The sequence below is a fragment of the Sorangium sp. So ce590 genome, from assembly GCF_051521365.1.
Lineage (GTDB): Bacteria > Myxococcota_A > Polyangia > Polyangiales > Polyangiaceae > Sorangium.
Window position 1 is genome coordinate 4,298,259 of sequence record NZ_CP150346.1, and the last position, 115,343, is coordinate 4,413,601.

General features: G+C 70.6%; 85 protein-coding genes and 1 pseudogene (1 of these 86 only partly in view). 33 read left to right on the top strand and 53 right to left on the bottom strand.

What is annotated here, in order from left to right; translation table 11 throughout:
• From WMF28_RS16110 to WMF28_RS16135, 6 genes are all read right to left on the bottom strand, one after another.
• Positions 1-630 carry the 5' portion of a hypothetical protein gene (locus tag WMF28_RS16110; RefSeq protein ID WP_437603121.1) on the bottom strand. 93 nt of this gene lie to the left of the window's left edge, so the window shows 630 of its 723 coding nt (coding positions 1-630); its start codon is at positions 628-630; the stop codon falls past the left edge of the window.
• Positions 631-637: 7 nt separating this feature from the next.
• Positions 638-1,720 (bottom strand): hypothetical protein, encoded by a 1,083-nt coding sequence (locus tag WMF28_RS16115; protein WP_437603122.1) that lies wholly within the window; start codon positions 1,718-1,720, stop codon positions 638-640.
• Between the two features lie 50 nt (positions 1,721-1,770).
• On the bottom strand, positions 1,771-2,901 hold the full coding sequence (locus WMF28_RS16120) for a hypothetical protein (RefSeq protein WP_437603123.1): 1,131 nt from the start codon (positions 2,899-2,901) through the stop codon (positions 1,771-1,773).
• On the bottom strand, positions 2,901-5,669 hold the full coding sequence (locus WMF28_RS16125; RefSeq protein ID WP_437603124.1) for a TonB-dependent receptor domain-containing protein: 2,769 nt from the start codon (positions 5,667-5,669) through the stop codon (positions 2,901-2,903). The genes WMF28_RS16120 and WMF28_RS16125 overlap by 1 nt, the downstream gene beginning before the upstream one ends.
• Positions 5,670-5,795: 126 nt before the next feature.
• The gene (locus tag WMF28_RS16130; RefSeq protein WP_437603125.1) at positions 5,796-6,479 is read right to left on the bottom strand and encodes a potassium channel family protein; all 684 of its coding nucleotides are present in this window, start codon (positions 6,477-6,479) and stop codon (positions 5,796-5,798) included.
• 124 nt (positions 6,480-6,603) lie between these two features.
• Positions 6,604-8,187, bottom strand: a complete 1,584-nt coding sequence (locus WMF28_RS16135) for a CotH kinase family protein (protein WP_437603126.1) — start codon at positions 8,185-8,187, stop codon at positions 6,604-6,606.
• A 266-nt stretch (positions 8,188-8,453) separates the two neighbouring features.
• Here WMF28_RS16135 and WMF28_RS16140 point away from each other — a divergent pair, with 266 nt between their 5' ends.
• The 3 genes and pseudogenes from WMF28_RS16140 to WMF28_RS16150 all read left to right on the top strand — a co-directional run.
• Positions 8,454-9,719 carry a hypothetical protein gene (locus WMF28_RS16140; protein WP_437603127.1) on the top strand — a complete coding sequence of 422 codons (1,266 nt, stop codon included), beginning with the start codon at positions 8,454-8,456 and terminating at the stop codon, positions 9,717-9,719.
• Between the two features lie 272 nt (positions 9,720-9,991).
• The gene (locus WMF28_RS16145; protein WP_437603128.1) at positions 9,992-11,017 is read left to right on the top strand and encodes a hypothetical protein; all 1,026 of its coding nucleotides are present in this window, start codon (positions 9,992-9,994) and stop codon (positions 11,015-11,017) included.
• 78 nt (positions 11,018-11,095) lie between these two features.
• Positions 11,096-11,542, top strand: a pseudogene (locus WMF28_RS16150) (hypothetical protein); the annotation flags it as partial.
• A gap of 39 nt (positions 11,543-11,581) precedes the next feature.
• Here the strand turns inward: WMF28_RS16150 and WMF28_RS16155 are convergent.
• A complete protein-coding gene (locus WMF28_RS16155) occupies positions 11,582-13,423 on the bottom strand; it encodes a TrkH family potassium uptake protein (RefSeq protein WP_437603129.1) in 1,842 nt (613 codons plus the stop codon).
• A gap of 273 nt (positions 13,424-13,696) precedes the next feature.
• Here WMF28_RS16155 and WMF28_RS16160 point away from each other — a divergent pair, with 273 nt between their 5' ends.
• From WMF28_RS16160 to WMF28_RS16170, 3 genes are read left to right on the top strand one after another with little or no spacing between them, the layout of a single operon-like run.
• Positions 13,697-15,061, top strand: coding sequence for an NfeD family protein (locus tag WMF28_RS16160; protein ID WP_437603130.1), 1,365 nt, complete (start codon positions 13,697-13,699; stop codon positions 15,059-15,061).
• A gap of 7 nt (positions 15,062-15,068) precedes the next feature.
• A complete protein-coding gene (gene floA, locus WMF28_RS16165) occupies positions 15,069-16,061 on the top strand; it encodes a flotillin-like protein FloA (RefSeq protein ID WP_437603131.1) in 993 nt (330 codons plus the stop codon).
• Entirely contained in the window at positions 16,058-16,426 is a 369-nt protein-coding gene (locus tag WMF28_RS16170) for a hypothetical protein (RefSeq protein WP_437603132.1), read from the top strand. The genes floA and WMF28_RS16170 overlap by 4 nt, the downstream gene beginning before the upstream one ends.
• A gap of 51 nt (positions 16,427-16,477) precedes the next feature.
• On the opposite strand, the gene WMF28_RS16175 is transcribed toward WMF28_RS16170, so the two are convergent.
• Complete coding sequence (locus WMF28_RS16175) at positions 16,478-17,350, bottom strand: HPF/RaiA family ribosome-associated protein (RefSeq protein WP_437603133.1); 873 nt, start codon at positions 17,348-17,350, stop codon at positions 16,478-16,480.
• A 387-nt stretch (positions 17,351-17,737) separates the two neighbouring features.
• Here WMF28_RS16175 and WMF28_RS16180 point away from each other — a divergent pair, with 387 nt between their 5' ends.
• Positions 17,738-19,111 carry a TAXI family TRAP transporter solute-binding subunit gene (locus tag WMF28_RS16180; protein WP_437603134.1) on the top strand — a complete coding sequence of 458 codons (1,374 nt, stop codon included), beginning with the start codon at positions 17,738-17,740 and terminating at the stop codon, positions 19,109-19,111.
• 15 nt (positions 19,112-19,126) lie between these two features.
• Here WMF28_RS16180 and WMF28_RS16185 read toward each other — a convergent pair whose 3' ends face one another.
• The 5 genes from WMF28_RS16185 to WMF28_RS16205 form a co-directional block, all read right to left on the bottom strand.
• Positions 19,127-21,775 (bottom strand): KGGVGR-motif variant AAA ATPase, encoded by a 2,649-nt coding sequence (locus WMF28_RS16185; protein ID WP_437603135.1) that lies wholly within the window; start codon positions 21,773-21,775, stop codon positions 19,127-19,129.
• Positions 21,772-22,392, bottom strand: a complete 621-nt coding sequence (locus tag WMF28_RS16190; protein WP_437603136.1) for a hypothetical protein — start codon at positions 22,390-22,392, stop codon at positions 21,772-21,774. Before WMF28_RS16190 ends, WMF28_RS16185 begins: the two co-directional genes overlap by 4 nt.
• A gap of 501 nt (positions 22,393-22,893) precedes the next feature.
• Positions 22,894-24,267 (bottom strand): sigma-54-dependent transcriptional regulator, encoded by a 1,374-nt coding sequence (locus WMF28_RS16195; protein ID WP_437603137.1) that lies wholly within the window; start codon positions 24,265-24,267, stop codon positions 22,894-22,896.
• Positions 24,264-25,790 (bottom strand): ATP-binding protein, encoded by a 1,527-nt coding sequence (locus WMF28_RS16200; RefSeq protein WP_437603138.1) that lies wholly within the window; start codon positions 25,788-25,790, stop codon positions 24,264-24,266. Before WMF28_RS16200 ends, WMF28_RS16195 begins: the two co-directional genes overlap by 4 nt.
• Positions 25,791-25,827: 37 nt before the next feature.
• The gene (locus tag WMF28_RS16205; protein WP_437603139.1) at positions 25,828-26,163 is read right to left on the bottom strand and encodes a hypothetical protein; all 336 of its coding nucleotides are present in this window, start codon (positions 26,161-26,163) and stop codon (positions 25,828-25,830) included.
• Positions 26,164-26,357: 194 nt separating this feature from the next.
• Here WMF28_RS16205 and gspC point away from each other — a divergent pair, with 194 nt between their 5' ends.
• A complete protein-coding gene (gene gspC / locus WMF28_RS16210) occupies positions 26,358-27,320 on the top strand; it encodes a type II secretion system protein GspC (protein WP_437603140.1) in 963 nt (320 codons plus the stop codon).
• 8 nt (positions 27,321-27,328) lie between these two features.
• On the opposite strand, the gene WMF28_RS16215 is transcribed toward gspC, so the two are convergent.
• The 8 genes from WMF28_RS16215 to mbhE all read right to left on the bottom strand — a co-directional run bounded on the left by WMF28_RS16215 (position 27,329) and on the right by mbhE (position 33,555).
• Positions 27,329-27,787: a hypothetical protein gene (locus tag WMF28_RS16215; RefSeq protein ID WP_437603141.1), complete on the bottom strand. Its 459-nt coding sequence runs from the start codon at positions 27,785-27,787 to the stop codon at positions 27,329-27,331.
• A gap of 62 nt (positions 27,788-27,849) precedes the next feature.
• Entirely contained in the window at positions 27,850-28,224 is a 375-nt protein-coding gene (mnhG, locus tag WMF28_RS16220; protein ID WP_437603142.1) for a monovalent cation/H(+) antiporter subunit G, read from the bottom strand.
• A complete protein-coding gene (locus WMF28_RS16225; RefSeq protein ID WP_437603143.1) occupies positions 28,214-28,495 on the bottom strand; it encodes a monovalent cation/H+ antiporter complex subunit F in 282 nt (93 codons plus the stop codon). The genes mnhG and WMF28_RS16225 overlap by 11 nt, the downstream gene beginning before the upstream one ends.
• Position 28,496: 1 nt before the next feature.
• Positions 28,497-28,994 (bottom strand): Na+/H+ antiporter subunit E, encoded by a 498-nt coding sequence (locus WMF28_RS16230; protein ID WP_437603144.1) that lies wholly within the window; start codon positions 28,992-28,994, stop codon positions 28,497-28,499.
• 4 nt (positions 28,995-28,998) lie between these two features.
• Positions 28,999-30,489: a proton-conducting transporter transmembrane domain-containing protein gene (locus WMF28_RS16235; RefSeq protein ID WP_437603145.1), complete on the bottom strand. Its 1,491-nt coding sequence runs from the start codon at positions 30,487-30,489 to the stop codon at positions 28,999-29,001.
• Complete coding sequence (locus tag WMF28_RS16240; protein WP_437603146.1) at positions 30,486-30,836, bottom strand: sodium:proton antiporter; 351 nt, start codon at positions 30,834-30,836, stop codon at positions 30,486-30,488. Before WMF28_RS16240 ends, WMF28_RS16235 begins: the two co-directional genes overlap by 4 nt.
• Positions 30,833-31,255 (bottom strand): MnhB domain-containing protein, encoded by a 423-nt coding sequence (locus WMF28_RS16245; RefSeq protein ID WP_437603147.1) that lies wholly within the window; start codon positions 31,253-31,255, stop codon positions 30,833-30,835. Before WMF28_RS16245 ends, WMF28_RS16240 begins: the two co-directional genes overlap by 4 nt.
• Complete coding sequence (gene mbhE / locus WMF28_RS16250; protein ID WP_437603148.1) at positions 31,237-33,555, bottom strand: hydrogen gas-evolving membrane-bound hydrogenase subunit E; 2,319 nt, start codon at positions 33,553-33,555, stop codon at positions 31,237-31,239. The genes WMF28_RS16245 and mbhE overlap by 19 nt, the downstream gene beginning before the upstream one ends.
• An 820-nt stretch (positions 33,556-34,375) precedes the next feature.
• On the opposite strand from mbhE, the gene WMF28_RS16255 reads away from it, so the two are divergent.
• Entirely contained in the window at positions 34,376-36,580 is a 2,205-nt protein-coding gene (locus tag WMF28_RS16255) for a bifunctional alpha,alpha-trehalose-phosphate synthase (UDP-forming)/trehalose-phosphatase (RefSeq protein ID WP_437603149.1), read from the top strand.
• 129 nt (positions 36,581-36,709) lie between these two features.
• Positions 36,710-38,449 (top strand): DUF389 domain-containing protein, encoded by a 1,740-nt coding sequence (locus WMF28_RS16260; RefSeq protein ID WP_437603150.1) that lies wholly within the window; start codon positions 36,710-36,712, stop codon positions 38,447-38,449.
• Positions 38,450-38,480: 31 nt separating this feature from the next.
• Here WMF28_RS16260 and nhaA read toward each other — a convergent pair whose 3' ends face one another.
• Positions 38,481-39,887, bottom strand: coding sequence for a Na+/H+ antiporter NhaA (gene nhaA / locus WMF28_RS16265; protein WP_437603151.1), 1,407 nt, complete (start codon positions 39,885-39,887; stop codon positions 38,481-38,483).
• Between the two features lie 267 nt (positions 39,888-40,154).
• On the opposite strand from nhaA, the gene WMF28_RS16270 reads away from it, so the two are divergent.
• Complete coding sequence (locus WMF28_RS16270; RefSeq protein WP_437603152.1) at positions 40,155-41,177, top strand: phosphotransferase family protein; 1,023 nt, start codon at positions 40,155-40,157, stop codon at positions 41,175-41,177.
• On the opposite strand, the gene WMF28_RS16275 is transcribed toward WMF28_RS16270, so the two are convergent.
• Both WMF28_RS16275 and WMF28_RS16280 read right to left on the bottom strand, forming a co-directional pair.
• Positions 41,146-41,793: a histidine phosphatase family protein gene (locus WMF28_RS16275; RefSeq protein ID WP_437603153.1), complete on the bottom strand. Its 648-nt coding sequence runs from the start codon at positions 41,791-41,793 to the stop codon at positions 41,146-41,148. The two genes, WMF28_RS16270 and WMF28_RS16275, sit on opposite strands and share 32 nt — an antisense overlap.
• A 238-nt stretch (positions 41,794-42,031) precedes the next feature.
• On the bottom strand, positions 42,032-42,934 hold the full coding sequence (locus WMF28_RS16280; RefSeq protein ID WP_437603154.1) for a LysR family transcriptional regulator: 903 nt from the start codon (positions 42,932-42,934) through the stop codon (positions 42,032-42,034).
• Positions 42,935-43,114: 180 nt separating this feature from the next.
• Between WMF28_RS16280 and WMF28_RS16285 the strand changes: the two genes are divergently transcribed.
• Both WMF28_RS16285 and WMF28_RS16290 read left to right on the top strand, forming a co-directional pair.
• On the top strand, positions 43,115-43,660 hold the full coding sequence (locus tag WMF28_RS16285; RefSeq protein WP_437603155.1) for a hypothetical protein: 546 nt from the start codon (positions 43,115-43,117) through the stop codon (positions 43,658-43,660).
• Positions 43,657-45,147, top strand: coding sequence for an MFS transporter (locus WMF28_RS16290; protein WP_437603156.1), 1,491 nt, complete (start codon positions 43,657-43,659; stop codon positions 45,145-45,147). The genes WMF28_RS16285 and WMF28_RS16290 overlap by 4 nt, the downstream gene beginning before the upstream one ends.
• Before the next feature lie 35 nt (positions 45,148-45,182).
• Here WMF28_RS16290 and WMF28_RS16295 read toward each other — a convergent pair whose 3' ends face one another.
• Both WMF28_RS16295 and norR read right to left on the bottom strand, forming a co-directional pair.
• Positions 45,183-46,496 carry a PQQ-dependent sugar dehydrogenase gene (locus WMF28_RS16295; RefSeq protein WP_437603157.1) on the bottom strand — a complete coding sequence of 438 codons (1,314 nt, stop codon included), beginning with the start codon at positions 46,494-46,496 and terminating at the stop codon, positions 45,183-45,185.
• 206 nt (positions 46,497-46,702) lie between these two features.
• Positions 46,703-48,271 carry a nitric oxide reductase transcriptional regulator NorR gene (gene norR, locus WMF28_RS16300; RefSeq protein WP_437603158.1) on the bottom strand — a complete coding sequence of 523 codons (1,569 nt, stop codon included), beginning with the start codon at positions 48,269-48,271 and terminating at the stop codon, positions 46,703-46,705.
• A gap of 205 nt (positions 48,272-48,476) precedes the next feature.
• Between norR and WMF28_RS16305 the strand changes: the two genes are divergently transcribed.
• Positions 48,477-50,795 carry a nitric-oxide reductase large subunit gene (locus tag WMF28_RS16305; protein ID WP_437603159.1) on the top strand — a complete coding sequence of 773 codons (2,319 nt, stop codon included), beginning with the start codon at positions 48,477-48,479 and terminating at the stop codon, positions 50,793-50,795.
• A gap of 110 nt (positions 50,796-50,905) precedes the next feature.
• On the opposite strand, the gene WMF28_RS16310 is transcribed toward WMF28_RS16305, so the two are convergent.
• The 3 genes from WMF28_RS16310 to WMF28_RS16320 all read right to left on the bottom strand — a co-directional run bounded on the left by WMF28_RS16310 (position 50,906) and on the right by WMF28_RS16320 (position 57,460).
• The gene (locus WMF28_RS16310; RefSeq protein WP_437603160.1) at positions 50,906-52,099 is read right to left on the bottom strand and encodes a hypothetical protein; all 1,194 of its coding nucleotides are present in this window, start codon (positions 52,097-52,099) and stop codon (positions 50,906-50,908) included.
• 880 nt (positions 52,100-52,979) lie between these two features.
• Entirely contained in the window at positions 52,980-53,873 is an 894-nt protein-coding gene (locus WMF28_RS16315) for a glycoside hydrolase family 11 protein (RefSeq protein WP_437603161.1), read from the bottom strand.
• Positions 53,874-54,931: 1,058 nt separating this feature from the next.
• Complete coding sequence (locus WMF28_RS16320) at positions 54,932-57,460, bottom strand: catalase (RefSeq protein WP_437603162.1); 2,529 nt, start codon at positions 57,458-57,460, stop codon at positions 54,932-54,934.
• Positions 57,461-57,716: 256 nt separating this feature from the next.
• On the opposite strand from WMF28_RS16320, the gene WMF28_RS16325 reads away from it, so the two are divergent.
• On the top strand, positions 57,717-58,961 hold the full coding sequence (locus tag WMF28_RS16325) for a YncE family protein (protein ID WP_437603163.1): 1,245 nt from the start codon (positions 57,717-57,719) through the stop codon (positions 58,959-58,961).
• A 20-nt stretch (positions 58,962-58,981) separates the two neighbouring features.
• Here WMF28_RS16325 and WMF28_RS16330 read toward each other — a convergent pair whose 3' ends face one another.
• The 4 genes from WMF28_RS16330 to WMF28_RS16345 all read right to left on the bottom strand — a co-directional run bounded on the left by WMF28_RS16330 (position 58,982) and on the right by WMF28_RS16345 (position 65,138).
• Entirely contained in the window at positions 58,982-61,894 is a 2,913-nt protein-coding gene (locus tag WMF28_RS16330) for a biotin/lipoyl-containing protein (protein ID WP_437603164.1), read from the bottom strand.
• A gap of 2 nt (positions 61,895-61,896) precedes the next feature.
• Positions 61,897-63,630 carry an acyl-CoA carboxylase subunit beta gene (locus tag WMF28_RS16335; RefSeq protein WP_437603165.1) on the bottom strand — a complete coding sequence of 578 codons (1,734 nt, stop codon included), beginning with the start codon at positions 63,628-63,630 and terminating at the stop codon, positions 61,897-61,899.
• A gap of 279 nt (positions 63,631-63,909) precedes the next feature.
• Positions 63,910-64,320 carry a CBS domain-containing protein gene (locus WMF28_RS16340; RefSeq protein WP_437603166.1) on the bottom strand — a complete coding sequence of 137 codons (411 nt, stop codon included), beginning with the start codon at positions 64,318-64,320 and terminating at the stop codon, positions 63,910-63,912.
• A gap of 398 nt (positions 64,321-64,718) precedes the next feature.
• Positions 64,719-65,138: an outer membrane protein assembly factor BamB family protein gene (locus tag WMF28_RS16345; RefSeq protein WP_437603167.1), complete on the bottom strand. Its 420-nt coding sequence runs from the start codon at positions 65,136-65,138 to the stop codon at positions 64,719-64,721.
• A gap of 308 nt (positions 65,139-65,446) precedes the next feature.
• Here WMF28_RS16345 and WMF28_RS16350 point away from each other — a divergent pair, with 308 nt between their 5' ends.
• Genes WMF28_RS16350 through WMF28_RS16360 form a run of 3 tightly spaced genes read left to right on the top strand, consistent with a single transcriptional unit; the run spans position 65,447 to position 66,845 of the window.
• Complete coding sequence (locus WMF28_RS16350) at positions 65,447-65,662, top strand: hypothetical protein (RefSeq protein WP_437603168.1); 216 nt, start codon at positions 65,447-65,449, stop codon at positions 65,660-65,662.
• A complete protein-coding gene (locus tag WMF28_RS16355) occupies positions 65,659-65,994 on the top strand; it encodes a hypothetical protein (RefSeq protein ID WP_437603169.1) in 336 nt (111 codons plus the stop codon). The genes WMF28_RS16350 and WMF28_RS16355 overlap by 4 nt, the downstream gene beginning before the upstream one ends.
• Positions 65,991-66,845, top strand: a complete 855-nt coding sequence (locus tag WMF28_RS16360) for a hypothetical protein (protein ID WP_437603170.1) — start codon at positions 65,991-65,993, stop codon at positions 66,843-66,845. The genes WMF28_RS16355 and WMF28_RS16360 overlap by 4 nt, the downstream gene beginning before the upstream one ends.
• A gap of 288 nt (positions 66,846-67,133) precedes the next feature.
• Here the strand turns inward: WMF28_RS16360 and WMF28_RS16365 are convergent, their stop codons facing one another.
• Positions 67,134-67,925: a CBS domain-containing protein gene (locus WMF28_RS16365; RefSeq protein WP_437603171.1), complete on the bottom strand. Its 792-nt coding sequence runs from the start codon at positions 67,923-67,925 to the stop codon at positions 67,134-67,136.
• A 361-nt stretch (positions 67,926-68,286) separates the two neighbouring features.
• Here WMF28_RS16365 and WMF28_RS16370 point away from each other — a divergent pair, with 361 nt between their 5' ends.
• Both WMF28_RS16370 and WMF28_RS16375 read left to right on the top strand, forming a co-directional pair.
• Positions 68,287-68,961, top strand: a complete 675-nt coding sequence (locus tag WMF28_RS16370) for a universal stress protein (protein ID WP_437603172.1) — start codon at positions 68,287-68,289, stop codon at positions 68,959-68,961.
• A 64-nt stretch (positions 68,962-69,025) separates the two neighbouring features.
• On the top strand, positions 69,026-70,420 hold the full coding sequence (locus WMF28_RS16375; protein ID WP_437603173.1) for a sialate O-acetylesterase: 1,395 nt from the start codon (positions 69,026-69,028) through the stop codon (positions 70,418-70,420).
• A gap of 88 nt (positions 70,421-70,508) precedes the next feature.
• Here the strand turns inward: WMF28_RS16375 and WMF28_RS16380 are convergent, their stop codons facing one another.
• Positions 70,509-71,975 (bottom strand): hypothetical protein, encoded by a 1,467-nt coding sequence (locus WMF28_RS16380; RefSeq protein ID WP_437603174.1) that lies wholly within the window; start codon positions 71,973-71,975, stop codon positions 70,509-70,511.
• Between the two features lie 1,006 nt (positions 71,976-72,981).
• On the opposite strand from WMF28_RS16380, the gene WMF28_RS16385 reads away from it, so the two are divergent.
• The 5 genes from WMF28_RS16385 (at position 72,982) to WMF28_RS16405 (ending at position 78,407) form a co-directional block, all read left to right on the top strand.
• On the top strand, positions 72,982-74,064 hold the full coding sequence (locus tag WMF28_RS16385) for a latent transforming growth factor beta-binding protein (RefSeq protein ID WP_437603175.1): 1,083 nt from the start codon (positions 72,982-72,984) through the stop codon (positions 74,062-74,064).
• A 37-nt stretch (positions 74,065-74,101) separates the two neighbouring features.
• Positions 74,102-74,881, top strand: coding sequence for a hypothetical protein (locus tag WMF28_RS16390; RefSeq protein ID WP_437603176.1), 780 nt, complete (start codon positions 74,102-74,104; stop codon positions 74,879-74,881).
• A gap of 67 nt (positions 74,882-74,948) precedes the next feature.
• Positions 74,949-76,091, top strand: coding sequence for an aromatic ring-hydroxylating oxygenase subunit alpha (locus WMF28_RS16395; protein ID WP_437603177.1), 1,143 nt, complete (start codon positions 74,949-74,951; stop codon positions 76,089-76,091).
• Positions 76,088-76,906, top strand: coding sequence for a hypothetical protein (locus WMF28_RS16400; protein ID WP_437603178.1), 819 nt, complete (start codon positions 76,088-76,090; stop codon positions 76,904-76,906). Before WMF28_RS16395 ends, WMF28_RS16400 begins: the two co-directional genes overlap by 4 nt.
• Before the next feature lie 121 nt (positions 76,907-77,027).
• A complete protein-coding gene (locus WMF28_RS16405) occupies positions 77,028-78,407 on the top strand; it encodes a cytochrome P450 (protein WP_437603179.1) in 1,380 nt (459 codons plus the stop codon).
• 889 nt (positions 78,408-79,296) lie between these two features.
• Here WMF28_RS16405 and WMF28_RS16410 read toward each other — a convergent pair.
• Both WMF28_RS16410 and WMF28_RS16415 read right to left on the bottom strand, forming a co-directional pair.
• Complete coding sequence (locus WMF28_RS16410) at positions 79,297-80,226, bottom strand: SGNH/GDSL hydrolase family protein (RefSeq protein WP_437603180.1); 930 nt, start codon at positions 80,224-80,226, stop codon at positions 79,297-79,299.
• Positions 80,227-80,364: 138 nt separating this feature from the next.
• Positions 80,365-80,547, bottom strand: coding sequence for a hypothetical protein (locus WMF28_RS16415; protein WP_437603181.1), 183 nt, complete (start codon positions 80,545-80,547; stop codon positions 80,365-80,367).
• 477 nt (positions 80,548-81,024) lie between these two features.
• Here WMF28_RS16415 and WMF28_RS16420 point away from each other — a divergent pair, with 477 nt between their 5' ends.
• Complete coding sequence (locus tag WMF28_RS16420; protein WP_437603182.1) at positions 81,025-83,088, top strand: PAS domain-containing sensor histidine kinase; 2,064 nt, start codon at positions 81,025-81,027, stop codon at positions 83,086-83,088.
• On the opposite strand, the gene WMF28_RS16425 is transcribed toward WMF28_RS16420, so the two are convergent.
• From WMF28_RS16425 to WMF28_RS16470, 10 genes are all read right to left on the bottom strand, one after another.
• Positions 83,063-84,253 (bottom strand): zinc-binding metallopeptidase family protein, encoded by a 1,191-nt coding sequence (locus WMF28_RS16425; RefSeq protein WP_437603183.1) that lies wholly within the window; start codon positions 84,251-84,253, stop codon positions 83,063-83,065. The genes WMF28_RS16420 and WMF28_RS16425 overlap by 26 nt on opposite strands.
• A gap of 258 nt (positions 84,254-84,511) precedes the next feature.
• The gene (locus WMF28_RS16430; protein WP_437603184.1) at positions 84,512-87,718 is read right to left on the bottom strand and encodes a glycosyl hydrolase 115 family protein; all 3,207 of its coding nucleotides are present in this window, start codon (positions 87,716-87,718) and stop codon (positions 84,512-84,514) included.
• 580 nt (positions 87,719-88,298) lie between these two features.
• Positions 88,299-89,231 (bottom strand): non-reducing end alpha-L-arabinofuranosidase family hydrolase, encoded by a 933-nt coding sequence (locus WMF28_RS16435; protein ID WP_437603185.1) that lies wholly within the window; start codon positions 89,229-89,231, stop codon positions 88,299-88,301.
• Positions 89,232-89,670: 439 nt separating this feature from the next.
• Positions 89,671-90,666, bottom strand: coding sequence for a galactofuranose ABC transporter, permease protein YjfF (gene yjfF, locus WMF28_RS16440; RefSeq protein ID WP_437603186.1), 996 nt, complete (start codon positions 90,664-90,666; stop codon positions 89,671-89,673).
• Positions 90,663-91,721 carry an ABC transporter permease gene (locus tag WMF28_RS16445; protein WP_437603187.1) on the bottom strand — a complete coding sequence of 353 codons (1,059 nt, stop codon included), beginning with the start codon at positions 91,719-91,721 and terminating at the stop codon, positions 90,663-90,665. Before WMF28_RS16445 ends, yjfF begins: the two co-directional genes overlap by 4 nt.
• Positions 91,718-93,241: a sugar ABC transporter ATP-binding protein gene (locus WMF28_RS16450; RefSeq protein ID WP_437603188.1), complete on the bottom strand. Its 1,524-nt coding sequence runs from the start codon at positions 93,239-93,241 to the stop codon at positions 91,718-91,720. Before WMF28_RS16450 ends, WMF28_RS16445 begins: the two co-directional genes overlap by 4 nt.
• Before the next feature lie 150 nt (positions 93,242-93,391).
• Positions 93,392-94,333, bottom strand: coding sequence for an ABC transporter substrate-binding protein (locus WMF28_RS16455; protein WP_437604265.1), 942 nt, complete (start codon positions 94,331-94,333; stop codon positions 93,392-93,394).
• Positions 94,334-94,446: 113 nt separating this feature from the next.
• Positions 94,447-95,145, bottom strand: coding sequence for an L-ribulose-5-phosphate 4-epimerase (locus tag WMF28_RS16460; protein WP_437603189.1), 699 nt, complete (start codon positions 95,143-95,145; stop codon positions 94,447-94,449).
• Positions 95,146-95,155: 10 nt separating this feature from the next.
• The gene (gene araA / locus WMF28_RS16465) at positions 95,156-96,661 is read right to left on the bottom strand and encodes an L-arabinose isomerase (RefSeq protein WP_437603190.1); all 1,506 of its coding nucleotides are present in this window, start codon (positions 96,659-96,661) and stop codon (positions 95,156-95,158) included.
• An 11-nt stretch (positions 96,662-96,672) separates the two neighbouring features.
• Positions 96,673-98,364, bottom strand: a complete 1,692-nt coding sequence (locus WMF28_RS16470; protein ID WP_437604266.1) for a ribulokinase — start codon at positions 98,362-98,364, stop codon at positions 96,673-96,675.
• A 187-nt stretch (positions 98,365-98,551) separates the two neighbouring features.
• Between WMF28_RS16470 and WMF28_RS16475 the strand changes: the two genes are divergently transcribed.
• Complete coding sequence (locus WMF28_RS16475; RefSeq protein ID WP_437604267.1) at positions 98,552-99,541, top strand: LacI family DNA-binding transcriptional regulator; 990 nt, start codon at positions 98,552-98,554, stop codon at positions 99,539-99,541.
• Positions 99,542-99,575: 34 nt separating this feature from the next.
• On the opposite strand, the gene WMF28_RS16480 is transcribed toward WMF28_RS16475, so the two are convergent.
• The 4 genes from WMF28_RS16480 to WMF28_RS16495 all read right to left on the bottom strand — a co-directional run bounded on the left by WMF28_RS16480 (position 99,576) and on the right by WMF28_RS16495 (position 104,779).
• The gene (locus WMF28_RS16480; RefSeq protein WP_437603191.1) at positions 99,576-100,160 is read right to left on the bottom strand and encodes a hypothetical protein; all 585 of its coding nucleotides are present in this window, start codon (positions 100,158-100,160) and stop codon (positions 99,576-99,578) included.
• Positions 100,139-101,542, bottom strand: a complete 1,404-nt coding sequence (locus WMF28_RS16485; RefSeq protein ID WP_437603192.1) for a M64 family metallopeptidase — start codon at positions 101,540-101,542, stop codon at positions 100,139-100,141. Before WMF28_RS16485 ends, WMF28_RS16480 begins: the two co-directional genes overlap by 22 nt.
• Positions 101,543-101,633: 91 nt before the next feature.
• Positions 101,634-103,064, bottom strand: coding sequence for a DUF1552 domain-containing protein (locus WMF28_RS16490; protein WP_437603193.1), 1,431 nt, complete (start codon positions 103,062-103,064; stop codon positions 101,634-101,636).
• A 2-nt stretch (positions 103,065-103,066) separates the two neighbouring features.
• On the bottom strand, positions 103,067-104,779 hold the full coding sequence (locus WMF28_RS16495; protein ID WP_437603194.1) for a DUF1592 domain-containing protein: 1,713 nt from the start codon (positions 104,777-104,779) through the stop codon (positions 103,067-103,069).
• 358 nt (positions 104,780-105,137) lie between these two features.
• Here WMF28_RS16495 and WMF28_RS16500 point away from each other — a divergent pair, with 358 nt between their 5' ends.
• Together WMF28_RS16500 and WMF28_RS16505 are read left to right on the top strand one after the other, a co-directional pair.
• Entirely contained in the window at positions 105,138-105,467 is a 330-nt protein-coding gene (locus WMF28_RS16500) for a hypothetical protein (protein WP_437603195.1), read from the top strand.
• Positions 105,468-105,910: 443 nt separating this feature from the next.
• Positions 105,911-107,626: a glycoside hydrolase family 5 protein gene (locus WMF28_RS16505; protein ID WP_437603196.1), complete on the top strand. Its 1,716-nt coding sequence runs from the start codon at positions 105,911-105,913 to the stop codon at positions 107,624-107,626.
• A gap of 141 nt (positions 107,627-107,767) precedes the next feature.
• On the opposite strand, the gene WMF28_RS16510 is transcribed toward WMF28_RS16505, so the two are convergent.
• Positions 107,768-109,549, bottom strand: a complete 1,782-nt coding sequence (locus WMF28_RS16510; protein WP_437603197.1) for a right-handed parallel beta-helix repeat-containing protein — start codon at positions 109,547-109,549, stop codon at positions 107,768-107,770.
• 282 nt (positions 109,550-109,831) lie between these two features.
• Between WMF28_RS16510 and WMF28_RS16515 the strand changes: the two genes are divergently transcribed.
• From WMF28_RS16515 to WMF28_RS16530, 4 genes are all read left to right on the top strand, one after another.
• Positions 109,832-110,467: a hypothetical protein gene (locus tag WMF28_RS16515; RefSeq protein WP_437603198.1), complete on the top strand. Its 636-nt coding sequence runs from the start codon at positions 109,832-109,834 to the stop codon at positions 110,465-110,467.
• A gap of 2 nt (positions 110,468-110,469) precedes the next feature.
• Entirely contained in the window at positions 110,470-111,423 is a 954-nt protein-coding gene (locus WMF28_RS16520) for a hypothetical protein (RefSeq protein ID WP_437603199.1), read from the top strand.
• Positions 111,424-111,483: 60 nt separating this feature from the next.
• Positions 111,484-112,047, top strand: coding sequence for a DinB family protein (locus tag WMF28_RS16525; RefSeq protein ID WP_437603200.1), 564 nt, complete (start codon positions 111,484-111,486; stop codon positions 112,045-112,047).
• A 386-nt stretch (positions 112,048-112,433) separates the two neighbouring features.
• The gene (locus WMF28_RS16530) at positions 112,434-113,603 is read left to right on the top strand and encodes an endo-1,4-beta-xylanase (protein ID WP_437603201.1); all 1,170 of its coding nucleotides are present in this window, start codon (positions 112,434-112,436) and stop codon (positions 113,601-113,603) included.
• Between the two features lie 372 nt (positions 113,604-113,975).
• Here WMF28_RS16530 and WMF28_RS16535 read toward each other — a convergent pair whose 3' ends face one another.
• Positions 113,976-115,004: a hypothetical protein gene (locus tag WMF28_RS16535; RefSeq protein ID WP_437603202.1), complete on the bottom strand. Its 1,029-nt coding sequence runs from the start codon at positions 115,002-115,004 to the stop codon at positions 113,976-113,978.
• Between the last annotated feature and the right edge of the window lie 339 nt (positions 115,005-115,343).

A 115,343-nucleotide genomic window follows, 5' to 3' on the forward strand; every position in this document is an offset into this window, starting at 1 on the left:
ACGGCCTGCTCCCGCCACCACGAGGCCCACCGCGCCCGGGGGCTCCTGGGACTTTTTTTTTACGGTCGGCCCCCTCTTCCACCGCGCGGGCAGGGCCTCGCTGCCGAGCAGCGCCACCGGAGGCGTGCGCTTGACGATCGCCAGCGCGGTCGCCGCGCGGCTCTCCTGATGGCTCCGCTTCCAGGCGCGGATCTCCGCCTCGGGGAGCCCGAACACCTCGCCCGAGCCGTACGTCCCCGCGAGCCCGTCGAGCACGCGAAGGTGCCAGTCGGCGGGGACCGCCCCGGGCAGCGACTCGACCGCCTCCGGCGGGACCGGAGGGAACCAGACCGCGAAGTGCTGGACCTGCCGTCCGGTCCAGTCCTTCCGCGCCGGATCGAGGAACCGCGCCGCCACGTAGGGATAGGCGCGCGGCTCCTCCGGCCCGCGCCCGTCGATCTCGAGCAGGCCATAGCGGAGCTCTCCGGCGCCCGCGTCGGCGTCGCCGATCATGGCCTCGAGCGTCGTGAGCCAGGCGGGGAGCGCCGGGATCTCGGGAACGCAGATGAGCTCGTAATCCCAGTGCTCGCCGCGCGTCCTCCAGAGGAGGCGCGATGTCTCGACGAGGGGCAGCGGCGCGCGTACGAGCATGACGACCCTACTGGTTCTGGTGGTAGGCGCGGGCTCCCTCGTCGTCGCGCAGGGCCGCGACCATGGCGGTCAGGACCGCCGTGAAGGTGTCGCCCTTCCGGATCGCGTCCTCGCGCACCTTCTTGAGCCGGTCGAGCCGCGTGGTCGCGAAGTCCTTGATCGAGATGAACCGCAGGATCTTGCTCACGATCTGGTATCGCTTCGGGAGGAAGTCGTCGAGGGAGTCGACGAACTGCACGAGATCGCGCAGGCCCTGGAAGAACGTCTCTCCGGTCGACCTCTCCTTTCTCGCAGCCTGCGCCTCCCGGACCGCGCCCTCGACCGTGCTCACGAGGATCGCGGGGGCGAGGGTGCGCACGCCGAGCGAGGTCCCCGGGTCGACCTGCGCGTCGACCGGGGCGGCGACCGACGAGAGCAGCATGAAGCGGTGTCCGAACGCGTGCTCCGCGCGGAGCACCGAGCAGAGCTTCGCGAGCTGATCGTCGGCGTCCCGGCAGACCTCGCGCTCGAAGTCCCTCGCGGCGTAGTCCGGCGGGAAGAGGTCGGCCTTGCTGAGGGCGAGGATCCACTCCCGCGGGAAGCTCACCTCGTCGCCCGTGGCGGCGCTCGCCCGGCGCAGCCGGTCGCACTCGTCGGCGAAATGCTCGAAGAGCCATCGGATGTACCCGGTGCCCTCGTTCCGGTACTTCGCGCCGTCCGCGAGGAGGATGCCCACCTGGCTCATGCCGAGCCGGAGCAGGCCCTGACGCATCGCCTCCCGCTCCTCCGCGTCGACCGGCTCGTCCTCCCACCAGCGCCCGGGGTAGTCGTACCAGTGGATGCGGAGCGCCGGCTCGGGCAGGTCCCTCGGGAAGAAATCGAACTCGTACTCGTCGAAGCGCGTGCTGCCGTCCGGGAACCTGCCGTCTTCGAGGCGGTAAAAGCGCCCGAGGAGCTGGTTGCCCTGCGCCTTGTTGACCGCCTGGATCTTGTACGCGTACTCCTGCTGGAACGAGGGCTGGGTCTGCGCCCGGTAGAAGGCCGCGAGGAGGACCGTCTTGCCGGCGCCGGAGGCGCCGAACAAGGCGACGTGCAGATCGAGGGGCGGCATGGCGGGATGCGTACGGGAGCGCGCACCCCGGCACAAGCTCGATCCGAGCGCTACTCCACCTGCACTTCCCGCCGTATCACGCTCGCGCCGCCCCGCGTGTCGTGAACCACCGCCCACAGCGACACGCGCCCCGGCTCCGAGGGCGGCGTCCACGTGGTCCCGTTGCCGCCGCGGGCGCCCGTCACCGTATCGCTCACCAGGCGACGCGCCCCGTCGAACCCGCCCCCGTCCGTGTAATAGTCGACCCAGATCGCCTCGCGCACCGGCGGCCCGCCGAGCCCGGCGGCCTCCACGTCCTCCTCGGCGGCGCCGGGCGGCACGAGCGCCTCGATCTCGTACGTCGTGCACTCGTCGGCTGCCGGCTCCGTCGGGCCGCAGCCCTGGACCTGCGCTTCCGGTCGAACACACCGCTTCACGACGGGCAAACCGCCCTCGCCCGGCGTGACCTCACTGTCCTCGAGCTTCAGCGTGAACCCGTCGATCGGCGGGTTCGTGTTGGTTCGCTTGTCCCTGAAGACGTATACCTGCGTGTAGCCCACGACGAAGCTGTCCGGGCCGAGCACCGACCCGTCCTCCCCGACGCACTCGAGCGGAAACCCGGCCTCCGCCGGCGCCGTCGCCACGCGGGTCCGGCCGGCGCACACGGTGAAGAACACATAGGCCGTCGAGTACACGCTCCCGGTCTCGGTCGGCTGTGCGCCCTCGAGGATGTCGTCGGGCAGGACCATCTTGAACCTGGCCTTGCCAGGCTCGCCGCTCTGCTCCGCGGTCAGGTCGTCCCGATCGAAGAGCCTCGGCGCGCCCTCCGTCTCCTCGTTCTCGCCGTTCTCCGCCGCGCCCCCGGGGGCGAACTCCCGCGCCGCGCCGAGGAGCTGCGGCAGACACCCGATGTGCTCGTCGATCCCGACAGGCGGGTTCACACAGCCGCCCAGCCACATGATCTCGACCGGGCGCGGGCCGGCGCCGGCGCCGGGCGCGTCGGCGTAGGTCATCTCGAACGTCACGCCGTCGCCGAGCGGCGCCGCCACGTACGGGGCGTCCGCCGTCACCGCGAGGACGCGGAGCCCCTCCACCTCGGACGACGGTGCGAAGTTGCCCCCCGCGCAGCAGGGGATGCCCAGGCCCAGGGTCGCGAGCGCGGCGAGCAGCGCGCGACGCGCGGGCGGTGCGGTCCGTTTCATCAGAAATCTCCTCGCAGCCCGAGCGTGGGCAGGAAGGGGAGCCCCGTCACGTACTCCCGCTTCGTGTAGTTGAAGTTGTAGCTGATGCCCTCCGCGGCCATGTAGTTGTAGACGTTCTGGATGTCGAGGTAGAGGCCGAGCTGCCACGTCTTGAACTTCCACGTCTTGTCGGCGCGGAGGTCGAGCTGGTGGAACAGCGGCATCCGCTCGCTGTAGTCACCCCCGAGCGGCATGGGCGAGTACCTGGCCGATGACGCGTGGTAGATCGCGTTCACCCGGTTCGGATTGCACCCCTTCTTCTCCGGATCGCAGACATAGGGCGTCTGCAGGTTGCCCGACACGAGGCGGAAGCGCGCGCCGAGCTCCCAGCCCCGGCCGAGCCGCAGGCTGCCAAGCATGGTCAGCACATGCGTCTGATCGTACTGCATGAGGTGCTGCTCCTCGCCGGGCCCGTCCGTGCGCACGGAGCGCGAGAGCGTGTAGGCCGCCCAGCCGAAGAAGCGCTCATCGGGCTTGTACTTCAGGAGCACCTCCCCGCCCACGGCGTACCCGGTGCCGATGTTGGCGAAGCCGTCCGCCTCCGGCGAGAAGACCACCAGTCGATCGAGCTGCTTGTAGAACCCGTCCACCGTCACGTCGAGCTGGCGCGTGATCTCCTGCTCCACGCCGAGGCCGTAGTGGACGGCGCGGTTCGACTTGAGCCCCTCGGTGCCAAACGGCTCGAGGCTCTCGCGGAACTGAGGCGCCTGGTAATAAATCCCCACGCCCCCCTTGGCCGTCGTCCGCGGAAAGTCGCTCTGGATGTCGTAGCGCCCGTTGATCCTCGGGCTCACATCGAGCGACCGCGTGTCGAGCGCATAGTCGACCCGCACCCCGGGGACGAGCCGCGCGCGCGGCGTGGGGACGATCTCGAGCTCGGCGTAGGCGGCCGGCCGGGAGTACACGCCTTCGAGCGATTGATCCTCGGACGGGTACGTCGAGAATGGCTGGTTCGACGGATGGCCGGCGGGCTGCCGCGCCGGCGCATGGATATTGACCGTCACGAAGCCGCCCGAGAGGTCGGTCCCGACGTTCATCGTGAGGTACTTCGCGAACCGGTGCGAGAGCTCCAGCCGGAGGTCGAGCGACCTCGACTCGACGCTGAAGGTGAGGGGAGAGACGACGATCTCGCCGATCTCCCGGCCGAGGGCCAGGGTCCACAGGAGCCGGTCCCGGCTCCCCAGGCGGTTCTCGTAGCTGAACTGGAGGCGCTGAAAGGCGGTGTGCAGCCCGAAATCGCCCGTGAGCGCCGGCTCGTCCTCCGGCGGCTCGTCGAGGAGGATCTCGAAGGCGTCGTCCGAGCCGTAGAAGCTCGCGCGCACGCGCTCGTTCGGGGAGGGACGGCCCTCGAGCACGAACTGGTAATCGTAATAGACCGGCGCCTGCGTCACCGTGGTGCCCGCCTCCCTGAGCACGGGCCCGAGCCACGCGTCGACCCAGCTGCGGCGGCCCGCCGCGATGAACGTCCAGTCCTTGAGGTACGGGACCGGCCCCTCGAGGAGCACGCGCCCGTCGATGAGGTCGAGCTGGACGACGCCGTGATACTTGCCGTCCTGCTTCGGCGAACGGAGCCCGACGTCGACGATGCCGCCCATGGCGCGGCCGTACACGGCGCTGAAGTTGCCCGGATAGAAGTCGATCTTCTCGAGCATCTCGGTCGGCACGACCGAGGAGAGGCCGCCGAAGTGGTAGATGAGCGGCACGGGCGTGCGGTCGATGAACGTGAGCGTGTCCTGCGGCGCGGACCCGCGCACGATGAGCAGCCCGAAGCCGCTGCGCGCGACGCCCGGCAGGCTCTGCAGCGAGCGCAGCGCGTCGCCGCCGGTCCCGGGGATGCGGTCGACCTCGCGGCGCTCGATCGTCCTCCGGGTCACCTCGCGCGGCGGCCGTTCCCCCTGCACGGTCACCTCGATGCCCGCCGGCGCGCCGCCCCTGGGCTTCGCGAGCCCGATGCGGTAGCGCACCTCGATCGCCTCGTCCGGCGCGATCTCCTCGTCGGCCGCGAACGGCTCGAAGCCGGGGGCGGTGACCTCGACGCGGTACTTGCCGGGAGGGAGGTTCTTGAAGCGGAACTTGCCGCTCTGGTCTGTCTTCGCGTCCTCACGGCCGCCGTCGGGGCGATGGAGGCTGATCGCGATGTCCGGCAGCGGCTCGCCGGTGTCCGCCGCCATGACGGTCCCGAGCACCGTCTCGACGTCGGCCGGCGGCGCCGGCGCGGCCGCGTCGGCGGGCTTCGGCGTGAGCGTGAACGCGTAGCGGTAGAGGATGCGCGACGCGGCCGGCGTGCCGTCCGGGCGCCGCGCCGGCTCGAACTGGAGGCCGGGCGCGGCCGCGAGCGCGGCCTCGTCGAAGCCGTGCCCGCCCGGCGTCGCGACCTCGGCCTTTGTCACGCGCCCGGTCCGGTCGATGTCGAGCTTGAGGATGACGCTCCCCTCGACGCCGGCGCGCTGGGCCTCGTGCGGATACGCGGGCGGGGAGTACGTGATCAGCGTGGGCGCGCTGATGGCGACGGGCGCCGGCGGGGCCGTGCCCGGCTCGGGGACGATGACCGCGCCGGCGCCGCCGCGCGGAACGGAGGCGCCGCCCGGGTCGCCCTCGGCGGCGGGAGGAGGCGCGGGCGGAGGCGCGCCGGCGGGCTGCGCGAGCGCTGTGCTGCCGGTCATCGCGACCGAGAGCAGCAGCGTTCCGGGGACGAGGAGGTGCATCGCAGGGGACGCTGTGGAAGCCATGCGGATCGCCCTTTCGCATGGCGACGCCGAGGCGAGAAGACGCATACGGCAGCCGGGACCGTGCTCCCGGGATCGGGCGCCGCGCGCGTCCGCGGATGGCGCGCTCTCCGGCTGCGCGCGGCCCGCTCAGCCGCCCAGCTCGGCCACGAACCGGCTCACGTCGTCGCTGTCGCCCACGAGCAGCAGCGTGTCGCCGTCCCGGATCACGTAGTCCGGTGTGGGTGCCTCGAGCCGCAGCTTGTCGCCGGGCCGCTTTGTCGTGTGCGGCCGCACGCCGAGCACGTTGATCCGGTACCGCTGGCGGATCTTCGAGCCGGCGAGCGTCTGTCCGACGAGCGGCCCGTGGGCGTTCCAGGGGACGACGCGGTAGTGGCTCGCGAGGTCGAGGAGGTCCTGCGCGAGCGGCATGGTGATGTCGGCGCCGACGCGGCGACCCATCTCGGTCTCGATCTGGATGACGCGGGTCGCGCCGACGGCGCGCAGGATGTCGGCCTGGCGATCGGTCGCGGCGCGCGCGATGATCTCGCGCACGCCCATCCGGACGAGCGAGGCCACGCAGAGCACGGACGGCTCGAAGTGCTCGCCGAACGTCACGATCGCGGTCTCCGCGTACTGCGCGCCGATCCCCTCGAGCACCTTGTGGACCGTGGCGTCGCCGACGAACGCGGCCGAGGTCTTGTCCTTCACGGCGTCGACGGCCTCGGGGTTGTTGTCGACCGCGATGACCTCGGCCCGGTTCTTCCACAGGGTCTCGACGACCGACGTGCCGAACCGGCCGAGCCCGATGACAAGGACGCTCTTCGATTTCATGGTCTCCGGTCGCGCGCCGCTCCCTCGCGGCGGCGCCGCGAAGGTCGCACGGATGCGCGTCCAGCGCCACGGGTCGGCGCTGCGGCGCGGGCGCCGCGGGCCGCGCCGCGCGGGGGGCCGGCGCTCAGTAGAGCCCGTCCTGGTGCTTCCACCGCTCCGAGATCCACGCCTTCAGGTACGCGATCTCCTCCTCGTACGTCGTGAAGTCGCTGCGCCCGCTCCAGCCCTCGTAGCTGCGGTACGCCTCGCCCCACCGCGCCTCGTCCCGGCGCGCGCTCGCGTCGATGCGCTCCACGTAGCCGTCCACGATCGCCTGGATCGCGCGGTCGTCGAGCGCGCCGCGCAGGACCTGCCCGTAGCGGGCGCGCAGCGGGTCGCCGATCGAGGGCTCCTCCAGGAGGCGCTGGAAGAGGAGGTTCACGCTCGTGTACTCGACGCGCTCGGAGGCCGACTCGCGCTCGGTCTCCCACGACTGGCCGAAGCTCGCGTTGAAGTCCCACGGCGCGTAGCGGAAGACGCCGCCTGCGACCGGATCGCGGTAGTGGTAGCTGTTCTTTCCGGCCGAGTCGTTGGCCACGATGAACGTGGCGAAGATCCACCAATCTTCGTAGTCGCGCAGATCGATCAGCGACCCGATCTCGGAGGCGAACGTGGCCTCGTCGGACTCGGCCACGAAGCGCACGAGATCTTCCAGGTCGGCGAACGCCTCCGGCTCGCCCTCGGGCGGCGCCCCTTCTTTCTTCTCGTAGCCGTCGTGCAGCGTCTCCTTCGGCTCGCCTTGCGCGTTCTCCAGCGCGAAGTTCGCGGCGTGGTTGACCGCTTTGTAGAGATTGCCGTCCTGCGAGTATCCGTGATCCTCCATCAGATAGCCGTCGACGTGATCCGCGACGGTGTAGAGCCCCGCGTACTCCCCGTCGAGGTAGAGGACCGCGCTGTAGGTCTTGACCTGGATGTGCTCCGGATCGAGCCGGTTCCAGAGGTCATAGGCGAGGCGCTGCCGGACATAGGAGTTGTCGTCGAACGTGCTGATGAGCACGACCTTGCGACGATCGGTGAAGCCGCCCGCCTCGCCCGGCTCGCTGAACTTGTCGTTCTTGGGGAATTTGAGGGTGTAGCTCCGCTTCGGGTACGAGAGCGAGCTCTCGCCGCGGAGCTCCGCCTCGGCGGCGTACGTACGGCCGCGGTAGATCACCGTGGCCGGGGCGTACTCCTTCGCCTCGGGGACCGGCGAGAGGAAGAGCACCGGCAGGCCGTGCTCCTCGGGGTAACGGGCCGGATCGACGACGGGCACGTTCGATGGATCGGCCCAGTTGTCGGCGACGCCGATCTTGACGCGCCCGACCTCGGACGTCTGCGCGACGCGGATCTCGATGTCGTGGACCGCGGCCTGATCGAGCCCGGGCGAGAACGTCACCTCGCGCGCGACAGGGTCGTAGGCGGCGCCCTCGGGGAGCGGGTCGAGCTCGAACGCCTCGCCGGGGAGGGTAAGGCCGCTCGCGCACGCCACGGGAAACGTCACGGTCTCCCCCTCGACGAGCCAGTGCGGCCCGCCGCCCGACGGCTCGCAGCGCCGATCCCCGGTGCTGGACGCCGCCCCACCCGTCGTGGCGCCCGCCGGAGCGGACGACTCGCCGGAGCAGCCGGATGCGTGCAGCGATCCGAGGATCAGGGCCGCCGTCAGCGGCAAAAGCTGGTGAAAATTTCGCATGACAGCATCTTACGCGATCGCGCGTGGCGGCGTGTGGGTAGCCGCTGCGGGGCGCGGCTCCCCGGGGGCTGTTGCGGCGGCACGGGACGGCCGAGGCCGAGACCGCCGGTGACCGGGGCGAAGGATGGCGGCCCTGCCCTTGACGCGCCGTCGCTCGCCTGTTAAACGTTTGTTTGAAACGGTTGATTGACAGGGGTCTGCCGGAGAGATGCGGCCCCTGAACCAGCCGAGAGGCCAGGAGGTGTGCGATGACGTGGTGCAGAGCCGTGCGTAGAGCACGGAGCGCGGCGGTGTTCGTCTTTGGGGTGGTGGGGGCGGCCGGGTGTGGCGATGACGGGGAGGCTCTCTCGCCGCCGGCTCCGGAGGTGACGTGGTATCGGGACATTCAGCCCCTCGTGGAGCGCTCGTGTGCTTCCTGCCACGATGGCGCGGGCGTCGGCGGGGTGGCGCTGACGGACGTGGAGACGGCGCAGCGGCTGGCCGCGCTCATGGCCCTTCGTGTGGGCGCCGGGGACATGCCGCCGCCGGTGCTGGACCCGAGCTGCCGCAGCTATGAAGGCGCGGAGCGGATGAGCCTCACCGCCGAGGAGCGCCTTCGTTTCGACGCCTGGGCGCGCGACGGCGCTCCGCTCGGCGATCCTTCCGATGCGCCGCCGCCGCAGCGCGCGACGGACGCCATCGCGTCTCCCGACGCCACGCTCGAGATGCCCGAGGCGCACGAGGTGACGCTCGACGACGACGGCAACGAGTATTTCTGCGTGGTCCTCGACAACCCTTTCACGGCGCCGGCCTGGATCACGGCGTTCGAGGCGGCGGTCGGCGATCCCGCGGTGGTGCACCACATGGCGGTGTACCGGGATCTCGGGGGCGACGCGGGCATCGGATACGGTGTTGCGCCGGGGACGCGTGCGTTTCCGTGTCGCGATCCGGTGATCGAGCTCGACTGGCAGCTTCTCCACAGCTGGGCGCCCGGCGTCGGGGTGACGCGGCTGCCGGAGGGCGCCGGCGTCCGCGTCGAGCCCGGCGAGCAGCTCGTCCTGCAGATGCATTATTTCGGTCACAGGGGCACGAGCAGCCTCGACAAGTCGGGATATCGCTTGCAGCTCTCGAGCGAGCCGCCCCGCGCCGAGGTCTACATGGATGTGTTCGGCCCGGTGCCTTTCACGATCCCCGCCGGCGCCGGGGCGCACACCGAGCGGAGCAGCACGCCGAACGAGGGCCCGCCGCAGCTCGTGTACGGCCTCTTGCCGCACATGCACCTGCTCGGCCGCTCTTACCGGGCCTGGGTCGAGCGCGACGGTGGCGCGGACGACTGCGCGGCGCGCGGCGAGTTCGAGTTCCACCACCAGGCGCTCTACATGTTCGACGAGCCGCTCCGCTGGGGGACGGGAGATCGCTTCGTCGCCGAGTGCACCTGGGACAACACGGCGGAGAGCGAGGGGCAGTTCCAGCTCCCGCCGCAGGACGTGCCCTGGGGGGAGGGGACGAATCAGGAGATGTGCTTCATGGTCGCGTATCTGTCGAAGGAGTGAGCGCCCGGGGGGAGGGGAGGGTCACGTTGTGCGCGCAGACGGTGCGCGCATCCGGAATGGGGAGGAGAGCAATGGGAGACGGATTGAAGAAGGCGAGCGCGCTCGTGCTGTGCGGCGGGCTCGTGATGATGCTCGCGTCGGCATGCGACTTGTCGTACACCTGCGAAACAGTGGAGCCGGGAAGCGCGGGTGCTGGATACCCGACGGAGATGTTTTAAGTGCGGATTCTAGAGAACATGGTGAGCACCCCGAGTCTTCTGAGTGGAACACATGTGGCCTTCGATCCGCCAACAGCAGAGCGTCTGGTGAAGCTCGGCGCCACGAGCATCGTCAGTGCTTTTGAGAGCCTTCTCATCGGACCGAGCCGCCGGAGCCCGCTGGAGCATGTCCGGACGCGTGAGATGTGGTTTTCTTCGTGTGAAGAGTGTTCAGATAGAGATGAGTCAGGCGAAAACTTCGATCGGCTCTACTCATCTGATGTCCGCTGGGAGCCGCCCATTGTCTTGTGGGTGACAGATAGTCTTGACGATCGGGTGAACCTCTGGAGGACCTGTAGCTGGTTGCGAGGCCTGAAGATCCCGTGCAGCGACGTCTTTATTGTCGAGTTCGAACCTGTCTACGGTACAGCGAAAAGATTGGCCGAGCCACCGAGGATACCGCCGTTCGACTGCTGCGGATCGGTCGCCCACCACCCCGACCCGGTGCTTCTGGACCGCCTCGACAAGGCGAGCCCCTGGCCGTCAGGACGCCACGATCGTGCCGTTCGCCTTTGGGAGAGCTACGTCGATGAGAACCCCTTACCGTTCGTGGAGAGCTGCGCGCGTGGTGTCGAAGGATTCCGAGAGCTTGCTCCCTTGTGGGGGCTTCTCTCTTGCTTCTTTCCGCGAAGGACCGCCGATGGTACCTTGCGTCTCAGTCGATATGACGATCTCATCTTGACTATCCTATCGTTAGAGGAGTGGCAGACTCCAGTGAGAGTCAACTGCCACGAGTCGCAGCTTGGGTTGGACTTGCTGGATCTCGTCTCCTGCACAGGGGACCTATTCCTGGGAGACCGCCTCGCCCAATGGGCAAAGCACGACTTGAGCGCCGCTGTGGAGCGCGCTCCTGGACCGAAGCCGCCTGACTACCCGCTGCTCTCGAAGGTGTACCGCCTCACCGAACGTGGGATGCAGCTCCGAGACAGGGGGCTCGGTCAGCTCGCGGACGCACCAAGCCTGCCCATCGCCGGGACCGAGGCGTACTCGCCTTCAGCCCCCTGGGTGCTGCTCGAGGATGGCGGGCTCGCTCGGCTGTGAGGGATAGCGGTACAGCGGGCCCGGCCGGAGCTGCCTGACCGGGACGCGGCTGGAGGTCTCCCGGAGGTCCGGGAGCGCATCCTGGCGGCGCCCGAGGTGGCCGTGCTCTCGGCGATGGCGCACGGGCAGAGCGCGGCGGCGGAGGCGATCGGCGTGGCCTTCCTGGCGGCGGCAGCCGGGCTCGATGAGGAGCGCCGCGCCCTGTACGGAGACCTGGTGCTATCCTCGCTGAACGCAGCGGCGAGGCGGATACTGGAGGCGATGATGAAAAGCGGATACGAGTTTCAGAGTGAATTCGCGCGCAGCTATGTAGCGAAGGGCGTGGAGAAGGGGCGGCAGCAGGGGATCCTCGAAGCCAAGGCGCACGACGTGCTCACCTTCCTCGAGGCCCGCGGCCTGGAGGTCCCCGCCGACGTCCGGGAGCGCGTCCTCGCGAGCACCGACATCGCCGAGCTGGACCGCTGGATCCGCCGCGCCGCGGTCGTCAGCGACGCCAGGGGTCTCCTTGCCACGCCCGGCTCCTGAGCGCTCGCCCCCTGCTCCCGCCCACCCAGCTCCCCCCGCTCACCCGATCCCCACGCGCTCCTCCGGCAGCCGATAGCTCCGCGTTTTCCCCTGGTTCGCCAGCGCCAGCGCCAGGGTCAGCGGCCCGATGCGGCCGATGAACATCGCCAGCGTGATGACCAGCTTCCCCGGCGCGCTCAGCGACGCCGTGATGTTGGCCGACAGCCCGGCCGTGGCGAACGCGCTGACCGCCTCCAGCGCGAGGCCCATCGGGTTGTGCGGCTCCAGGGCGAGCAGGACCAGCAGGAACCCCGACACGAGCATCACGCTGAGGAACGCGACCCCCAGGGCGCGGCGCACCGTGGCCGCCGGCAGGGTCCGCCCGAGGAGGTGCGGCGCCTCCTCGCCGCGCAGCTCGGCGCGCAGCGCCGCGAGCAGCGCGGCGAACGTCGTGAGCTTGATCCCGCCCCCGGTCGAGCCCGGCGCCCCGCCGATGAACATCAGGATGCAGGTGAACATCCAGGTCGCCGGGCCCATGAGGCTGAAATCGACCGTGTTGAGGCCCGCCGACCGCGTCATCGCGGACTGGAAGACGCTCGCCAGCACCTTCACGGGCCACGACAGCCCGCCCATCGACCGGCGCCACTCGAGCAGCAGGTAACCCGCCGCCCCGACCACGAGCAGCACCGCCGTCGTGATCAGCACGACCCGGCTGTGCAACGACAGCCGCGCCGACCGCTCGCCGCGCAGCCGCAGCCGGATCCGGGTCAGGAGCTCATCGTGCACCGGAAAGCCCAGGCTGCCGAGGATCACCAGCGCCGCCACGACGCCGGACACCGCGGGCGAGCCGACGAGCGGGACGAGCCCCTCGCCGAACAGGGAGAAGCCCGCGTTGCAGAACGCGCTGACCGAGTGGAAGACGGCCGCCCAGAGGTGATCGCCGGCGCCCGAGAGGGGCTCGCCGGGGATCGGCCCGGAGGCGATCTGGTGGTGGGGCAGGAAGCTGAACAGCAAGGCGAGCGCGCCCACCACCTCGATGCCGAGCGTGAACAGGACGATCGCGGCGACGTTGCGGCGGAGCCGGGCGAACGAGTCGGCGTCGATCATCTCGGCCATCACCGCCGCGTCGCGGAGCCTGAGCCGCCTGCCGGCCACGATGGCGAAGAACGTCGACAGCACCATGATCCCGAGCCCGCCGATCTGGACCAGCAGGAGCAGGACCGCCTGGCCGAACGGCGTGTACGTCTCGGCGATGTTGTGCACGGCGAGCCCGGTCACGCACACGGCGCTCGCGGACATGAACAGGCCGTCGATGAACGAGGCGTCCGCGATGTTCCGGAGCGACTGCGGCAACGTGAGCAGGAAGCTGCCGAGCAGCGTGGCGACCCCGAACGACACCGCCATGAGCCGGGCCGGGTGCTCCGCGGCCGTGGCCAGGAGCCGCTCGAGCGGCCGACGCCCCAGCAGGCCCACGAGGGCCACGAGGAACGCGAGCACCGTGTACGAGCGGTAGAGCACGACGCCCCGCTGCCCCGGATCCCCGGCCGGCTGTCCGAGCACGAGGAGCCACTTCTCGCCGATGCACGCGAGCAGCAGGATGATCGCGAGCAGGAACAGGGCGAGCCGGGGCCTCCTGGCCTCGACCCTGGCGCCGGGGCGCGCCGTTCGCGCGCGGTCGAGCGCGACCACCGCCGCGAGCCACGCTGGCACGAGCAGCGTCTCCACCGCGGTCAGCGCGGTCGAGACCCGCGGCGTGATCGCCAGGGCGAGGTCGAGCCCGAGGAGGACGGTGCTGCCGACGACCAGGGGGGCCGACCGCATCCACGCGGCGCGCCTCCGGAGCCTGACGGTGACGGCGAGGACGCCGGAGACGGCGACCTCCGGCGCGGGCTGCGCGAGCATCGAGGTGACCGTCCGCGGCGACGGGGCAGGGGCGCCGGACGGCGCAGCGCGCGGCGCACCTGGCCGCGACGACGGGCTCGGCGATGGATCCACGCGCCGCATTCACGCCGCCGCGACGGTCGCTGTCAAGCCGCCCTCCAGGCCGAGCCGCGCGGCCGACGCGCCCCGGGTGGGCGCCGCCGCTCAGCGCGGGGCGGCGGCGCGCTTCCGCCGAGGCGATCGCCGCCCTAGGTCTCCGGCCGGGGGTGACGCGTGTCGCTGATCGGAGGGCGCTTGAGCGCGCGGCTTCTGCGCTGGATTCCGCATGTGCTCGCGCTCGTCGCCGCGCTCCTCGCGTCGCCGGCGCGCGCCGCGGCCGCGCCGGTTGTCCACGTCGCGCCGATCCAGGGCGAGATCGACGCCGGGGTGTCGGCCTTCGTGAAGCGGGCGATCGCCGGGGCCGAGGCGGCAGGGGCGAGCGCGTTGATCCTGCCGACGAACACGCTCGGCGGGCGCGTCGACGCGGCGATCGTCATCCGGGACGCCCTGCTCGCGACCCCGCTCCGCACCGTCGTCTTCGTCGACCCGCGGGCGATCTCGGCGGGCGCGCTCATCGCGCTCGCGGCGGAGGAGATCGTCATGGCCGACGGCGCGACCCTGGGCGCCGCGGCGCCGGTGCGCGCCGGGGCGGGGGGGATGGAGCCCGCCGGGGAGAAGGCGACCTCGTACGTCAGGAAGGAGTTCCGCGCGACCGCCGAGCGCCGCGGGCGACCCCCGGAGCTCGCCGAGGCGATGGTGGACGAGGAGGTCGCCGTCGAGGGGGTCGTGGGGCCGGGGAAGCTGCTCACGCTCACCACCGCCGAGGCGCTCTCGCTCGGCGTCGCGGATGCCCAGGCCGGCGACATCGACGCCGTGCTCGCCCGGCTCGGCCTGGAGGGCGCGGAGATCCACGCCGTGTCGCCGAGCTGGGCAGAGCGCGCGCTCCGGTTCCTGACGATGCCCGCCGTGAGCTCGCTCCTCCTGAGCCTCGGGCTGATGGGCGTGCTCCTCGAGCTGCGCACGCCGGGGTTCGGCGTCCCGGGCCTCGTCGGCGTCGCCTGCCTCGTGCTGTTCTTCTGGGCGCAGTGGCTGCTGGCCCTGGTCGGCTGGGAGGAGATCGCGCTCGCCGCGGCCGGCGTGCTGCTCATCGGCCTCGAGGTCTTCGTGATCCCCGGCTTCGGGGTCGCCGGCGTCCTCGGCGCGATCGCGCTGCTCGCCGGCCTGAGCATGAGCCTGGTCGGCGCCGGCGTGACGCTCGAGCGCGCCCTCGAGGCCGTCGCCCAGGCCGCGCTCTCCATCGTGCTCGCGCTGGCGGGCGCGCTCGTCGCGCTGCGCTTCCTGCCGCGGCTCCCGTTCGGGCGGCGGCTGGTCCTGGAGACGAGCCTCGGCGCGGAGGTCGCCGCCGGCCAGGAGCCCCCGGCGAGCCGGCCGCTCCCGGGCGAGCGCGGCGTCGCCGCCTCGCCGCTCCGGCCGGCCGGGATCGCGCACATCGGCGAGGCGCGGGTCGATGTGGTGTCCGAGGCCGAGTACATCGAGGCCGGCGAGGCGATCGAGGTGATCCGCGTCGAAGGCCACCGCGTCGTCGTGCGCCGGATCGCGGCGGAAGGGGAAGGGGGGTGACGAGATCATGGGGATCGATCTGGGCCTGTTGGGGCTCGTCCTGCTGCTGTTCGCGGCGCTGTTCATCGGGCTCTACATGATCCCGATACCGCTCTGGATCGCGGCCTGGGCCTCGGGCGCGTACGTCGGGCTGCTCACGCTCATCGGGATGCGCTTCCGGCGCGTCCCGCCGGGCACGGTGGTCACGGCGCGCATCAGCGCGGTCAAGGCGGGGCTCGATATCTCCGTCAACGACCTCGAGGCGCACTTCCTCGCCGGCGGCGACGTGGTGCGCGTGGTCAACGCCCTCATCTCGGCGGACAAGGCGAACATCCCGATGCCGTTCAAGCGCGCGGCGGCCATCGACCTGGCCGGCCGCGACGTGCTCGAGGCGGTGAAGATGTCCGTGATCCCGAAGGTCATCGAGACCGCCCGCATCGCGGCGGTCGCGAAGGACGGGATCCAGCTCATCGCGATCTCCCGCGTGACGGTCCGGACCAACATCGAGCGGCTCGTGGGCGGGGCCGGGGAGCAGACCATCATCGCCCGGGTCGGGGAGGGGATGGTGAGCACCATCGGCTCGGCGGCCACCCACAAGCAGGTGCTCGAGAACCCCGATCACATCTCGAAGAACATCCTCGCGCGGGGGCTCGACGCGGGGACGGCCTACGAGATCCTCTCCATCGACATCGCGGACGTCGACGTCGGCGCCAACATCGGCGCCAAGCTGCAGATCGACCAGGCCAACGCGGACAAGCAGATCGCCCAGGCCAAGGCGGAGGAGCGGCGCGCGATGGCGGTCGCGCTGGAGCAGGAGATGCGGGCGCGGGTCGTCGAGGCCGAGGCCGAGGTGCCGCGCGCCATGGCCGACGCGTTCCGCCGGGGCAACCTCGGTGTCATGGATTATTACCGGATGAAGAACGTCCAGGCGGACACCGACATGCGCGGCGCCATCGCCTCGGACATGCCCATCGCCGATGGGACCCCGGAGGCGCTGCAGCAGCGGAGCGGACACCCGTGAGCCTGGCCGATCTGCTGCTGATCGCGCTGTTCCTGCTCTTCGCGCTGGTGTCATGGTTCGGCGCGGCGCTCGGTCGACGGCGCGAGTCGCCGGGCGAGCGGCGTCAGGACGGCGAGGCGTCCCCGCGCGCGCCGCTCCACAGGGGGCCGGCCGCCCGGCCCGGGCACGCCGCGCCGCAGTCCGTCGGGCCTCTGCTCTCGGGGCAGACCGAGGCGTCGCCGGCGGGCGGCTCCGTCGCGGGCGCCGGGCGCGCTGCCGTGCGCCGCCGCGCGCCGCTGGCGAGCGCGCTGCGCCACCGGGCCAGCCTGCGCAGGACCTTTGCGCTGATGGCGGTCCTGGACCGCAGGGCGGACCGCGGCGGCTGAGCGGACGCGCGGGCGGGGCGTGGCCCCCCGTCCGGCGCGTCGGGTATGGCGCTAGGCGCCCGCCAGGGCCTTCGCTGCCCGGGTCTTCGGAGCGCGCGCCACGCGCGTCTGCCGTTGTCGCAGGTTGTTGTCCTGCTTCTGCCGGTTTTCGCTCTTGCGCGTCGACTTGCGCGAGGGGCGGCTTTGGGCGGAGTCCTCGAGGGTGGCGGACGCGCGCGAGGTGTTCAGCTTCGTGTTGCGCGCGGCCGTCGAGCTGCCGCCCGCGCGCCGGTCGGTGGCGCTGAAGCCGGGCTGCGCCGTGTCGACCGTGGCGTCGCGCCGCTCCTTGTCGGGCCGCTCGGCCGCGCGCGCGAGGTTGTCCGTGTGGCGACCGACGCGCCGGCCGATCAGGCTGCCCTCCTCGGGCATCGGCAGCGGCCGGCGCTTGGGCCGCCGGCCCCCGGCCGCACCGTCGCCGGCGGCGCGAGCCCTGCGCGCGGCCGGGGGCGAGGCGCTCCGCCCCGCGCCGCGCAGCGCTTGGGCTGCCGGCCGCGAGCGGCCGATGGCGCGGCGGACGGCGCGCTCGGCGACGTGGCTCGCTCGGTCGATCGCCTCGCGGAGCTGCGCCGCGACTTCCTGGGTGACGACGCTCTCGAGTCCGCTCAGCACCACCTTGATGCGACACGCCGTATCCACGCCGCCCCGCGGCCCGTTCACGTCCTCCAGACGCACGCTGATGCGCTCGATGTGGGGGGCGAATTTGCCCAGCCTGCGGCCGAGGCGCTCCCGCACGTACTCGCGCACGTCGGGACCGAGCTCGACGCCCGTGGTGCGCACCGCGAGCGGCGTGCGCGCGGCCGCTGTCCGGCCGCTCACCCGCTTGACCGGGCGGGCCACTTGGCTCGCGAACGCAGCGCGCCGCGATGGCTTCTGACTCTGGCTCATCCTTCTTCTCCTCCTCTGTCGGTCTGAGTGAACCGCGGGGTCGTGTGGCAGTTTGCTACATGGCGGGGCGATCCTCCCTCGCGCGGCGAGGCGTAGCTCCGCAGCCGCTCTCGATCGCACGATGAGCATGCGCGTCCCGCACGATGAGCGTGCGCGTCGTCAGCCCACGTCGGACGCTGCGGGCACAGCAGCATGACGCGTGCCACCTCGGCTGCCCCGGACGCGCGCGCGGCCGGCGCCTGACACCCGTCGAGCAACGGTATTGTCCCGGGGATCCCAGCCGGGTCATCATGCGCTCCCTGGCACCCCCGGTCGCGCCGGCGGTCCGCGCGCGATCGAGGCGGGCGCGGGTCCACGTCGAGGCGGACAGGTCCAGGCGAGCCGCTCATGATCAAGCTCGTCTTCCGCCGCGAGGTCGTCGAGGGGTACCGCAGGGAGCTCCTGCGCGTCTGGACCCCGTTCCTGGTCCTCGGCGTCGTCGCCCTCGTCGTGACCTATCTGCTCTTCGTCGAGCCCCCGCCGCCCCGCGTGGTGACCATCGCCACGGGCCAGCCCACCGGCCGCTACAACGCCTTCGCCGAGCAGTACCGCGCGTACCTGGCCGGGGTCGGCATCACCCTCGAGATCCGCGAGACGGCGGGCTCGGCCGAGAACGTGGCGCTCTTGCTCGATCCGGCGAGCGGGGTCTCGCTCGCCTTCGTGCAGGGCGGCGCCATGCCGTCCGGGGCCCGCGATCGCCTGAGCAGCCTCGCCAGCCTCTACCGCGAGCCGCTCTGGATCTTCCACCGCGGCGACCGGGCCGACGATCGCCTCACCGATCTCGCGGGCAAGCGCCTCTCCATCGGCCCCGAGGGCAGCGGCACCCGCGCGGTCGTGCAGCGGCTGCTCGCGGACAGCGGCATCACCGCCGGCGCGCAGGCCGCGGCCGGCGCGCCCTTCGAGGGCTTGCCCGATCGGCAGGCCGCCGAGGCGCTGCAGGCTGGCCGCATCGACGCCGCGTTCTTCATCGTCGGCCCCGGCTCCGCGCAGGTGCAGGAGCTGATCCGCGCCGAGGGCGTGCACCTCATGAGCCTGCGCCGGCACGACAGCTTCGTGCGCCGGTATCCCTATCTTTCCAGCGTCCCTCTCAGCGAGGGGTTGCTCGACCTCGAGCGCAACATCCCGCCCGCGCCGAGCTCCCTGCTCGCCCCGCCCGCCGCGCTGCTCGCCAACGCGACGCTCCACCCCGCGTTGATCCCGCTCCTGATCGAGGCGGCGCGCGCCGCGCACGAGCCGGGCAACCTCCTCGACGCGCCCGGCGAGTTCCCGTCCACGCGCTTCGTGGAGGCGCCGCTCCACCCCGAGGCGCGGCGTTACCATGAGGAAGGGCCCTCGTTCCTGCGGCGCGTCTTGCCCTTCTGGCCGGCGTCGATGGTGAGCCGGCTCAAGCTCATGCTGCTGCCCCTGGCGACGGTGCTCTTCTCCATCTTCAAGATCGCGCAGCCCCTTTACAACTGGCGGATCAACGCGCGGATCTACCGCCACTACGAGACCTTGCGCCGCGCGCAGCGGGAGCTCTCGCGCCCGGTGGATCCAGCGCGTCGCGCGGAGATGGCCGCGACGCTCCGGCGGCTGGAGGACGACCTCGCCACCGTGTCGGTCCCGCTCCGGGCGATGGCGGATCTTTACCAGCTCTACCTGCACCTCGGGTACGTGCGCCGTCGACTCCAGGGCGAGCGGCCCTCGCCGCCGCCGCCGCCGCCGCCGCCGCCCGCCGCGTGACCCGCTGGCGCCGGTTCACGGGCGCCGGGCTTGCGCGGCGCGGTAGAGGGCGAGGACGCGGGCGCGGCGACCCTTGTCCATGCGGAAGCCGAGACCGTGCCGCACGATCTCGGGGAGATAGAGCTCATCCTGCTCGACACGGATGACCACGCCGTGGGTCTCGAGAAAGGTGACGTCCGCGCGCGCGAGCTCGAAATCCTCCGCCTGAAAAGGGATTTTTCGCCGCTCCTCGGGCGCCTTGCGAAGACGTTCGAACAGAGGCAAGAGGCCGGGGATCTCGACCTCGATCTCCTTGATCTTCGCTGCCGAGCACTCGACGAGCGCATCGCGGAGCGAGCGCGGCGTCAGCTTCGGCTCGTCGGGCACCTTCTCCGCCGCAACTCGGACGAGCCGCACGAGATCGCGGGCCTGCAGGCGGCCCTGGAAGTCGGACAGGGCGGCGACGACCCAGCGATCGGTGTGGGCTTCGCGGGATCTCTCGGAGCCCAGGCGGTCGCCCCAGAAGGCCTTGAGTCCCTCGCGCAGCTCGTCGTAGGGCGCGAGCGGGATGCGCTCCGGATCGATGACGTGGAGCCCCGCGCGATCGAGGATCCAGGCGACGAGCCGCAGCGCCTCCGTCGACGTCCAGACGATGGAAAATTTGCCATGGAGCGCCTCGAACTGGCCGAAATTCTGCACGATCGCGGCCTGCGCGAGATCGCGGCGCACGAAGGTGACGACGCCGAGGTGGGGCGAGCGCAGGTCGCGCACCCGGAGCGTGAAGCGCTGGAGCAGATCTCGCAGGAGACGTTGCTGGCCTTCGCTGAGAGGGGATTGGGGGCCGGGCTGGAACGAGTCCTCGATTCCGTCGATCGCGAGGCACACGGCCACACCGCGCTTGGCGAGCGCGGTGGCGACGGCCTCGACGCTCACCCCGGCGGTCTCTGGAAGACCGAGGCGCGCGGCGACGCGCCGGGTCCAGAACTCCGTGTCGTCCGTGTCCCGCGTGGGGGCTCGATCGAGGTCGGTGCGCATCGCGTCCTCGGTGAGCGGTGCCTCCGTGCCCGGAGGGCGCGGGCTGAGGGCTTCCCAGACGAGACGCTCGGCGTCCGCCACCTTCGCGGCGAGATCCGGCTGTTTGTTCACCGGGCTGAGGAGAGGAAAGACGAATGCCTGATGTTGACCCGGGAGCGGAAGAGCGGGGGCGCTGCTGGAGACCAGCGTGGAGAACGTCCGCCAGTCGCCGGCCAGGACCATCTGACCCCAGGCGAAGGTCTTCCCGGCCCCCTTAGCGCCCAGCACCACGGCGGCGGGGAGGCCCATGGGGAATTGGTCGACCAGCGCCGCGAGGGCCGGGGTCACCAGGAGGCCGAGCTTGGCGTTGCCCTCCGCGTACTCGAGCTTCCTGGCTTCCGCTGCGACCGCTTTCAGGCCGCGTGCCGATGGAGCCGGTGAGGGCGTGGCCGCGGGCGTCACCCGGGGCGCGAGCAGCGCCGCGAGCCGGGGTGCTGCTCGCTTCCCCAGGTCTGTCCCGGGGAGCAGATCACGCAGCAACTGCTCGACGGAATCGAACCGGATGAGCTCCTCCGCGAAGCGGGCCTCATGTACGTTGCCCTGCACCGCTTCCTCCGCGATGTCGTCCGCGGCGTGGGGAATGGAGTCCTGCAAATCACCGGAGAGGCGCGCGATGGCCTCGCTCGTGAAGGAGGGAGGGATCATCGAGAGGACCACCTCGGGGCGCCTTTCCTTCCGCACGCGGCTCCTCATGCGCTCCAGCACGAAGGTGGTACCCCGGATCGACTGCCCGCTGCACGACGTCACCAGGATCGTCTGGACTCGCGGATCCAGCAGAAGAGGGGAGGAGAGCTCGGTGACGCCCGCGCGGAGATCAAGGAGGACAACGTCGACGCCGAGCGCCTGACCCAGCGCCGCGAGCGCCTCCGCGATGACGTGCGCCCGCCCCGGTCCTCGCACGACCTGCTCGATCGTGACCGGCTGCGCGAAGAGCTGCTCCTTGTCGCGGTGGGATGGGAGGAAATAGAAGGTGGCGCGACCCCCGGAGAGCTCCACCCCTTCGCTGTTCAGGCGGAGCCGCTCGGTGGCGAGCGGGAGCACGGCGCGCCAGTCGTCCGCGTCGTGCACGAGCGCGAGGAAGTCGAGCAGGCAGAAGCGGTCGGGGGGGCCGGGGATCTCGAACGTCAGCCCCGGGGCCTCGAGATCCGCGTCGACCACGAGCACATGGCCCCCTCGCGGGGGCGGCTCGACCAGCGCTCCGAGGGTGGCCAGAAGCGTGGTCGTACGGCCGACGCCGCCCTTGTACGAATAGAACGCGGCGAGCCTCGGAGAGCCCTCGGGGAGCGGATGGAGTTGGCCCGGGACCTCCTTGGCGTCGGTCCAGAGGGGGCGGACCACGTGAGGCGACGGTGTCGCGTCTTCGCCTGACTCGTGGATCTCGATGCGGAGCGATCGGGGTGCGTTGAGCGTCGACTCGAGCGCCAGCGTCACGCCATCGACGGCGATCTTGGGTCCGAACACATCGGCGAGTCGCCTCGCCACGTCCGCGCGGCGTCCAGGCGCGCACGTGACGTTGAGCGTCTCGAGGTCCGCCGAGACTTCGAGCCAGGGCGGAGCCTCCTCGCCTCGCAGGGCGCGCTCCACGTCTCGCCATGTGTACAACGGGGTCATCGGATGTTCTCCTCGAGGTACTTCAGCACCGCTTTTGCCGAGATCAGGAGCTTTCTACGGGAATCCACGGACAGTCGCCGCCCGTAGCGCAGCGCCTCGTGGATCCGGTCCGGGCCCACGTCCTCGTCGGGCTCCACCAACCTGACCGCGTGAAAGCGCGGCGTCTGGCCGACCAGTCGGAGCAGTTCGTCGAGGTGGTGCGTCAGGTCGTCCTTGTCGAGCTTGAGCGTGGTCTTCTTGCCTCGCCTGTCGAGCAGGACCCGCTTGAGGCCGCACTCGATCGCATAGATGACGAGGAGCAGCGACGAGTCGCTCAGCTCGGCGCCGTTGAGTCCGGCATCCTTGTGGCGTCGGAATGCTCTCTTGAGCTGCTCGGAGCTGACGTGCGCCTTGGCGCCGCCGGGGTCGGCCCGCTGCATCATCCGGTCGGCGACGAGCGTGCTCGCGTACTCGAAGCACGCTCGCATCTCCTCGCGGGTGATGTTTACGTGATCGCCGACGTCGTCGTCGACCTTCGCGAGCGCCGCGAGCACGTCCTCCACCGCGTCTCCCGTCCGCTTGAAGACGGGCCGGGTCCCGGCGTGCGGCGCTGGGATGATGTGGTCACTCCAGGGCACGGCCGGCACCGTAGTGCAAGCGCGCGGCGGTTGTCATCGGCGCCCGTGCCGCGGAGCGGCAGCTCGGCTCGCCAGGGTTCACGATGACGCCAGCTGCTGCCCCGGGGAGACCGGATCCGATGGCCTGGAGGCAGCCAGCTGCCCCGGGGAGCTCGGATCCGATGGCCCGGAGGCAGCCAGCTGCCCCGGAGAGCTCGGATCCGATGGCCTGGAGGCAGCCAGCTGCCCCGGGGAAACCGGATCCGATGGCCTGGAGGCAGCCAGCTGCCCCGGGGAAACCGGATCCGATGGTCCGGAGGCAGCCAGCTGCCCCGGGGAAACCGGATCCGATGGCCTGGAGGCAGCCAGCTGCCCCGGGGAAACCGGATCCGATGGCCTGGAGGCAGCCAGCTGCCCCGGGGAAACCGGATCCGATGGCCTGGAGGCAGCCAGCTGCCCCGGGGAGACCGGATCCGATGGCCCGGAGGCAGCCAGCACACCCGCCATCCCCCGCGCGCTCCCTCACGCCCCCTCGTCGCCGTCGCTCCCCCCGCCGAACCAGCGCTGCAGCGTCCGCCGGTCGACGCCGAGCAGCCCCGCTGCCCGCTGCTTCTTGCCGCCCACGCGCCGCAGGACGATCTGCGCATACTCGCGCTGGAGCTCGTCGAGCGTCATCAGCCGATCCGCCGCGACCTCCAGGAAATCCGGCGCGCCGCGCCGGGCGCGCACGCCCTCGGGGAGGTCGTCCGGGGAGATCCGACCGCCGTCGCAGAGCGCCGCCGCCCGCTCGATCGCGTTCTCCAGCTCGCGGACGTTGCCGGGCCAGTCGTGCGCGAGCAGGCGCTTCACCGCCGCGCCCGAGAACCCCGCGATCGGCTTGCCCGCGTGCGCGGCCGCGCGGGTAAGGAAGTGCTCGGCCAGCGGCAGGATGTCGTCCATCCGGTGCCGGAGCGGCGGGATCGCGATCTCGATCACCGCGAGCCGGTAGAAGAGGTCCTCGCGAAAGGCGCGCTCGGCGACCGCCGCGCGCAGATCGCGGTTCGTCGCCGCGATGACGCGCACGTCGACCGGCTCCGACGACACCGAGCCGACCGGGCGGACCTCGCGCTCCTGGAGCGCGCGCAGGAGCTTCGCCTGGAGCGGCAGCGCCAGCTCGCTCACCTCGTCGAGGAACAGCGTCCCGCCGTCCGCCTCCTGGAACATCCCGGGCCGATCGCTGCGCGCGTCCGTGTACGCGCCCTTGCGCACCCCGAAGAGCTCCGCCTCGATGAGCGTCTCCGGGATCGCCGCGCAGTTGACCGCCACGAACTTCCGCGCGCGACGCCGGCTCTCGCCGTGGAGCGCGCGCGCCACGAGCTCCTTGCCGCTCCCGCTCGGGCCGCTCACGAGCACCGTCGCCGGGTTGTCCGCCACGCGCCGCACGAGCGTGATCACCTCCTCGATCGCCCGGCTGCGCCCGACCATCCCGGCGATCGAGAACCGCTGCGCCACCTCCGAGCGCAGCTCGGTCAGCTCGACCGTCATCGCCCGCTGCCCGAGCGCCCGCTCCATCCGGAGCGCCATGTCCGCGGGCTGGAACGGCTTCGGCAGGTAGTCGAACGCGCCGGCGCGCATCGCGCGGACCGCCGTGTCGATCGAGCCGAACGCCGTCATGGCGATGATCGCCGCCCGCGGGTCGAAGCGCGCGATCTGCTCGATGAGCTCGATCCCGTCCATCTCGGGCATGCGCACGTCGGTCACGACGAGATCGAACTCGCGCTCCTCGAGCAGCGGCAGCGCGAGCAGCGGCGCGGTCAGCGTCGTCGGCTCGTGGCCCATGTCGCGGGCGATGTCGGCCACGAGCTTCACCATCTCGAGCTCGTCGTCGACGACGAGCACCCTCGCGGGCGCGCTCACGCCCGGGTCTCCGCGCCCACGCCGCCCACGCCGCGCGCGATGAGCGGCGCGGCGGCGCTGCGCGGCAGGGTGACGCGGAAGCAGGCGCCGCCGCGGCCCGTGTGGACGAGCTCGACCGAGCCGCCCGCCTCGCGCACCACCCCCTCGACGATCGCCAGGCCGAGCCCGGTGCCGCCGCGATCGCCCCGCGACGTGAAGAACGCCTCGAAGATGTGCTCGGCGACGCCGGGGGGGACGCCCGGGCCGCGATCCTCGACCTCGAACGACGCCTTGCGGCCGCCGGTCTGCGCGAGGCGCACCGCGATCTCGCCGCCGTGGGGCTGCGCCTGCGCCGCGTTCAGGCAGAGGTTGAACAGCACCTGGAACAGGTGATCCGCGTCGAGCACCACGTGGACCTGCGCCGCGTCGTGCTCGATCCGGGTCGTGATCCCGCGCTGCCGGCACTCCGGTCCCAGGAACGCGAGCACCTCGCGCGCGACCTGGGCCACGTCGCTGCCGCGGCCGAGGAGCCGGGGCGGACGGGCGATGGAGAGCAGCCGCGCCACAACGCGGGAGATGCGCTCGGACTGCGTGGCGATCGTCTCCAGCTCGCCGCGGGTCGCCTCGGGCCAGCCCGGCTGATCGGCGAGGCGGCGCGCGCGCGCCAGGATGACGTTGAGGGGCGAGCCGATCTCGTGGCCGATCGAGGCGACCACCTGACCGACGGCCGACAGCGCGTGCGCCTGCTGCAGCTTGCGCTCGACGGCGGCCCGGGCGGCCTGCTCCTGCTCCAGGTGGGCGCGCGCCTCGGCGAGCGAGGCGGTCATCGCGTTGAACGCCCGCGCGAGCCGCCGGAGCTCCTCGGCGCCGCCCTCGGGCACCGTCACCCCGAGCTCCCCGCGCGCCACCCGCTCGACGCCGGCCACGATCGCGCCGGCCGGCCGCCCCACCGTCGCCCGGCTCGCGAACGCGGCGATCAGCGCCGTCGCGGCGAGGAGCGCGGCGCCGGCGAGCGCCAGCCCGCGGTTCGAGCTGCTCGCGAAGGCGTCCAGGTAGCGGAGCTCCCGGACGACCACGGCGACGACCGACAGCCCGCGCTGCGAGAACGTGACGGTGCGCATGAGCGCCGGCGCCCCGCCGAGCGTCTGCTCCACCTCGATCTCGGCGCCCGTCGCGAGCGCCCTCCGCGCGAGCGCCGCGAGCGCCGCCGCCTCGCCGGCGATCGGATCCGTCACGAGGATCGGACCCCCGGCCGCGTCGAACGCCGCGATCCCGAGGATGCGGTCGGCCTGCGCGAGCCGCTCGATCCGGTGCTTGAGCAGCTCGACCTGGCCGCGCTCCACGGCCCCGCCGATCGCCGCCTCGACGAGGCTCGCGTGGTGGCGCAGCTCGGCGGCCGCCTGGCTGCGGAGGAACTGGTGCCGGCTCGTGTGGATCGCCGCCCCGTAGAGCGTCACGGCCAGGACGATCGGCACGAGGAGCATGAGCCAGAGCTGGAGCGTCAGCCCCATCGTGCTCCGCCCCTCTTGGCTTCGCGCGTTCATGCGATCCATTGTCCCAGATGCGACACCATGTCGCATCTCATCGGGCCTCGCAGGTGCCGTCGCGGCAGAGCTGGTCGGATCGGCAGTCGCGCGCGTCCCGGCACCGGAGCACGCATCGCCCGTCGACGCACTCGTTCCCGGCGCCGCAGATCGAGCTCGAGAGGCACTCGACGCACGTGGAGCTGATGCAATACGCGAGATCGTCGTCGCGGCCCCGGCACTCGGCATCGCTGGAACAGGGCATGTTCCGCGGCTCCGGAGCGCAGCCCGCGGCGCTCGCGGCCAGAAGACCGGCGGTGGCGGCGAGCGTGGCGAGCGTGGCGAGGAAGGCGATGGGGCGGGGGAGCCGTGCGGAGCCTGTCCTTTTCGTCATGCGTTACCTGGCAGCAACTCCCAAGCCACCTGGGCACGGATGCTGCTCCACAACGGGCAGGCTGCGCTCGCGCGAGGGCCGCTGCGCGCAAGGAACGCCCGCGCGGGCCCCCGCGCTCCATCCATGGACCATGGCTGCTGGCGGATCGCGGGGTGCACCGGCGCTCGTGTGGACACTCGCTCTGGAAGACGACGGTGATCCCGGAACTCCTCATCAAGCGAACTTTCCCGGTGCTCCTCGGCGGCATGATCATGACGGCTGCGTACCAGCAGGCTTCCGGGATCTCGTACCTCGTGGAGGAAGCGTTGCTCTCCGGGTTGCCCGGAGCTCGGTCGCTGCCGCCGTCGCCGCCGCCGCGGCCCGTCTTGGGTGCCGGAGATCACACGACAAGCGCGGTGGCCATCCTCGCGCGGAACCCGTTCGACTCGAGGACGGGGCCCCTCACGCCGAAGCCTCCGGAAGCGGAGGAGGAGGACGGGGACGCCGTCACCTACGGAGATCCGCTGCTGGATCCGATCTGCGAGGACGCGCGCGTCCTCTTGATCGCCGCCTCGGAGGATCCCGCGTGGTCCTTCGCCACGATCGCGTCCGGGCGCGGGGAGCCGCTCCTCCGCCGGGCGGGCGATCCGGTCGAGGGCCGCTCCGTCCTCGCGATCGCCTGGGATCGCGTGTGGCTCGCCGAGCCGGGCGCGCGCTGTCAGGTCCGCATCGGCGACAACCGGCGCGCGCCTGCGCCCCGCGCTGCGCCGAAGCCGTCGAAGCCGCCGAAGCCGCCGAAGCCGCCGAAGCGCGGCGCGCTCCCGCCCGAGATCGCGTCGAAGATCCGGAAGATCAGCGACACCGAGTTCATCGTCGACCGGACGGCGATCGATCTGGTCCTGGAGAAGCAGGGTGAGCTCATGCGCTCCACGCGGATCGTCCCCGTCCGGGAGGGAGAGCGGGTGATCGGCGTCCGCCTCGCGCGCGTCACGGACGGCTCGCTGCTGCCCGCGGTCGGCCTGCGCAAAGGGGACACGATCCGGTCGATCAACGGCTTCGATCTGACCGACCCGCAGAGCGCGCTCCAGGCCTATGCCCGGCTGCGCTCGGCGAACAACCTCGCGATCGCCGTCCAGCGGGGCGGCAAGGACATGACGATCGACCTCCGGATCCAGTGAGCCTGCGCTTACAGGTCGATGACCTCGACGCGATCCGACTCGGAGGCTCCCTCCGTGATGCGCAGGAGGCCGTCGAGCAGGTGGCCGAAGACGTCGTCGAGGCTGTCGCCGCCCGGCGCGCCGAGCAGCGGCACCGAGTCGCCCCAGTCCCTGACGAGCATCGTCTCGCGCCGGTCCGGAGGGGGCCAGCGCAGGCTGATGACCGCGCGGGTCCGGCCGCTGATCGCCAGCGCGTCGATCGGGCGGCCCGAGAGCGCGGCCCGCGCCCGCCTGAGCTCCTCGTGGAGCTTGCGCGCCGGGAGCATCACGCGCTGCCCGCCGAGCGCCCTGGCCGCGCCGTGGACCGCCTCGAACTCCTCGCTCGGCCGTCCGTCCTCGAGGTGGTGCTGGATGCTGTCGCGCATCAACGCGTACACGATCCAGCGCTGCTCGATCCACCCCTTCGGCCCGGAGAAGGACAGGCTCATGACAGCATGTCTAGCTCGTTCATTGTTTGAGGTCAAAGCAATCGCGGCGGCGCGCGCTCGGCTCACCCGTCCTCTTTTTCACCCGCCGCACGCCCGCGTTCGTCGCGCAGGCGCCGCACGGAAGAGCCGTAGTCGTCGACCAGCGTGCCGGGCGCCCGCACGCCGCTGCGGTACGCCGCCCGCGCCACGATGTGCGCGCCGACGGGCGCGGTCATGCCCACGAAGAGCAGCGCCAGCGCCGCCTTGGTCACGCTCGCGAGCTCCCTGAAGTGCAGCGCGAGCGCGGCGAGCAGGAACGCGAGCCCGAGCGTCGCCGCCTTGGTCGGCGCGTGAATGCGCGCATAGAAGTCCGGCAGGCGCAGGACGCCGAGCGACGCCACGAACATGAAGAACGTCCCCGCCAGGGCGGCGGCGATCTCGAGCGCGCTAGCGAGCAAGGGAGCCCTCCAGGTAGGCGGCCAGCGAGATGGTGCCGATGAACCCGAACAGCACGGTCACCAGCACCATGTCGATGAACGCGTCCGTCTCGAGCAGCATCGATGCCACGAGCGCCACGCCGACGACGTTCATCAGCAGGCAATCGAACGCGACCAATCGATCGAAGTGCGTCGGCCCGCGCGCGATGCGGATCGTGCAGAGCCCGATGCCGGCGCCGAGCACGACGAGCGAGGCGAAGAGGACGGCGGATCGCGGATCGACGCTTCCCATGTCATTCCTCCGGTGATGACGGCAGCCCGCGGCCTGCGGCGCGCTGGATGAGACGAATGAATTGGCGCAGCCGGCTGCCCAGCTCCGCCGGATCGCGCGCGTAGAGGGAGTGGATGTAGAGCGCCTGCTCCTCCAGGCCCACGTCGACCGTCAGCGTGCCCGGCGTCAGAGATACGAGGCAGGCGAGGAGGATCGTCTGCACGGGGCTCAGGTCGCGCACGTCGAGGCGGACGAACGCCGGATGGAACACGGGCCGCGGGCGGAGGATGTCGCGCGCGAGCGCGAGGCTCGAGAGGACGAGCTCCCGGACGAAGCTCCAGGCGAGGGCGAGCACGCCGGCCGCAGCGCGCGCGTAGCGGCTCCGGCCGAGCGCGCGCTCGGTGAGCGCGATCGCGCCGAAGCCCACGAGGAAGCCCACGATCAGTCGCCTCAGAGAGAACTCCACCTGGAGCAGGACCCAGACGATCGCGAGGAGCAGGTTCAACGCGAGGTGGTTCATCGGCTCATCGTCGCTGCACGAGGACCGCATCCACGTACGGCGTCGCTTCCAGGAGCGCGGTCGCCGTCCGCTCGAGGTGCGCGAAGAGCGGCGCCGCCGCGAGGCCCAGGATCACGGTCAGCGCGCCGAGGCCGAGCGTCGCGCCCAGCATGCCCCGGTCGCCGCCGGCGCCGCGCGACCGCGGGCCGGTGGGCTCCCCCCAGAAGACAGCCGTCCATATCTTGAGCATCGACGCGAGCGTGAGGAGGCCGACGACGAGCGCTACCGTGGTGGCAACGACGGCGCCGGCCCGGAAGCCACCGACGACGAGGAGCAGCTTGCCCCAGAACCCGCTGAGCGGGGGCAGTCCGGCCAGCGACATGGCAGGGACGAAGAAGCCCGCGGCCACCCATGGGTGCGTGCGCGCGAGCCCGCGGGTGTGGCCGAGCGCCCCCGGCCCTCCGATGCCCTCCACGACGCCCCCTGCGAAGATCAGCGCTGTCTTCGCGACCATGTTGTGGATCGTGTGGAACAGCCCCGCTGCCACCCCGATCGGGGTGAACAGCGCTAGCCCGAAGATCATGTAGCCGACCTGGCTCACGATGTGGAACGACAGGATGCCGCGCATCGTGCTTCGCCCGAGCGCCCCCACGACCCCGATGACCATCGTGACCGCGGCGATCATGAGGAGCGCCGGGCGGAGCCCGCCGGGCGCGGCGGCGCCCAGGAGCGGGACGGCGCGGAACAGCGTGTAGACGCCCACCTTGGTGAGGAGCCCGGCGAAGAGGCCGTTCACCACGGCCGATGCCTCCGGGTACGCGTCGGGCAGCCAGAAGAACACCGGCGCCAGGGCCGCCTTGACCATGAAGACGACGATCACCAGCGCCCCCGCGCCCCAGAACGCGGAAGGCAGGCCCCCCTCGCGGACGCGCACCGCGAGCTCGGCCATGTTCACGGTGCCGGCCGTGCCGTAGACCGCGCCCACGCCGCCGAGGAGCACGGCGCTGGCGACGAGGTTGATCACCACGTACGCGAGCGCATGCTGCTGCCCTGCCGCCCGGGTGCCGAGCGCGAGCAGCGCGAAGGACGAGAGGAGCATGAGCTCGAAGAACACGAACAAGTTGAAGAGATCACCGGTCACGAGCGAGCCGTTGACCCCTGCCATCATGAGCTGCTGGAGCGGATAGAAACACCGCCGCTCGCGCGCGCCGCGGAGCGATCCGGGCGCGTAGGCGAGCGCGGCCAGGGCGACGATCGACGCGAACAGCAGCATCAGGGCGGCGAGCGAGTCCGTTACCCACACGATGCCGACGCGCGGGCTCCAGCCTCCGAGGGCGAGCACGAGGATCGCACCGCGGGTCGTCCGGGCGGAGATCACCAGAGCGGTCGCGAAGAGGAGGGCGCCGCTGGCGAGCGACAGCCACCGCTCCAGCCGCGGCCTCCCGGAGAGCAGCGCCAGGAGCACCGCCGTGAACAGGGGCAGCAGCACCGGGACCACCACGATCGTGGCGTTCATGCGTCGTCCCTCCCGGAGGGCTCATCGCTCCCCTCCCTCCGGTGGATGTCGAGGGCCATCGCGAGCAGGAAGGCGGCCATTCCGAAGCCGATCACGATCGCCGTGAGGATGAACGCCTGCGCGAGCGGATCGGCCGTGGGGCGGGCGAGGGCGGCGGCCGGATCGTCCTCCGGGATCAGCGGCGGCGCCGCGCTCGCGGGCATCCCCGAGGCGGTCAGCACGAAGAGGTTCACGCCGTTGGACAGCAGGAAGAAGCCGATCGCCACGAGCTGCACGTCGCGGGACAGCATGAGGTACAGCCCCGCAACGAGGAGCGCCCCGGCCGCGATCGCGGCGGTCCCGATCACAGCGGCGCCTCCGCTGCGAAGGTGTCGAGCACCTTGATCGCGGCGCCTACCACCGTGAGATAGACCCCGGTGTCGAAGAGCAGCGTCGTCGAGAGGCGGAGCCCGGGAGCATCGGCGGCGCCGATCTGCAGGTGGTAATGGGTCAAGAAGGCCTGACCGCGCGCGACCGCTGGCAGCCCGGACGCCGTGGCGACGAGGAGGCCGAGCCAGGGCAACCGGCAAGCGAGCGGGGCGAGCGCGGCGCGCACGGTGCCCGCGCCGAAGGCCAAGGCCGCCAGGACGAACGCGATGGTCGTGACGAGCCCGGCGATGAAGCCACCGCCCGGCGCGTCGTGCCCGCGGAGCAGCAGGAAGAGCGCGAAGACGGTGATCAGCGGGAGCACCCCTGCGGCCACGTAGCTCAGGAAGGGCGATCGCATGACCCGCCTCCCCCATGCCTGGACGTCGGAGCCGGCGCGCGCCGGGGACGCAGCGCCGCCACGCCCAGCGCGGCGACGGCGAGCACGGTGATCTCGCCGAGGGTATCGGCGCCCCGGAAATCCACGAGGATGACGTTGACGGCGTTTCTCCCGTGCGCATCGGGGAGCGACAGCGCGAGCTGCTCGGCTCCGGCAGGGGCTCTCGGAGGATGGACACCGGAGCTCCAGGCGAGGGCCGCCGCGAGGGCCGCGACGGTGCCGGCCACCGCGGCGTGAGCGACGCGCGTGCTGCGAGGCCGGACGTCGGGGCCTGGCCTGGGAAGCCTGCGAAAGACGAGCAGGAGCAGGATGAGAGAGACCGTCTCGACAAGGATCTGCGTGAGCACGAGGTCGGGGGCGCGGAAGAGGATGTAGAAGACCGCGACGCCGTACCCCGCGACCGCCATGGTCACGATCCTGGCGATACGGCTCCGCCCGAAGGGCGTCAGCGCCGCGCCGGCGATGATCATGAGCGCCGGAAGGCAGGAGACCCCGAGATCAGGGCCCCACGTCCTCGTCGCGGAGAGCCCATCCCCCAGGGCGACGGCGGCGCACGACGCGGCGGCGGCGAACAGGAGCATCACCGCCAGGTAGCGAGGCAGCCCCCCTGCCTGTGCGGCTCGACCGGCCCAGCCCGAGAGTCGGAGGACGGCCCCGGCGATGCGGTCGGAGAGGATCTGTGTCTCCGGCTCGCTGGGGGGTTTTGCGAGCCGCCTCCAGAGGAGATAACCGCCCACCCCCAGCGCGATGGTGATCGAGCTGAGGGCGAAGAGGGCGTCCACGTGGTGCCACACGGCCAGCCACCCCAGCCGCTCGGCTCCGGGCTCGAGGAGGGAACCCAGCCACCCGGGCGCCATGCCGCCGATCACCTGCGGGGCGAGCAGGATGAGCGGGACGACCAGCAGCCAGGGCGAGAGCTGGTGCCTCGGATGCCCGCGATCTTCGGGCGGGATCTCGGGACCCCAGAACGAGCTGACGAAGAGCTTGAGCGCATAGGCGACGGTGAAGGCCCCGCCCACGAGGGCCACCACGAGCGCGGCCACGCCGGCCGGGGAGTGAACGGTGAGCAGCGCCTCGTAGAGGACCTCTTTGCTGATGAAGCCGAGCACGAAGGGAAAGCCCGCCATGGCGGCGGCGCCGAACCCGATCAAGACCCCGGCGACCGGCTCGCGCCGGAACCAGTGCTCCTCCTTCAGCACCGACAGATCGCGTGTGCCCGTCACCTTCTCCATCCAGCCGACGAGCAAGAACAGAGAGGACTTGTACAGCGCGTGGTTCGCGATATTGAGCAGCTCACCGCGCGTCCCTGCCGTCGCGTACAGGCCGTAGAGCGCGGTCAGCACGCCGAGGTACGCCACCGTGCTGTACGCGAGGAGCTTCTTGAGATCCCAGGCCCGGACGGCGTCCCATCCGGCGACGACGAAGGTGGTGAGACCCACCGTGACGAGGACAGGTTGCCAGGCCGGGGATGCATGAAACACCGGGAACAGGCGGCCTATCAAGAAGACACCTCCCTTCACCATCGTGGCGGAGTGGAGATAGGCGCTGACGGGCGCGGGGGCGGCCATGGCGCCCGGGAGCCAGAAGTGGAACGGGAACTGCGCCGATTTTGTGAACGCCCCGGCGAGCAGGAGGAGGAGCGCGGTGACATGGGCCGGGTTCGCCACGATCTCGCCCGCGCGCGGGGCGAGCTCGGACAGGTCGTAGGTGCCGGCCATCTGCCCGAGCAGCACCACGCCGGCGAGCATCGCGAGGCCCCCTGCGCCCGTGACCAGGAAGGCGCGGATCGCGCCGCTCCGCGCCTCCGGATCGGTGAAGTCCATCCCGATGAGGAGCGCGGACGCGATGGTGGTCAGCTCCCAGAAGACGTAGAGGAGCACGAGCGAGTCCGAGAGGACGACCCCGATCATGGCCCCCATGAACGCGAGGAGCGCCGCCCAGTAAGTGGGGCTGCCCTTCGGTCCCAGGTATACGCGGCTGTACTGGACGACGCCGAGGCCCACGCCGGCGACGAGCAGCACGAAGAAGGCGCCGAGGCGGTCCAGGCGCAAATTCGCCGTTATCCCGAGGGAGGGGATCCACGCGATCGGGACCGTCGTGGATCCGCCCGCGGACACCTCGGGCCAGCGCGGAAGCATGATGACGAGCAGGAGCGCAGGGGGGAGGAGCGCGACGCGTCCAGCCCACCGCGGCGAGAGAAACAGCACGAGCGCGGCGCCCAGGAAGGGAACAGCGATGGTCCATGCGAGCGTCGGTAGCATGCGAGAACCCTTGTTGCCGAACGGTGCATGGCCCCCTTGGCATGTGGCTACGCGACCAGGCGATCAGCGCCCTCGGCGACGAGCACCGGGAGGGGCGAACTCCGAAGTCTCTCTTCGACGCTGCGCCCGGACAGCCTCTCGACCCGGATTCCGGAGCGATGCGAGATCACCATCAGGCGGGCTCGGCAGGCGCTCGCGATCCCGGCGAGCCCTACGTGCCGGAGCCCGGCGACGAGCCGCGCCTCGACCCGCGCTCCGAGCTGCTGTGCGGCTGGAGAAAAGTCGGTGTCGCATCCGATCGGCATGGACTGCCGTGAAGCAGCGAAAGGTGTGCCTGCCTGTGCGGCGTGCGACGATTGCGCGCTCGGTTGCTGGCCAAGCGACCGAGCAGGCAGCTCGTACCGGCGAGCCGCGCCGCCCCGAGAGCGCGCCCGCGCGGCCCGCCGGCGTCGCGCCCTCCCGAGCGACCGCGATCGCGCGCCCGGCCCGCGGACCTGTCGGCCCACAGCCCGCCTCGCCCTCCACCGGCGCGCGACGCGCCGCGACGCTCCTGCGCGGCGCGATCGCGGCTCGATCGACGCGCAACGTCGGCCGGCGCGCCGGATCAGCTTGCGCGACGCCGCGCGATATGTTTTGAGTTCAAAGTATTCGCTCGCCCGCGACGATCCCGGGTGGGCATCGCGCCCTGTTCGTCTTCGACGGCACGAGGCCTCGCGGCTCGTCCCTCTGCGCCGGCGCGCCTCGCGCCCGGCGGATGAGGGCCGTGCCGTGCCTCGCGCCCGACGCGCGGCGCCTCGTTACCGCGGAGGAGGGGAGTTCCATGTCCCGACTGCTCATCGTCTCCAACCGTCTCCCGATCAGCGTGCGCGTCGACCGCGGCGCGCTCTGCCTCACGCGCTCCTCGGGCGGCCTCGCCGCCGCCATGCGCGGCCCGCACGAGCGCCACTGCGCGCTCTGGGTCGGCTGGCCAGGCAGCGTGGCGAGCCTCACACCGGAGCAGCGCGACGACGCCGACGAGGCGCTCGCCGGGATGCGCGCCGTGCCCGTGCACCTCGGCGCCGCCGAGCAGCACCGCTTCTACGACGGCTTCTCGAACGGCGTCCTCTGGCCCCTGTTCCACTACCTGCTCGACAAGGTGAACCTGGACGCCGAGCTCGACTGGGAGGCCTACCAGCGCGTCAACGAGCACTTCGCCGACGTCGTCGCCACGCAGTACAGGCCGGGCGACGCGATCTGGGTGCACGACTACCAGCTCATGCTCCTCCCGGCGCTCCTCCGGCGGCGCCTCCCCGGGGCGCGGATCGGCTTCTTCCTCCACGTCCCGTTCCCGTCCGCCGAGGTCTTCCGCATCCTCCCGTGGCGGGAGCAGATCGTGAGGGGCCTGCTCGGCGCCGACCTGCTCGGCTTTCACACGGCCAGCTACCGCAGGAACTTCGCGGCGTCGGCGGCGCACGTGCTCGGCGTCGAGCCGGGCGAGGCGGCGATCGAGCACGACGGGCGCACGGTCGCGCTCGGGGTCCACCCCATCAGCATCGACGCCGCCGAGATCGAGCGGCTCGCGGGCCACCCCGGCGTCCGGGAGGAGGCGGCGCGCATCCGCGCCGAGGCGCGCGGCCGCAAGATCGTGCTCGGGATCGACCGCCTCGACTACACGAAGGGGATCCCGCGCCGCCTGCTCGCCATCGAGCGGCTCCTCGAGCGCGAGCCCGAGCTGCGCGAGCAGATCCGCTTCATCCAGCTCGCCGTGCCCACGCGGGAGATGGCCGGCGCGTACGCCGACTTCCGGCGGGTCGTGCACGAGCTGGTCGGCCGCATCAACGGCCAGCACGGTACGACGTGCGCCACGCCGATCCACTACATGCACCGCTCGCTGCCGTTCGAGCAGGTGGTCGCCCTCTACCTCGCCGCCGACGTCATGCTGGTGACCCCGCTCCGCGACGGCATGAACCTCGTCGCGAAGGAGTACGTCGCCGCGCGGGTCGACGACGACGGTGCCCTCATCCTGAGCGAATTCGCGGGGGCCTCGGCCGAGCTCGCGGAGGCGATCTCCGTCAACCCGTACGACATCGGCTCGGTCGCCGCCGCCGTGAAGCGAGCGATCGCCATGCCGCCCGCCGAGCAGCGGGTCCGGATGGCGGCGCTGCGCCGCCGTGTGGCCACGCACGACGTCCACGCCTGGGCGCAGTCGTTCCTCGATGACCTCGACCGCGCGGCGGCGCCGGAGCCCGCGGGGGCCGCCGTGGCGTCGCGCCGGGGGATGCCCGAGAGCGTCGTCGAGAGCGTCCGCCTCGCGCCGCAGCGCGTGTGGATCCTCGACTACGACGGCACGCTGGTCCCGTTCGCGTCGGTGCCCGACCTCGCCGCGCCCGACGAGGAGCTCCTCGCGCTGCTCACGGCGCTGTCCGAGCGCGACCGCGTGCACGTCGTGAGCGGCCGTCGGCGCGCCGACATCGAGCGCTGGTTCGGCGCGCTGCCGCTCCACCTGCACGCCGAGCACGGCTTCTGGTCGCGGCCCAAGGCGAGCGACGACTGGGTCGCGCTCGAGTCGGACGCCGCCGCGTGGAAGGGCGAGGTGCGGGCGATCCTGGAGGACGTCACCCGGCGCACCCCGGGCAGCTTCATCGAGGAGAAGACCGTGACCCTGGCGTGGCACTACCGCACGGCCGAGCCCGAGCTCGCGGGCGAGCACGTGCGCGAGCTGCGCGCGCGCCTCGAGGCGCGCATCCCCATGGACACGCTGGAGCTCCTCGCCGGCGCGAAGGTGGTCGAGGTCCGGCCGCGCGGCGTCCACAAGGGCAGGGTGGTGCCGCTCATCCTGGACGATGTCCCCGCGCGGGCGGCGGTGATCGCGATCGGCGACGACCGCACGGACGAGGACATCTTCGCGGCGCTCCCGCCGTCCGCGTGCACCATCCACGTCGGCAACCAGAGCAGCCGCGCCGCCTACCGCCTGCCCGACGCGGGCGCTGTGCGGCGCCTCCTGCGCTCGGTCCACGCTGGATCCGACGCCGGATACGACGCCTGATCGCGCCGGACGCCGCGCCTCGCCCATGCCGGACGACCTTGGCCGCCGCCGCCCGCTGCGCGGCGCCGCCCGCGAGCGCCCCGCGCTCCCAGGGAGGGCGCGGCGGAGAGGCGCGTTATAAGGCGCGCCATGGATCAGGATCCCGACCATCAGACGCCCGCCGGAGCGCCGCACGGGCGGCACGCGTGGGCGGTCCTTCAGGACCGCATCGCCGCCGCGTTCGACATCGAGCCCGAGGCCCGCGAGGCCATCGTCCGGAGCATGCTGGAGCGGAGCGCCAAGGGGGCGGCGGGGTACTGGCTCCAGCTCTTCCTCGCCATGGGCATCGCCTCGCTCGGGCTCGTCCTCGGCAGCGGGGCGGTCGTCATCGGCGCGATGCTGATCTCGCCGCTCATGGGCCCCATCGTCGAGCTCGGGATGGGCCTCGCGATCGGCTCGCCGTTCCTGGCGCTGCGCTCCTTCACGCGCGTCGCCTTCAGCGTCGTCATGGTCGTGGCGAGCGCCGCGGTCCTCACGCTGATGCTGCCGTTCTACGAGGTGACGTCGGAGATCGCCGCGCGCACCTCGCCGACGGCGCTCGACCTGCTCATCGCGATCTTCTGCGCGATCGCGGCCGCCTACACCACCGTGAGGCCCGGCTCGGAGACGACCTCGAGCGCCGCGGGCACGGCCATCGGCATCGCGCTCGTGCCCCCGCTCTGCGTTGTCGGCTACGGGATCGGCACGCGGGTGACGAGCATCGCGAGCGGCGCCGCGCTGCTCTTCACGGCGAACCTCTGCGCGATCCTCCTGTTCGCGATCCTCTGCTTCTTGCTCCTCGGCTACAGCGCCGTCAGCACCGCGGAGCTCGAGCACGCGGAGCTCGCGAAGCAGAAGCCGGGGGCGATCCGCCGCGTGGCGCGCGCGCTGCAGGTCTTCTTCGAGCTGCGCCACGGGTGGATCTTCCGCGTGATGATGCCGCTGGCGCTCCTCGGGGCCGTGTACTCCCCGCTCCGGGAGGCGCTCGCGCGGGTGTCGTGGCAGGTGCGCGTCCGCACGGCGATTGTGCGCATGCTGGACGCGCTGCCGCAGAGCACGGTGCGGTCGAGCGTCTCCGTCGAGCACGGCAGCGTCGCCGTGCGCCTGGTGACGCTCGGCCGAGCCGACGAGGCCGAGCGGATCGAGCGCGACCTGCGCGACAAGATCGCTGGCGTCGCGGGCATGATCCCGAAGGTCGACGTGATCGCGGTCCTCGACGCGAGCGCGCTGGAGGAGGTGGCGGCGTCGCTCAGGGCGAGCTCGACGCCCGTCGACGTGGTGCGCAAGGAGCCGGAGCTCGTGCTCGTCCAGAAGGAGCTCGCCGCGTCGCTCGCGGGCGCGTGGCCGCACGCGGCGGGGCCGCTCGTCGCGTGGCGGCTCCGGTTCCCGGACAACGAGCCGGCCGTCGTGGAGGTCGTGCACGTCGGCCCCGCGCTCGGCGTCCCGGCGGCCGACCTGCTCGGGCGCGCCCTCTCGCGCGAGCTCGGCGCGGAGCTGGCGGTACAGGACCGCGCCCTCTCGCCCGAGCCGATCGTCGCCGAGCCGGAGAGCGGGTGGTCCTGGCTCCAGGAAGCCCGTCCCGCGCTTGCCTGGGTGGACGACGTGGAGGCGCTCCACGGATGCGTCGAGGTGCCCCCGAACCCCGAGGAGAAGCCGATCGGGGAGCTCGAGGCGGTCCTCGCGTCGCTCCGGTCCCTGCCGGCGCTCCGCTCGGGTCGGGTGCACGTCGGCGAGGGCGCGCGGTGGCGGGCCGTCGTCTCGACCGCGCCGTGCGCGCCGCCGGAGCCCGCGCCGGCCGACGCCGGCGCCGCGGCGGACACCGGCGCGGCGCCGGACGCCGGCGCTCGTTGAGCCCCGCCGCGCGGGCGAGCGCCCGCGGCGGCTACTGCTCCGTCGACATCTCGGCCTCTTCGAGCGTCCGCGCCGCGCCGGGCGTCGGGGCCTCCGACAGCGCGAACCTGCCGACGAGGAGGCCCACCACGGCCGCCACGGCCGAGGCGAGCAGGACGCCGAGCTTGGCCGCGGCGAGCATCGCGGCGTCGCCGAACGCGAGGCCCGCGATGAAGATCGCCATCGTGAAGCCGATGCCCGCGACGCAGCCCACGACCGTGATCCCGCGCCAGCCGACGCCGCGCGGCAGGGCGCAGACGCCGAGCCGGACCATCGCGAAGCTCGCGAGGAGGACGCCGATCGGCTTGCCGACGACCAGGCCGAGCATGACCCCGAGCAGGATCGTCCCCGCGGCCGCGTGGTCCAGCGAGGATCCGTCGACGCGGACGCCGGCGTTGGCGAAGGCGAACAGCGGCATGATGCCGTAAGCGACCCACGGGTGGAGCCCCGCCTGGAGCCGGACCACGGGCGGCAGCGCCTCGAGCTGGGCTCTCCTGATCTGCTGGAGGGGCGCGATCAGCTCGTCCGTGCGGTGGCTCTCGCGATGGGTGAGCGCGTCGACCCGGTTCACCGCGTCGCGGGCCGCGGCGAGGAACCCCTCGCTGCCGAACCAGGAGCGCACCGGCGTCAGCAGCCCGACGGCGACGCCGGCGATCGTCGGGTGGACGCCGGCGCGGAGCATGCCCCACCAGACGACGGCGCCGGGGATCACGTAGGCCGAGGGCGGGCGGACGCCGAAGCGCTGGAGCAGCAGCACCGCGAGGGCCCCGCCGCCGGCGATGAGCAGCCCGCTCCAGGCGATGCCCGACGAGTAGAACAGCGCGATGACGATGATGGCGCCGATGTCGTCGATGATCGCGAGCGCGAGCAGGAGTACGCGCAGGGCAGGGGGCACGCGCTTGCCCAGCAAGGCCAGTACCCCCACCGCGAACGCGATGTCGGTCGCCATGGGGACGCCCCAGCCGTGCCGCGAGATCGACGATGGGTTGAGCGACAGGTAGACGAGCGCGGGCACGACCATGCCGCCCAGCGCCGCCGCGACCGGCAGCGCCGCGCGCTTGAGATCCGAGAGCTCCCCCTCGTAGATCTCTCGCCGGATCTCCAGGCCGACGACGAAGAAGAAGATCGTCATCAGCCCTTCGTTGATCCAGAAGTGGAGGGACTGCGTGAACACCAGCGAGCCGGCGCCGATCGTGATCGGGATGTGCCAGAGGTGCTCGTAGGCGTCGCCCCACGGCGAGTTCGCCCACGCGAGGGCGAGCACGGACGCGATCAGCAGGATGATCCCGCTGGCGGCCTCGACGTGCAGGAAGCGCTCGATCGGGCCGAGGACGCGCTCGGCGATGCGGCGGGCAGGGGCCCAGGTTCCGGGGGCAAGCTGAGAAGGGGATCGACTCAAAGGACCGCCAAGGCGCGCGCGACGTTGCGCGCGGAAGGGGAAGGCGGCCCGACCGTCCCGTGAAGACCTGTCGCGGCGCTCCGCCGGCGCGACACCCGGGCGAGAGAATACTCATCCAGGCAAACGAATCCAGCGCCAACGGCTGGGCGGGCCAGGTGCCTTGCCCGGCGCCGTCGGGCGCCGTCGCTCTCGCTCGCGGACCGGATTCGAGGCGCAGTGTGGATCGTGAGCTGTCCTCGGCGCATCGTGGGACCCGGAAGGTGAGGAATGACGCGAGATGCTCTGGATCGCGCCGCGGTGACGGCCTTTCTCGTCGCGCGGCACGGCGACGCCGTGTGCGGCTCGGCCATCGAGATACGCCCGCTCCAGGGCGGGCTCTGCTCGGAGGTCGCGCTGGTCACCGCGCGGCTGCGCGGCGGCGCCGGGCCGCGCCGGGTCGCGGTCGTCGCCAAGCTCGTGGACGGCGTGGCCGCGCGCGAGGCGGCCGTCTACCGGCGGCTCTCGAGGTCCGTCGCGCGGCGCTTCTCGCCCGAGCTGCTCGGCGTGCAGCGGCTCGGGCGCGGGCGCTGGCTGCTCTACCTCGAGCGGATCGAGCCGGCGCACGCCTGGCCCTGGGCCGACAGCGGGCACACGGCCCGGGTGCTCGACCGGCTCGCGCGCCTCCACGGGGAGACGACGCCGGGCGCCCCCCTGCCGGCGTGGGACTACGAGGCCGAGAACCTCGCCGTGGCGCGCGGCACCCTCTCGCTGGCCGAGCGCCTTCCCCGCGGCGAGGTCCCCGCGCTCGCCCGGGCGCTGCCCGCGCTGCGGCGGGTCGTGGCGGCGCTGCCCGCGATGCGCCGCCAGCTCCTCGCGTTCCAGCCGCTCGGCCGCGCCGTGATCCACGGCGACGTGCACCCGGGCAACGTCATGGTTCGCCGGCGCGACGGCCTCGCGGAGCCGGTGCTGCTCGACTGGGCGCGCGCGCGGATCGGCTCGCCGCTCGAGGACGTGAGCTCGTGGCTCCAGGCCCTCGGCTACTGGGAGCCGGAGGCGCGGCGCCGCCACGATACGTTGCTCGCCGGCTACCTTTCGGCGCGCGGCCTCGCCCCCGCGCTGACCCGGCCGCTGCGCGACGCCTACTGGTTCGCGGCCGCGTCCAACGCGCTCGCCGGCGCGCTCGGGCACCACCTCGCGACGGCGAGCGGGGCGAGCGATCCCGGCGCGACGCCGAGCGCCCGCGCGGCCGCGGCCCGGAACGCGGCGGACTGGCTGCGCGTCATCCGCCGGGCCGACGCGCGCTGGAGCTGACCTGCTCGCGGTCGTCGAAGCGCAGGAGGACGCCGCGCTCGCCCTGCCACGAGAGCGACGTGAGGCTGGCGTTGCCCGGCCGGAACGGCTCCCACCGCGCGGGAGGGGCGCCGCGCAGCGCCCCGACGATCTGCCCGATGACGCCGGCGTGCGTGACCACGAGCACGCGCTGCCCCGGGTGCGCCGCGGCGATCGCGCCGATCGCCGCGAGGCAGCGCGCGCGAAACTCGCGGTAGCTCTCCCCCCCGGGCCAGCGAAAGTCGTCGTCGTCCTGGCGCAGGTTGGCCTCCCAGAGCGCGGCGTGGCGCGCCTTGACCTCCTCGATCGGCGCGCCGTCCACCTCGCCGCAGCAGATCTCGCGCAGGCCCTCGTGCGGGCGGACCGGTCCCCACGCGCCCGCCGCGATCCGCGCCGTCTCGAGCGCGCGGCTCAGCGGGCTTGCAACCACGGCGTCGAACGCCGGGCCTCCGGCGAGGCGGCGGCCCAGCGCCGCGGCCTCCTCCCGCCCTCGCGCGTCGAGCGGCGTATCGGTCCACCCGCTCATCGGCGTCCCGGGACCGCCGCGGTTGCCGGCGGTGCGACCGTGGCGCACGAGGATCAGGAGGCAGGGCTGCATGGCTCGAGGGGGAGCAGGCCGCTCGGCCTGGAGGCTAGCGTGAGCCGCGGCCCGATCGAGCGCCGCGCGCGACGGGCTCATCCCGGCGCCGCGGCCGCTCGATCGGCGCGCTCGCGCTCGCGCCCGCGCGCTTCCGCCCCGCTCGCTGCGCTGTTCATCGCGCTGTGGCGGTGTTCCGCTCGGCCCCGACAGCGGTCTTCAGCGCGACGGAGAGCCCCGGCACGCGGCCAGACGGGCTCTAACCAGCGCTTTCCGACGCGCAGACAGCGCGAAGGCATGCTCGCAACCAGCGGTGTGCCGGATCGGCGTCCATTCGGGGGTGCCACAGCATGGACACGGTGAACCCGATCGCAGGCACTGGAAGGCGGAAGCTGAACATCCCATCGCGCATACTCGCTGTATGGCGATCTGGAACCGTGGCCACCAGATCGGAAGCCCGCGCCAGCGACAGCGCGGCTGAAAAGCCACCGACGATGGCTCCGACCTTCCGGATGAGGCCGGGGGGCAGGAACGGTCGCTCGACGGCGCCGTTTTCATGGCCGCTGCGCGAGACGATGACGTGGTGCGCCTGGGCATAGGCCTTGGCGGTCACCTTGCCGTCGCTCAGAGGATGCCCGGCTCGCGCGACACCGACCAGCCGATCATGGAACAACGCTTGGCTGCGCACCTCCGGACCAAGGGACGCTTCAATCACGCCGGTCTCCAGATCGACCCGACCGTCGCGGAGGGGCGTGCTGTCCTTGTCAGGCTTCTGAAGGAAATGGAGGCGCACCCCCGGGGCCTCCTCGCCGATTCGTGCCAGGAGGTCAGGGCCGAAGTTCTCCACGAAGCCATCGCTGGTCCGCAGCGCGAAGGTCCGGACGAGCCCGGTCAGGTCAATCACTCGATCCGGGCGCAACACGGCCTCAGCGTCCTCGACGAGCTGGTGAACCCGCTCACGCAAGGCCAGCGCTCGAGGCGTCAGAACCAGGCCGCGGCCCGCCCTGACGAGGAGCGGATCACCGGTCGTCTCTCGCAGGCGAGCCAACGCGCGGCTCATCGCCGAGGGGCTGAGCCGCAACCGTTGAGCGGCGCGCGCCACGCTTCCTTCTGCCAGGAGCACGTCGAGCGTGATGAGCAGGTTCAGATCGGGGGACGCCATGCCCCGAAGATAGCATGAACCTCGAGCTTGACTGATGACAGCGGCGAGATCGCGGGAGAGCCGAAATAGTCGTCGCGGGTCACATGGCGTCCAGCGCACGGACGACATGCACACGCTGCGCGTTCCGGTATGTCACGCGGCCCTCTACCCTTCCGAGACACTTCAACGGAGGGAACGACGATGGCCAACAGCGCTCTGCAGACATTCATCGACGGCACGAAGGCGGCCTGGGGGCCGCTGACGAGCGAGCTGGTCGCCGAGTGCCGCCAGCATTTGGAGACTCTTCTCAAGGCTTCGCCGTCAGAGGCGTGGCTCGCGGCGCTTCACCGGAACGCGCCCACAAATGAGGAGCTGTATCGCGACCCCACCCATGGGTTCGTGCTCTTAGCGCACACCGAGCACGCCGGGCTCTATCGGCCACCCCACGACCACGGCAGAGGGTGGGTGATCTATGCGATGCAGCAGGGCGAAATCGAGATGGGGACCTACGCGCGCGTGGAGGACCCGGACGGCCAGGTCCGGCTGGTGAAGAGGGACTCGACCCTGGTGCGGGCCGGCCAGGTCCAGGCGTACCTCCCCGGCGACATTCACGACACGCGGTGCATGACGAGCTCGGCCCTGCTCTTCCGCTTCACGGAGCGAGACCTGAGGGTCGAGGACCGGCAAGAGCACCGGGTCACCCGGTATGTCGAACGCAACGGCGTCTGGACCACGGCGGCAGCATGACCCGTCTTCTGGCCGAAGGGCGGGCCGAGATGCCCCCCCTGGACCGATCCACGCCGCAGCAGGCCCACGCCGACGCCGGGCTGCCATCGCCGCGACGCGCCTTCGCGATCGCCGCTGTGTTGAGCGCCATGAGCCTGGTGGTGCTCGACGCGGGCATGGCCAACGTCGCCTTGCCGACGATGGCCCGCGCGTTGAGCGCCACGCCGTCCTCGGCGGTCCTCGTCATCACCGCGTACCAGACCGCGCTCGTCATGGCGCTCCTGCCCTGCGCAGCCCTCGGCGAACGGCTCGGCTATCGCCGGGTGTTTGTCTGGGGTGTCGCTCTATTCACGGCGGCGTCCGCGCTGTGCGCCCTGTCGCCCTCGTTGCCTTGGCTCGTCGCCGCCCGGTTCGTCCAGGGCCTTGGCGGCGCCGCCGTGATGGCGCTGGGCGTCGCCCTCTTGCGGTTGTCCGTTCCTCCGGAGCAGCTCGGCGCCGCCATAGGCTGGAACGCGCTGACGGTCGCGCTCTCGTCGGCCGCGAGCCCCGCCATCGGCGCCCTGATCCTGGCGGGGATGGGCTGGCCTTGGCTCTTCCTGGTGAACCTCCCCGTGGGCGCGACGGCGCTGCTGGCCGCGCGCGCGCTTCCGCCGGTCGCCGGAACGGGGCAGCGGATCGACGGGCGCAGCGTGGCGCTGAACGGCGTCGCCTTTGCGCTGCTCGTCCTCGGAGCCGAGCTCTTGCCGACACGGCCGCTCGCGGCCGGCCTGCTGCTCGCGATGGCGGCGATCGCCCTGATGGGGCTGGTTCGTCGGGAGATGCCGAAGGCCGCCCCGATGATCCCGCTCGACCTGCTGCGCGGCAGATCGTTCCGGATCTCGGCGATCGCTTCGGTGTGCTGTTTCACGGGCCAAACGGCGGGCCTGGTGGCGCTTCCCTTCTACCTGCAACACCAGCTTGGGCAGACGCCGCTCGTGGCCGGGATCTACATGACGCCCTGGCCGCTAACCGTCGCTGCGACAGCTGTCGTCGCCGGTCGCCTTGCGGACCGCATACCGACGGCGTGGCTCTGTGCTGTCGGCGGCGCCTGCCTCGCCCTCGGCCTGGCGGCGACCGCCGTGTGGCCGCTGCAGGGCGACCCTCGGCTGCTCATCGCGTTCGTCATCGTCTGCGGCCTGGGGTTCGGCCTCTTTCAGGTGCCGAACAACCGCAACATGTTCCTCTCGGCGCCACCGGAACGGAGCGGCGCGGCGGGCGGCATGCAAGGCACCGCTCGTCTGACCGGTCAGACGGCGGGGGCGGTTCTCATGACCCTGCTCTTCACCACCACCTCCCTCGACGTAGCGCCTCGGGTCGGACTTGGGATCGGAGCCGTATTGGCCCTGACCGCCGGCATCGTGAGCGCTGCGCGCGGTCCGGCACGGGGAGCTCTGGCGCGAATACAAGGCCGTGGCACGCAAGTACGGGGAGTGACGCGGCGCTCCTCGGCCGCCCCTCGACCGACGTGAGGCTCCGTGCTCGCCGGCCGCCTTGGTTCGTGGTCTCACTTGCCGTAGGCCACCCGCCACACGGTGTTGCTCTGGTCGTCGGTCACCAGCAGCGCGCCGTCCCTGGCCACCGCGACGCCGACCGGACGACCCCACACGTCGCCGGTGCTCGTGACGAATCCGGTCATGAAGTCCTCGTAATAGCCGGCCGCCTTGCCGTCCTTGACCGGGATGCGGATCACCTTGTAGCCGGTGCGCCGCGAGCGGTTCCACGAGCCGTGCTCCGCGGCGAAGATGTGGCCCTGGTAGTCGGCCGGGAACTGCTGGCCCGTGTAGAAGCAGAGGTCGAGGGACGCCGAGTGCGACTGGATCAGCACGTCCGGCACGATGACCTTGTCCCTCAGCTCGGGGCGCTTGCCCTGGTGACGCGGATCCTGGTGCGGGCCGAGGTAGTACCAGGGCCAGCCGTAGAAGCCGCCCTCTTGCACGCGCGTCACGTAATCGGGGACCAGGTTGTCGCCCAGCTCGTCGCGCTCGTTCACGCTGGTCCAGAGCGCGCCCGTCGCCGGCTCGATGGCCAGGCCGACCGGGTTGCGGAGGCCGGACGCATGGAGCGTCTCGTTCTTGCCGTCGGGGGTGAAGGCCAGGATGCAGGCGCGCCGGATCTCGTCCTCGTCGTCGTCGACGTTGGAGCGGGATCCCACCGACACGAACATTCGCTGGCTGTCCTTGCTGAAGGCGATATCGCGGGTCCAGTGGCCCCCGCCGCCCACCGCTTCCTTGCCCGAGGGGATGTTGGTGACCAGCGGCTCGGCCGGGCCGCTGGCCTTTGTGTCGCCCGCCTTGTAAGGGAACCGCACAACGCTGTCGGTGTTCGCGATGTACACGTGCGTCGGCGCATCGGCGCCGGCCGGATAGAAGGCGATGCCGAAGGGGCGGTTGAGATCCTCGGCAAAGGCGCTGCGGACGTCGGCCTTGCCATCGCCGTCCGTGTCCCGGAGCACCGTCACCCGGTCCGCCTTGCTCTCGGCCACGAACACGTCGCCGTTCGGCGCCACCTGCACGACGCGGGGCTCCTCCAGCCCCGTGGCGAGCTCGGTCACGGTGAATCCCGACGGGACTTTGGGGAACACACCGGCTGGACGATCTGCCTTGCTTGGCCTGTTGACCACCGACTCCTCCTCGTTGGGCGGGGGGAGATCGGCGACGGTGATCTTGCGCTTCACCCCCGGCGCGTCCGTTGTCCAGTCGCCCAGCGCGTCAGCGCCGGTGAGGATCCTGTCGGTGGGCGCTGGCTGCGGCGTGACCTCGGCGCGCTTGGGCGAGCACGAGGCCAGCGCGCCCGCGCCGATCAGGAGCGCCTGAGCCACCCCACGCCGGGCCCACCGGCGGTCTGATCTTCGGTTGTCCATGGACACTGGTTGCCACTCGGCTCCTCCTCTGTCCACCGCTCCCTTGGACCGATGAGCCCGCCCATCATCTCGACTTGCATGGAACGCTGTCCCATGAACGCCTCACCCGGGCGTCCCCGGGAACTCGGCTCCTCCCGCCGCGGTGGCCCCGCGGCAGGCGCGCCTCACCGCAGCCCGAGCCGCTTCGCGAGGTGGTGCAGGTTGCTGCGGTGCATCCCGAGGGACCGCGCCGCGGCGGCCCAGTTGCCGTCGTGCTGCGCCACGGCCTCCTGGATGAGCGCGCGCTGGTAGGCGTCGACCCGCTCGTGCAGCGTCGCCCCCGCCGCGGGCGGCGCCTCGCCGCCGTCGCCCTTGGCGTCCTCCGCCCCCTCGGCCCGGGGCGGCGGCGCCGCGGCCGCGAAGCTCCCGCCGAGGTGCGCCGGCTCCAGCACCACGGGCGCCCCGCGCGGCACGCCCCGCGACGCCTGCAGCACCATCCGGAACAGCGTGTTCTCCAGCTCGCGCACGTTGCCCGGCCACGGGCCGTCCATGAGCAGCTCGCGCGCCGCCTGCGTGAGCCGCACCGGGCCCACCCCGAGCCGCGCGCGCGCCGCGTCGCAGAAATGGCCCGCGAGCAGCGGGATATCGCTCCTCCGCTCGCGCAGCGGCGGCACCGCCACGCGATAGACGTTGAGCCGGTGGAACAGGTCCGCCCGGAAGCGCCCCGCGGCCACCTCCTTCTCGATATCGCGGTTCGTGGCCGCCACGACGCGGACATCGACGCGCAGCGACCGATCCGCGCCCACCCGCTGCACCTCGCCCTCCTGCAGCGCCCGCAGCAGCTTCGGCTGGATCGACGGCGGCAGCTCGCCGATCTCGTCGAGGAACAGCGTCCCCCCGTCGGCCACCTCGAGCTTGCCGGGCCGGCTCTGCTCCGCCCCGGTGAAGGCGCCGCGCACGTGCCCGAACAGCTCGCTCTCGGCCACCGACTCGGGCAGCGCCGCGCAGTTCACGTGCAGCAGCGGCTCGCCCCGCCGCTTCGACGCCGCGTGGACCGCCCGCGCCACGAGCTCCTTGCCCACGCCGGTCTCGCCCGTGATCAGCACCGTGAGATCCGACGGCCCCACGAGCGCGATCTCGTCCCGCAGCTTCTGCATCGCCGGGCTCGTCCCGAGCAGGTCGGCGCCCCGCTCCCGCTCCGCGGCTTGCCGGAGATCCTCCGCCACGAGGCCGAGCCGCTCGGCGCTGTGCTCGAGCGCGTCGATGAGCTGGCTCGTGCGCATCGCCGCCCCGGCCAGCGCGCCCAGCCAGGAGAGCGTCCTCGCGTCCACCCCGTCGAAGGCGCGCGGATCGAGCGCGTCGGTCGTCAAGAGCCCGATCAGCGCGCCCTCCACCCGCAGCGGGCAGCCGAGGCACGCGTGGACGTGCGCGAGCGCGGTCGCGTCCGACGCGAGCAGCCCGTCGAACGGATCCGGAAGATCGGTGTCCGACGGGAAGCGCACCGGCGCCTCGGCATGGCAGAGGAGGTCGAGCCGCGGGTGCGCCCTGGCGCAAAACGTGCGCCCCAGCACCTCCGGCGTGAGCCCGTGCGCCGCGAGGGGCACCAGCACGCCGTCGTCGTACCGCATCAGGCACGCCGCATCGCACGGCACCACGTGCCGCACCGCCTCGAGCAGGCGCCGGTAACGATCCTCGGCCCCCAGCGACGTCGTGAGATCCAGCGCCACCGACAGCAACGCCTTCAGGCTCGGCATGTTGTGGATGATACAACATCGTTGTGATTTTTACAACGTTATTGTGTTGCTAAAAGCGCAACATTGGCCCCTGGATGCAGGAGACGAAGGGGCGCAGCCGAGCGGCACGCCGCCTGCTTCATGGCCCGGCATCACGACCGGAGCCCCCGAGCCGCGCCGCGGAGGCGCGGGCGCGCGCCTGGCTCACGTGAACAACGAGGTCGATATGCATAACCTACGACGACTCTGGCTGGCGCTCGCCGCCGTCATCACCGCTGGATTCTTGATCCTCGGCTTCATGGGCCGGGAGGTATACCGGAAGGCCCCGCCGATCCCCGAGATCGTGCAGACCCCGGCAGGCAGGGTGCTGCTCACGAAGGACGATATCCTCGATGGGCAGCTGGTCTACCAGAGCATCGGCGGACAGCAGGTCGGCAGCGTCTGGGGGCACGGCGCCTACCAGGCGCCGGACTGGTCGGCCGACTGGCTGCATCGCGAGGCCGAGGCGCTGCTGTCGATCTGGAGCCAGCGAGAGCACGGCGCGCCGTTCGCGGCGCTGCCCGACGAGGCGCAGGCCGCGCTCAAGGCGCGGCTCCAGAAGACGATGCGCCACAACGGGGTCGACCCGGCGACCGGGGTGCTCACGATCTCGGACGATCGCGCCCGGGCGATCGAGGAGACGGCGGCGCACTACCGCGCGCTGTTCGGCGACGAGCCGGGCCTCACGGACCTGCGCGAGAGCTACGCGCTGCACACGGGCGCGGTCCCCGACGCTGGGCGGCGCGACAAGCTGACGGCGTTCTTCTTCTGGACCGCGTGGTCCTGCGCCGCGGAGCGCCCCGGCACCGGCGCCAGCTACACGAACAACTGGCCTCACGAGCCGCTCATCGGCAACGTCCCCACGACCGCCAACGTCATCTGGTCGGTCGTGAGCATCGTCCTGCTGCTCGCCGGGATCGGCGCCCTCGTCTGGTATCACGCGTTCCGCCGCAGCGAGGAGCCGGCCGCCCCCGCGCCGGAGCGCGATCCGCTGGGCGGGTGGGAGCTCACCCCGTCGATGCGCGCCATCGGCAAGTACTGCGTCGTCGTGGTCGCCCTGCTCGTGCTCCAGGTCGGGCTCGGCGCGCTGACCGCGCACTACACGGTCGAGGGACACGAGGTCTTCGGCGTGCCGGTCGCGGACTACCTCCCGTATGCGGTCACGCGCACCTGGCACGTCCAGCTCGGCGTCTTCTGGATCGCGACGGCCTTCCTCGCGTCGGGGCTCTTCCTCGCGCCGGCCGTGGGCGGGCGCGAGCCGAGGGGGCAGCGGCTCGGCGTCAACGTCCTCTTCGGGGCGCTCGTCTTCGTCGTCTTCGGCTCGCTCGCCGGAGAGTGGCTGGCGGTCAAGCAGTGGTTTGCCCTCGAGACGTCGTTCTGGTTCGGCCACCAGGGGTACGAGTACGTCGACCTCGGCCGCGCCTTCCAGATCGCCCTCTTCGGCGGCCTCATCCTCTGGCTCTTCCTGATGCTGCGCGCGCTCTGGCCCGCCCTCGCGCGGCGCGACCTGAGCCGGCACATCGTGATCCTCTTCACCGGCGCGACCGTCGCGATCGGGCTGTTCTACGGCGTGGGCCTGTTCTACGGCGCGAAGACCCACCTCTCGGTCATGGAGTACTGGCGCTGGTGGGTCGTGCACCTCTGGGTCGAGGGGTTCATGGAGGTCTTCGCCACCGCCGCGATCGCCTTCCTGTTCACGCGGTTCGGCCTCGTGCGGCCCGACAGCGCGGCGCGCGCCGCGATCCTGTCCACCTGCATCTTCCTCATCTCGGGCATCCCCGGCACGTTCCACCACCTCTACTTCAGCGGCACGCCGGTCTCGGTGATGGCCGTCGGCGCGAGCTTCAGCGCCCTGGAGGTCGTGCCGCTCGTCCTCGTGGGGATGGAGGCGCACGAGACGTGGCAGATGCAGCACCGGAGCGCGTGGATGCAGGCCTATCGCTGGCCCATCCAGTTCTTCGTCGCCGTCGCGTTCTGGAACTTCGTGGGAGCTGGCGTGTTCGGGTTCCTCATCAACCCGCCGCTCGCCCTCTATTACATGCAGGGCCTGAACACGACGCCCGTGCACGCGCACGCCGCCCTCTTCGGCGTCTACGGGCTGCTCTCGCTCGGCCTCGTGCTCGTGATGCTCCGCCGCCTGCGCCCTGACGCGGTGTGGAGCGACGCGCGGCTCCGGCTGGCGTTCTGGGGGATGAACGGCGGGCTCGCGCTCATGATCGCCCTGAGCCTCCTGCCGATCGGGCTCGCGCAGGCGTGGGCCAGCGTCGACCGCGGCCTGTGGTACGCGCGGAGCGCCGACTTCCTCCAGCAGCCGGTGATCGAGGCGCTGCGCTGGATGCGGCTCGTCGGAGACACCCTGTTCATCGTCGGCGTCATGGCCTTCGTGGCGTTCGTCGCCGGGCTCTGGACCCGGCGGCCGGCGGGGGCCGCCTCGGCGCGGCCCGCGGCGGCCGGCGAGGCGGCGGCGATGGCCGCTCCGGCGGCGAGCCGCGCGCCGGCGGCCTGAGCCACCCTCATCCGTCGCGGGCGCCCGCCTCACAGCTGCGCGAGATGCCACCCACGGGCCGCTCCCGAGCAGGGGCGAGCGGCCCGTGGGTGAGGCGGATCGGGGCGAGTCTACCGCGCCGTCGGGGCGGGCGCGCCGTCTTGGATCCACTTGCGGAGGGTCGCGAGCTCGGTGCTCGTCAGGGTCGGCTTGCCGTCCGCGGACTGTGGCATGACGCCCGTGAGGCAGCTGGCGCCGCCGGAGGGCCTGCATCCTGCGTTCGCAGCCGTCCCTGCGGCCTTGAGGTAGAGCCAGCTCTGGTCCGGGTTTCCCGGCACCACGAGCCTGAACTGCCCGCCGTACTTGGATGCCTGATTGACGAGGCCCGCGACGATGTCCGCCGAGCTGACGTCGCCGCCGAGCGACAGGCCTGCTTGGGGACCGGTCGATTGCGCCGCGTGGCAACCGCTGCACTTGTTGACGTCGCTCTCGAGGATCGGACGGACCGTGGTGTGGAACACGCCGGACTCCGTGGGGAGGGGATCGACGGGATCCGGCTTCAGCTCAGGATTGATGACCTGAGCGATCGCGTCCATCTCGTAACACTGGGCCGCTACCGCGTCCTTCAGCTTCTGGTCGGTGGGCGACATGCCCTTGGCGACGCGGTACTTCTCCCAGACGTTGTCGATCCAGCCGTGCAGCTTCCAGAACATGTAGTTGTCGATGTTCGTGAACTGGTTGCCGAGGCCGTGGTCGGTGTTGTTGCTGCGTACCCACTTGAAATGGAGATCCCCGTGCAGGCCGCTGGCCGACACACTTGCGCCGGGGATGGCTTGACCGGCGAAGCACTGGAGCCACATTCCGAACGCGCCTTCGTCCGGGAAGCGGCTCAGGTTCTCCGGCTTGTCGATCTCGTCGGCGATCTTCGCGTTGGCGAGCGTCGTGGCGCTCCAGGCCCTGAAGTCCGCTCTCCACTGCTCGGGCAGCTCCTCCGCCGTCGTGGGGAACTTCTTGAAACCCTCGAACTGCTCGGAGTGCTTCGGCCAGAGCTGCTTCAACGACTGGATCATGTGCCGATGCATGGCGAGGAACTGGAAGCCATCGCCCGTCGTCTTGCACTCCTGGTCCGACGGAACCGGGACCGACGAGCTGCAGATATTGACCCTGCTCATCCCCCCGAACCCGCCGCCGCCGCAGCGCCGGATGCTGTGCCACTCGAAATGGGCGGCTTGCCATTCGTTCTGCTCCATCCAGGCGATGACCTCCGGCTGAACCGTGAGATCGATCTGGCTGTTCTTGCTGAACTCCGCCGGACCGTCTTTCATCGTCGCGTCGCTGGGATGGGGATCGAAACCGACCAGGCAATGATCCGTCGAGTGTGCGCCGCCCGCTCCGCTCGAGCCTCCGCTGCCGGCGGCCTGTCCGGTGGACGAGGAGCCCGTGGTCGCGGTGGCGGTGGACGCGTCGGCGCCGCTGGTGACGGAGGAAGAGGTGCCGCTCGCTCCCCCTGCTCCCGGGGTGCCCGCGCCTCCGGCTCCAGCGGTGCCCCCGAAATCGGGATCTTCGCCGCTACAGGCCCCCAGCAGGAGGGCTGTAACGCATGAGAGGAAACCGAGCGTGCGCTGCGATATCTTGCCGAAGGACACGGTGGACAGGCCTGCCTGATCGTTGATTCGCATGGTGCTCCTAGTGACCGCTGGATGCCAGGTGCGCGCTCCCGCTCAGCCGCTGGGAGAGGCGCCAGATGGGGCCTCGGCCAACAGCTGGTTGCATTGCAGAGCGCGAGGCTCGCGGGCAGATAAGCGGGTGTAAAATTCGCTACGAAGAGATCATCAGTCGTCTCTTGGATGAGCCGAGGAGACAGGAAGAACAAAGCGATTCGAGCGTGTCAATGGCGAATCGCCACGCTCACCTCGAGTGATAGAAGTTTCCTTGCGCGATCCGCCTCCTTCGTAAAAAGGTGACGCTGTATCAACAACCTATCCGCGCATCGAAAGGGCCGCCTTCACTCCGCAGCCTGCGGGTCCCCGGTGCCGGCGGTCGTGCCGCCACCCGACACAAGCCGCCTGACACCGTGACCCGCCACCTGAGATTCCGGGAGAGCGCCGTTCGTATGCCCTGGGCGCCGGCGATTCAGCGCTCTCCCGGACCGTGGACGCGTACTTCTTCTAGTTGCTGGCCGAGGCGATGCTCAAGGCCCAGCGCTCAGTCAATCGAGACCTTCACATCAGCGCTACCGCTGCTCTGATATCCCTCCACGACCAGCGAGACCTCATAGAATTTCCCCAGGGTCAGCCCCTGGCGCCCCCACGCGTCGAAGTGGTTGGCGACGGTGATGGTTCCGCTCGTGCGCTTGTCCTTCCGGACGCTCCAGAACTGATAGAACGTCGCGGTGCCTTCGATGGAAGGCTGGTTGACTCGCTGGGTCTTGTAGATGTCGTAGGTGCCTCCGTCGCTGTCGACGGTGCCCACGAACCCTTCTCCGCCCGGCGGCCGCCAGGTGCCCCAGCTATCGATGATGTAATACTCGATGAGCGGGCCCGTCGTCCACCCATAGACGCCCAGGTAGGAGTTGCCGTTCGGCCGGTAGTTGGCCTCGTACGTGACGATATTGTTCTTCCCCCCCGGTCTCACGCCTTTGCGGCCCAACAAGTTGTTGATGTTGCTCCACTCTACGCTGAAGCCATCCGCCGTGTTGGTCAGGCACCCTTCCCCTCGGTCCTTCCAGTACTCGTAGGTGAGTCCGCAATGGGTGCCGATGCCATCGCTGCAGACCCTCTTGTCGGCCTCCGTGCACGCGACAGGTGTGCCGCCGGTCGTGCTTGAGCTCGCGGGTCCGTCCGAGCCGCCGGTCCCGCCCGAGCCGCCGGTCCCGCCCGAGCCGCCGGTCCCGCCCGAGCCGCCGTTCCCGCCCGAACCGCCGGTCCCGCTCGTTGTCGAGCCGCTCGTTGTCGAGCCGCTCGTTGTCGCGCCGCTCGTTGTCGCGCCACTCGTTGTCGAGCCGCTCGTTGTCGCGCCACTCGTTGTCGAGCCGCCCGTTGTCGCGCTGGTCGACCCGCCCGAGCTAGCCGCACCGCCGGTGCCGCTACCCGTGCTCACGCTACCCGTTGTCGCGCCGCCCGTCCCAGCCGCGCTGCCACCCGACCCGGGATCCCCAGATGAATCGTCGGAGCCCGAGCAGCCAACGGCAACGAACCCGAAGACAAGAGCGTAAGTTTGTAGTGAAGCTGGACGCACGTTTCCTCCTTGGCCAGGTCTAAATTCCCGGCAACCGACTTCTTGATCACGAATAGTACTAACATTCGATGGCCAGCGACCCGGACGAGCGCTTCAGCTTCCGGCCCAGGGCCAGCCGAGGCTCGATCTCCGTCCGCCCCCTCGAACGCCTCTGTGGCCGACAGCACATCCATCCGCTCGCCGTCACCCTCGTTCCTACGGGATCCCCTCCGCCAGCGGGCGCGGCGCCCCCCGGAATCCCCCCGCGCCACCGGCGCCGCCCGCCCGAGCAGGCCGAGCGTCGCGAGCCGCGGCACGCCGACGCGCACGGTCACCTCGACCCGCTCGACGTCCGGGATCCGCCTCTCGCCTGGAAAAATGAAGCTGTATCAACAGCTGATCCATGCATGGAAGGGGCCGTCTTCACTGCACAGCCTGCGGGGCTCGAGCTCCACGTGCCTCGGCGCATTGAAGGTAAAAAATGTCAGTCCCTCTGGATTCTATGAGTGCGGAGTCGAGCAGGTGGTACCGGAGGCGAGAGGGTAGAGGCTGATCTGGAGATCGAAATCCGGGACGGCGGGGATTCGAGCCCATCGCAAAATTCGCGCGGGTCGGCGCGGTGGATTGGACAGCATTTGCAGCGGGTCTCTCCCTCATGGGACTCGCCTGCGGATCTACCGTGGGTGGCGAGACGCCCGGCTCGGGAGCACGGCGGCAAGACCATCGATCTCAGCGTATCGGTGAGCCTGCCAGCGGGCGCGAGCGGCGGGCGCGAGCGGCGCCATTCCGGCCATCCGGCAGACACGCACTCCACGGCGGCAGGCCATCCGACCCGCACAATCACCGCGCGTTCCATGAGGAGCAGGAGGAGCCGCTGAGAGTGGATCGATCGGGAGACGCCCACGTTGCAGGGGCGGTCGTGGCCTTCGGAGATCGCTCCGTCAGACCGCCGGCGGCTCGGTCTGGCGTTGCCACGCGCGGTGCATGGCGATCGCCTCGATGAACGCCGGGGCCGCCGCGGCCACCGCGTCGTCGGGCGTGGCGAGCAGGCCCGGGTCGGCGCCCGCGCCGGCCTCGGCGGCCCTCACGCCCGCGGCCTCGGCGAGCGGCGCGGCCGACGCCGGGACGAGCAGGGGCTTGCAGTGGCGGTACTGGAGCTGGACGAACTCGACCGCGAGCCCGTCGCGCGCCAGCGCCGCCGCGCCCGCGCCGGGCGGCAGCACCGCGGCGTCGAAGAGGACGCTCGGGGCGGCCTCGATCGTGACCTCGACCGGCAGCTCGTCGCCCTCGGCGGTGCGCACCACGCCGAGGCGCGCGCCGACGTAGCGGGGCACCGCGCCGGCGAGCAGCAGCGCGTCGTAGAGGGCGCCCGACGCCGCGCCGCTCACGCCGTCGGCGACGAGGAGCGCGACGCGGCGGCCGAGGATGCGGCCGTCGCCGGGCCGGGCGAACAGCGACAGGGCCGGCGACACAGCGACCTCGGGGTCCTTGATGGGCGGCGCCACCATCGAGAGCGGCTCGGGGAGCGGCATGCCGAGGTCGGCCGCGACGCGCGCGGCCAGCCCCTCGTCGACGTTCCGCAGCATCCGGACCATGCGCTCGCGGATGGCCTGCGTCTGCACGCGCGTGAGCTCGAAGCGGAAGGCGCGCGCGATGTGCTCGCGCTCGACGGGCGTCTGGCTCGCCCAGAAGAGGCGCGCCTGCGTGAAGTGGTCGGCGAACTTCTCGGGCTTCGCGCGCAGCTTGCTCGGCTCGGTCGCGGCCTGCTGCGCCAGGAGCCGCTCGGCGACCGAGGCGAAGCCGCGCGCGCCGGCCTGGAAGGGGCAGCCGCCGGCGAGCGAGTTGGGCTCGTAGCTCACGCGGCCGCGGGGGATCGCCTGGCGGTGGAACCCGTCGCGCTGGTTGTTGTGCACCTCGGCGAGCGGCGCGTTGATCGGGATCTCGTGGAAGTTCGGCCCGCCGAGGCGCGAGAGCTGCGTGTCGAGGTACGAGAAGTTGCGCCCCTGCAGCAGGGGGTCGTTCGTGAAGTCGATGCCGGGGACGACGTGCTGCGTGCAGAACGCGACCTGCTCGGTCTCGGCGAAGAAGTTGTCGGGGTTGCGGTTCAAGACGAGCCGGCCGACGGTGCGCAGGGGCGCGAGCTCCTCCGGGACGATCTTTGTCGCGTCGAGCACGTCGAAGCTCCACCGCTCGGCCTCGGCCTCGGTGAACGTCTGGATCTGCAAGAGGTACTCGGGGAACGCGCCGCCCTCGATGGCCTCCCAGAGGTCGCGGCGGTGGAAGTCGGGGTCGGCGCCCGAGATCTTCACCGCCTCGTCCCAGTCGAGCGAGTGCGTGCCGAGCACGGGAGTCCAGTGGAACTTCACGAGCGTCGCCTCGCCGGCCGCGTTGACGAGCCGGAAGGTGTGCACGCCGAAGCCCTGCATCGTGCGGAAGCTGCGCGGGATCGCCCGGTCGCTCATCTGCCACATGACCATGTGCATCGACTCGGGCATGAGCGAGATGAAGTCCCAGAAGGTGTCGTGCGCGCTCGAGGCCTGCGGCATCTGGTGGTGCGGCTCGGGCTTGACGGCGTGCACAACGTCGGGGAACTTCATCGCGTCCTGGATGAAGAAGACGGGGATGTTGTTGCCGACCAGGTCCCAGTTGCCATCGTCGGTGTAGAACTTCACGGCGAAGCCGCGCACGTCGCGCACCGTGTCGGCGCTGCCGCGCTCGCCCGCCACGGTCGAGAAGCGCACGAAGACCGGCGTCCGCTTGCTGACCTTCGCGAAGGGCGCGGCCCTGGTGAGCGAGGTGATGTCTTCTGTGCACTCGAAGTAGCCGTGCGCGCCCGAGCCACGCGCGTGCACGACGCGCTCGGGGATGCGCTCGTGGTCGAAGTGCGTGATCTTCTCGCGCAGGATGAAGTCTTCGAGCAGCGTCGGGCCGCGCAGCCCCGCGCGCAGCGAGTTCTGGTTGTCCCCGACGGGGACGCCCTGGTTCGTCGTCAGCGTCCGGCCGAGCGAGTCGACGCGGTGCTTCTGCAGCGGCCCCTGGTTCGGATTCTCGCCCGGCGCCGCCTTGGCGCCGTTCTTCTCGGACTCGTTGCTCTCGGTGATCGTGCTCGCGGTGGCGTCGAGGTTCTCGGGCTTCGCCGTGGCACCTTGCGGCGGCTGAGGCAATTTGCCGCGTAGCGCGTACTCGGCGGGTTTGTTCACGTTCTCGGGGATCGCGGCGACGAGCGCTTCGGTGGCGTCGACCTTCGCGTCGAGGCGGTCGGCGGCCGCGACGTTGCGCACGCCGGCGTCGTCGCTGCTCGTCCCGCTGCCGAGCGCGGTCGCCGCGCGCTCGAGGAGGCTGCGCTTCGGCCGCGTCGCCCGCGGCTTCGCCGACGGGCCGCCCATCGATTGCTTGGCGCTGCCCGCGCCCTTGTCGCGCGGTGCCGGCTCTTTGGACGAGGGATTCGCGGGGTGTTTGCGATCGGTCATGAGATGGCCTCCGGGGGAGCCGGGGCTTTCAGCAAGGAGCGCACCAACGCTCCAGCGCGCGCGCATCCTGACGTGCCTCGAGGGCGAGCTCGGCGCCGACGTCGCCGGGGCGAGGGTCGTACGGAGCGGCCGTCGGCCGGGCGCCTCCTGGAGCGCACGGGCGGGGCTGATCTGTGGTAGGGCAAGCCGCGTCCTGCGCGGGCGGCTGCTACGATGCGGCGTGCGCGGGCTGGCGGCGCTCGTCTCGAGGTCATCCATGGTCATTGCGCGATTCCTGGGTTGTGCGCTCGCGGCGGCGGCGCTGGCGAGCTGCAGCGACCCCGATCCCATCATCGAAACTCGCCACGGTGCTTACGAGGGCGACGCCTATCCGAACCGGCGCCCGGAGATCGTGATTCCGGACGGCGGAATGGGCGTGGTGACCGATAGCCTCTCCGATACGATCTCCCTCATCGCGCTCGAGACCGGCGAGCGGTTCGGCGTCCGCCCCGTGGGCCGCGAGCCCGTGACGATCGATGGGCCTCACCGCGTGGCCGTGGACGCCGCGGGCGGCGCGCTCTACATCGCGCTGTCGTACCCTGCCATCGCCGGCTCGAGCGGCCCCCACGCGGTGCACGGCGGGAGCGCGGTGGCCGGCTATGTCCAGAAGCTCGCGCTCGACGACCTGCGCGTCCTCGGGCAGGTGCGCGTCGAGGCCAACCCGGGCGACATCGTGATCTCGGAGGACGGCGGGCGCGTGGTCGTCTCTCATTTCGATCTCAAGCGCGCGCTCGACAACCCGGAGGACCCCGAGGCGGCGCGCTCATCGCTCGCGGTCCTGGAGCCCGACGCGGACTGGCCTCATGGCGCCGCCGCGCCGACGCTCATCCCGGTCTGCAAGGCCGCGAACGGGATCGCCCTCTCGCGGCCGGACGGCGCCCGGGCCTACGTCGCCTGTTATGGCGACAACGCCCTCGCGATCGTCGACCTGACGGACCCGGACGCCGAGGTGAAGCTCATCCCCGTCGGGCCGCCGCTGCCGTCCGACGCCCACTCGTCGTCGTACGGGCCCTACGCCGCCGTCATGTCGCCCGATCAGAAGACCATCGCCGTGAGCAACACCGACAGCAGGGACGTTCGCTTCTTCGATGTCGCGTCGGGGACATTCGACGAATCCAGGACGATCCTTACGATCGGCGCGCCCTATGTCAGCGCGTGGACCCCTGACGGGAGCGCCATCTACGTGCCGACGCAGGTGCCCGACACGATCGTGCGGATCGGCATGACCCAGGACGACAGCAACGCTGTCGTCCGGAACATCAGCGGGGAATGCTTCAGGCCGCACCTCGCGGAGCTCGACGAGGAGCACGGGCTCTTCATCGTCTGCGAGGGCGACCAGACCGTGACGCCGGGCAAGGTGCTCCGGCTCGATCCCGAGACGCTGGAGACGCGCAGCGAGGCCGAGGTGGGCCTCTTTCCCGACGCGTTCGCGCGCGTCGCGGCGGGGGCGCGATCGCGATAAGGAACGTCGCGGTCCCTCCCTCAGGGGCCCTCCGGGTCGAAGACGGCGTCCACATACCGCATCGTCTGCTCGCGCCGGCGGCGCTTGCGATCCCCCGAGTCCTCCTCCACGTGCGCTTCATCCGGCCTCACGCGGAAGAGCGGCTGTCCCTTCTGCACGATCGCCCCCTCGCCACCGTCGATGAGCACCTCCTCGATCGTGCCGGAGAACGGCGCGAGCACCTTGTTGAACATCTTCATGACCTCGAGGACGTAGAGCGGGTCGCCGGCGTCGAAATGGCTCCCCTTCGTCACGAAGGCGGGCCGATCCGGCGCCTCCTGCGCGTAGAACATGCCGCCGGTGACCGCGACGATCTCGTTGGCCCGCCTCGCGGGCGGCGGCGCGAGGACCTTGCGCATCCGGGCCGAGAGCTCGCTGTCGAGCAGGCGCTCGGGGAGGGCGACCGTCCCGTCCTCCCGCACGTGGAGCTCGAAGAAGCGCGTGGCCTCTCCCGCGAGGACCAGCGCGTCGAGGAGCTCCAGCCCCGCCTGGAAGCCGAGGTGGGAGCCGCGGACCCTCCGCCAGAGCTCGCCGTCATGGCCGGGAGGCGCGGTGTCCTGGGACAGGACCTCTCGCAGCACGGGCCACGACGGCGCGCTGCCCGCCTGGCGCATCCGCTCGCCGAGGCGGCGATAAAAGCCGAGCGCGCGCGAGAGGAGCTCCTGGTCGTGATCCCAGATCGCGTGGGCCGCGGGGGCGTGCGGCTGCGGCGCCATGTTGAGCAGCCAGTACGTGTCCGCGAGCACCTCGACCGGGTTCTTGAGCCAGCGCACCCGCCCCGACCGGACCTCGAACGCCCCCATGTTCCGGCTGAGCCACGCCGACAGGAGGTGCGGCTCGGCGCAGATCCGCTCCACGGGGCGGCGCACAAGCGTGTCCTTGAGCGCAAAGACCTTCCTGAGCGCCACGTCCGCGCCATCGTGGGCCCCGGACTGCGCCGCCAGCCGGCGCGCGTGACGGGCGCCGAGCTCGGCCCACATCGCGTCGAAATCGAGGCCCCCGAGCTCCACCGAGAGCAGGCCGACCTGCGTGAGGTACGGGACCACGAAGCGCGTCGTCGGCTTCGCCCACACGCTCCGCGCGAGGAACCAGTGCACGAGCCCGTAATGAAACAGGAGGTTCGTGTGCAGATCGCTGCCGCGCAGGGTGGTCGTGCGCAGGATCTCGCAGAGCCGCAGATAGGCCTCCTCGCGGGAGCCGCCGTAGGTCACGAGGAGCGCGATGTTGCTGTCATACGCGCCGGCGAGCCGGTAATGCATGAACACCCCCGTGTCGGGGTTCTTCGCGCAGATGCCCTGATCGTCGCGGATCTCGTGCGGGTGCGGGTCGCTCCAGGAGACGATGACGCCGCCCGCGTGCGGCTCCAGCGCGCCGTTCGTGGCGTTGAGGCGCGCCTCCACCGCGGACCCCTCCCGCCGCGCGCGGATCGGCCGGGGCAGCCGCTCCCCGTGGCGCGCGAGGAGGACCATGCACTCGATGAGCGAGGTCACCTCGAACGCGTCGGCCGGATCGTCCGGGCTCTCGAAGCGGAGAGAATAACAGAGCTCCGACACCCGGTGCTCGACCTGGATCCGGGTGTTGACCTCCATGAAATAGTGATGATCGCCCTCGACGATGCACTCGAATGTCGAGGCCGAGTTCAGCCCCACCGCCCGCCCGAACCGCTCTGCCTCGGCCTCCATCCGGGCGAGCGAGGTGAGCTCGCGCTCGAGCGACGCCGCGCCGCGCGGGTCGCCCGCCGCGCGCGCCCGCTCGATCGCCTCGCGGAGCCCCTCCTGCGTGATCGCCACCTCGAGCAGCTTCTGCTCGTGCATCTGCAGCGAGCAGTCGCGCCCGCCCAGCGCGACGCACCACGCGCCGTTGCCGATCAGCTGGATCTCGTTGTGCCGCGTCTCCTCGATGTTGAGCTCGAGCAGGATGTTCTTGTTGTCGCCGACGCCCGCGGCCTTCACCTCGGCGAGGACCTCCCGCGCCAGCGCGGGGACCTCGGCCGCCCGCGCGCGCGCCGCGGCCCCGGGCTCCGCCGCGCCGGGCGCGATGCCGGCGAGCAGCCGCTGCCCCTTGCCGCCGCCGCCGCCGATGGCCTTGAGCCGGATCCGCCGCCCCGGGTGGCGGGCGAGGAGCTCGGCCGCGCCCCGCTCGAGCTCCGCGCAGAGCTCGTCGGTCGTGTAGAGATCCACGCGCCGCGCGTACGCCGCCGCGAGCAGCGCGTCCGCCGCCTCGGCGAGCGGGACCTCCCCGGCGAGCCGCGCCGCGAGCGACGGCCCGCCCAGCCCGCGCTCGGCCGCGGCCGCGCGCAGCGCCGCGTGATCCGGCCACTTGCGGAGCACGATCCGCCGGGTCGCGTCGTCGATGCCCGGCGTCACGCTGACCGCTGTCGCGAGCGCCGTGCGCTTCGCCTCGTCCTTGAGCCCGGCGGCGCGCTGGACCGACGAGCGAGGGCCGATGAACACGAGCCCCGCCCCCTCGAGGGTGCGCACGAACTCCTCGTCCTCGGCCATGAAGCCGTAGCCCGCGAACACGTGCGTGTAGCCGCACTCCCGGGCGATCGCGACGATCTCGTGCATCAGCTTGACGCGCTCGTCCTTCGTCGCGCCTGTGTAGTCCTTCACCCGGTGCACGCGCGCGGGGTGGATGCAGCGCAGCTCGGGCGCCAGCGCGTGCGTGTAGACGATCGAGTCCTTCTCCGACAGGAGGATGCCGTAACGCTCGATCCCCATCTGGGCGAAGACATCCATCGCCTCTTTCCGGATCGGACCCCGGCCGACGATCAGCGGCCGCACGTCCTCGGCGGCGAACGAGCGCACCCACGCCGAGCCCGATCGCCCGAGCCTGCGGTCGCGCACCACCATCGGATTGCGGTCGTAACCGCGCTTGCTCACGAAACCATCCATGGTCAATGAAACTCCCGCTGAACGCCGGCGAACGGCCCTGGCTGGTAATGGCGGAGCAGGAACTCCAGGTTCTCTCCGATCACCGAGCGGAGCTCGCGCGGCATCACGAGCCGCGAGATGGAGCCCAGGCTGAGCCCCTCGCGCGGGTTCATGAGCTCCCGCTCGTACCGCGCGCTGAACTCGGCCTCTCTCGCCTTGAGCCACGCCGCGGCCTCCTCGCGGGCCTCGGCCTTCGCCCGCGCCTCGTCCATGCCGCGGCCGAGCCGCTCCTTGACGCCGGCCTTCTCCCTGGCGCTCGCCTGCGCGCGCACCTTGCGGAGCTCGTCCTTGTAGACGAACTCCTTGCCGGCCGGCCCCATCACCGCGACGCGCGTCGTGGGGAGCGCGAGGACGACATCCGCGCCGGTCGCGTAGTTGTTGAACGAGGCATAGGCGCCGCCGAACGCGTTGCGCACGAGCAGCAGGATGCGCGGGGTGCGCACGTCGATGATCGCGTCGAGCATCGCCCGGCCGGCCTGCACGATGCCCATCGCCTCCTGCTCCCTGCCCGGCAGGAACCCGGTGGTGTCCTCCATGAAGAGGAGCGGGATGTTGTAGAGGTTGCAGAAGCGGATGAAGCGCGCGTTCTTGTAAGCGGCCGCCACGTCGATCTGCCCCGACGCGACCGCGCTGTTGTTCGCCACGAAGCCGACGACGCGCCCGCCGATCCGCCCGAACGCCGTGATCGTGTTGCGCGCGCGCTGCGGCTGCACCTCGAAATAGTCGCCGTGATCGCAGATGCGCTGGATGAGGATGCTGATATCGAGCGGCGTATTGTAGCCTGTCGGCGACGAGATCGTCCTGCGGAGCAGCGTATCGATCTCGGTCGTCTCCCGGTCGAGCGGGTCGCTCGTCCGCTGGAAGGGCGGGCTCTCGCGGTTGTTGCTCGGCAGGTAGCCGAGCAGGCGGACCGTGGTGCGCAGCGCGCCGACCTCGTCGGGCACCGTGAGATCGGCCACGCCCGAGGCGCCGTGGACCCGCGGGCCGCCGAGGTCATCGGGCGAGACCACCTCGCCGAGGACCGATTTGACGACCGCCGCCCCGGTCAGGCCGAAGAACGTCCCGCCCGGCTGGATGACGAAGCTGCCCTGCCGCGGCAGGTAGGAGCCGCCGCCCGCGTTGAACCCGAACATGCACATGATGCTCGGCACCACGCCGCTGATCTTGCGCAGCGCCGCGAACGCCTCGGCGTAGCCGTCGAGCCCGCCGACGCCCGCGGGGACGTAGGCGCCGGCGCTGTCGTTGAGGCCGACGAGCGGGATCCCCCGCTCTCCCGCGAGCTGGAACAGCCGGGCGAGCTTGCGGCCGTTCGTCGCGTCCATCGACCCGGCGCGGACCGTGAAATCGTGGCCGTAGAGCGCGATGTCGCGGGTGCCGATGCGCAGGATCGCCGTGACCAGCGAGGCGCCGTCCAGGTTTGGCCCCCAGTTCTCGAAGATGACGCGCGGCGGCTCGGGGGTCAGCACGCGGATGCGCTCCCAGATCGTCATCCGGCCTTTGCTGTGCTGCCGGATGATGTTCTCCGGGCCCGCGGACACGTAGGGGCGCCGGCGGAGCTCCTCGGCCTCCCGCAGCGCGGCGTCGTACGCCGAGGCGGGCGCGGTCGCTTCGCCGGAGCGCTCGTCGAGCGGATCGTCGAGCGAGGGCACGACGGCGGCGGGCTTTGTGGCTAGTTCGTTGCGATCAAGGGGACTCATGGACAGGACATGCACTGTACCATGGCGCGATCTCCGGGCGCACCTCGCGCGCCCGGCGAGGCGCGGGCCGGCGTCCGCGTGGGGCGCGTGTTGGGCGCGGCACAGGGCCCCGGCCTCAGCTGCTGCTCGGGCCGGCCGCCGGCGCGGGGGCGGCGAGCGCGTCGAGGCGCGCGCTCGTGGAGCTCACGATTCCCCGGGATTCACCGGGACGAGGTGGGTTATCCGGTCGAGGTGCGACGGGCGATGACCGGCTGTCGCTTCGCGCTGGCCGGGCCGCGATCAGCCGGTCTCTCTCTCGGCGAGCAAGGCGGCCAGGACGGCCAGGGCGTCGGTCGTCGTGAAGACGCCGACGACCTGTGGGCCGTCCAGCACCACCGCCGAGCCGTACTTGCGCTCGGCCATCTCGCGGACCACCTCGGAGAGCCGCGCGTCCGGCGCGACGGCGTAGGGGCACGGCGACATCGCCTCGCTGACGAGGAGATCATCGCCCTGCTGGTCCTTGAGCGTCTCGATCCAGTAGATGTCCCGCTCCGAGATCATGCCGACCAGCCGGCCGCCGCGCAGCACCGGCAGGTGCCGGATGCGATGCCCGCGCATGAGCGTGCGGGCGAGGCCGACCTTCTGATCGGCGCCGATCGAGTGCGGGCTCCTGGTCATGCAGTCCTGGATGCGAAGCGTGGAAGAGCTCATGGGGCCTCCGCCGGGGCTGGGCTTGCGTGATGGTTCGTGACGTGACTCGTGAATCACGTGAATCACGTGTTCAGGGATTCAGTGATTGGGTGGTTTGTATTTGACAGGATTGCAAGATGCGGACCACTGGGGGGAGCTCGGCGCTCACGGCACGGTCGTCAACGCGGCTGAGCGCGTTGCCCCGAGCCGATGCACGGCCTGCGCCGCGCTGGACGTGCGACCCCCCGCCGTCCCCCGTGCGCGCGCCCGCAGCGGCTGCGCGCGGGCGCAAGCCGTTCGCCGGGCCGCATCGGACGAAACGGATTCCACCTCTTCGCGCGCTGTCGAGATCTGGTGGTTCCACAACAGCGGGGACCCCGACCCGGGGAGCGCCGCCTCGCCGGGCGCCTCGGTGCGCGTCAGTCCTTGTCGTCGGCCTGGGCGACGTTGCCCGGCACGCCCAGGGCGACCGCGGCCATCCCTTTGCCCTTGAACCGGTTGTGCCAGAGGCTCTGGCCGGTGAGCGAGAAACACTCGATCTCGCCCTGCTTGGCGACGAAGAGCCGGTCTCCCTCCAGGAGGAGCGTGGCGCGGCCCTGCGTGGCGGTCTCCGCCTGCCAGAGCAGCTCGCCCGTCGGGTAGCGCAGGCAGGCGATGCTGCTGAAGGTCGCCGCGTAGATCGCCGCAGGCGTGATCAGGAGCGCGGTGGACGAATACCCGGCGCCGCCCTGCTTGTGCTCCCAGAGCACGCGCCCGGTGACCGGGTCGACGCCGAAGATCTGATCCAGGAACGCCGCCACCAGCACCGGCGCCGCCGCGATTGTCCGGTATTCGCTCATCCGTTGCCTCTCTTCCTGATTGCGCCCAGCGAGCAGCTACCAGCAGGAGGGCAGCGCGGCAAGCTGCGGGCACGCGCGCGGTCGCGCGCCGTGCGCACGGCGGACGATGCGAGCTCGTATGGGCTCCCGGCGGACAGCTGAGGGCGGGGCGAGCTCCACGGAAGAGGCTCCTCGCTGCGCTCCTCCGGCGCGGCGGTCGTCCATCGGCGCATTTCGGAGAGCGCGGGGGCGGCTCCGCGCGCGGAGGATCGACATTTCGCCCGCGTTCGCTCTACTCTCCTCCGCTCTCCTCCGCCGCCCGGGCTTCGATGAAAGACACCGCACCGACGCAAGACCAGGCCCTCTGCTTCTATCGAGCCGCGCTCTCGACGGCGCGGCTGATCGACCGGGAGAACGAGCACTGGGTGCTCGACACCGACGCCGACGCGGCGTGGCGAGCGTACGGGGGCGACTTGCCGCAGGTGCTCAACCTCCTGGCGGTGGACTTCGGCTGGAAGTTGGTCATCTGGTTGCTCCCGACATGACGCACCCCTGGCTCAGGAGATGGCCGGTCTCGGACTTCGGCCAGCGAATCTACCGGCCGGTCCGACAGCTCGCGACAAACGAGGGGATCCGGATCAGCATCGAGAAGCTCGCAGGTGGCCCTGCATCGCGTGTCACCGCGACGCCGCCCGACAAGAAGGCCTATGAGGCCGGCAGCAACCCGCTCTGGGATCACGTGATCTCTGCCTACCCACAGCTGCGCGAGAGAGCCGACTGCTGGCATCAGTTCGCGGTCTTCGGCGGCTATGTCGCCGTCCCCGGTCCCTTCGCCCTGACCTTTCTGCAACAGTTCTTGCAGGACTCCCTGTTTTGAAGCGCTCGCTCGTCGTCGCTGCGCTCGCGGCAGCCCTGGCAGCAGGTCAGCTGGGTTGTCATCGAGAGCGCCTGCCCCAGGGCGATGCGTCGACGGGCGTGCTCACGTCGTCGGCGAGCGCGGTGAGCGCGCCTGCGGCGCCAGCCTTGCCCACCGGAGCCGCCTCCGCGGGCGACGCGGGTCTGCCCGATCTGGATGCTGCGCCCCTCGGCACCACCGGGGCTCCGCCATCGGGATCGCCGCTGTCGAGCGCCGAGGCCGCGTCGGCGTCGCCCGCTCCCGGGATGTCCGCCGGCCCGAGCGCGCCGGCTGGCAAGCCGTTCGACCAGGATGCGTGGCTCGCCGCCCGCGGCGTCACCTGGCGCCCCGACGCCTCGTGCTGGTCGACCCTCGCCGCGGTGCCGCCTCAGCGCCTCAACGTGTGCTCATGCCACGGGGCGCTCAGCCTGTCGGCGGTCGAGCTGATGGTCTGCCCGCGCGCGCGCGAGCCGGAATCCGAAGCTGCGCCCGTCGCGACGCACACGGTCCTCTACGCAGCGCGAGGCGGCGCGCTCCGTGCTGTGCTCGACGTGCCCACCGGCGCGATGCTCGACGAGTGTGCGCCGGGTACCCCGATCCCCTGCTCCGTCGCGCTCGACCTCCGCGTCGAGGGGGACGCGGTCCGATTCGAGGAGCCGGCTGGGACGACCCCCGCGTGCGACCACCCCTCGAACGCCACGAACAAGTCCCTCCCGGGCGCCTCCGGCTGGAACAGCGCCTCCGGGCAGGGCGCGCCTGCCACCTACCGGCGTATCTGCAACACCCGCGGCCGGTACGTCTGGCAGCGCGGCGCGCTCCGCCGTGCGCCGTGATGGGGGAGAGCTCGGCCGGCCGCGCCGGGCTCGCTCGATCCTGTCATCGAGGGGGGTGGCCGGATTTGAGCATGAAGGCGGGAAGCGGGGAAGAAAAGATCAATGATCTTCCTGCCTTCCCGCCATCAGGGGATTCACTCCGGGGCAAACTGGGCCCCGCAGCCTGGCGGCGGGCTTCCCGGCGCCCTCGCCGGGACGAGCTCTCGTGGATCTCGTGCGGCGAGCGCGAAGCTCACCAGCCCACCAGCGCGCCCGGCGGACGGCCCCCTCCAGCCCCTCGCGCTCCGCTCAGACCCGCGTGGGCCCCGGCGGGATCAGGTATCCGCAGCTCCGCCCGAACCACCGCAGCACGTCGAGCGACGACAGGATGCCGACCACCCTGCCGTCGTCCGAGACGACCGGCAGCCGGTGCACGCCCTCATAGGCCATCAGCGACGCCGCCTGACGGATGCTCGCGCTCTCGTGCAGCTGCACCACCACGGGGGTCATCACGTCGCGCGCGGTGACCTTGACGGGCTCGTACACGTGAAAGCCCTGCTCGATCTCGATGTCGAGCGGGGCGACATCGTCGAGGTGCAAGGTCGCCCGCTCCGACTCCTCGGTGTCGCCGCGCTCCTGCGCTGTCCGGAGGAGGTCGGCCCGTGACACCATGCCGACCGGCTTGCCGTCGGCATCCACGACCGGCATCCCGCTGATCCCGTGGCGGACGAGCAGGGCCGTGATCTCGTCGACGGTGACCTCCGGCCGGACGCAGAGGACGTCCCGGGTCATGATGCCGGCGAGCGGCGCCGCCGGGTTCACGTGGTCGCTCACGCCGCCCAGCGGATCCCCGCTCTTCACCTCCGAGGCCCACTGGCGGGTATCGCAAACGACGGAGGTCCTGCGCGACGGCGCGTCGAAGTGCAGCGCGCGGAAGCGAGTGCACGACTCGCACTCCGGCACGGTGGCCGAGCGCTCCTTCAACGGACAGTAGACGGTCGCGACGACCGACTCCTCGCCGTCGTCTCCAACGATGCGCGCGCTGCGGAGCGCGTGGCGCGGGATGGGGTGCTCTCCGTTGATCGGTCCGAGGGTCGTCATCGTCATCTCTCCGCTCGCCTCCGCGACCTTCGCTCGAGGCGCTTCCTCGGATGAGCACCGCCCGTGCCACGCCCGAGATCCCCCGGAACGCCGAGGCGGCCCCGAAATGCCGCGGCCGCATCCGCGCCGCCGCGCGCCAATTGCGCCGCGACGAACGGGATGCACGTCCTGCGTCCCTCCCGCGAGGGAGCCGGCGCCCACCGCGCTCCAGGGGCCCGCTTTCCGGCGTCCGGAACGCGTGGCACGGAGCATGCGAGTCCATCGAGTACGTCGAATCCGTCCGTGCAGTGTGCCCGGCGGAGTGCCGGGCAGAGCGGAGCCATCCGCCCGGGTGGTTGGCAACGAGGGTGAGGAGGATGTCATGTCGAGCGTGAGCGCAGCAGGTCGGTTCGTCGTCGTCGTCGGAGTCGATTTCTCGGATCTGAGCAACCGTGCGCTCGACCAGGCGCTCGAGTCCGCCGGCTGCCGCGAGAACGCGGAGGTGCATGCGGTCCACGTCGAGCCCGAGAGCTGGGTCGGCATCGGGCTCTCGAGGGTGCCCGTGGCGGCCACCACGCCCGAGGTGGCGCTCCAGCAGCTCCAGCTGCGCGCGGCCGAGCGCGTCCGCGCCATGGGCGGCAAGCTCGACGGCGGGCGGTTGAAGCGCGTCGTCGTCCACTTCCGGCGCGGCGATGCGGCCGGGAACATCGCTCAGCTCGCCGCCGACCTCGACGCCGATCTCGTGGTCGTCGGCTCGCACGGCCACCGCGGGCTCGAACGGCTGCTCCTCGGCTCGGTCGCCGAGCGCGTCGCCCGGCTCGCGCGCTGTCCGGTGTGGATCGTGCGGCCCAAGGATCACGCGACCGCCGGCCGGGTGCCCGAGATCGAGCCGCCCTGCCCGGAGTGCGTGGAGCGCCGGGAGGAGACCGGCGGCGCCGAGCTCTGGTGCGCGCGCCACTCGGAGCACCATGTCCGGCCGCACCGCTACTCGTACGCGACCAACGGGGTCTACGCGGCGTCGAGCGCTGTCTATCAGGCGACGCCGGAAGGGAGGTGATCGTGAGGCGGCGGCCTCCCCCGGCGTGTTGACGTTGCGCGGTGCGCGGAGGATATATGGTGTCATGAAGCGGTCTTGCATCGCCCTTGCGGCCGGCGTGATGTCCCTCTCCGCGTCGGTCATGGCGCAGCCGGTGAAGGTGTTCGTCCTCGCGGGCCAGTCCAACATGGTCGGATTCGGCGTGGGCGCGGCGCTTCCGGCCGAGATCCAGAGCCAGCCCGACATCTGGTACGACCACCACAACCCCGACGCGCGCACGGGGGGGCCGTACGCCGCGGCGACGAGCGCCGACTGGGGGCCGCTCGAGCCGAAGGGCGAGGCGCGACGCTACGGGCCCGAGATCACGTTCGGCCGCGCGATGGCGGCGGCATACCCCGAGCACCGGATCGCGATCGTGAAGATGGCGCAGGGGGGCACGAACCTCGTCGACCACTGGGGGCGCGGGCTCGCGCCGGATCCGGAGGTGCTCTACAAATCCCAGCTCTACCATGCGCTCCTCGGCAAGCTCGACTCCGCGACGTACGCCGGCGATCGCGCCCTCCGCTACCCCGACGAGCCGACGCGGCTCGACAACGCGCTGGCGCGGCTCGAGTCGGAGGGGCACGACGTCGAGATCGCCGCGCTCGTCTGGATGCAGGGCGAGAACGAGGCGGGGTGGTCGGCCGCGTTCCGCTACGGCGACGCGCTGCGCGCCTTCATCGCGGCGGTCCGCGCGGATCTCGGCGTCCCCGAGCTCCCCGTCGTGCTCGGCCGGATCAGCGACAACCTCTACCCCGCGAACGGCGGGCCCATCGCCGCCGGCAAGGAGGCGAACATCGACGCCGTGCGCGCGGCGCAGGTGACCGTGGCCGAGGAGGACCCTCGGGTCGCGTGGGTCGACACGGACGATTTCACCCCGCGGCCGCCCAGCGATGCGTGGCATTTCGACTCCGCCGCGTACCAGCTGCTCGGCCAGCGCTTCGCCGAGGCGTACCTCGCGCTGGCCGCCGAGGCGGGCTCGTCGAGCGCCTCGTCGGCGAGCAGCGCCGCGAGCGCGGGCGCGGGGGGAGGAGGTGCCACGGCCGGATCGAGCGGGAGCGCGGCGGCCACGGGCAGCGCCGGGAGCACCGGAAGCGCAGGTGCGGGAGGAGGAGGTGCGGGAGGAGGGAGCGCCACGGCCGGATCGAGCGGGAGCGCGGCGGCCACGGGCAGCGCCGGGAGCACCGGAAGCGCAGGTGCGGGAGGAGGAGGTGCGGGAGGAGGAAGCGCCACGGTCGGATCGAGCGGGAGCACGGCGGCCACGGGCAGCGCCGGGAGCGCGGCGGGATCGAGCGGGGCCGCGCCCGGGGGCGCCGGCGGGAGCAGCGGCTGCAGCTGCGGGACGGCGGGGGGCCCGGATCACGGGCCGACGGCGGCAGCGCTCGCGCTGATCGCGCTCGCGGGCCTGCGCCGCCGCCGGGGCGGCCGCGAGCTCGGTTGAGTCGGAGGCTCATCGCCTCCGGGAAAGGGCCGCAGAGGCCCGTCGTCCTGTCGGACGGGCCGTCTGCGGGACGCTCACCGTCGCTGGGTCACTGTTGGCAGAGCTCGTTGATACACGCGTAGCCGTCGCGGCAGTCGCCATCCGCCAGGCATTCGGCATAGCAGACTCCGAGGTCGGTGCAGAGACCGCCGCCAGCGCAGGGGGTCGTCGCGTCGCACGGGCTCACGCAGTAGCCGCCAGGAAAGCCATCGTCCTCGGTGAGGCAGTAGAGGCCGGCGCAGTCGCTGTCGGCGGTGCAAGCGTCACCGTCGGCGCCCTCGCCTGCCGGCGCGGTGCAGCGACCCAAGTCATTGCACGTGGCGCCTGCCACCAGGCACTGATCGTCGCTGGTGCAGGCCGGCTCGCAGAGGTTGTCCAAGCACGCATAGCCCGCGCGGCAGTCCTCCGAGATTTCGCACAGCATGTTGCAGAAGCCGCCGTCGCCCGCCGGGATGCAGGTGCCGCCGCCGGCGCACTCGCCGATCTCCGGATCGCAGTCGCCCAAGCAGTAGCCGCCAGGATAGCCGGAGTTGAGCTCGGAAAGGCACCGGCCGCCGGCGCAGTCGCTGTCGACCGTGCAAGGGGCGGCGTCCGGGCTCGCCGGCTCGCCGCAGAAGCCCGATCCCTCGTCGCACACGCCCACGTCCGGGCACTGAGCGTCGCTCGTGCAGTCCGGCTGACAGAACCCGTTGATGCACCCATAGCTGTCGCGGCACTCGCTCGACTCTGTGCACGCGGCCAGGCAGAAGCTGCCCTGCGAGTTGAACCGGCAGGCGCCGCCGCCGGGACAGTCGCTGTCCGTCTCGCAGACGCCTGAACAGGCGCCGCCAGGATAGCCGTAGGTCTCGGGCAAGCAGAGGTCGCCCGCGCACATGGCATTCGCCGAGCAGGGAGCGCCGTCGGCGCCGAGCTCGCCGCCGCCGGCGCCGCCGGTGCCTGTGGTGGCGGAGCTCGTCGAGGTGACGCTGCCGCCGCCCTCGCCGCCGGTGCCTGTGGTGACGGAGCTCGTCGAGGTGACGCTGCCGCCGCCCTCGCCGCCGGTGCCCGTGCTCGCCGAGCTCGACGTGGCGCCGCCGCCCTCGCCAGCGCCGGTGCCACCGTCGCCGCCGCCCTCGCCAGCGCCGGTGCCACCGTCGCCGCCGCCCTCGCCAGCGCCGGTGCCACCGTCGCCGCCGCCCTCGCCAGCGCTGGTGCCACCGTCGCCGCCGCCGGTGCCGCCGGTACCGCCGCCGGTGCCGCCGGTGCCGCCGCCGTCGCCGCCGGTGCCGCCGCCGGTGCCGCCGTCGCCGCCGCCGGTGCCGCCGTCGCCGCCGCCGGTGCCGCCGCCGGTACCGCCGGTACCGCCGCCGGTGCCGCCGGTGCCGCCGCCGTCGCCGCCGGTGCCGCCGGTGCCGCCGGTGCCGCCGGTGCCGCCGCCGTCGCCGCCGGTGCCGCTGGTCGTCGAGGTGCCGCCGTCGCCCCCGCTGCCGCCGCTCCCGGGGGTCGATGGGCCGTCATCGCCGCACGCTGCGGTCATCAAACCAAGTGCAAAGAGACACACAAAAGATCGCATCTTCATCCGCTGCTCTCCAGCCGGTAGGGGTCCAGTGACGCGGTGCCGGCCGTCGGAGGCGAGGCGCCGCAGCGCGATGGGCGCACGCGCATCTTCTGTCGAAACGGCACGGATGCCAACGGCTCTTTTCACTCCGTCTCCACTCTTCCGCGCCTGGTGCACCCGGGATTCCCGCCCCACCTCCGCGGCGCTGCGCCTGGTTCCGCGCCGGCACCGCCGATTGCCGCGTCCGCTCCACGGCTCACGGAGCACGCATTGCCGGCAGCAGGATCACTTTCTTCCTCCGCCGCGCGACGGTGGTGGGGTCATTTGAACATGAAGGCCGCAAGGCCGGAAGGCGGGAAGGCGGGAAGAAAATCATCAATGATCTTCCCGCCTTCATGTGACATCTGTCTGGGCAAATACCCCCACCACCCGCGCGAGCCCTCCTCACGGTCTGCGCGCCTCTCTTCTCCTGTGCCTTCGCGCACGTCCTTGATACTCTCCTGCGCCCGCGCGCATCGCCTTGCTTCCTCAGCGGTTCTCCCGCTCCGAGCCGCTCGCCTCGATCCCCGCCGCCGCCGCGCCCGTCTCCCGACCGCGCCCTCCTCCAGCCGACCTCGCCCCGCCTCGAGCGCACCGCGCGCCTGCCATGCCACACGTCGTCGCGCGGTCGCTGGGCTGCGCGCTCCCGTTGCGCCTCTCCCCGGCCCGAGCTTCAGCGCGGAGGCGCGCACTCCGCTGCTGCCGCGCGCGCGTCGCCTCGGTGATTGACCGGGCGCCATCCGAGCTGGTATAGGTAGCCGTTTTCCTTTGGCAGAATTTTACAGTCACATTCGAAGTGAGAGGCGGATCGAGCGCGGTGTGCGCCGGTGAAGGGTACCTGGAGCTTCCAGCGCCGGCCGTGTCGTATGCCCTCGCCGGCGTCGCGGCGGCGCTCTGCGCCCCGGCGGGACGACCCCTTGCTTCAGAAGATGATGAGGAGACCCCCATGCGTGTCAGACACGTGATGATCACAGCAGCTCTCGTCAGCAGTTTCGCCGCCTGCGCCATCTCGGATCCCGGCGACGGCGAGCGGCCAGCCTATGCGACGGTCTGCGAGGCCCGCTGCGCCTGCGAGGACTGCGCCGGGGACAGCGAAGGGCTGTGCGAGGCCGAGCAGGAGGCCGTCGAGGAGCGGGCCAAGAAGCGCTGTCAGGACGAGCACACGGCGTACGTCGATTGTGTCCGTCTGGAGGGCCGGTGTGTGGATGGTCATCACCTGGCCGAGGTCTGCAACGCCCACGCGGCGGCCCTCCTCGGCTGTCTCAAGCCGAGCAACCGCGATCACTGTCCCAGCGCGGGCGACGGCATCTGCGACGAGCCCCAGGGCACCGACACGTGTCCGGCCGGGACCGACCCCGCCGACTGCCTCTCTGTCTGTCCGTACACCGGCAACGGCATCTGTGATGAGCCCGAGAACACCGGCCGGTGCCCGGCGGGCACGGACGTCGACGACTGCAGCCTCGTGCCGTGCAAATCGGTGCAGGACGGGACCTGCGACGAGCCCGAGGGCACCGGGCTCTGCGACGAGGGCACGGACGTCATCGACTGCATGGTCATGACCTGCGCCGAGGCGAACAACGGCGTCTGCGACGAGCCCGAGGGCACCGGGCGCTGCGACGAGGGCACCGACCGCGCCGACTGCCCAGCAGGCGAGCCGTGCCTCACCACGAACAACGACGTGTGCGACGAGCCCGAGGGCACCGGCTCCTGCGATGAGGGCACGGACCTCGTCGACTGCGCCATCCCCGCCGTCGCCTGCGACGACCTCGCCGTCTGTGGCAACGACACGAGCGGGTGCATCGCGTGCGCGAACGAGGGGAGCTGCGCCGACGAGCTCGAGGCGTGCACCATCAACGACGACTGCTTCTACCTCGCCCAGTGCATGGTGACCTGCGCGGACGACACCTGCGTCAATGAATGCCTGGGCGCGTACCCGGACGGGCGGGATTCTTACTACAACTACGACACATGCTTGCACTGCGAACAGTGTTATTACTCGTGCGGCGCGAACAGCGCATTCGAGTGCTGAACCGTGGCTTACCCTCAGCGCTGCGGAGGAGATGAACATGCTTGATCGACGAGACGTCCTTGCGCTTTCGGCCCGCGCCGCCCTCCTGGCTTCTCTGGCCGGCGTCGCCTCCTGCGGCGGCCTCTCGGCGGGCGACTACGCGGTGTACCGCGTCGCCCTCGAGGCGTCCGAGGAGTCGCCTGGCTGCTTCCCCGACGACAGGCCGCTCCTCGCGGACAAGTACGACGCCACCACGTTCCGGGACGGCCAGACCTTGCTCCTCTACCTCCCGAGCGACGAGGAGGCGGTGCTCGACATCGGCGGGCTCGCGCTGAAGGGCTCCACGGACGACGATCCCTACCTCTTCGAGGGCAGCTCCGAAGACGTCGAGTTTCCCTTCCGCAAGAGGGTCACCGACGCCGACCAGGACGGCATCGCCGATGACATCGACCCGTTCGTCGACGCCGACAAGGACGGCGACGACGACTCGGACGCGACGAGCGACGGCGAGGTCGACACCGACGGCGACAAGCACGACGATCGCGACGAGGTGGAGGACCCGTTCGTCGACGCCGACGACGACGGGGATGACGACCGGTTCCGGGAGATCGTGGGCGACACGAGGATGATCTCCAGCCTCCGGGTGCAGATCTCCATGACGGTCGACGGGTCGACGGTCAGCGGCGTCGTGACGCGGACGACCGAGGAGACGTGCGACGGCGACCTGTGCCCGCCCCACGTCGACGCGCCGTGCGTCGACGTGCAGCGGTTCCGCGGCGTCGAGGTCGACGAGGCGGATCTGACCTTCGGCGTCAGCGCGCAGCCGACGACCCCGTGAGCCGCGCTCTCCGGCGGCGCGCCGCGCGGCGCGTGACGGGCTGCCCGTTCTGGTAGCATCGCCCCGCTTGCCGGAGCTGCCTCTCTCCCCCGCCGATCTCCACGCGGTGCTCGCGCCGCTCCCCGCCGCTCGCCCGCTGCCCGCGCGCGCCTACTGGGACGACGGCGTGCTCGCCTTCGAGCAGGCCGAGATCTTCGGGCGCTCCTGGGTCTGCGTCGGGCGCGAGGACGAGGTCGCCCGCCCCGGAGAGTGGTTGCTCGCGCCGCTCACGCCGGCGGGGGTCGTCGTCCTCCGCGGCGCGGATCTGGAGATCCGCGCGTTCCACAACGTCTGCCGCCACAGGGCGGCGACGCTGCTCGACGGCGCGTGCGGCCGGCTCTCCCAGCTCGCGTGCCCGTACCACGGCTGGACCTACGAGCTCTCCGGCGCCCTGCGCGCGGCGCCCCACGCGCCCCCCGGCTTCGATCGCGGCGCGCACGGGCTCCTGCCCGCGCGGGCGGGCGCCCTCCTCGGCTTCCTCTTCGTGACGCTCGACCCCGGGGCGCCCTCGCTCGAGAGCGCGCTCGGCGACGCGCCGCCGTGGCTCACGCGCCCCGAGCTGCGCTCGCTCCGGCGGGGAAGGCGGGAGGAGTACGAGGTCGCCGCGAACTGGAAGCTCTGCGTGGAGAACTTCCAGGAGTCGCACCACTTTCCGCGCGTCCACCCCGCGCTGGAGCGGCTCACCCCGTGCGGCGACGCCGTGTCCTGGGGCCGGGGCGGCCCGTGGCTCGGCGGGATCATGGACCTCGCCCCCGGCGCCGAGACGGTCTCGACCGGCGCGGGGCGCGGGGCGCGGCCGCTCATCGTCCCCGAGGCGGAGCGGCGGCGCGTGCGCGACGCCATGCTCTTCCCGGGCCTGCTCACGAGCCTGCAGCCCGACTACCTGCTCACGTACCGGCTCACCCCGCGCGCGCCGGACCGGACCCTCGTGGTCGCCGACACCTACTTCCATCCGGCGGCGTTCACCCCCGGCTTCGATCCGGCCGACGTGTTCGCCTTCTGGGACACCGTGAACCGCGAGGACCGCGCCATCTGCGAGCGCCAGCAGCGCGGGCTCCGCGCGCCGGGCTACGCGCCGTCGACCTACGCCATGGTGGAGGACGGCGTCCACGCCTTCGATCGCATGGTCGCGCGGAGGTACCTGTCGGCGCTCGGCGCGAGGACGCCATGAGCAAGCTCTGCGGCCTGTGGGGTCGCCCGTACATCGACCTGTCGCCGCTGCTCGACACGTCCTGCTTCCCGGAGCTCGATCGCGAGATCGTGCTCGGGCTCTGCCGCGTCGAGCCCTCGTACACCGGCGGGAGCCTGAAGTGGATGGGCGTGGTCGCGCCGTGGGTGCACGAGGACCCTTATGTGGACTACGGGCAGGTCATCGCCGGCTTCTCGCGCGAGGAGCTCCGCGACTTCGTGGCGCTCGCCGACGACCCGTCCGCGTTCGATCTCGACCGGCGCGACGAGTACACGTTCGGAGACGAGACCGATCACCCGCTCACGCGGGCGCAGATGCTGTACCTCAAGTACCGCTACGGCGTCTATTTCCCCTGGAAGGTCTGCTATCACCTGCTCGAGAACGACCGCTGGGAGGACAAGCACTCCGGCGCCGGCAAGGACTTCTCGGAGGAGGCGAGGGCGGTGTTCCCGCGCACGGTCGATTTCATCCGGAGCCTGCCGTTCGCCGAGATCGGGCGGTGCGTGATCTTCGGCCTCGAGGCGAACGATCACGCGCCCGCGCACCGCGACACCGAGCCGGGGAGCGCGCTCGGGCCGGCGCAGTCCATCTCGTTCGATCCGCGCGGCGACAAGCGGTTCTATCTCTGCGACAGGGCAGGGGAGGAGCGCACGATCGTGCGCGCGCCGATCTACTGGTTCAACGACATGGATTACCACGGGGTCGAGCCGGACCCGTTCTTCCGGTACTCGATCCGGGTGGACGGCGTGTTCACGCCGGATTTCGTGAAGCGGCTCCAGCGGCTCTACCGGCGGTAGGCGCGGGCAACCGCTCGGTCGGCGGCGAGATGCGCTCGGACAGGCCGGGTGGTTCGTTCCCCCTCGATTCCGGCGCCCATGCCGGGCCGGCGTGATGGTACAAGACGAGGTACCACGCGCCATGAGCTCCGTCCTCCCCGCCTCGATCACCGAGCTCCCGCTCCTTCGGGGCCGCAACCCGCTCGCCCGCCGCATCGAGACCCGGCATGGATTCCCCATCCTCCCCGGCCGCTTCCCGGTCGTGGGCCACATGCCGGCGATGGCCGTCGACGAGCTCGGCCTGCTCCGCGAGGGCCAGCGCCGCTTCGGCTCCCTCTTCTTCTGGAGCCATGGCTTCGAGGCCTGGCAGCTCATCTACGCCTCGAACGAGTCCTTCTCGCTCTTCAAGAGCAAGGCCCTCGACTCCTCGTATCTGACCGAGGGCGGCGTCGGCCACCTCTTCGGTCAGACGCTGATGGCCCACGACGGCGCCTCGCACCGCCGCCTCCGCACCGCGATGAACGGGCCCTTCTCGCCGAAGGGCCTCGACGCCGCGGACGTCGGCGCGATCGTCGCGGCCAGCGTCGAGCGCAAGGTCCGCTCCTGGGTCGGCCGGCGCGACGTCCAGTTGCTGCGCGAGACCCGCGAGCTGGCCCTGGAGGTGATGTTCAAGATCGCCGGCGTCGAGGACGACGAGCTCTCCGAGTGGCGCCACAACTACGAGGATCTGATGCTCGTGGTCCTCAACCTGCCCTTCGACGTGCCGGGCTCGCCGCGACGCCGCGGCCTCCGCGCCCGCGCCTGGCTCGACGCGCGCATTCGCCGGATCCTCGCCGACGTGCGCGCCCGCGGCGAGGAGAAGGGCCTCCTGCCCGCGCTGCTACAGGCCCGCGACGAGGACGGCGAGCCGCTCTCCGAGCAGGATCTGGTGGGCAACCTCCGCCTGCTCCTCCTCGCCGGCCATGAGACCTCGGCCTCGACCATGGCCTGGTGCGTCGCTCACCTCGCCGAGAGCCCCGCGGTCTGGCGCGCGCTCCGCGAGGAGGCGTCGAGCGCGCCGGATCTCCCGCGCTCGCCCGCGGATCTCCGCCGCTTCCCCTTCGCCGAGGCCGTGTTCCGCGAGGCGCTCCGCCTCCACCCGCCGACGCCTCACGACGCCCGCCGCGCCGTCGCCGACTTCGAGATCGAAGGCCGCACCGTCCCCGCCGGGACCATCGTGGCCATCCCGCTGGTCCTGCTCTCGCGCGATCCCGAGCTCTACCCGGATCCGGACAGCTACCGCCCCGAGCGCTGGCTCGGCCGCAAGGAGGCGATCTCGCCGCTCGAGATCGCCCAGTTCGGCGGCGGCGCGCACTTCTGCCTCGGCTATCACCTCGCCTGGATGGAGATCGTCCAGTTCCTCGTCGCGCTCGGGCGGGCCCTCCCGGCCTCGGGCCCCAGGCTCCAGAACGGATTCCCTGCCTCGCGCTACCTCCCGGTGCTCCGCCCCGCGGCGGGCACGCGCGTCCGCTTCGACGGCTGACGCGCCGCGCCCGGCGACGCCATGCCACGCGCCTTCAGCTCGAGGACCGCCGCAGCGGCGCGTCGAGAGACGGGCGGTGGTACGCCGGCAGCCGGGAGCCGAGCCAGGCCGTGGGCTCACCGAGCGGGCACGCTCGGGGCGGCTCGATTCGCTAGATTCCAGAGCGATTTCTCTGGATCCAGGGTGCATTTACCTGGATATTTGAGTCGATTCTCTAGATTTTGCTTAGTATTAGCCAGATTTTTGAAGATAAACTCTGGATCCTGCCCGCGTTGACCTGGAAAACTGGACCGATTCTCTATATCGAGTCGAGTTTTAGATGGCGGACATCGGTCGAGCGTGGCGGCGCGTCGAGCTGATTCCGGAGCAAGCGCTCTCGATGCGGCGCGCGGCGTGGCCGCGCCACCGCTCCGAAGCGACCCTGTAGATCTCGTCGATGACGCACAGACCCGCCGGGGGCCGGGCGTCTCGCTCTCGCGGGCTACGCGGTCTAGTTCGCCTCCGGCTGCTGGGGCAGCGTCTGGGCGTAAGCGCCGAGGTTGCCCAGCACCTCCGGGCTTTCGGCCAGCGGCGGCATCGCCGTCCCGGGCTGACCGAAGCGGACTTTGTGCAGGAACTCGTGCGGGTTGTCGTTCGCGATCAGGCCCCGGTTCCAAAGAAAACCGGCCGCGCAGGGGGCGCGAGCCAGGCGCGCGCCGCGCCCTGAGGCGAGCGCGCGGTGCGGGGGGATTGGGCGCCGTCAGGTCGGGGTCGCGCCAGAGGATCTCGGCGCAGCGCAGGAGATAGTACAGGCCCAGGGCAACAAGGCAGAGGCCGGCATCAGCACACGCAAGCTCGGACGACTTCTTGGTCCATGATGCTGTCCGTCAGCATGCGCCCCCCACGCTCGTCACTGCGCGACGCAGCTCTCCTTCATCACTTCCCAAACTGCATCTCCGGTGGCGATGCTACCGGCAGAGGTGGGGTGGATCCCGTCTTGCGTATAGTCGTTGTGTCCGTTCCAGACCGGACGAAGGTCCAACCAGTAGCATTTCGGCGCCGTGAGCCCGTCGCACAAGGCCTTCATCTTCGGTCGGAGCGTATCGAGGCAGGACTTGAGCGATGAGAAATTGTTTCCGATGGGGTCTGGATAGAAGAAATAGACCACCTTTTCGACGTTGTCCTCCGCCATGGTCTTGAACAACGACTCCGCCGCCGTGAGGGCTCCGTCGCCGTCCCCTCTCAGCAAGCAGTCGTTCCCGCCCCCATCCATCAGCACGTACTTGATCATGCCGTTCTCCGCAGCTTTGCGGTACTGGCTGGGAATTTGATCGTTGGCCAGCGTCGTGCCGCTGACCGAGTTGTCGATATAGCGATCGTTCGCAGCGAGGGAGCCGTTGGCCTTGGCCTGCTTTTCGATCTGCTGCGTGATGCCGTGAGTCGCGGCGATGAACGACTCGCCGATGACCGCGACCTGATTGCCCTTGGTCTGGCCCTTGACGCACTCGCCCGGTTCTCCGCCCGTGCCGGCCGTCTCTCCGCCTGTGCCGGCCGTCTCTCCGCCTGTGCCGGCCGTGCTGCTGGTCTGCCCGGTGTCTGCGCCGCCGCTGCCCGAGGTGCTCGTGGTTGCTGAGCCTCCGGTGCCGCCAGGGCCCGTACCGCCCGTGCCGCCCGTGCCGCCCGTAGCCGTGGTCCCCGCGCCGCTGGTGGTCCCGTCAGGGGCGCCTCCGCCGGTCGAGGGCGTGCCCTCGTCAGCCGCCTCACCACAGGCCCAAAGGCCGATGCTCAGGAGACCGAGAACGCTCAGATTTTTAGCAAAGTAGAAACGTATTGACCGCATTTTAATTTCTCCAGTGTCCGCTCGGCGCCGAGGTTTCAAGGTGCGAAAGACCCTCATCCACCTTATATCAACAGTTTATCCATGCATCGGAGGGACCGCGTTCACTCCACAGCCTGCGGGGCATCGAAGGGACCGCGTTCACTCCACCCCCGACGAGCCACCCGTGACACCGGAGCCGCGGGTGCCGGTCCCGGCGAGCCGTCCGGCGCTGCCGTTGCCGGGCGGCGCCTTGGTCGTCGCGTCTCCCTGGCTGGAGCAGGCCAGCGCCGCGAGCGCAGCTACCCCTGGAGCGGTCGTGCAGAAATTGCGAAGCGTCTCCATTCGCCCTCGCCCCTCCGTTCCAAGATCTCCGTCCGTCCTCGCATCGCCCGATGCAGGTGACTGCCACGACTTCGTACCCGAGCCACCTGGCTCCAGGTATAGGCATACTCGCCTATGCCTCGATGCGAGACGTCACGCCCATATTGGTGGACTGAACAATTCGGGCGAGAGTCGAATTCGGTGGTCACTACGAACCTCCTGGCTCGTCTCGTGGAGGCGCAGGTCCAGCGGGGCCACGCCTCGGGGGGCTCGTGGATCGACGCCGCAGCTCGGGCGACCTCGGCGACGACGTCCAGCCCCCATCCCGGCTGACGGTTGCCGGGCGTGAGCCCGCGATCGCGCCAGGGGGCCAGGGGCCGCGCAGCGGGCGCGGCAGTACGGCGGAGCGCGCGCCGGATGGCGCGGCGGACCGCATCGCCCTTGCGGTCGTCGGGGCGCGCCCTCAAAGGAAATGCCCCGCCGCGAGATCCCTCCCGAATGACCCACGACCTCCGCATCACCCCATCCCACGCCGTGACCCGCACCGAGAAGGCGAGCGCCGAGGGGGAGCTCGCCCCGCTCCCCAGCGACGATCGCCTCGCCTCGTTCTACGCCGGGTGCCCGGTCGCGCTCTTCACGACCACGCCCGAGGGGCGCTTCATCGACGCGAACCGCGCGTTCGCGCGCCTCCTCGGCTACGCGGACCCCACGCAGTTCGTCGACCTGCCCGTCCCGACCTTCTACGGCGACCCCGGGAAGCGGCAGGAGATCATGGGCATCCTCGACCGCGAGGGCGCCGTCCACGGCCACGAGGTCGAGTTCGTCCGCCTCGACGGGACGCGCGTGTGGGTCAGCATCACCGCGCGCGCCATCCGCGACGCGGCCGGGCGCGTCGTGCGCTACGAAGGCGCGCTCGAGGACGTGACGCCGCGCCGGAGGGCGCAGGACCTGCTGCGCCTCAGCGATCAGCGCTTCCACCTCCTCGCCAGGGCCACGAACGACACCCTCTGGGACTGGGACTTCGCCGCCGAGACGGTCTGGTGGAGCGAGAACTTCGAGCGCACCTTCGGCTACCGGCTCGACGAGCTCGAGCCGGGACCCGAGAGCTGGATGGGCCGCATCCACCCGGACGACCTCGATCGCGTCTACCGCAGCATCCACGACGCGATCGACGGGACCGCGACGACGTGGAGCGAGGAGTACCGCTTCCGCCGCGCCGACGGCGAGTACGCGATCATCTACGACCGCGGCCTCGTGCTGCGCGACGGGGCAGGGAAGGCCATCCGCATGATCGGCTCGATGATGGACGCCACCCTGCAGCGCCGGCAGCAGATCCTCCTCGCGTGGCAGCGCAAGGTGCTCGAGATGATCGCCCTCCACCACGGCCTGGAGGAGACGCTCGACGTGCTGTGCCGCGACGCCGAGGAGCTCTCGGCCGGCCGCCGCTTCACCGTCCTGCTCGCGAGCGACGACGGCCTCCGCCTCCTCCACGGCGCGGCGCCGAGCCTGCCGGCGTCCTACAACACGGCGGTGCACGGGCTCCTCATCGGCCCGCGCGCGGGCTCGTGCGGCACCGCCGCCCACCGCCGCGCGCCGGTCGTCGTGGAGGACATCGCGACCGACCCGCTCTGGGCCGACTTCCGCCACCTCGCCCTCCCGCTCGGGCTGCGCGCCTGCTGGTCCACGCCCATCCTCTCCTCGAAGGGCGAGGTGCTGGGCACCTGGGCCGTGTACAGGCCTTCGCCCGGCGCGCCGACCCCCGCCGACGAGGAGGTCGTCCGCGTCGCGACGCGCCTCGCCGCCATCGCCATCGAGCGCGCCCGCGCGGACCTCGCGCTGCGCCAGCGCGCGGACGAGCTGGCGAGGCTCACCGAGGCGCTGCAGCGCTCGAACCGCGAGCTCGATCAGTTCGCCTACGTCACGTCGCACGATCTCAAGGCGCCGCTGCGGGGCATCGCGAACCTCTCGCAGTGGATCGAGGACGACGAGCACGAGCACCTGAGCGAGGCGTCGAAGCGGAACCTGGAGCTCCTGCGCAACCGCGTGCAGCGCATGGACGCGCTCATCGACGCCATCCTCGATTACTCGCGCGTCGGGCGCATCCGGGTGCCCACCGAGGTCGTCGCGGTGGGCCCGCTCATCGAGGAGGTCGTGGATCTCCTGTCGCCGCCGGGCGGCTTCCGCGTCGAGGTCGCCGGCCCCCTGCCCAGCGTCGTGGCGGAGCGCACGATGCTCCAGCAGGTCTTCATGAACCTCATCGGCAATGCCATCAAGCACCACCGCGACAGGGAGAGCGGCCGCGCCGTCGTCTCCTGCGCGGACGCGGGCTCGCACTGGCGCTTCGCGGTGGCGGACAACGGGCCCGGCATCTCCCCGCGCTTCCACGACAAGGTGTTCATCATCTTCCAGACGCTGGAGGCGCGGGACAGGTCGGAGGGCACGGGCGTCGGGCTCGCGCTCGTGAAGAAGATCGTCGAGAGCAGCGGCGGCGCCGTCGCGCTCGACTCGGACGTCGGGCGCGGCGCCGCCTTCTCGTTCACCTGGCCCAAGGGGCTGGGGTAGCGGCGGGCGCCGGGGCGGGGGCTCCGTTCACGACGAGGTGGATGAACTGCAGCTTCGCCACGGCGGGGCGCGGCAGCACGAACGGGTAGAAGTCGTGCTGGCCCATGCTGCGCGACATCTCGTTGAGGACGCCCGTCAGCTCCACCCAGGCGTTCAGGAAGCCGAGGAAGGTCTCGGCCCCCGGCGCGTCCGGTCGCCACAGCGCGTCGGTGCCCCACGGCTCGGCGTCGAGCTCCACGTCGTCGGCGTCGATGCCGAAGCTGAGGGCGGTGTCCACGGTGTCGACCATGTGGAGGTAGTGGGCCCAGGTCTCGGCCCAGTCTTCCCACGGGTGCATGCTGGCGTAGGCGCTGACGAAGCGCTGCGGCCAGTCGGCCGGCGGGCCTTGCTCGTAGTTGGTCTTCAGCGCAGCGGCGTAGTCCTGCCGCTCGTCGCCGAACAGCTCCCGGAACGTCGCCAGCCATGCCGTGTCGCGCACCAGGCGGTCCCAGTAATAATGGCCGACCTCGTGCCGGAAGTGCCCGAGCAGCGTGCGGTAGGGCTCGCGCATCGCGGCGCGGATGCGCTCGCGCGTGGCGTCGTCCGCCTCCTCGACGTTCAGGGTGATCACGCCGTCGGCGTGGCCGGTCATCACCCTGGGCCCGTCGGGCGGCGACGCGAGGAAATCGAAGCAGAGGCCGCGCTCCGGGTCGTCGCCGAGCTTCGACTTCACCGGCAGGTTCAGCGCGAGGAGCTGCGACACGAGCCGTCGCTTGGCCGTCTCGATGCGGCGCCATAGCGCCTCGTGATCGGCGATGGAGAGATCCGGAATGGTGCGGTTGAGCCGGCAGGCGTCGCAGAGCGCGGGCGTCTCGGCGGCCGCCGGGACGAGCCAGTTGCAGCCCGAGGCCGAGTCGAAGTTGCCGCAGCGTCGATAGAGGCGCGGCGGGTCCGCCGTATCGTGCCAGAGCTGCCAGTCGCCCTCGGTCGGGCCGGGCTTCAGCGGCAGCACCTGGGCGCGCTCGGGCTCATAGCCGAGCGGCGCCTTGCAGGCGAGGCACTCGCTGTTGCGGAAGAACACCGGCCTTTCGCACTGGCACCGGTAGGCGCGCGGGGCGGTGGGTTGCTTGGCCGGTTTCCATACGCTGCGCAGGCGCGCGATCAGACTGTCGAAACGGGTGGGCATGAGGGTGGATGGGTCTCGAGGGTGAGCGATCGCCTTCTTGATGGCAAGCTATGTGCCAGGCAAGGGGCGCGATGTTCCCGTCGTGCGCCTGACGTCGCGCGACGCTCCACCGCTCGTCCCGGCGTCGCGGAGTGTCTCAGTGTGGCAAAAACGCCGTCGACCCGACCCGACCCAGGTTGGGTCGCCCCAGGTCGGGGCGTCCAGGCCGGGATCACCCGCCCAGGAGGGGATCCCGTGCCTTTGCGCGCTCGCGCCTCGCTACGGCTTCGCGCGGTAGCTCTCGGGCGGCCCGAGGTAGCTCGGCTTGAGCCCACCCGTGTCCACGACGAGCTTCTGCACCACCACGGTCGGGTCGACCATCCAGAACTTCAGCACGTGCTCGCCAGGCTGAGCGATTGTGTGCGTGGTCGACGTGAGATTCATGTTGTCCGACGTGTTCCTCTCCCACGACTTGTTCATCGGGATGCCGTTGAGCGCGGTGGTGACGTTGACGACCTGCGGCTGCCCGTCGTCGATGGACACGGCGTACTTCAGCCCATCGGAGTGCAGCACGTTGTTCCTCGGCGACAGGTATGCCCAGACCGTCACCTTCCCGGACGTGAAGGTGTTGATCTTGTACTCGAGGTGCGGGCTCTCTCCGCCGGGCGTCTGCCTGGCCGCGGTGACCGGGAAGGGCGTCATGCCCCCTGCCGTCCGGCCGATGTCCGGGATGAGCTGCCACGAGATCGGGTCCGCGCCCACGGCACGCGTGAAGTGCTCGGCCTCGATCGAGACGTACCCGTTGCTCTCCACGAACCCCTCGAGCGCGTCGCGGTCCACGTCCGGGTTCTTGACGATGGCCTGGACGACCACCGAGCTGCCGTTCGGCCCCGTCACCGTGATCGGCACCTCCGTGGTCCCCTTGGGCGCGGCCTCCCAGTCGACGCTCACCGTGGCGCGCACTTCCTTCTCGATCGCGCCGTTGTTCGGCCAGACCTTCACCCAGGGCACGGACGGCTCGATCTTGTAATCGAACGGCGCCTGACCGCGGTTGAAGACCTCGATGTACTGGGCCGGCTGCGTCTGGAACGGGGTGAGCTCGGGCAGCACCGCCGCCGTGCCCTGTGCGGGCCAGACCTTGTCGGACCCGTCGATGGCCACGCCCATGTCGGCCCCGCTCGGCAGGCTGATCTGCCGGAGCTCGGGCCAGATGAAGTCCTCGATGGCCGTGTTGTTCCGCTCCGGCTGCTGCCAGCCCGAGTTCGGATAGTTCCCGCCGTAGCCGATCTTGGGCTGCGTCTGGAAGCCCTTCCATTTCCCGCCGGCCAGCGTGTTGTTGTAGTAGCTCGACATCGCCTTGTCGTCGGCGAACCGGGCCTCGGCGGTCGTGGCCATGTCCTTCGTGGCGGCGCGCTTCTGGGCGGCGTAGAGGATGTTCTTGAACCCGGCCAGGCGGAGCTCGTACAGGTTGGCGCTGGCCTTCACCTGGTAGAGCACGAGCTGGTAGTAGGCGTCCCGGAACGACGCCGGCAGCGCCTCGTTGAGCCGCTCCGCCTCGGCCGCGAGCGCCTGCCACTCCGCGACGACCCGCTCCGCCTCGCCGTAATGGATCAGGCTGAAGGGGCTGCCGTCGGCGTAGACAACGGCGCTGTCGGGGTTCGTGGCGATGTTGGCGTTCGGGTTGAGGGTGATGACCCGGTTGAGCAGCTCCGGCTTCCGGCGCGACTGGAGCCTGGAGTACATCGTCAGCACCTCCGCGATCTCGGCCGCGTGCTCCGGCCCGAACTGCTGCGCCGCCCACTGCCGCTCCCACACGGGGAGGCGCTCGATCGGCCACCGCTCGGGGTTCCACGCATAGTCCAGGAAGAACTCGAGCGGGTGCTCCTCGTTCTTCATGTCGCCCACGTTCACCACCCACAGCCGATCGACGCCGTATCGATAGGACAGGTGGAGCTGCTCCCAGACGCTGGGGAGGAGGGTCGTGTCGACCCACTTGTAGTTCCGGCCGCCGCCCACGTAGTCGAAGTGGTAGTAGAGCCCGTAGCCGCCCGATCGCTCCGGCGCCGACAGGTCGGGCAGCTCGCGCATGTTGCCCCAGTTGTCGTCGCACCAGTTGATGATCACGTCGTCCGGCGCCCGCATGCCGTCGTCCCAGAAGGCCTGGACCTCCTTGTAGAGCGTCCAGACCTGCGGGATGGTGGTGACGTCCTTGCCCGTGACCTCGCCCAGGATCTCCCGCTGCGCCGCCACGATCCGCTGCATCAGATCGATGTTGCCGCCGTTGTCGATCGGCAGATCGCCGTTGCCGCGCATCCCGACGGTCACCACGCTCTCGTAGTCCTTCATCCGCGTGATGCTGTCGGTCCAGTACTTCTTCAGCGCCTCCGTGTTCCTGTCGAAGTTCCACTGCCCGTTGCCGCCGTACCGGCCTCCGGATTGCCCGAAGCGATCCCACTCGTCCTGCGCCCGCATCATCGGCGCCTCGTGCGAGGTCCCCATCACGATGCCGTACTCGGCGGCCAGCGCCTGGCTCTCGGGGTCGTCGTCGAAGAGCGACCTGCCCCAGACGGCCGGCCACAGGTAGTTGGCCTTGAGGCGGAGCATGACCTCGTACACGTGGGCGTAGAGCTCGTGGTTGAAGCCGTCCGGGCGGCTCGAGTTGGGCGCGGGGCCGAAGGTGTTGCGCGCCCAGGTGCCCAGCGCGGGGTTCTCGTCGTTGATGAAGAAGCCGCGGTATTTCACCTTCGGCTCCCCCTGCGAGTAGCGCCCGGGCAGGATGTACAGCTCGCCGTGCTGGTGCGCCGGGACGTCGTCCCAGTAGTGCCAGGGCGACACGCCGATGTTCCTCGAGACGTCGTATGCGCCGAAGATCGTCCCGCGCTGGTCGCTGCCGGCGATCACGAACGCGCGGCGGACGCCCGGCGCCGGATTGTCCACCACCTGCAGGAGGGACGTCTCCCACCGGCCTGCGATGTCGGTGACGTCGAGCTTGTTCTCGCTCACCAGCTGGTCCACGAGCGGGCTCTTGCCCAGGGTCCCGATGATCACCACGTCGTCCGCCGCCGGGATCTCGTCGAGCGAGATCTCGGGCTCGACCTGGGTGACCCGGCCGATGTCGGTCTTGAGGTCGCTCACGACCCGGACAACGCCCGCGTAGTCGCTCGAGCTCACGACGAGCGGCGCGGCCTTGCCGGCGCCGACCATGGGGAAGCGCTCGGGCCCGGGCTCGAACGCGACGTACTTCTCCGGATCCTCGGGGTGCGGCGGGTCCGGATCTCCCGTCGGTTCGCCCGCGCCTCCTCCCGTCGGTTCGCCTGCGCCGCCTCCCGTCGGCGAGCCTGCGCCACCCCCTCCCGTCGGCGCGCCTGCACCCCCTCCCGTCGGCGTGTCCGGATCGCCGGGCTTCGGCGACGCGCCGTCCGAGCCCGAACAACCGCTCCCCAGCACCGACAAGGCGAGGGGCAGCACCCCGCAGAGGATCCCCATCCGCACCAGGGGCCTCCAGGGGGCCCACAGCGCGCCGAGCGTTCGCTTGCCTGGGCGGGCACACGGACGACCGGCGCGCCGCGCGCGGGCGGTCTCCTGGCTGGATCGCGTCAATTCGTTGACGCTGCAATATTCTTGCGTGGTTGTCATGTGCGACCTTCCCGGCTGTTCACTCGAATGGACGCCCCCGGCGCACGCCGAGGTGCGCCTGCGCAATCAGAGACACAAAGCGACACAAGCACGCAGCTCCTCGTGGACACGAGGCTGCAGCGGAGGACGGAGCCCGCCTGCTCGCCCTGCCAGATAACCCAGGTTGTCGATTGTCGCCCGTTGCCACGCGCAAGGCGTGCTGGAGTCCCCGGGCTCGCGGCGCTCAGGTCAGGCTCAGGTATTCCCGGAGGGGGTCGGTCTGATCACGCCTGGCACGGCGAGGGCGGCGCGCCCTTCGTCCCGTCGCCGAGGGGACTTCCGGCGGCGCGCGCGGATTTGTCGACCTCACGGCGATTCACGCTCGAGACGGCAGGCCCACGGATGCCAGCGCCGCGCTCGTCCGAGCGGTCCGGCTCGTCATGGCTTCACATCACCGCGCATCCGTGAGCAGCCCGAGGCTGTACTCGTGCAGATTGTACTCGGCCCCGGCCTTGGTCCGGCCCTGATAGAGATACTGCATGTTGCAGGTGTCGATCGTCATGGTCTCGTCGGGGTTATCGCGGAGCATCTCACCGTGGCTGATCCCGTCGTTCGACCAGCCGGCGCCCGTGACGTTGCTCTTCCCCGCGAAGGGGTTTGCCTGCGTGTCCGCCAGCGGCGTCCAGGCGCCGTCGAGCTTGTCCGCGGTCCAGGAGCGGAAATACCGACCGTCGCCGATGCTCTCGTGGATCAGGAGATACTTGTCCGAGCCCTTGATCTTGTAGACGTTGGCCGCCTCGAACAGGTCGAACCTCTCGTCGCTCATGACGATGACCGGCGTGCCGAAGCCATTCGGGAAGCTGGCCTTGCTGGTCTGGCTTCGATAGAGGTGCCCGTTGTCATCGGAGAAGAACAGGTGGCAATTCGCGTCGTCGCAGATCACCCAGAAGTCGATCCACGTCCCTGAACCCTTGTTCTGGGTGACGATCGCGGGCTCGTTCGCGATGAAGGTCCGAGGCGCTGACCAGGATCGGACGTCGCTCGGATCCTTGGTGGTCGAGTAGGTGGGCGGCTGGCTCTGGTAGACGAGGTACCACAGGTCCTGCGGCGAGAAGTAGAAGAGCTGCGGGGCGCACTTGTACCCGGTCAGGTTGGGGTTCGTGCTCAGGAGCGTCTTCGGCGCCGACCGGGCCTGATCCCAGTCGGTGAAGTTCAGATACGTCATGTTGTAGCCGTTGGAATAGTGCGTCGCGTACACGTGCCACTTGCCGTCATGGAACAGGACGGTCGGGTCCTTGATGGACACGGAGCCGCTCGGCGGGGTGATCAGCACGGGTGACGACTCCCATTTGAAGCTCGTGGGCACGCCGCAGCCAGGGCTCATGCTGCCGCCCGTGGACGAGGCATCGCCGCCCGCCGCGCCGCCGGCGCCACCACCGCCGGCGTTCGGAGAACCGCCCTCGTTTTGCGCCCCGCCCCCGCTCGTGGAGCCGCCCCCGCTCGTGGAGCCGCCCCCGCTACCGGCTCCGGTTCCGGTTCCGGTTCCAGCTCCCGATCCACCCTGACCCACGGAGCTCCCCGCGGTCGCCCCGGACGAGGTGCTCGGCGCCTCCGGGGTGGGCTCTGTGTCGGACGAGGCGCAACCCACAATGATCAATCCAACGAAGGTGATGAATCCTGCTGCCCATGAACGCACGGTGACCTCCAAGCTGCTTGTCGTGAAACTATTGATTCCCGCGCGAGTTCAAGACAACCATCGCACGAGCGCAAAGGCCTGTTGGCGCAACACGTGCTCGAATGGCGCCCCCATCATCCCGCCCGTGTCATGCCGGCCGGGCGCTCCGCTGGAAGAGCCGCTGGAGCAGGCAGGAGACCAGGAGGAGCAGACCGATGACGATCTTGGTCCACCAGGAGCTGAGGGTGCCCTCGAACATGATGAGGGTCTGGATGGTGCCGTGGATGAGCACGCCGAACAGGGTCCCGACGACCGTGCCGAAGCCGCCGGTCAGCAGGGTGCCGCCGATGACGACGGCGGCGATGGCATCCAGCTCCATGCCGCCGGCGTGCAGCGCGTAGCCGGACACCATGTAAAACGTGAAGGCGACGCCCGCCAGCGCCGAGCAGAACCCGCTCAAGGTGTAGATGAGCACCTTGGTCCTCGGCACCGGGAGGCCCATGAGCAGGGCGGACTGCTCGCTCCCGCCGATCGCGTAGACCGTGCGGCCGAAGCGCGTGTAGTGCGCGAGGTAGATGGCCGCGGCGAACAGCACCAGCGCGATGACGACGTTCCAGGTGATCGACGTGTCGAACAGGAAAGGGATGCGGCGCGACGAGACGTCGACGTAGAAGCCGTGGGTGATCGTGATGGATTCGATGCTGATGAGGTAACAGAGCCCGCGAGCCAGGAACATCCCCGCCAGGGTGACGATGAAGGCCTGGACCTCGAAGTACTGGATGATCACCCCCATCACGAGGCCGATGCCCGCGCCCATGGCCAGGACGAGCGGGATGACCACGGCCGGGCTGACGCCGTGGTGCTCGACGAGCGACGCCGAGACCATCGTGGTCAGCGCGATGACCGAGCCGACCGAGAGATCGATCCCGCCGGAGAGGATGACGAAGGTCATCCCGATGGCGGTGATCGCCAGGAACGCATTGTCGATGAAGAAGTTGAGGAACACCTGCAGCGAGAAGAACCCCTCGAACAGGCACGACCCGGCCCCGAACATGAGCGCGAAGAGGCCGATGGTGACGGCGAGCGGCAGGTGCCGCGGGTGGATCCGGACGGACCGCCTGGTCGCGGCTGCGATGTTGCTCATGGTACGGCCACTCTCCCTGCACGCTGCTTTCCGATGAGATCCCTGACCTTCTGCGACTGCAGGATGCTGACCAGGAAGACGACGATGGCCTTCACCACCAGGTTGACCTCGGGCGGCACGCCGACGGAATAGATCGTCGTGGTGAGCGTCTGGAGGATGAGGGCGCCGATGACGCTCCCCGCCAGCGTGAACCTGCCCCCGGAGAGCGACGTCCCGCCCAGGACCACGGCCAGGATGGCGTCGAGCTCGAAGAGCAGCCCCGCGTTGTTGCCGTCGGCGCTCTTGACGTTCGAGCTCACGATGAGCCCGGCGATGCCGGCGCACAGGCCGCACACGGCATAACAGGCGAAGGTGATCGAGCGCGCGCGGATCCCGGCCAGCCGCGAGGCGACCGGGTTCACGCCGATCGCCTCGACGAACATGCCGAGCGCGGTCTTGCGGGTCAGGAGCCAGAGGGCGGCGCCCACGCCTGCCACGATGAACAGCGAGACAGGGATCCCCAGCAGGAAGCCGTTCCCGATGACATGGTAAGGACCGTAATAGATCGTGAGGATCTGGCCGTTCGTGATGAGCTGGGCGACGCCCCGGCCCATGACGAGCAGGATCAGGGTCGCGATGATCGGCTGCATGCCGAGCAGCGACACGAGCGCTCCGTTCCACATGCCGAAGACCAGCGCCACGCCGAGCGCGCCGCCGATGACGATCGACAGCGGGAACTGCGTCACGTCCTCCATGCCGGTCCCGCCGCGCAGGGCCAGCTCGCCGCCGATCAGCGCCGCCGCGACCGCGCCCGAGATGGCGACGACCGCGCCCACCGAGATGTCGATGCCGTGGGTGGCGATCACCAGGGTGAGACCCATGGCGATGATCATGAGCGGCGCCGCGCGGTTCAGGATGTCGATGACGCTGCCGTACAGGTGGCCGTCCTTGACCGTGATCGCGAAGAGCTGCGGGTTGGTGACGAGGTTGAAGAGGAGCAGGAGGCCGAGCATCGCCGTCGGCCAGAAGGCGCTTTTCCGGGTGAGCCGGCGCAGGGAGGCGGCCGCCGCGCTCACGCGTGACCTCCCGCGATGATCCGGTACACCGCCTGCTCGTTTGTCTCGCCGGTGGCCAGGTCGGCCACCTTGCGCCTGTCGCGCAGGACGACGACCCGGTCCGAGTAGCGCAGCGCCTCGGCCATCTCGGACGAGACGAACACCACCGCCATGCCCAGGTCGCAGAGATCCATGACCTGGCCCATGATCTCGCCCTTGGCCGCCACGTCGATGCCGCGGGTCGGCTCGTCGAGGATGAGCATGCGCGGGTCGGTCGCCAGCCAGCGGGCCAGGAGCGCCTTCTGCTGGTTGCCGCCGCTCAGCTTGGAGATGGGCACCTCCGCGTCGGCCGCCACGATGCCGAGCCGCTGGATGTACGTGCGGGCGATCTCGTCCTGTCGTCCGCGAGACAGGTTGCGGAAGATGCCGCGCTTGGCCTGGAGGGCGACGACGATGTTCTCGCGCAGCGAGAGGTCGCCGAGGATGCCCTCGAGCTTCCGGTCCTCGGGGCAGAAGCCGAGCCCGCGCGCGATCGCGTCGAGCGGCGAGCCGATGCGCGCCTCTGCGCCGCCGATCTCGATGGTGCCCTGGTCCGCCCTGTCGATCCCGAACAGGAGCCGCACCGTCTCCGACTTTCCGGCGCCCAGGAGACCGGCGATGCCGAGCTCTTCCCCCGGCCTCACCTCGAGGTCGATGTCCCTGACCGAGCCTTTCTTGCCGAGGCCGCGTGCCCGCAGGAAGGGCGCCTCCACGACGGCCGGCTTCGCCGCCCGGGCGCGCTCGGCCCGGGTCGGGCCCTCGTCGGCGACGTCGCGCCCGACCATCTTCGTGACGAGATCCATGCGCGAGAGCTCCGCGGCCAGGTACTCGCCGACCCGCTGGCCATTCCTCAGCACCGTGATCCGGTCGGAGATCTCGAACACCTGGTCGAGGAAGTGCGTGATGAACAGGACCGCCATCCCTTGCCCCGTGAGGCGCCGGATGACGGAGAACAGCGTCTTGACCTCGTCCTCGGCCAGGCTCGATGTCGGCTCGTCGAGGATGAGGATCTTGGCCCTGGCGCTGAGCGCGCGCGCGATCGCGACGATCTGCTGGACGGCCAGGGAGAAGGCCGAGAGCGGCGCGGCGACGTCGATGTGGACGTTGAGGTCCGACAGCAGGGCGGCGGCCTTCCGGCGCATCTCCCCCCACCGGATGGCGAAGGGGCTTTCGCCCTCATGCCCGAGGTAGATGTTCTCGGCGACCGACAGGTTGGTGCACAGGTTCACCTCCTGGAACACGGCGCTGATGCCCGCCCGCTGCGCGCCCTGCGGGCTCGACGGCCTGATCTCCCGGCCATCGAGGAGGATCTGCCCGCCGTCCGGGGGGTGGACGCCGGTGATGACCTTGACGAGGGTCGACTTGCCGGCGCCGTTCTGCCCCATGAGCGTGTGCACCTCTCCCGGCAGCAGGCGGAAGTCGACGGACAGGAGCGCCTGCACACCCGGGAAACTCTTGGAGATCCGCTTCATCTCGAGCACGGGCACGACGTCGCTCCCCATGGCTCCCATCCTCCCGGCGCCGAGATCGCCGCCGCGCGCGCCCGGACAGCGCTGTCAACCGAACCGAGGCCAGGGCGGGAAGAAGCTCCCCCCCCTGTCCCCCGGCCTTCCCGTGAAACCTCGATGGGCAGATGAGCGCGCCCCCGCCGCTCAGTACTTGCGCTTCGGGAGCTCCTGGGCGGCGGTCTCCATGGGGAAGACGCCCTCCTCGGTCACGATGCGCTTGGGCAGCGTCTTGCCTGCCACCACGTCCTTGACCGCGCTCATGAGCTGCGGCCCGAGCAGGGGGCTGCACTCGACGGTCACGTTGAGCTTGCCGGCCATCATCGCCTCGAACGCGCCCTTCACCGCGTCGATGGAGATGACGAGGATGTCCTTGCCCGGGCGGAGGCCGGCCTCCTCGATCGCCTGGATCGCGCCGATCGCCATGTCGTCGTTGTGGGCGTAGAGGACGTGGATGTTCTTGCCCTCCGCCTTGAGGAACGCCTCCATGACCTCCTTGCCCTTCGCGCGGGTGAAGTCGCCCGTCTGCGAGCGGATGATCTTGAGCTCGGGCCTGTCCTTGATGATCTCCTCGAACCCCTTCTTGCGGTCGATCGCGGGGGCCGAGCCGACGGTGCCCTGCAGCTCGACGATGTTGACGGGGTCCTTCTGATCCTTCGTCTTCTCGACCAGCCACTTCGCCGCGCGGCGGCCTTCCTCGACGAAGTCCGAGCCGATGAAGGTGACCCAGAGGCTCTCGTCCTTCACGTCCACGGCGCGATCGGTAAGGATGACCGGGATCTTGGCCGCGCTGGCCTCGCGCAGGACGGGCTCCCAGCCGGTCTCGACCACGGGCGAGAAGGCGATGACGTCGACCTTCTGAGCGATGAACGACCGGATGGCCTTGATCTGGTTCTCCTGCTTCTGTTGCGCGTCGGAGAGCTTGAGGTCGAGCCCGGCCTCCTTGGCCGCCTCCTCGATCGATTTTGTGTTCGCGGTCCGCCACTCGCTCTCGGCGCCGATCTGGGAGAACCCGAGCGTGATCTGCTTCTTTTCCTTCTGACAGCCCAGCCCGGCCAGGATCAGCGCCAGCCCGGCCAGCGCCACCATCGTCGTGGCGACAAAATTGCTCCTCTTCAAGGCGCAGCTCCTTTCATCGTGTCCATCGCCCCGTCTCCCGGGGCACCTTGGTCGTCCTCGCCGTCGTCCCGCGACGTCCGGCGTCACTTCTGGCCGTAGTACGCGCCCTTCCCGTGTTTCCGGTCGAAGTGCTTGCGCACGAGCGCCTCGGGCAGGCGCGCGGCGCCCGGGTGGATCGCGCGGGTGATGAACGCCATCCTCGCGATCTCCTCGAGCACCACGGCATTGTACACCGCCTTGTCGGCGTCCTCTCCCCACGCGAAGGGGCCGTGCCCCGCCACGAGCACCATCGGTGTGTGGATCGGGCTCCGCTCCCTGAAGCACTCGACGATCTGCTTCCCGGTCTCCGTCTCATAGTCGCCCTGCACGGCGTCCGCGCGCATCACCTCGGTGCACGGCACGTCCTCGGCCAGGTGATCCGCGTGCGTCGTACCGTAGATCGGGATCGGCGTGCCTGTCTGCGCCCAGCTCGTCGCGTAGGTCGAGTGCGTGTGCACGACGCCGCCCACCCCGTGGAAGCTGGCGTACAGCACGATGTGCGTCCGGGTATCCGAGGAAGGGCGGAGCTTGCCCTCCACCACGTTCCCCTCCAGGTCGACCACCACCATGTCGTCGGCCGATAGCCGATCGTACGCGATGCCGCTCGGCTTGATGGCCAGGACGCCCCGGTCGCGATCGAACGCCGAGACGTTGCCGAAGGTGTAGATGGCGAGCCCCCGGCGCGGGATCTCCAGGTTCGCCTCCCAGGCGCGCTCGCGCAGCTCTCGATAGGTCGTGCTCACATCCCGGCCCTCAGTGCGCCATCCGGTAGGCGAGGTCGTTCCAGCGGAGCTCGTTCTTGAGCGCGCGGATCTCGGTCCCCTCGCCGATGCAAACCACCTCCACGCCGGCGATGGAGGCGAAGTCCTCCACGTGCGCCATCGTCAGGGCGCGGCTGTGCGCGCAGTGATGGGCGCCCCCGGCCAGGATCCACGCCTCGCACGCGAGCTTGAAATCCGGCCTGGGGATCCACACCGCGCGCGCCACCGGCAGCTTCGGCATCGCCCTGTCGGGCGCCACCGCCTCGAGCTCGTTGGCGACGATCCGCATGCGGCCGCGCATGTCAACCATGGCGACGTTCACCGCGGGCCCGGTCCCGGCGTCGAAGACGAGCCGGCAAGGGTCCGCCTTGCTGCCGATGGAGAGCGGGTGGATCTCCAGCGACGGCTTCCCCGCGGCGATCGAGGGACAGATCTCGAGCATGTGGGCGCCGAGGACGCGCTCCTTCCCCTGGACGAGGTGATAGGTGTAGTCCTCCATGAAGGAGACGCCCCCGCGCAGGCCGGCCGACATGACCTTCAGGGCGCGGACCAGGCCGCAGGACTTCCAGTCGCCCTCCGCCCCGAAGCCGTAGCCGTCGGCCATGAGGCGCTGCACCGCGAGGCCGGGGAGCTGCTTGAGCCCGTGCAGGTCCTCGAAGGTCGTGGTGAACCCGCCGAAGCCGCCCTCCTCGAGGAAGGAGCGCATCGCCGCCTCCTGCCTCGCCGCGTACCGCAGCTCGCCGCGGCGATCTCCGCCCTTCCTCAGGGCGGGTGCGACGGAGTACGCCTCGTCGTACTCCGCCACCAGGCGGTCGACCTCGCGCTCGTCGACGTCGGCGATCCGCCCCACGAGATCGCCTATGCCGTAGCCGTTCACCGACCAACCGAGCTTGACCTGCGCCTCGACGCGATCGCCGCCGGTGACGGCCACCTCTCTCATGTTCATGCCGCCGAAGCGGGCGATCTTGAGCCGCCGCGCGTCCAGGATGGCGCAGGCGGCGCGCGCCCAGACGTCGAGCTTGGCGAGGACGTCGTCGTCCATCCAGTGGCCGACGACGACCTTCCGGTCGATGCGCAGGCGAGCGCCGATGTACCCGAACTCGCGGTCCCCGTGGGCCGACTGGTTCAGGTTCATGAAATCCATGTCGATGCTGTCCCAGGGGAGCTCGCGGTTATACTGCGTGTGCAGGTGCGCGAGCGGCTTCTCCAGGCGCAGGAGCCCCGCGATCCACATCTTCGCGGGCGAGAACGTGTGCATCCACGTGATCACGCCGGCGCACCGCGGCGTCGCGTTGGCCTCGCGGCAGACGGCGAGGATCGCCTCCGGGCTCTTGAGCGTCGGCTTCCAGACGACCTTGACCGGGAGCTTGCCGGAGGCGTCGAGATGCGCGGCGATCTCCCGCGCGTGCTCGGCGACCTGCTTCAGCGTCTCCTCGCCGTAGAGGTCCTGACTGCCCGTCAAGAACCACACCTCGAAGCTCTCCCGAAGTTCTTTCATCGCGACCCTGCTCATTGCGTCAGCTCCCTCTCCACGAACGACCCGAGCGCGACATAGTCCCGATAGAGCGCGTCATAGCGCCTGGCGCGCTCGGGATCCGGCCGATACCGGGCCTCGGTCCCGGGCGACATCGCGCGCTGTGCGTCCTCGATCGTGGCGTGCAGGCCGGCGGCCGTGGCGGCGAACATCGCCGCGCCCAGGGCCACCGGCTGCTCGCCGGCGCGGACCTCGACGGTCATGTCGAGCACGTCCGCCAGGACCTGCATGGTGAAGGGGCTCTTCCGCGCGACCCCGCCGACGCCGATGACGCCGTCGATGCGGAGCCCCTCGGACCGGAAGCGCTCGACGATGGAGCGCGAACCGAACGCGATCCCCTCGGCGAGCGCGCGGTAGATCCGCGGAGCGTCGGTGGCCAGGTCGAGGCGGACGAGGGCGCCCTTGAGCCGCTGGTCCGCGTCCGGGGTCCTCCGCCCGTTCAGCCAGTCGAGCGCCATCACCGAGCTCTGAGCCGGCGGGATCTCCGCGGCCGCCCTCTCCAGCTCGGGGATGATCCGGTCGATGACCTCCTCGGCGATCGCCGCGCGCGGCGCCTCCCCGTGCGAGCCCCCGGCGCCGGGGAGGGCAGGGGGGATGGCGAGGAGCGGCCAGCTGAGGAGCCGCTTGAACCAGGCAAAGACGTCACCGAAGGCGGACTGCCCCGCTTCGTAGCCGATCGCGCCGGGGAGGATCGAGCCGTCGACCTGGCCGCAGATCCCGGCGACGAGGACCTCCGGCGCGCCCGTCTTCGGGACGACGAGCATATCGCACGTGCTCGTGCCCATGACCTTGAGCAGGTGGTGCGGCTGGATATCGCCGCCGACCGCGCCCATGTGCGCGTCGAACGCGCCGACGGCGACGACCACGTCGCCCGGGATGCCGAGCCTCTCGGCCCACTCCGGCGAGATCGTCCCGAAGGGCGCGTCCGCGGTCCAGGTCTGCGCGCCGAGCGTGGCCCTGAGCGCGGGCAGGCGCGGATTCAGCCTCGCCAGGAACTCGTTCGACGGATAGCCGTCGAACGCCGCGTGCCACATCGCCTTGTGGCCGGCGGCGCAGCGGCTCCGCTTGATCCGCCCGAGGTCGTCTGTGCCGGTCAGGACGGCGGGGATCCAGTCGCAGTGCTCCAGGACGGTGACCGTCGCGCGCGCGACCGCCGGGTTGGCCTCGATGACGTGGAGCACCTTGGCCCAGAACCACTCGGCGGAGTACACGCCGCCCTCGAATTTCGTGTAATCCACGCCGCCCCAGGTCCGGGCGACCTCGTTGATCCGCGCCGCTTCGGCCACGGCGGTGTGGTCCTTCCAGAGAAGGAACATCGCGTCCGGGTCTTCCTCGAAGCCGGGGCAGAGCGCGAGAGGCCGGCCCGTCGCGTCGGCCAGGACCGGCGTGGATCCGGTGGTATCGACCGCGATCCCGCGCACGCGCGCGGCGACGTCGCTGCCCGCCTGGCTCAGGGCCGAGCGGACAGCCGCCTCCATGGCATGGAGGTAGTCGAGCGGATGCTGGCGGAACCGGTGCGCGTGTGGGTCGCAGTAGAGCCCTTGCGCCCAGCGCGGGTACGGCGCGACCGCAGCCCCCGCGAGCCCGCCGTCGCTCGCGTCCGCGACGACCGCGCGAACGGAGTCGGTGCCGAAATCGATGCCGATGACGAAGGTCCCGATGCCCATGACGATCCGCTGCAAGGTGAAGCCGAAGCCAGAAAAGTATGGCCCGAAACAGAATGTGAACGTTCACACGACGGATGTCAATTCCAATCGGTCCGTCTACGGCTATTCTCCCGCCCTGATGACGGACAAGGTGGATAGGTTGCTTCCGGAGCGCCGCGTCAAGAGGGGCGGGCGCCGGGCTGCGGTCATGGTGGACGTGGCCAAGCTCGCAGGCGTCTCGTATCAAACGGTGTCGCGGGTCCTGCACGACAGCCCGCATGTGCATCGCGACACGCGGGAGCGGGTGCTCGACGCGATCCGCCAGCTGGACTACCGGCCCAGCTCGGTGGCGCAGGCGCTCGTCACCGGGCGGTCGCGGACGCTGGGCGTGGTCAGCTTCGACACGACGCTCTACGGTCCGGCGTCGACCCTGCTCGGGATCGAGGACGCGGCGCACGACGCCGGCTACGGCATCAGCATCGCGAGCTTGAAGTCGCTCAGCCGCGCGCCGGTGGTGGAGGCCGTGCAGCGGCTGTGCGATCAGGGGGCGGACGGCATCGTCGTCATCGCCCCGCAGCGCTCGGCGGTGGACGCGCTCCGCCATCTCACGTCCGACGTCCCGGTGGTCGCCGTCGAGGGCGGGCCGGACGATTCGTTCCCGGTGGTCGCCGTCGATCAGCTCGGGGGCGCGGTGGCCGCGACGCGGCATCTCCTCGACCTGGGGCACCGGACGGTGTGGCACATCGCCGGCCCGCCCGAGTGGCTCGATGCCGACCAGCGCATCGACGGCTGGCGCTCGGCGCTGACGGCGGCCGGCGCCGAGATCCCGCCTCTGCTGCGCGGCGACTGGAGCGCGCGCTCCGGCTACGCGCTCGCCCCGCAGCTCGTGCGCACGCCGGGCATCACCGCCGTGTTCGTGGCGAACGATCAGATGGCGCTCGGCCTGCTGCGCTTCCTCCACGAGATCGGGCGCGAGGCGCCGCAGGACATCAGCATCGTCGGCTTCGACGACATCCCGGAGGCGGCCTACTTCACGCCCCCGCTCACCACCGTCCGCCAGGACTTCTCCGAGCTGGGACGCCGGTGCCTCCACCTCCTGCTCGACCAGATCGAGAGCGGCCAGCGCTCCTCGTCGCGCGTCGTGGTCGAGACCGAGCTCGTCCTGCGCAAGAGCACCGCCGCCCTCAGACACCCGTGAGCCCGCGGGGCGGGGACCTGCGAGCGTTCACATTTCAACGCCCTTCGAGGCAGATCGTGCGCACGAAGCGCCTCACGGTCGAGGCGCGATGCTCGGCGTAGTAGCCCTCCGCTGCCGCTCTCGACGCCTCGCCGGGCACCTCGAGGCAGTCCGCGATGATCTCGTAGCCGTCCTGGAGCGGGTCCGAGTCCCTGGGGTGCGCGCGACGAACCTCGTGCACGAGCTCGCGCATCCGCGCCCCGCTCCGCGCGCTCATCGCGTCGTTCAGCAGCGCGATCAGGCCGTTCTCATGCTGGATCTCGAGGTGACGCGGCGTGACCGGGTGAGGGTGAGCGGGGCCGTCGTGTCGGTCGTCGGGGCTCGGCCCGATGACGGGCAGGTCGAGGGCCGCCGCGGCGACCTCGGCGCTGCCGAGCGCCGCGGGCGGTCCGGCCGACGCGCGGCGCGACGCTCCCTCGCGCGGCGCCTCCTCCCGCGACGTCTCCTGCCGAGATGAAGGCAGCCGTCGTCCATCGGGCTCTCGCGAGCGATGGACGACGTAGAGCGCCGCGCCGAGGAGCATCAGCGCGGCCACGACCCAGCGCCCGCGCGTCGACCTCACGGGATCGTCACCGTCCATGTCACCGTCTCTTGCGAGCGGAGCCAGCTGTCTCGACCCCAGCAGGGATCGATGTAACGGGGGTTCGTCGAGGGCGGCGGGTCGAGGCACTCCCCGCTGCGGTAGCGCACCCACTCTTCGCCGGCGTTGTCGTAGGCCCTGGCGACGATGGTGTGAGTGCCCGGGGCGAGGCCCGCCGCGGCGACGTTGTAGACGGGGCCGCCGTCGGTCGCGATCACGTCGCCGTCGAGCGTCCAATCGACGCTGATGACCTCGGGATCGATCACGTTGACCGCGAGCGTCGCCGGGGCCGTGACGGTGCCAGCGGGTGGATCGGTCGAGTCGATCGGCTTGACGCGCATCCAGATGTCCATGATGATCTTCTCGCGCGAGACCGGGTTGAAGCTCGTGTCCTTGTTGTCTCCAAACAGGCTGTTCATCATCGAGTTCGAAGACGGGCGGTACTGCCCGCTGTCGACATAGCGGCTGCCGACGAAGGTGCCCTGGATGCCCGTGGCGTCGGCGGCGTCATGGCCCAGCCACTTGTCCCATTTGCCCGCCGTCGTCGTGCAATCGCTCGTCGAGTTCACCTCGACGTACTCGGTGCCGCTGCCGCTGCACGTGTTCGCGCCGCAGCTCGAGCCCGTCGCCTTGGCGCAATACTCGTCGGCCAGCTGATGGAAGCCGTGGCCACCTTCATGCAGGGCCGCTCCGGCGGCCTCCGGATGCGCGCCGGACCAGAGCATCCACGACGCGCCCGTGTTCCACCAGCGATTGTTGTTCAACACGATGGCGTGCCAGTCGACCTCGAGATCATCGGGGAGGTTCGCCTTGAGCGCGTCATCCGCCGCACGGGTATCGCAGTCTGCGAGGCGGCTCTCATCGTCGCCCGAGCAGCCGAGCGCTCCTGGGACGCCGTTCGAGGGGCTGACCAGCTTGATGGCGCAGATGTTGACGAACTTGCGATATCTGCCGTACGGCTCGCCGATCGGGCTGCTGAAGCGCAGGTCCATCGCCGCCTCGACGTGCTCGATGTACGTGGTGTTCACGGTCGTGGCGTCGTAGCCGTCGCCCAGGATGACGTAGTTGACGCGGTTGACCGGTGGGCCAGCGCTCTCGATGGTCACGCCATTCGTGCCGCAATCGAGGACGTAAGCGGAGCCGCCTCCTCCATCGCCGCCGGGGACGAAGGCTCCCCCGGCGCCCGTGCCGGCAGAGCCGCCCTGGGCCGCGCCGCCCGAGCCGCCCGAGCCGGGACTGCCGCTGCCTGCTGCCCCGCCGCCGGCAGAGCCGCCCTCCGACGTACCGCCGCCGTCCGTCGTCGCCGTGCCGCTGCCGGGGGCCTCGCCGCAAGCGCAGAGCGCCACAAGACTCACGACGCGCAGCATGCAGCTCGATTTCATCGCTCTCGCCTCACGATCTCTCGCCGGTTGCAATGCCAAACGGGAACCGGGAGCCTGCGCCGCAGGTGCGTGTGAGCCCTGCGGCCTCCGCTCACCCGAACAGCCCCTCGATCGCCGTGGTCCGCTGGTCGCTGTCCCCCATCACGAGATCCGGGACACCGAAGGCGGCCGCGCACGCCATCCACACGTCGTTGGTGGAGCGGAGGCCGCGATTGCGGTTGGTCCACACCTGCCCGCCGCGCAGCTTGGTGCCCTCGCCGCCGAACAGCAACCACGGCATGTTGTCCCAGTTGTGCGTTCGCGTCCCGACCTCCGTGATGTAGGGGACCAGCGTGCTGTCGAGCAGCCTCCCGCCGGCCACGTCCTCCGTCTCCGCGAGCTCCTGCAGAAAGCCGGCGACGTGGCCGGCGTAGAACTCTTCTACCCGCGTGAGGAACTCGAGCGTGTCGCGCGTATCGGGATCGTGGCTCGTGGTGTGGTGCACCTTGAAGATGGAGGAGTCGGGGGGCCACAGCTCGCCGAAGCTCACGTGGTTCGTGCCAGGGGCCCACTGGAACGTGACCACGCGCGTCAGGTCGCAGCGGAAAGCGGCCTTGATCACGGCGAAATGCAGGGCGCCGATGCGCGCGTGCTTCACGTCGTCGCGCTCCGAGACGACGTGCGAGCTCTCGTAGGGATCGATGTGCCCGCTCACGTCGATGGTCTCTGGCTCCTGCGGGACGCCGCAGGACGCGGGATCCCTCGGGGCCGCGTCAAACTCCTTCTCCACCTCGCGGATGGCGGCGGCGTGCCCCTCCAGCGCATCTCGCTGCGAGCTCGGCGCGAGGCTCTGAAGGCGCTTCAGGTCCTTCATCGCGAAGTCGAGCACGCTCTTCTTCTCCAGGCGCGCCCGCGCCAGGGCATCCAGGTTGTCGTCCGTCGGGCCGCCCGGCATCAGCGTGCCGAACACCCGCCGGTACGCCTCGAGCGGCTGGTAGTAGGGCTTCATCGGCGCGCGCGGGCCCGAATAGGACATGTGGCGGGTCGACACCTCGGGCGTGTCGGCGCGGTTGTCGCAAGAGACCTGGAGCGATGCGATGGGGGGGCCCTGCAGCTCGAGCGACTGCTTCACGAGCAGCTGGTCGATGCTCGGCCCCTCGGCCATCGGATCGTCACCGCCGTTGCCCGGATACAGCTGCTTGGTCCGCTGCCCCGTGGCCATCAGCACCGTTCCGCGCTCGTGGCCGCCGCCGACGGACCCATCGAAGGGCAGCTTCAGATCGCGCATCACGACCATGCGAGCCTTCATGGGCGCGAACGGGTCGAGGATGCGGGAGAGCGTGAAGTCGGTCCCGTCCCCTTGCGGCCAGAAGTTCTGATACACGGTGCCGACCGGGCGCTGCACGATCAGCAAGCGCTTCGGCGCCGTCGCGCCCTCCGCGGCCGACTCGAGGCCCTTGAGCACCGTGACGAGGCCCGCGGCGGCGCCGATGCCTTGCAGGAAGCGGCGGCGAGACCATGCATAGGATAGGTTGTAGCGCACAGTCAATTCCCCTTGGCGCGCTCGGTCAGCGCCGGCGATGTCACGATGGCTCTCACGACGTTGGGTAGTGTCCGCTGGCCCTCCGGCAGCGTCGCGATCACGCGCTCGACCTGACAGGCGCGGGGCGTGAGCGTGTCGTCGTCCGTGCCGTAGGTCAGGAGGTGCCGCGTGACGCAGGTGGCGAATCCATCGGTCTCCGCGACGGCGTCGATGAACTCGACGGCGCTCGCGTAGATCCCCCCGATGTCGCCCCTGCCGGTCAGGTCGACGCGCGCGTCGATCGGCTCCCCATCGACGGTGTCGCGGTACCGGCCGACCGGATCGTACTGCTCGAGCAGCAGGCCGAACGCGTCGAACTGGTTGTGACACCCCGCGCAGGTGGCGTTCGCGGCGCGCGCGTCGGCGCGCTCGCGCTCGCTCAGGTCGGCATCGAGCAATTCCTGGATCGCGTCCGCGACCGACTCCGGGGGCGCGCCGATCTTCCCCATGCAGAGCAGCGCCCCGTGCACGAAGAGCCCTCGCGCGACGACGCTCGTGTTGTCGGTCCGGGACAGCGCCGCGAGCAGACCGGGCTGCGTGAGGATCCCGGCGCGCTCATCGGCCGGCAGCGTGACCCTCGCGAACTCCTCCGGGTCCGCGCCCGTGTGCTCCACGCCGTAGACCTGCGCGAGCAGACCGTTCACGAACGTCTCCCTCGAGGTGAGCAGGGCCGACACGTCCGCGCCGCGGTTCCACAGGAGCTCCTCCAGGAGCAGCTCGGTCTCGTGGAACATGCTTGCCTGGAGAGCGGGGGTGTACTCGGGGAAGAGCCCTGGATCCTTCACCGTGCCGAACAGGTTGCTGAGCCCCCACGCCGCGATCAGCGTGGTGCTCAGGCTGCGGCGCGTCTCGGGCTTCTCGAGCAGGCGCTCGGTCTGGCGCATCAGCTCCGCAGGGTCGTTCAGGGCGCCGGAGTCGGCGGCGGCGGCGAGATCTGCGTCCGGCAGGCTGTCCGTCAAGAAGAACGAGAGCTCGCTCGCGGTCTCGTGCGCCGAGAGCTTCACCACGTCGCCGTCCGCGCCGTCGCCGAGCTCGGTGCGGTAGGAGAAAGAGGGCGACGCAAGGATCGCCTCGACAGCGAGCGAGACGCCGCGTTCGTAGCTCGTCTCGCTCCCGAGGCGAACCACGGACCCCAGGTTGTCGAGCTCCGTCGCGTCCATCGGCCGGCGGAACGCCCGCTGCGCGAACCGCGTCAGGAACGCCGTGGCGCAGGCGTCGTCTCCGTCAGGGGCGCAGCCGGTCACCTGCTCGAAGCGCCCCGCGAGGCTCTCGGCCGCATAGGCGGCCCTCGCGAGCCGCGTATGCACGAGGGAGGTCCCGGCCACGACGCCCTTCTTGGCAAACGGCTTCGTCCGCGCGTCCGGCGCCTGGTCCGGCTCGATGGCCTCATCTCCCAGGAGATCCCGGATGGCGTTCGAGAACTGCAGATCGGCGAGCAGCACGATCCGTCGCTCCAGTCGCGGGTTGCACAGGCCGTCTCCGCTCCCCGAGGGATTCCCTTCGCCGCCCGGGGAAATCGCGCCATCACCGAGCTCGCCAACGCACCCTGTAACAAGGAGCGAAGCGCATGCGACCATCCCCCGCAGTCGAGAGGCGAGCTTGCTGCGAGTGAACGTTTCCACCTCCGGGCGCTCGTACGCGACGCTCGGATCAGGAACGCGAGTGGAAAGTTTCATGACTTCGGCTGCGCGAAATCGGTCCTCGAGGCGCCTTGGAGCTTTGTCGCGAGCGGGCTCCAAGGCGGCGTGAGCACCGCCTTCAGCGGCGGCCAATAACGAAGATCGATTCACACGATACCTCCCGGCGAGTCCGCCGTGCTGCGTGGATAATCCCATGACCCTCTGGGCTGCGGCAAGCGCGCTGGGACCGCGCCGCGCGGCCGCCCCGGATCGGAGCCGCTGCGCCCCCCGCGCGGCCGATCCTCGTGTCGTCGGGGATGGTGGCGCTCGCGACACTCGGTCATCGTACCGGTGGTGAACCCATTGTTGTTCATGGTCAAACCGTCGACCATGGCAACCTACGCGGGCAACCGCCGTGATGCCGTTCGCCTTCTCGATCTCGAGGCAGGCCGACGCATCGTGCAGCGGGGTCGGGCCCGCCATCACGCCGCCTCCCATCGCGCTGTCGTCGATGACGAAGGTCCCGGTGCGGATGACGCCCCGCTGCAAGGTGAGGCCGAAAAAGATGAGCCTCCAACCGGAGGTGATCGTTCACATGGCCGAGGTCAACTCCAATCGGTCCGCCCGCGGCTATTCTCCGGCCCTGACGACCGACAAGGCTGACGAACGGTCCAGCTCGGCGGCTCGCACCGGGAGCAACCGCTGCCGCGATCGTCGCATTGACACGCCGTTTCCCGGGATTTGACACGAGGCATTATGATGCCGTGAAGGCTTGACACAAGGCATCATGCGGTCGTGCTGGTGGGCCCGGAAATTCGTCGGCGATCCGAAAGTCAAGCTCCTCGTGACAGCGGCCGCATCGTTCAGCCCGGCTGCGCGCGACGGTTGGTGAGATAGCTCGTGTAGCGATCCACCCTCGCGGGAAAGCGACACTCTATCCGTAATTATCCAACCATCCCGACATTGAGGGGCACGTCCCATCTTGACCCCTTGTTTTATGGCGAGTAGTGTACACGGCCGGTTGGCAACCGGTCGTGTGTTGCCTGTCTGCGAATTCTGCGCAGGGCCGACTATCGAGCGCGATCAAGCGTTGATCTTGGATTGGCTAGCGGTCGAACCACGGCGGGCGTGAACGCTCGAATCCGTGTTCCGTGCGCTGAATTTGTGCTTAACGAAAAGAGCTAAGTTATGAGAATCCGAGGAAGCCATATCTTCTTGTGTTCCTTCTCCCTCGCCGGCCTGCTGGCCATCGGCTGCGGCGGCGACAGCGCGAGCGGGGGCGAGACCGGCTCGGGCGGCGCGGGCGCTGGCACTCCCACGGGCTCGGGCGCGGGCGCTGGCACCCCCACGGGCTCAGGCGCGGGCGCTGGCACCCCCACGGGCTCAGGCGCGGGCGCTGGCACCCCCACGGGCTCGGGCGCGGGCGCTGGCACCCCCACGGGCTCGGGCGCCGGTGGCGGCACCACCAACCCGAACGGGGACCCCACGCCGGCCACCGATGACTCGCCGGCCGGTAAATTCCGGGTCAACCCCGATAACGGCCGCCTGATGGCCGACGGCACGGAGTTCCAGGTTCGCGGCGGCAACTGGTTCGGGCTCGAGGGGCAGGACGATCTCGATCGTCCCGGCGCCATGGAGCTCTTCATCGGGTCGATGTGGTGGGCGGAGAACTCCGCCCCGCGCACCATCGAGAAGACGATGGAGGAGCTCAAGAGCTCCAATCTCAAGTTCAACACGATCCGGCTCCCCATCGCGCCGCAGACCCTGGTCGCCGACCACCCGGACGGCAACTACAGCACCACCACGCCCCGGATCAGGAACAACGACGAGACCGTCTATCCGTACGCCAACGCCCTCGAGGCGCTCGAGGACTTCCTCAAGAAGGCCTCCGCGAACAACCTGAACGTCATCATAGGCATCCACTCCTGCTCGAACCACCTCGGGTGGCGCGCGGGCAGGCTCGACGATAACAAGCCCTACGTGGACAGCGAGCGCGAGAACTACGACTACAAGGCGGACGACTACAACTGCGTTCAGGGCGCGGACGCCTACGACATGGACAAGTGGCTCGCGAACATCCGTACGATCGCGAAGCTGCCCGCGAAGCTCGGGATCAAGAACATCATCGGCGTCGATTGCTTCAACGAGCCGTGGAAGTACAGCTGGCGCGAGTGGGCGGATATGGCCAAGGCCTGCTACGACGTCATCAAAGAAGAGAATGATGACATGATCGCGGTGGTCCAGGGCGTGTCGGGCAGCCACCAGACCCCGGGCGGCATGGGCCTGGAGCTGGAGCCGGAGCCCCACGGCGATGAGAACCTCAACCCGAACTGGGGTGAGAACTTCTACGGGCAGACGGCCTACCCGATCCAGATCCCCAAGAATCGGCTCTGCTTCTCGCCCCACACCTACGGGCCTGCAGTGTTCGTTCAGAAGCAGCACGTCGATCAGTCGAAGGCCGGCTGCGAAGGGCTCGAGGACGAGGCGGCCGCCGCGGCCGGGTGCGGGCTGATCCTGGAGCGGAGCAACGCACAGGCTGTCGCGAGCCTGACAAAGCAGTGGGACGAGCACTTCGGGTTCCTGCACGACGAGAAGTTCTGCGTGATCACCGGCGAGTTCGGCGGCGTGAAGGACTGGCCGAAGAACGAGATGGACCCGGCGCTGGCCCAGCAGTGGGCGCACTTGCCTGCCGGCAAGCGCTACGACTGGGAGTGGCAGAACATGTACACGGACTACCTGATCAAGAAGGGGATGACGGACTTCACCTACTGGTCCATCAACCCCGAGTCGGGTGATACGGGTGGCATCTACGAGCACGCGTACACCGACGCCGACAAGACGGGCTGGGGCACCTGGACGAAGCTCGACGCGGAGAAGGTCGAGATGCTGGCTCGCCTCAAGTAGACCGAGTCGCGGATCATGAAGACCGCCCGCAGGCCTGGACCTGCGGGCGGTTTTTCTTTGTGGCCAGCGACTGCGACGGCGGGATGACCGGCGCTTCACGCCACGGCGTCTCCGCGTGGCGCGAGCGCGGCCAGACGTCGCTCATTCATGAGGGCAGACCAGCGCTTCGGGCGGGCTCGTGTCGTGCGTGCCCACGCCAGCGATGCGGTTGTCCTCCGGGTAGAAGAGCGCCTCTCCGTCCGTCGGGCCCGACAGCCAGCATAGCTGCTGCACGGATCTCGATTGCCTCCCGCGCGAGGCGCTGCACCGCGCGACCTCGCCCCCGTAGACCGTGACGTTGCTGGCCTGGATCATGATACCAGGGTAGGCGCCCGACGCCGGACGCAAGGCGTTGTTGAAGACGAGCGGGTTCGCCAGGATCACGGTTCCGACCCGGAGCGCGTTCGTGGGCAACGACGTCCGCGACTGCAGGTGAACGCCGTAATACCCGTTGCCCCAGGACCAAAGATCATGGAGCTCCACGTCGTTGCCCGCCTGGAGATGCACGCCATGGTACCCATTGTAAGCGGACTTGACCCTCTGGAGCACGATCCGCTCCGGGCGATCCCTCACGAGGGGGCTTGCCATGGCGACGCCAGCGCCGCCGTTGTGATGAAAGTAGCTGTCCTGGACCACGACATTCCTGGGCACCGAGCCCGGGAGGGCAATCCTGCTGGGGACCTGGGCGGCGATCCACAGGCCGTGCCCACCGTAGACGGTCGTAGAGCCATCGCCCGGGTGAATCAGGCTATGGTGGACCTCGCAGTTCCGCACGGTCACATTCGCGGTGACGATCTTGATCCCGCCGGCTCCGAGCGGGCCGTTGATGTTCTTGATCTCGCAGTTTTCAACGAGGATCGGGGGGGTGGCATGGTATCTGGCGACCGATGCCAGGTAGATGCCGCCCTTCGGCACGCCGTCCACGATCACGTTCCGGATCGCGCCTCCGGACCCCATGGCAAAGGTGATTCCATCCAGGTTGGATGGCTTGCAGGAAGGCAGCTGAGGTGAGAACGGCGCGTACCGCATGATGACGTTCTCCACCTCGCAGTACGAGCAGTTATTGATATGAATCCCGCTGTTGGCCGTCTTTCTTGGCCCCTCCGTGAGCTCGATCTGCAGATTGCGGATCCGGAGCCCAGCGACCGCGTCGACCACGTGCCCGCTCGGCCTGACGACCCTGCTGACCTGGATCGCCCCGGGAAACTGCTCCGGATTGCAGGGGATCGCCACCAGCGTCGCGGTCTCCGGATCGCCAGGGGCGGCGTCGGGAGACAGCTCAGGCCCCACCAGGGTCAACGCGTTGTAATGAGGTCGCAGCGGTGTGCGCAGCACGTACCGCCCGGCGGGGAAGGCCACGGTGCGCCTGGCGTTCCTCAGCGACGCTGCACATTCGATGGCCCGCGCGATGCCCGGGCTGTCGTCGACGTCATGGCTGCGGTCCACGGAGGGGTCGGCGGAGAAGGGCCATTCCGCCGGCCTTGCCAGGTAAGGCAGGACATCCACCACGCCGTCCGGGTCGACGGACCCCGCCAGACAGCAGGTCGACCCCTGGCACGCGTTCAGATCCTCGTGCAGTACGCGGGTGCCGGCGCATACCTTGCTCTCGGGACAAAAATCTCCCGTGCAGAGCGGCGACTCGGTAGCGTAAGTGGGGCACGGTTTGAGGGTATCTTCGTCTGCGGTGAGCGGCGGTTCGGTGTAGGGCGCATCGAGGCTGCAGAGATCGGGGTACGCCGCGCTCTCCTCCGCGGGAGGGTGGTAGCCCCAAGCAGCGCTGGAGCCGCCGGAGCTGGCCGGGGACACCGCCGCCCCGGCCGGGGCGGAGATGAGCGCGAACAGGCCACACGTCCAGGTCCTCATGATCCAGCGCGTGAACGGCATGCGTTTTCCTGATATTTGCTGAGGGTCACGTGGTTAATACAAGATGTGACAAGCGAGAGGCGGTCTGGCAAATCATTGTTGGATCGATGGTAGAGGGATCTCCTGGTGCATCCCGGCAGCGCTGGTGTTGGAGCGCTACGGACCGTGTCCGGCATGAGCGGTGTTCCCGGGTGGGCACAACGAGGGCGGCGCGACGCAGCAGGTCAGTTGATACCGGAGAGCGCGCCATCGTGGAGATGAGTGGAGAACTGGCGCCGGACGACGGTGGACGGAGGGCGCCGCGTGCCCACGCCGTTCGGCGCCCGGGAGCGTGCGAGCCGCTTCCCTCCTGACGGCGTTGCGGGTTACCGTTCGCTCGTGCGCGTCCTGGAGGTGTCCTGCGCCCTGCCGATCCTCGTGATTCTGGCGAGGTACGTGCGGGAGAAGCTCGGCACCGGCAGGATGGGCGAGATGCTCTTCGCCTGCCACGTCGCGGGCCTCGCCGTGGCGCTCGGCCTCCTCGCCGGGTCTGCGTGGCTCGTCGGGCCGGCGTTCGTCTTTTCTGTGGGCGTGGGCGTCCCCGCGTGGCTCATCGAGGTCATCGCCACCCGAAAGACAACGCCCCTCGCGGTCGCCGCGCACCTCGCGCCGCCCGCGGCTGCCGCGCTCCACCTCGCGCAGCGCGGCCTGCCCGCGGGCAGCGCGCTCTCGGCCTGGGGCGCGTTCGTCGCGTTGCTGCTGCTGAGCTTCTTCGCGACCGACCCGGCGCTCAACGTGAACCTCGCCCACCGTCCGTCCCGAGAAATGGCGTACTTCGCGCCCACGCCCTGGTCGGCGCGTCTTCTGACGGCAGGCGCGTCGCTCGGCGCGCTGCTGGTGGCGGAGTGGGGCTCGGCGCGTGTCTTCGGCCGGGGTGTGGCGCCCCAGGCCTGGGGGTGATCATGCGCTTTCGTGATCGAGGGGTCTATCATTTCGCGGGGCGCGTCCGCTGCCCCTTTGCCGGGCTGGGTACGCGCGGCGATCACGAGAGCAACCGCCTGGCCCTCGACGATGATCGCTCCCAGATCGATCTGGATACCGGGGCGCGGCGCATCGTTCTTTACAACGATCATCCCTACCAGCAGAAGACCGTCATCGGCGATGTCCTGTTCCTGGCCGAGGGGACCACGGCGAGCGGGCGCAGATCCCCGTTCGGCGTGCACCTCAAGGTGTTCAAGAAGGGGCGCGTGTTCTCGTTCGATCTGCACCGGCACATGCGCGCGGGCGAGCCCCTGGTGACGGCGACTTTCGAGCCCTTCGAGGTGATCGTGAAGGACGCGGTCACCCGCGTCGTCGCGCTGACGCCCGACGAGGTGCGTGAGCTCTGCCTGCGCCCGTCTCTCGCGCTGCGCGCGGTCAAGGCGATCATGGCCACGCGGGATCTACGCCCGGGCGCGGCGCAGGATCCGGCGCAGGCGGGCTATCGCGTCGCGGATCTGTCGGTGGGGTTCGGGGCGCTCGGGGTTCATCACGGCATCGTGCGGGCGCAGCTCGTGTCGCTCGACGGGGCGAACGCGCCGCTCATCCGCCGCGGATCGGTGCCCGAGATGCTGCGCGAGGGGGCGTGGGAGCTGTCGCTCACGGCGCTGTCGAAGCGGTGGCTCGACGCGGTGATCGCCCGCGATCTGTTCCTGTTCGGGCTGGAGGGCGTGTCGATCTTGCGGCGGGTGCGGGAGCGCGGGCTCACCGAGGGGGAGACGCTCTCGTTCCGGTTCGAGCAGGGCGGCGGCTGGGTGGTGCTGGGGGAGGCGAGGGAGGCGCTGCCCGAGGCGACCGACGTGGCGCGGGCATATCTGGAGTTCCATCTGCTGGGCGGGCTCCTGGCGGAGCACGCGGAGGGGAGACGGCAGGAATGACGACCGGCTTCCCGCGCGCGGGAAGGAGCAGGGGCGGGCGGCCATGCTAGGTTCCGGGCCATGAGCGATGACAGCCCTGGCGTCCCGACTCCGCCCATGGCCAGCGAGGCCTGTGGCTACTTGATCCGGCAGTTCGAGATAGCGTGGCAGCTCACCAGCTTCCACCTCGACGGGCTCGCCACCGAAGAGTGCCTGTGGCGCCCTGCTGACGAGGGATTGCACGTCCGTCAAACCCCCGATGGCCAGTGGCGCGCCGACTGGCCGGAGCACGAGGGATACGACCTCGGCCCGGCGAGCATCGCGTGGCTGACGTGGCATCTCGGCTTCTGGTGGTCCATGGTGCTCGACCACTCCTTCGGCGGCGGAGCTCTCGCTCGCGAGAGCGTGACGTGGCCTGGCAGCGCCGACGACGTGCGCGCGTGGCTCAGCGCGCTTCAGGAACGGTGGCGAGCGGCGCTCGAGCAGGCCACCGACGACGACCTGCGCTCGACGCGGCGGACGCGATGGCCGTTCCAGGACCGTCCGTTCGGTGACGTCGTCGCGTGGGCCAACGTCGAGCTCACGAAGAACGCCGCCGAGATCGGCTACGCCCGCTTCCTCTACGCGCGAAGGCCGCGCAGGTAGGGGGCAAACCTGCGCGTCTCCGCCAGGGGGCGACCGGGCTGCTTCACGGTGGTGTGGCCTACCTGGGCGTGTCGGTGCAACCTGGGTTGGGTCGCGCCTCGCGGCCACCCGACCCACGATGTTCGGCTTCGGGTGGAAATTTGACTCACGGCTGCAAATAGTGTGGCGCAGCGCGGGATCCTCAACCCGCGGGATCCTCAACCCGGGTCGGGTCGCCCGACTTCGAGCGCGTATCGTGATCACTTCCAGGCCTGGCGGGAATTGTGGGGGCCGAGCTGCCGGCGTGCGTATCTCTGAGCGTGTGCGCTCCGGCTCGTGCCGCTGCCCATCGGCTCTCCCGCTTCGAGAGTCACAAACTCCAATCGCTCAACTCGCGGAAGTCCTATATGAACAAGAACCGTTCTTCTCGATGGCTGTGCGGCACGACGTGGATGGCGCTCGGGCTCGCGACTCTCTTCGGATGCTCCGATGGGGGTGATGCAGGCGACGGTGGCGCCGGCGGTACGGGGGGAGCGGGCGGCACCAGCGTCAGCGGCAGCGGCAGCACTGGGACGACGGCTACCAGCGGAACTACCACCAGTGGCACCGGAGGCCCGGGGACGACCAGCTCCTCGACGACCGGCGGTTCGGGCGAAGGCGGCGCCGGGTCGGGTGGTTCGGCCAGCGGAACCGGCGGAGGCGACGACCCCCCCACCGGGAAGTTCGTCGGCAACATCACGACGAACCGCGCTGTGCGCGAAGGCTTCGCGAAGCACTGGAACCAGATCACGCCCGAGAACGAGGGCAAGTGGGGAGAGGTCGAGTCGTCCCGCGGCAACCGGGACTGGAGCAAGCTCGACGCGATCTACAAGTACGCGAAGGACAACAACATCATCTTCAAGCACCACGTCTTCGTGTGGGGCAGCCAGCAACCCGGCTGGATCGCGAACCTCTCGGGGATGGATCAGCAGGCGGCCGTGAAAGACTGGATGCGGACGTTCTGCGAGCGTTACCCCGACACGAAGTACATCGACGTCGTCAACGAGCCGCCGCCCCACACCACGCCCTCCTACAAGAACGGTATCGGCGGCGACGGCGCCAGCGGCTGGGACTGGATCGTCAACTCCTTCAAGTGGGCTCGCGAGTACTGCCCGAAAGCGGTCTTGATCCTCAACGACTACAACAACATCGAGTACACGAACGATCACAACAACTTCATGAGGATCGCGAAGGCGGTGATCGACGCGGGCGCCCCGGTCGACGCCCTCGGCGCGCAGGCCCACGACGCGTTCAAGATCAACACCAGCACCGTCAAGGGCTACATCGACGCGATGGCCAAGCTGGGCAAGCCCGTGTACATCACCGAGTACGACATCGGCATCGCGGACGACAACCAGCAGAAGAAGGTGATGGAGGAACAGTTCACGATGTTCTGGAATCACCCATCAGTCCCCGGTATCACCTTGTGGGGTTACATCGTCGGCGCCACCTGGAGGGATAACACCGGCATCCAGCATTCGGACGGCAGGATGCGGCCGGCCATGAGCTGGCTGATGGAGTTCCTGGATCGTAATTGATGTCACGCTGACGCGGTGAACCCGAGCGAGCTCCCTCCGCAGAGGGAGCTCGCTCGCTCGCAACTCGGCGCTTCGATGATCACAATGGGACGTCGATCACGTCCTCGCAGGTGAAGTCGACGCCCAGAGACACCTCGACCTCGGACTGCACCACGGCGCACGTGTCATCACAAAGCACGATCGCGGTCGGGTTCGCGGGGTCGTCGTAGCGCCATGTGCCCGCCGCCGCACATGCCTGGTCATAGACGGTCGGGGCACGCGACAGCGAGACAGAGGGGCCGGCGCCGAGGTCGGCGCGCCGTCGTGGGCGTGCGCGCTTGCGTACTGGTAGGCGAGCCCGGATCGGCCGGCCGGCCCGGGCTGCGTTGGGGGCTAATCGCAGGTGTTGGCGCGCGTGTTCACCAGCGTGAGATTGCTGAAGGTGCTGTTCGCGGCGCAGGGATTTTCGTTGACGGCGGTGTTCGTGAGCGTGAGGTTCTGAATCGTGATGTCGGAGGAGTTCGCGAACTCATCGCGTGCGGCGAGCCGGATGTCGCCGCCGCCGGTGACGGTCCCGGATTCCGCGGCGACGTTCACGTTGTGACAGTTCTCGATCAGGATCGAGTTGCTGCCCGTGTCGGCGACGTCGATGCGGTCGATCGTGAAGCCTCCGCTCTCGGACACGCAGAAGATCCCGCGCCCGCCGCCGCGGGCGATGACCTCGCCGACGCGGATGTTGGTGGGGTAGCTGCTGCCGATGCGTCCTGCGCGGTTGGCGAGGCGGAAGGCCGCGTAGCCGGTGCCCGTGCCCGCGTTCACGGCGTCGACCGTCCCGATCTCGGCGTTGACCGTGTCGTTCAGGAGGAGACCACATTCCCCGGTGTCGCGCGCGATGACGGTGCCGATGCGGAGGCCGTCGACGCCGTAGGTCTCCACGCCGTGTGAGCTGGTCCCCTCGGCGTACACATGGTCGATGTCGATGTTCGTCACCTTGTCGGCGCGGTTCGAGCGACCATGATTGTCGATCCGGATCCCGAGGCCGCTCGAGACGCGCAGCTCGACGTGGCCGAGGCGCAGGTTCTCGACGTCGCGGAAGAACATGGCGTAGAGCGGGGTGCCGCTGATCGTGACGTTCGGGATCTCGATGTCGGTCCGGCCGCGCGCATAGAGGGGCGCCATGTCGCCGGACCCGCTGCCGGTGACGTCGATCGTGCCGCAGATGTTGAGCACGGTGTAGCTGGGGACGCTCAGCCGCGAGCTCGCGCTCATGGTTCCCGAGCCCTGAACCAGGACGCTCTCCTTGCTGGCACGGCCGGAGCTGAGGCTATCGAGCGCCGCCTGGATCGCGGATCGCATGTCATCACCGCTGTAGATGTTGCGGCTGCCGTTCTGCGCGACCCAGGTGGATCCCGATCTTGTCACCACGGCGTCGTAGTCGCTCGCGTCCCCGTCGCAGGGATACGCCGCATCGCCACCGCCGCTGCCGCCGGCTCCCGCTCCACCGGTGCCCGTTTCGCCAGCCCCCGCTCCACCGGTGCCCGTTTCGCCAGCTCCCGACCCTCCGGTGCCCGCCCCGCCCGAGCCGTTGAATCCGCCCGAACCAGGCGCGCCAGCTCCCGATGTGCCGCCCGTCGTGACTCCACCGCTCGCGCCCGAGCCCCCGCCCGAGGTCGCGCCCGTCGAGGCCGAGCTGCCATCGTCGCCCTCGGGGTCGCTGCCAGCGCCCGATCCGCAGCTTGCTGCCACGAGCAGCCCGACGAG

What these genes read in the sequence shown, in the direction of transcription:
- WMF28_RS16510 (WP_437603197.1), bottom strand. Translation starts at nt 109,549, where the DNA reads ATGCCGTTCACGCGCTGGATCATGAGGACCTGGACGTGTGGCCTGTTC.
- WMF28_RS16155 (WP_437603129.1), bottom strand. Translation starts at nt 13,423, where the DNA reads ATGCTCGCGCAGCCCGCGCCGGAGGTCGCCGTCTCCGGCGTCCTCGCC.
- WMF28_RS16305 (WP_437603159.1), top strand. Translation starts at nt 48,477, where the DNA reads ATGCATAACCTACGACGACTCTGGCTGGCGCTCGCCGCCGTCATCACC.
- WMF28_RS16410 (WP_437603180.1), bottom strand. Translation starts at nt 80,226, where the DNA reads ATGCGGTCAATACGTTTCTACTTTGCTAAAAATCTGAGCGTTCTCGGT.
- WMF28_RS16285 (WP_437603155.1), top strand. Translation starts at nt 43,115, where the DNA reads ATGGCCAACAGCGCTCTGCAGACATTCATCGACGGCACGAAGGCGGCC.
- WMF28_RS16185 (WP_437603135.1), bottom strand. Translation starts at nt 21,775, where the DNA reads ATGACCCCGTTGTACACATGGCGAGACGTGGAGCGCGCCCTGCGAGGC.
- WMF28_RS16420 (WP_437603182.1), top strand. Translation starts at nt 81,025, where the DNA reads ATGACCCACGACCTCCGCATCACCCCATCCCACGCCGTGACCCGCACC.
- WMF28_RS16335 (WP_437603165.1), bottom strand. Translation starts at nt 63,630, where the DNA reads ATGAGTCCCCTTGATCGCAACGAACTAGCCACAAAGCCCGCCGCCGTC.
- WMF28_RS16455 (WP_437604265.1), bottom strand. Translation starts at nt 94,333, where the DNA reads ATGGTGGCGCTGGCCGGGCTGGCGCTGATCCTGGCCGGGCTGGGCTGT.
- WMF28_RS16470 (WP_437604266.1), bottom strand. Translation starts at nt 98,364, where the DNA reads ATGGGCATCGGGACCTTCGTCATCGGCATCGATTTCGGCACCGACTCC.
- WMF28_RS16370 (WP_437603172.1), top strand. Translation starts at nt 68,287, where the DNA reads ATGTCGAGCGTGAGCGCAGCAGGTCGGTTCGTCGTCGTCGTCGGAGTC.
- WMF28_RS16120 (WP_437603123.1), bottom strand. Translation starts at nt 2,901, where the DNA reads ATGAAACGGACCGCACCGCCCGCGCGTCGCGCGCTGCTCGCCGCGCTC.
- WMF28_RS16425 (WP_437603183.1), bottom strand. Translation starts at nt 84,253, where the DNA reads ATGCCCACCCGTTTCGACAGTCTGATCGCGCGCCTGCGCAGCGTATGG.
- WMF28_RS16390 (WP_437603176.1), top strand. Translation starts at nt 74,102, where the DNA reads ATGCTTGATCGACGAGACGTCCTTGCGCTTTCGGCCCGCGCCGCCCTC.
- WMF28_RS16435 (WP_437603185.1), bottom strand. Translation starts at nt 89,231, where the DNA reads ATGAGCCCTGGCTGCGGCGTGCCCACGAGCTTCAAATGGGAGTCGTCA.
- WMF28_RS16450 (WP_437603188.1), bottom strand. Translation starts at nt 93,241, where the DNA reads ATGGGGAGCGACGTCGTGCCCGTGCTCGAGATGAAGCGGATCTCCAAG.
- WMF28_RS16235 (WP_437603145.1), bottom strand. Translation starts at nt 30,489, where the DNA reads ATGAACGCCACGATCGTGGTGGTCCCGGTGCTGCTGCCCCTGTTCACG.
- floA (WP_437603131.1), top strand. Translation starts at nt 15,069, where the DNA reads ATGGGGATCGATCTGGGCCTGTTGGGGCTCGTCCTGCTGCTGTTCGCG.
- WMF28_RS16485 (WP_437603192.1), bottom strand. Translation starts at nt 101,542, where the DNA reads ATGAAATCGAGCTGCATGCTGCGCGTCGTGAGTCTTGTGGCGCTCTGC.
- WMF28_RS16520 (WP_437603199.1), top strand. Translation starts at nt 110,470, where the DNA reads ATGCGCTTTCGTGATCGAGGGGTCTATCATTTCGCGGGGCGCGTCCGC.
- WMF28_RS16245 (WP_437603147.1), bottom strand. Translation starts at nt 31,255, where the DNA reads ATGCGATCGCCCTTCCTGAGCTACGTGGCCGCAGGGGTGCTCCCGCTG.
- WMF28_RS16385 (WP_437603175.1), top strand. Translation starts at nt 72,982, where the DNA reads ATGCGTGTCAGACACGTGATGATCACAGCAGCTCTCGTCAGCAGTTTC.
- WMF28_RS16505 (WP_437603196.1), top strand. Translation starts at nt 105,911, where the DNA reads ATGAGAATCCGAGGAAGCCATATCTTCTTGTGTTCCTTCTCCCTCGCC.
- WMF28_RS16530 (WP_437603201.1), top strand. Translation starts at nt 112,434, where the DNA reads ATGAACAAGAACCGTTCTTCTCGATGGCTGTGCGGCACGACGTGGATG.
- WMF28_RS16495 (WP_437603194.1), bottom strand. Translation starts at nt 104,779, where the DNA reads ATGAAACTTTCCACTCGCGTTCCTGATCCGAGCGTCGCGTACGAGCGC.
- WMF28_RS16280 (WP_437603154.1), bottom strand. Translation starts at nt 42,934, where the DNA reads ATGGCGTCCCCCGATCTGAACCTGCTCATCACGCTCGACGTGCTCCTG.
- WMF28_RS16415 (WP_437603181.1), bottom strand. Translation starts at nt 80,547, where the DNA reads ATGGAGACGCTTCGCAATTTCTGCACGACCGCTCCAGGGGTAGCTGCG.
- WMF28_RS16270 (WP_437603152.1), top strand. Translation starts at nt 40,155, where the DNA reads ATGACGCGAGATGCTCTGGATCGCGCCGCGGTGACGGCCTTTCTCGTC.
- WMF28_RS16275 (WP_437603153.1), bottom strand. Translation starts at nt 41,793, where the DNA reads ATGCAGCCCTGCCTCCTGATCCTCGTGCGCCACGGTCGCACCGCCGGC.
- WMF28_RS16290 (WP_437603156.1), top strand. Translation starts at nt 43,657, where the DNA reads ATGACCCGTCTTCTGGCCGAAGGGCGGGCCGAGATGCCCCCCCTGGAC.
- WMF28_RS16200 (WP_437603138.1), bottom strand. Translation starts at nt 25,790, where the DNA reads ATGAACGCGCGAAGCCAAGAGGGGCGGAGCACGATGGGGCTGACGCTC.
- WMF28_RS16205 (WP_437603139.1), bottom strand. Translation starts at nt 26,163, where the DNA reads ATGACGAAAAGGACAGGCTCCGCACGGCTCCCCCGCCCCATCGCCTTC.
- WMF28_RS16340 (WP_437603166.1), bottom strand. Translation starts at nt 64,320, where the DNA reads ATGAGCTCTTCCACGCTTCGCATCCAGGACTGCATGACCAGGAGCCCG.
- WMF28_RS16380 (WP_437603174.1), bottom strand. Translation starts at nt 71,975, where the DNA reads ATGACCGCAGCGTGCGGCGATGACGGCCCATCGACCCCCGGGAGCGGC.
- WMF28_RS16355 (WP_437603169.1), top strand. Translation starts at nt 65,659, where the DNA reads ATGACGCACCCCTGGCTCAGGAGATGGCCGGTCTCGGACTTCGGCCAG.
- WMF28_RS16400 (WP_437603178.1), top strand. Translation starts at nt 76,088, where the DNA reads ATGAGCAAGCTCTGCGGCCTGTGGGGTCGCCCGTACATCGACCTGTCG.
- yjfF (WP_437603186.1), bottom strand. Translation starts at nt 90,666, where the DNA reads ATGAGCAACATCGCAGCCGCGACCAGGCGGTCCGTCCGGATCCACCCG.
- WMF28_RS16345 (WP_437603167.1), bottom strand. Translation starts at nt 65,138, where the DNA reads ATGAGCGAATACCGGACAATCGCGGCGGCGCCGGTGCTGGTGGCGGCG.
- WMF28_RS16405 (WP_437603179.1), top strand. Translation starts at nt 77,028, where the DNA reads ATGAGCTCCGTCCTCCCCGCCTCGATCACCGAGCTCCCGCTCCTTCGG.
- WMF28_RS16525 (WP_437603200.1), top strand. Translation starts at nt 111,484, where the DNA reads ATGAGCGATGACAGCCCTGGCGTCCCGACTCCGCCCATGGCCAGCGAG.
- WMF28_RS16350 (WP_437603168.1), top strand. Translation starts at nt 65,447, where the DNA reads ATGAAAGACACCGCACCGACGCAAGACCAGGCCCTCTGCTTCTATCGA.
- WMF28_RS16480 (WP_437603191.1), bottom strand. Translation starts at nt 100,160, where the DNA reads ATGGACGGTGACGATCCCGTGAGGTCGACGCGCGGGCGCTGGGTCGTG.
- WMF28_RS16430 (WP_437603184.1), bottom strand. Translation starts at nt 87,718, where the DNA reads ATGGGGATCCTCTGCGGGGTGCTGCCCCTCGCCTTGTCGGTGCTGGGG.
- WMF28_RS16175 (WP_437603133.1), bottom strand. Translation starts at nt 17,350, where the DNA reads ATGAGCCAGAGTCAGAAGCCATCGCGGCGCGCTGCGTTCGCGAGCCAA.
- araA (WP_437603190.1), bottom strand. Translation starts at nt 96,661, where the DNA reads ATGAAAGAACTTCGGGAGAGCTTCGAGGTGTGGTTCTTGACGGGCAGT.
- WMF28_RS16310 (WP_437603160.1), bottom strand. Translation starts at nt 52,099, where the DNA reads ATGAAAGACGGTCCGGCGGAGTTCAGCAAGAACAGCCAGATCGATCTC.
- WMF28_RS16330 (WP_437603164.1), bottom strand. Translation starts at nt 61,894, where the DNA reads ATGGATGGTTTCGTGAGCAAGCGCGGTTACGACCGCAATCCGATGGTG.
- WMF28_RS16320 (WP_437603162.1), bottom strand. Translation starts at nt 57,460, where the DNA reads ATGACCGATCGCAAACACCCCGCGAATCCCTCGTCCAAAGAGCCGGCA.
- WMF28_RS16180 (WP_437603134.1), top strand. Translation starts at nt 17,738, where the DNA reads ATGATCAAGCTCGTCTTCCGCCGCGAGGTCGTCGAGGGGTACCGCAGG.
- WMF28_RS16225 (WP_437603143.1), bottom strand. Translation starts at nt 28,495, where the DNA reads ATGGGAAGCGTCGATCCGCGATCCGCCGTCCTCTTCGCCTCGCTCGTC.
- WMF28_RS16130 (WP_437603125.1), bottom strand. Translation starts at nt 6,479, where the DNA reads ATGAAATCGAAGAGCGTCCTTGTCATCGGGCTCGGCCGGTTCGGCACG.
- WMF28_RS16325 (WP_437603163.1), top strand. Translation starts at nt 57,717, where the DNA reads ATGGTCATTGCGCGATTCCTGGGTTGTGCGCTCGCGGCGGCGGCGCTG.
- WMF28_RS16365 (WP_437603171.1), bottom strand. Translation starts at nt 67,925, where the DNA reads ATGACGACCCTCGGACCGATCAACGGAGAGCACCCCATCCCGCGCCAC.
- WMF28_RS16135 (WP_437603126.1), bottom strand. Translation starts at nt 8,187, where the DNA reads ATGCGAAATTTTCACCAGCTTTTGCCGCTGACGGCGGCCCTGATCCTC.
- WMF28_RS16230 (WP_437603144.1), bottom strand. Translation starts at nt 28,994, where the DNA reads ATGAACCACCTCGCGTTGAACCTGCTCCTCGCGATCGTCTGGGTCCTG.
- WMF28_RS16215 (WP_437603141.1), bottom strand. Translation starts at nt 27,787, where the DNA reads ATGAGCCTGTCCTTCTCCGGGCCGAAGGGGTGGATCGAGCAGCGCTGG.
- WMF28_RS16255 (WP_437603149.1), top strand. Translation starts at nt 34,376, where the DNA reads ATGTCCCGACTGCTCATCGTCTCCAACCGTCTCCCGATCAGCGTGCGC.
- norR (WP_437603158.1), bottom strand. Translation starts at nt 48,271, where the DNA reads ATGCCGAGCCTGAAGGCGTTGCTGTCGGTGGCGCTGGATCTCACGACG.
- WMF28_RS16375 (WP_437603173.1), top strand. Translation starts at nt 69,026, where the DNA reads ATGAAGCGGTCTTGCATCGCCCTTGCGGCCGGCGTGATGTCCCTCTCC.
- WMF28_RS16115 (WP_437603122.1), bottom strand. Translation starts at nt 1,720, where the DNA reads ATGCCGCCCCTCGATCTGCACGTCGCCTTGTTCGGCGCCTCCGGCGCC.
- WMF28_RS16125 (WP_437603124.1), bottom strand. Translation starts at nt 5,669, where the DNA reads ATGGCTTCCACAGCGTCCCCTGCGATGCACCTCCTCGTCCCCGGAACG.
- mbhE (WP_437603148.1), bottom strand. Translation starts at nt 33,555, where the DNA reads ATGCTACCGACGCTCGCATGGACCATCGCTGTTCCCTTCCTGGGCGCC.
- WMF28_RS16260 (WP_437603150.1), top strand. Translation starts at nt 36,710, where the DNA reads ATGGATCAGGATCCCGACCATCAGACGCCCGCCGGAGCGCCGCACGGG.
- WMF28_RS16475 (WP_437604267.1), top strand. Translation starts at nt 98,552, where the DNA reads ATGGTGGACGTGGCCAAGCTCGCAGGCGTCTCGTATCAAACGGTGTCG.